The sequence below is a fragment of the Microbacterium sp. bgisy207 genome (assembly GCF_057706855.1).
This window is the reverse complement of the sequence record NZ_JBYIPB010000003.1, coordinates 171638-281277: the sequence shown is the minus strand read 5'-3', so window position 1 is coordinate 281277 and position 109640 is coordinate 171638. Positions and strand designations below refer to the sequence as shown.

Annotated in this window: 102 protein-coding genes, 4 tRNA genes, 1 other RNA gene and 1 pseudogene (1 of these 108 cut by a window edge); 66 read left to right on the top strand and 42 right to left on the bottom strand. The window is 67.7% G+C overall.

The features are described 5' to 3' along the window. Positions 1-375 precede the first annotated feature (375 nt). Positions 376-1230 (top strand): endonuclease domain-containing protein, encoded by an 855-nt coding sequence (locus AC3ENO_RS04480; RefSeq protein ID WP_434969407.1) that lies wholly within the window; start codon positions 376-378, stop codon positions 1228-1230. A 109-nt stretch (positions 1231-1339) separates the two neighbouring features. On the opposite strand, the gene AC3ENO_RS04475 is transcribed toward AC3ENO_RS04480, so the two are convergent. Both AC3ENO_RS04475 and AC3ENO_RS04470 read right to left on the bottom strand, forming a co-directional pair. Beyond that, positions 1340-1876, bottom strand: a complete 537-nt coding sequence (locus AC3ENO_RS04475) for a GNAT family N-acetyltransferase (protein WP_434969406.1) — start codon at positions 1874-1876, stop codon at positions 1340-1342. 2 nt (positions 1877-1878) lie between these two features. Then, a complete protein-coding gene (locus AC3ENO_RS04470) occupies positions 1879-3546 on the bottom strand; it encodes an ABC-F family ATP-binding cassette domain-containing protein (RefSeq protein WP_434969405.1) in 1668 nt (555 codons plus the stop codon). Between the two features lie 588 nt (positions 3547-4134). Here AC3ENO_RS04470 and ileS point away from each other — a divergent pair. Genes ileS through ndk form a run of 4 tightly spaced genes read left to right on the top strand, consistent with a single transcriptional unit; the run spans position 4135 to position 9717 of the window. Continuing rightward, the gene (gene ileS / locus AC3ENO_RS04465; protein WP_434969404.1) at positions 4135-7536 is read left to right on the top strand and encodes an isoleucine--tRNA ligase; all 3402 of its coding nucleotides are present in this window, start codon (positions 4135-4137) and stop codon (positions 7534-7536) included. Then, positions 7533-8885: a bifunctional folylpolyglutamate synthase/dihydrofolate synthase gene (locus AC3ENO_RS04460; RefSeq protein WP_434969403.1), complete on the top strand. Its 1353-nt coding sequence runs from the start codon at positions 7533-7535 to the stop codon at positions 8883-8885. The genes ileS and AC3ENO_RS04460 overlap by 4 nt, the downstream gene beginning before the upstream one ends. Further along, positions 8882-9298: a DUF4233 domain-containing protein gene (locus tag AC3ENO_RS04455; protein WP_434969402.1), complete on the top strand. Its 417-nt coding sequence runs from the start codon at positions 8882-8884 to the stop codon at positions 9296-9298. Before AC3ENO_RS04460 ends, AC3ENO_RS04455 begins: the two co-directional genes overlap by 4 nt. A 2-nt stretch (positions 9299-9300) precedes the next feature. Continuing rightward, a complete protein-coding gene (gene ndk / locus AC3ENO_RS04450; RefSeq protein ID WP_434969401.1) occupies positions 9301-9717 on the top strand; it encodes a nucleoside-diphosphate kinase in 417 nt (138 codons plus the stop codon). Between the two features lie 71 nt (positions 9718-9788). Here ndk and AC3ENO_RS04445 read toward each other — a convergent pair whose 3' ends face one another. Next, positions 9789-10397 carry a vitamin K epoxide reductase family protein gene (locus AC3ENO_RS04445; RefSeq protein WP_434969400.1) on the bottom strand — a complete coding sequence of 203 codons (609 nt, stop codon included), beginning with the start codon at positions 10395-10397 and terminating at the stop codon, positions 9789-9791. A 324-nt stretch (positions 10398-10721) separates the two neighbouring features. Here AC3ENO_RS04445 and AC3ENO_RS04440 point away from each other — a divergent pair, with 324 nt between their 5' ends. Beyond that, positions 10722-13160, top strand: coding sequence for an Rne/Rng family ribonuclease (locus AC3ENO_RS04440; protein WP_434969399.1), 2439 nt, complete (start codon positions 10722-10724; stop codon positions 13158-13160). Between the two features lie 4 nt (positions 13161-13164). Here AC3ENO_RS04440 and AC3ENO_RS04435 read toward each other — a convergent pair whose 3' ends face one another. Next, positions 13165-13446 (bottom strand): DUF4031 domain-containing protein, encoded by a 282-nt coding sequence (locus AC3ENO_RS04435; RefSeq protein ID WP_434969398.1) that lies wholly within the window; start codon positions 13444-13446, stop codon positions 13165-13167. Positions 13447-13664: 218 nt separating this feature from the next. On the opposite strand from AC3ENO_RS04435, the gene rplU reads away from it, so the two are divergent. From rplU to AC3ENO_RS04385, 10 genes are all read left to right on the top strand, one after another. After that, a complete protein-coding gene (rplU, locus tag AC3ENO_RS04430) occupies positions 13665-13973 on the top strand; it encodes a 50S ribosomal protein L21 (RefSeq protein WP_434969397.1) in 309 nt (102 codons plus the stop codon). A gap of 21 nt (positions 13974-13994) precedes the next feature. Next, complete coding sequence (rpmA, locus tag AC3ENO_RS04425; protein ID WP_228178968.1) at positions 13995-14252, top strand: 50S ribosomal protein L27; 258 nt, start codon at positions 13995-13997, stop codon at positions 14250-14252. A gap of 95 nt (positions 14253-14347) precedes the next feature. After that, positions 14348-15856 (top strand): GTPase ObgE, encoded by a 1509-nt coding sequence (gene obgE / locus AC3ENO_RS04420; protein ID WP_434969396.1) that lies wholly within the window; start codon positions 14348-14350, stop codon positions 15854-15856. Then, positions 15853-16680, top strand: a complete 828-nt coding sequence (gene proB, locus AC3ENO_RS04415; protein ID WP_434969395.1) for a glutamate 5-kinase — start codon at positions 15853-15855, stop codon at positions 16678-16680. The genes obgE and proB overlap by 4 nt, the downstream gene beginning before the upstream one ends. A 10-nt stretch (positions 16681-16690) precedes the next feature. Further along, a complete protein-coding gene (locus tag AC3ENO_RS04410) occupies positions 16691-17971 on the top strand; it encodes a glutamate-5-semialdehyde dehydrogenase (protein WP_434969394.1) in 1281 nt (426 codons plus the stop codon). Between the two features lie 51 nt (positions 17972-18022). Continuing rightward, positions 18023-18247: a hypothetical protein gene (locus AC3ENO_RS04405; protein WP_434969417.1), complete on the top strand. Its 225-nt coding sequence runs from the start codon at positions 18023-18025 to the stop codon at positions 18245-18247. 7 nt (positions 18248-18254) lie between these two features. Continuing rightward, complete coding sequence (gene nadD / locus AC3ENO_RS04400) at positions 18255-18851, top strand: nicotinate-nucleotide adenylyltransferase (protein WP_434969393.1); 597 nt, start codon at positions 18255-18257, stop codon at positions 18849-18851. Between the two features lie 101 nt (positions 18852-18952). Further along, positions 18953-19837 (top strand): hypothetical protein, encoded by an 885-nt coding sequence (locus tag AC3ENO_RS04395; RefSeq protein ID WP_488185761.1) that lies wholly within the window; start codon positions 18953-18955, stop codon positions 19835-19837. Between the two features lie 46 nt (positions 19838-19883). Beyond that, positions 19884-20261: a ribosome silencing factor gene (gene rsfS / locus AC3ENO_RS04390; protein ID WP_434969391.1), complete on the top strand. Its 378-nt coding sequence runs from the start codon at positions 19884-19886 to the stop codon at positions 20259-20261. 74 nt (positions 20262-20335) lie between these two features. Continuing rightward, positions 20336-20411 (top strand) — tRNA-Ala (locus tag AC3ENO_RS04385). Between the two features lie 37 nt (positions 20412-20448). On the opposite strand, the gene AC3ENO_RS04380 is transcribed toward AC3ENO_RS04385, so the two are convergent. The 5 genes from AC3ENO_RS04380 to AC3ENO_RS04360 form a co-directional block, all read right to left on the bottom strand. After that, a complete protein-coding gene (locus tag AC3ENO_RS04380; RefSeq protein WP_434969390.1) occupies positions 20449-20826 on the bottom strand; it encodes a VOC family protein in 378 nt (125 codons plus the stop codon). 13 nt (positions 20827-20839) lie between these two features. Continuing rightward, positions 20840-21673 (bottom strand): MerR family transcriptional regulator, encoded by an 834-nt coding sequence (locus tag AC3ENO_RS04375; protein ID WP_434969389.1) that lies wholly within the window; start codon positions 21671-21673, stop codon positions 20840-20842. A 66-nt stretch (positions 21674-21739) separates the two neighbouring features. After that, positions 21740-21886 carry a hypothetical protein gene (locus AC3ENO_RS04370; RefSeq protein WP_434969388.1) on the bottom strand — a complete coding sequence of 49 codons (147 nt, stop codon included), beginning with the start codon at positions 21884-21886 and terminating at the stop codon, positions 21740-21742. Positions 21887-21923: 37 nt separating this feature from the next. Beyond that, positions 21924-22142, bottom strand: a complete 219-nt coding sequence (locus AC3ENO_RS04365; RefSeq protein ID WP_434969387.1) for a hypothetical protein — start codon at positions 22140-22142, stop codon at positions 21924-21926. A 64-nt stretch (positions 22143-22206) separates the two neighbouring features. Then, complete coding sequence (locus AC3ENO_RS04360; protein WP_434969386.1) at positions 22207-23496, bottom strand: M15 family metallopeptidase; 1290 nt, start codon at positions 23494-23496, stop codon at positions 22207-22209. A 42-nt stretch (positions 23497-23538) separates the two neighbouring features. Here AC3ENO_RS04360 and AC3ENO_RS04355 point away from each other — a divergent pair, with 42 nt between their 5' ends. Beyond that, positions 23539-24822, top strand: a complete 1284-nt coding sequence (locus tag AC3ENO_RS04355) for a glycoside hydrolase family 3 N-terminal domain-containing protein (RefSeq protein ID WP_434969385.1) — start codon at positions 23539-23541, stop codon at positions 24820-24822. A gap of 24 nt (positions 24823-24846) precedes the next feature. On the opposite strand, the gene AC3ENO_RS04350 is transcribed toward AC3ENO_RS04355, so the two are convergent. The 3 genes from AC3ENO_RS04350 to AC3ENO_RS04340 are packed head-to-tail and all read right to left on the bottom strand — an operon-like array spanning position 24847 to position 27325. After that, positions 24847-25572, bottom strand: a complete 726-nt coding sequence (locus AC3ENO_RS04350) for an SOS response-associated peptidase (protein ID WP_434969384.1) — start codon at positions 25570-25572, stop codon at positions 24847-24849. Between the two features lie 9 nt (positions 25573-25581). After that, positions 25582-26619: an App1 family protein phosphatidate phosphatase gene (locus tag AC3ENO_RS04345; protein ID WP_434969383.1), complete on the bottom strand. Its 1038-nt coding sequence runs from the start codon at positions 26617-26619 to the stop codon at positions 25582-25584. 4 nt (positions 26620-26623) lie between these two features. Continuing rightward, positions 26624-27325, bottom strand: a complete 702-nt coding sequence (locus AC3ENO_RS04340; protein ID WP_434969382.1) for a DedA family protein — start codon at positions 27323-27325, stop codon at positions 26624-26626. A 41-nt stretch (positions 27326-27366) separates the two neighbouring features. On the opposite strand from AC3ENO_RS04340, the gene AC3ENO_RS04335 reads away from it, so the two are divergent. The 5 genes from AC3ENO_RS04335 (at position 27367) to holA (ending at position 35490) form a co-directional block, all read left to right on the top strand. Further along, positions 27367-28710 (top strand): anthranilate synthase component I family protein, encoded by a 1344-nt coding sequence (locus tag AC3ENO_RS04335; protein WP_434969381.1) that lies wholly within the window; start codon positions 27367-27369, stop codon positions 28708-28710. Between the two features lie 80 nt (positions 28711-28790). Further along, complete coding sequence (gene leuS / locus AC3ENO_RS04330; protein ID WP_434969380.1) at positions 28791-31361, top strand: leucine--tRNA ligase; 2571 nt, start codon at positions 28791-28793, stop codon at positions 31359-31361. A gap of 91 nt (positions 31362-31452) precedes the next feature. Continuing rightward, on the top strand, positions 31453-32037 hold the full coding sequence (locus tag AC3ENO_RS04325; protein ID WP_434969379.1) for a ComEA family DNA-binding protein: 585 nt from the start codon (positions 31453-31455) through the stop codon (positions 32035-32037). Between the two features lie 12 nt (positions 32038-32049). Beyond that, positions 32050-34452: a ComEC/Rec2 family competence protein gene (locus AC3ENO_RS04320; protein ID WP_434969378.1), complete on the top strand. Its 2403-nt coding sequence runs from the start codon at positions 32050-32052 to the stop codon at positions 34450-34452. A gap of 9 nt (positions 34453-34461) precedes the next feature. Next, positions 34462-35490 (top strand): DNA polymerase III subunit delta, encoded by a 1029-nt coding sequence (holA, locus tag AC3ENO_RS04315; RefSeq protein ID WP_434969377.1) that lies wholly within the window; start codon positions 34462-34464, stop codon positions 35488-35490. 56 nt (positions 35491-35546) lie between these two features. On the opposite strand, the gene rpsT is transcribed toward holA, so the two are convergent. Together rpsT and AC3ENO_RS04305 are read right to left on the bottom strand one after the other, a co-directional pair. Continuing rightward, the gene (gene rpsT, locus AC3ENO_RS04310) at positions 35547-35807 is read right to left on the bottom strand and encodes a 30S ribosomal protein S20 (protein WP_434969376.1); all 261 of its coding nucleotides are present in this window, start codon (positions 35805-35807) and stop codon (positions 35547-35549) included. 111 nt (positions 35808-35918) lie between these two features. After that, positions 35919-36641, bottom strand: coding sequence for an alpha/beta fold hydrolase (locus AC3ENO_RS04305; RefSeq protein WP_434969375.1), 723 nt, complete (start codon positions 36639-36641; stop codon positions 35919-35921). A gap of 87 nt (positions 36642-36728) precedes the next feature. On the opposite strand from AC3ENO_RS04305, the gene lepA reads away from it, so the two are divergent. The 11 genes from lepA to era all read left to right on the top strand — a co-directional run bounded on the left by lepA (position 36729) and on the right by era (position 47639). Continuing rightward, positions 36729-38576, top strand: a complete 1848-nt coding sequence (gene lepA / locus AC3ENO_RS04300; protein ID WP_434969374.1) for a translation elongation factor 4 — start codon at positions 36729-36731, stop codon at positions 38574-38576. Between the two features lie 10 nt (positions 38577-38586). After that, positions 38587-39231, top strand: a complete 645-nt coding sequence (locus AC3ENO_RS04295; protein ID WP_434969373.1) for a DUF1990 domain-containing protein — start codon at positions 38587-38589, stop codon at positions 39229-39231. Beyond that, positions 39231-40439, top strand: a complete 1209-nt coding sequence (gene hemW, locus AC3ENO_RS04290; RefSeq protein WP_434969372.1) for a radical SAM family heme chaperone HemW — start codon at positions 39231-39233, stop codon at positions 40437-40439. The genes AC3ENO_RS04295 and hemW overlap by 1 nt, the downstream gene beginning before the upstream one ends. Positions 40440-40542: 103 nt before the next feature. After that, on the top strand, positions 40543-41577 hold the full coding sequence (gene hrcA, locus AC3ENO_RS04285) for a heat-inducible transcriptional repressor HrcA (protein ID WP_434969371.1): 1035 nt from the start codon (positions 40543-40545) through the stop codon (positions 41575-41577). 49 nt (positions 41578-41626) lie between these two features. Then, positions 41627-42742: a molecular chaperone DnaJ gene (gene dnaJ / locus AC3ENO_RS04280; protein WP_434969370.1), complete on the top strand. Its 1116-nt coding sequence runs from the start codon at positions 41627-41629 to the stop codon at positions 42740-42742. Positions 42743-42744: 2 nt separating this feature from the next. Then, entirely contained in the window at positions 42745-43482 is a 738-nt protein-coding gene (locus AC3ENO_RS04275) for a 16S rRNA (uracil(1498)-N(3))-methyltransferase (RefSeq protein WP_434969369.1), read from the top strand. A 22-nt stretch (positions 43483-43504) separates the two neighbouring features. Then, entirely contained in the window at positions 43505-43852 is a 348-nt protein-coding gene (locus AC3ENO_RS04270) for an HIT domain-containing protein (protein WP_434969368.1), read from the top strand. Positions 43853-43916: 64 nt separating this feature from the next. Continuing rightward, positions 43917-44945 carry a PhoH family protein gene (locus AC3ENO_RS04265; protein ID WP_434969416.1) on the top strand — a complete coding sequence of 343 codons (1029 nt, stop codon included), beginning with the start codon at positions 43917-43919 and terminating at the stop codon, positions 44943-44945. Further along, positions 44942-45412: an rRNA maturation RNase YbeY gene (ybeY, locus tag AC3ENO_RS04260; protein ID WP_434969367.1), complete on the top strand. Its 471-nt coding sequence runs from the start codon at positions 44942-44944 to the stop codon at positions 45410-45412. Before AC3ENO_RS04265 ends, ybeY begins: the two co-directional genes overlap by 4 nt. Continuing rightward, positions 45409-46743, top strand: coding sequence for a hemolysin family protein (locus tag AC3ENO_RS04255; RefSeq protein WP_434969366.1), 1335 nt, complete (start codon positions 45409-45411; stop codon positions 46741-46743). Before ybeY ends, AC3ENO_RS04255 begins: the two co-directional genes overlap by 4 nt. Then, positions 46740-47639: a GTPase Era gene (era, locus tag AC3ENO_RS04250; protein WP_434969364.1), complete on the top strand. Its 900-nt coding sequence runs from the start codon at positions 46740-46742 to the stop codon at positions 47637-47639. Before AC3ENO_RS04255 ends, era begins: the two co-directional genes overlap by 4 nt. Before the next feature lie 15 nt (positions 47640-47654). Here era and AC3ENO_RS04245 read toward each other — a convergent pair whose 3' ends face one another. Then, a complete protein-coding gene (locus tag AC3ENO_RS04245) occupies positions 47655-48266 on the bottom strand; it encodes a hypothetical protein (RefSeq protein WP_434969362.1) in 612 nt (203 codons plus the stop codon). 193 nt (positions 48267-48459) lie between these two features. Between AC3ENO_RS04245 and leuA the strand changes: the two genes are divergently transcribed. Continuing rightward, positions 48460-50220, top strand: a complete 1761-nt coding sequence (gene leuA, locus AC3ENO_RS04240; protein WP_434969361.1) for a 2-isopropylmalate synthase — start codon at positions 48460-48462, stop codon at positions 50218-50220. 28 nt (positions 50221-50248) lie between these two features. Here leuA and AC3ENO_RS04235 read toward each other — a convergent pair whose 3' ends face one another. After that, positions 50249-50974 carry a trimeric intracellular cation channel family protein gene (locus AC3ENO_RS04235; protein WP_434969360.1) on the bottom strand — a complete coding sequence of 242 codons (726 nt, stop codon included), beginning with the start codon at positions 50972-50974 and terminating at the stop codon, positions 50249-50251. A 36-nt stretch (positions 50975-51010) separates the two neighbouring features. On the opposite strand from AC3ENO_RS04235, the gene recO reads away from it, so the two are divergent. From recO to AC3ENO_RS04210, 5 genes are all read left to right on the top strand, one after another. Further along, a complete protein-coding gene (gene recO / locus AC3ENO_RS04230) occupies positions 51011-51769 on the top strand; it encodes a DNA repair protein RecO (protein ID WP_434969359.1) in 759 nt (252 codons plus the stop codon). Then, positions 51766-52578: an isoprenyl transferase gene (locus AC3ENO_RS04225; protein ID WP_434969357.1), complete on the top strand. Its 813-nt coding sequence runs from the start codon at positions 51766-51768 to the stop codon at positions 52576-52578. The genes recO and AC3ENO_RS04225 overlap by 4 nt, the downstream gene beginning before the upstream one ends. 137 nt (positions 52579-52715) lie before the next feature. After that, the gene (gadC, locus tag AC3ENO_RS04220) at positions 52716-54158 is read left to right on the top strand and encodes a glutamate/gamma-aminobutyrate antiporter GadC (RefSeq protein WP_434969356.1); all 1443 of its coding nucleotides are present in this window, start codon (positions 52716-52718) and stop codon (positions 54156-54158) included. An 87-nt stretch (positions 54159-54245) separates the two neighbouring features. Next, positions 54246-55637, top strand: coding sequence for a glutamate decarboxylase (gad, locus tag AC3ENO_RS04215; protein ID WP_434969355.1), 1392 nt, complete (start codon positions 54246-54248; stop codon positions 55635-55637). A 229-nt stretch (positions 55638-55866) separates the two neighbouring features. Beyond that, entirely contained in the window at positions 55867-56337 is a 471-nt protein-coding gene (locus AC3ENO_RS04210; protein WP_434969354.1) for a hypothetical protein, read from the top strand. 18 nt (positions 56338-56355) lie between these two features. Here the strand turns inward: AC3ENO_RS04210 and AC3ENO_RS04205 are convergent, their stop codons facing one another. Continuing rightward, a complete protein-coding gene (locus AC3ENO_RS04205) occupies positions 56356-56865 on the bottom strand; it encodes a glutathione peroxidase (RefSeq protein WP_434969353.1) in 510 nt (169 codons plus the stop codon). A 71-nt stretch (positions 56866-56936) separates the two neighbouring features. Here AC3ENO_RS04205 and dusB point away from each other — a divergent pair, with 71 nt between their 5' ends. From dusB to AC3ENO_RS04180, 5 genes are all read left to right on the top strand, one after another. Beyond that, complete coding sequence (gene dusB / locus AC3ENO_RS04200; protein WP_434969352.1) at positions 56937-58100, top strand: tRNA dihydrouridine synthase DusB; 1164 nt, start codon at positions 56937-56939, stop codon at positions 58098-58100. After that, positions 58093-59409: a deoxyguanosinetriphosphate triphosphohydrolase gene (locus AC3ENO_RS04195; RefSeq protein WP_434969351.1), complete on the top strand. Its 1317-nt coding sequence runs from the start codon at positions 58093-58095 to the stop codon at positions 59407-59409. Before dusB ends, AC3ENO_RS04195 begins: the two co-directional genes overlap by 8 nt. A 7-nt stretch (positions 59410-59416) precedes the next feature. Then, positions 59417-61315: a DNA primase gene (dnaG, locus tag AC3ENO_RS04190; RefSeq protein WP_434969350.1), complete on the top strand. Its 1899-nt coding sequence runs from the start codon at positions 59417-59419 to the stop codon at positions 61313-61315. A 51-nt stretch (positions 61316-61366) separates the two neighbouring features. After that, positions 61367-62155, top strand: a complete 789-nt coding sequence (locus AC3ENO_RS04185; RefSeq protein ID WP_434969348.1) for an ATP-binding cassette domain-containing protein — start codon at positions 61367-61369, stop codon at positions 62153-62155. A 96-nt stretch (positions 62156-62251) separates the two neighbouring features. Further along, a tRNA-Asn gene (locus AC3ENO_RS04180) sits at positions 62252-62327 on the top strand. Positions 62328-62349: 22 nt separating this feature from the next. On the opposite strand, the gene def is transcribed toward AC3ENO_RS04180, so the two are convergent. Further along, positions 62350-62916: a peptide deformylase gene (gene def, locus AC3ENO_RS04175; protein WP_434969346.1), complete on the bottom strand. Its 567-nt coding sequence runs from the start codon at positions 62914-62916 to the stop codon at positions 62350-62352. 56 nt (positions 62917-62972) lie between these two features. Here def and AC3ENO_RS04170 point away from each other — a divergent pair, with 56 nt between their 5' ends. Next, positions 62973-63980: a DMT family transporter gene (locus AC3ENO_RS04170; RefSeq protein ID WP_434969345.1), complete on the top strand. Its 1008-nt coding sequence runs from the start codon at positions 62973-62975 to the stop codon at positions 63978-63980. A 28-nt stretch (positions 63981-64008) separates the two neighbouring features. Then, a tRNA-Ile gene (locus tag AC3ENO_RS04165) sits at positions 64009-64082 on the top strand. Between the two features lie 146 nt (positions 64083-64228). On the opposite strand, the gene AC3ENO_RS04160 is transcribed toward AC3ENO_RS04165, so the two are convergent. Further along, on the bottom strand, positions 64229-65821 hold the full coding sequence (locus AC3ENO_RS04160; protein ID WP_434969344.1) for a flotillin domain-containing protein: 1593 nt from the start codon (positions 65819-65821) through the stop codon (positions 64229-64231). 257 nt (positions 65822-66078) lie between these two features. On the opposite strand from AC3ENO_RS04160, the gene AC3ENO_RS04155 reads away from it, so the two are divergent. Beyond that, complete coding sequence (locus tag AC3ENO_RS04155; protein ID WP_434969343.1) at positions 66079-66582, top strand: DUF3145 domain-containing protein; 504 nt, start codon at positions 66079-66081, stop codon at positions 66580-66582. Between the two features lie 152 nt (positions 66583-66734). Here AC3ENO_RS04155 and AC3ENO_RS04150 read toward each other — a convergent pair whose 3' ends face one another. The 6 genes from AC3ENO_RS04150 to aceE all read right to left on the bottom strand — a co-directional run bounded on the left by AC3ENO_RS04150 (position 66735) and on the right by aceE (position 74341). Next, positions 66735-67970 carry a beta-ketoacyl-[acyl-carrier-protein] synthase family protein gene (locus tag AC3ENO_RS04150; protein ID WP_434969342.1) on the bottom strand — a complete coding sequence of 412 codons (1236 nt, stop codon included), beginning with the start codon at positions 67968-67970 and terminating at the stop codon, positions 66735-66737. Between the two features lie 52 nt (positions 67971-68022). After that, positions 68023-68271 carry an acyl carrier protein gene (locus tag AC3ENO_RS04145; protein ID WP_195691493.1) on the bottom strand — a complete coding sequence of 83 codons (249 nt, stop codon included), beginning with the start codon at positions 68269-68271 and terminating at the stop codon, positions 68023-68025. Positions 68272-68364: 93 nt separating this feature from the next. Then, entirely contained in the window at positions 68365-69366 is a 1002-nt protein-coding gene (locus AC3ENO_RS04140; RefSeq protein WP_434969341.1) for a beta-ketoacyl-ACP synthase III, read from the bottom strand. Next, positions 69363-70298, bottom strand: coding sequence for an ACP S-malonyltransferase (locus tag AC3ENO_RS04135; protein ID WP_434969415.1), 936 nt, complete (start codon positions 70296-70298; stop codon positions 69363-69365). Before AC3ENO_RS04135 ends, AC3ENO_RS04140 begins: the two co-directional genes overlap by 4 nt. A gap of 85 nt (positions 70299-70383) precedes the next feature. Beyond that, on the bottom strand, positions 70384-71601 hold the full coding sequence (locus tag AC3ENO_RS04130) for a PucR family transcriptional regulator (RefSeq protein WP_434969340.1): 1218 nt from the start codon (positions 71599-71601) through the stop codon (positions 70384-70386). 10 nt (positions 71602-71611) lie between these two features. Next, the gene (aceE, locus tag AC3ENO_RS04125) at positions 71612-74341 is read right to left on the bottom strand and encodes a pyruvate dehydrogenase (acetyl-transferring), homodimeric type (RefSeq protein ID WP_434969339.1); all 2730 of its coding nucleotides are present in this window, start codon (positions 74339-74341) and stop codon (positions 71612-71614) included. 208 nt (positions 74342-74549) lie between these two features. Between aceE and AC3ENO_RS04120 the strand changes: the two genes are divergently transcribed. The 3 genes from AC3ENO_RS04120 to rnpB all read left to right on the top strand — a co-directional run bounded on the left by AC3ENO_RS04120 (position 74550) and on the right by rnpB (position 75769). Then, positions 74550-74622, top strand: a tRNA-Val gene (locus tag AC3ENO_RS04120). 1 nt (position 74623) lies between these two features. Then, positions 74624-75355, top strand: coding sequence for a zinc ribbon domain-containing protein (locus tag AC3ENO_RS04115; RefSeq protein WP_434969338.1), 732 nt, complete (start codon positions 74624-74626; stop codon positions 75353-75355). Between the two features lie 55 nt (positions 75356-75410). Then, positions 75411-75769, top strand: an RNA gene (gene rnpB, locus AC3ENO_RS04110) — RNase P RNA component class A. A 35-nt stretch (positions 75770-75804) separates the two neighbouring features. On the opposite strand, the gene ppgK is transcribed toward rnpB, so the two are convergent. Then, positions 75805-76602, bottom strand: a complete 798-nt coding sequence (gene ppgK, locus AC3ENO_RS04105) for a polyphosphate--glucose phosphotransferase (protein WP_434969337.1) — start codon at positions 76600-76602, stop codon at positions 75805-75807. A gap of 72 nt (positions 76603-76674) precedes the next feature. Here ppgK and AC3ENO_RS04100 point away from each other — a divergent pair, with 72 nt between their 5' ends. From AC3ENO_RS04100 to AC3ENO_RS04070, 7 genes are all read left to right on the top strand, one after another. After that, positions 76675-76887 (top strand): SPOR domain-containing protein, encoded by a 213-nt coding sequence (locus tag AC3ENO_RS04100; protein ID WP_434969335.1) that lies wholly within the window; start codon positions 76675-76677, stop codon positions 76885-76887. A gap of 21 nt (positions 76888-76908) precedes the next feature. Then, positions 76909-78246 (top strand): glutamine synthetase family protein, encoded by a 1338-nt coding sequence (locus tag AC3ENO_RS04095; protein ID WP_434969334.1) that lies wholly within the window; start codon positions 76909-76911, stop codon positions 78244-78246. Positions 78247-78263: 17 nt separating this feature from the next. Continuing rightward, positions 78264-81257 (top strand): bifunctional [glutamine synthetase] adenylyltransferase/[glutamine synthetase]-adenylyl-L-tyrosine phosphorylase, encoded by a 2994-nt coding sequence (locus tag AC3ENO_RS04090; RefSeq protein WP_434969333.1) that lies wholly within the window; start codon positions 78264-78266, stop codon positions 81255-81257. Between the two features lie 283 nt (positions 81258-81540). Beyond that, positions 81541-81765 carry a helix-turn-helix transcriptional regulator gene (locus AC3ENO_RS04085; protein WP_434969332.1) on the top strand — a complete coding sequence of 75 codons (225 nt, stop codon included), beginning with the start codon at positions 81541-81543 and terminating at the stop codon, positions 81763-81765. Continuing rightward, entirely contained in the window at positions 81765-83087 is a 1323-nt protein-coding gene (locus tag AC3ENO_RS04080) for a tyrosine-type recombinase/integrase (RefSeq protein ID WP_434969331.1), read from the top strand. The genes AC3ENO_RS04085 and AC3ENO_RS04080 overlap by 1 nt, the downstream gene beginning before the upstream one ends. A gap of 76 nt (positions 83088-83163) precedes the next feature. Next, the gene (locus AC3ENO_RS04075; RefSeq protein WP_434969330.1) at positions 83164-83520 is read left to right on the top strand and encodes a helix-turn-helix domain-containing protein; all 357 of its coding nucleotides are present in this window, start codon (positions 83164-83166) and stop codon (positions 83518-83520) included. Positions 83521-83646: 126 nt separating this feature from the next. After that, a complete protein-coding gene (locus AC3ENO_RS04070; protein ID WP_434969329.1) occupies positions 83647-84165 on the top strand; it encodes a hypothetical protein in 519 nt (172 codons plus the stop codon). 1 nt (position 84166) lies between these two features. Here AC3ENO_RS04070 and AC3ENO_RS04065 read toward each other — a convergent pair whose 3' ends face one another. The 4 genes from AC3ENO_RS04065 to AC3ENO_RS04050 all read right to left on the bottom strand — a co-directional run bounded on the left by AC3ENO_RS04065 (position 84167) and on the right by AC3ENO_RS04050 (position 90894). Next, positions 84167-89101 (bottom strand): helicase, encoded by a 4935-nt coding sequence (locus AC3ENO_RS04065; protein ID WP_434969328.1) that lies wholly within the window; start codon positions 89099-89101, stop codon positions 84167-84169. 71 nt (positions 89102-89172) lie between these two features. After that, complete coding sequence (locus AC3ENO_RS04060; protein ID WP_434969414.1) at positions 89173-89697, bottom strand: hypothetical protein; 525 nt, start codon at positions 89695-89697, stop codon at positions 89173-89175. Between the two features lie 138 nt (positions 89698-89835). Further along, positions 89836-90444 (bottom strand): hypothetical protein, encoded by a 609-nt coding sequence (locus AC3ENO_RS04055; protein WP_434969327.1) that lies wholly within the window; start codon positions 90442-90444, stop codon positions 89836-89838. A 9-nt stretch (positions 90445-90453) separates the two neighbouring features. Then, positions 90454-90894, bottom strand: coding sequence for a single-stranded DNA-binding protein (locus tag AC3ENO_RS04050; protein ID WP_434969326.1), 441 nt, complete (start codon positions 90892-90894; stop codon positions 90454-90456). 207 nt (positions 90895-91101) lie between these two features. On the opposite strand from AC3ENO_RS04050, the gene AC3ENO_RS04045 reads away from it, so the two are divergent. Next, the gene (locus tag AC3ENO_RS04045) at positions 91102-91398 is read left to right on the top strand and encodes a hypothetical protein (protein ID WP_434969325.1); all 297 of its coding nucleotides are present in this window, start codon (positions 91102-91104) and stop codon (positions 91396-91398) included. A gap of 41 nt (positions 91399-91439) precedes the next feature. Here the strand turns inward: AC3ENO_RS04045 and AC3ENO_RS04040 are convergent, their stop codons facing one another. Both AC3ENO_RS04040 and AC3ENO_RS04035 read right to left on the bottom strand, forming a co-directional pair. Continuing rightward, positions 91440-93251, bottom strand: a complete 1812-nt coding sequence (locus AC3ENO_RS04040) for a type IV secretory system conjugative DNA transfer family protein (RefSeq protein WP_434969324.1) — start codon at positions 93249-93251, stop codon at positions 91440-91442. Beyond that, the gene (locus tag AC3ENO_RS04035) at positions 93248-93838 is read right to left on the bottom strand and encodes a hypothetical protein (protein ID WP_434969323.1); all 591 of its coding nucleotides are present in this window, start codon (positions 93836-93838) and stop codon (positions 93248-93250) included. Before AC3ENO_RS04035 ends, AC3ENO_RS04040 begins: the two co-directional genes overlap by 4 nt. Before the next feature lie 338 nt (positions 93839-94176). Between AC3ENO_RS04035 and AC3ENO_RS04030 the strand changes: the two genes are divergently transcribed. From AC3ENO_RS04030 to AC3ENO_RS04010, 5 genes are read left to right on the top strand one after another with little or no spacing between them, the layout of a single operon-like run. Continuing rightward, complete coding sequence (locus AC3ENO_RS04030; RefSeq protein WP_434969322.1) at positions 94177-95166, top strand: bile acid:sodium symporter; 990 nt, start codon at positions 94177-94179, stop codon at positions 95164-95166. Between the two features lie 53 nt (positions 95167-95219). Further along, a complete protein-coding gene (cmtR, locus tag AC3ENO_RS04025; RefSeq protein WP_031289545.1) occupies positions 95220-95579 on the top strand; it encodes a Cd(II)/Pb(II)-sensing metalloregulatory transcriptional regulator CmtR in 360 nt (119 codons plus the stop codon). Then, a complete protein-coding gene (locus tag AC3ENO_RS04020; RefSeq protein WP_434969321.1) occupies positions 95576-97486 on the top strand; it encodes a heavy metal translocating P-type ATPase in 1911 nt (636 codons plus the stop codon). The genes cmtR and AC3ENO_RS04020 overlap by 4 nt, the downstream gene beginning before the upstream one ends. Continuing rightward, positions 97486-98088: a cadmium resistance transporter gene (locus AC3ENO_RS04015; RefSeq protein ID WP_434969320.1), complete on the top strand. Its 603-nt coding sequence runs from the start codon at positions 97486-97488 to the stop codon at positions 98086-98088. The genes AC3ENO_RS04020 and AC3ENO_RS04015 overlap by 1 nt, the downstream gene beginning before the upstream one ends. Further along, entirely contained in the window at positions 98085-98609 is a 525-nt protein-coding gene (locus AC3ENO_RS04010; protein WP_434969319.1) for a signal peptidase II, read from the top strand. Before AC3ENO_RS04015 ends, AC3ENO_RS04010 begins: the two co-directional genes overlap by 4 nt. A gap of 93 nt (positions 98610-98702) precedes the next feature. Here the strand turns inward: AC3ENO_RS04010 and AC3ENO_RS04005 are convergent, their stop codons facing one another. Further along, positions 98703-99380, bottom strand: a complete 678-nt coding sequence (locus tag AC3ENO_RS04005; protein WP_434969318.1) for an arsenate reductase/protein-tyrosine-phosphatase family protein — start codon at positions 99378-99380, stop codon at positions 98703-98705. 37 nt (positions 99381-99417) lie between these two features. Between AC3ENO_RS04005 and AC3ENO_RS04000 the strand changes: the two genes are divergently transcribed. Together AC3ENO_RS04000 and AC3ENO_RS03995 are read left to right on the top strand one after the other, a co-directional pair. Further along, complete coding sequence (locus AC3ENO_RS04000) at positions 99418-100122, top strand: aquaporin (RefSeq protein WP_434969317.1); 705 nt, start codon at positions 99418-99420, stop codon at positions 100120-100122. Next, positions 100119-101507 carry an FAD-dependent oxidoreductase gene (locus tag AC3ENO_RS03995; protein ID WP_434969316.1) on the top strand — a complete coding sequence of 463 codons (1389 nt, stop codon included), beginning with the start codon at positions 100119-100121 and terminating at the stop codon, positions 101505-101507. The genes AC3ENO_RS04000 and AC3ENO_RS03995 overlap by 4 nt, the downstream gene beginning before the upstream one ends. Before the next feature lie 62 nt (positions 101508-101569). Here AC3ENO_RS03995 and AC3ENO_RS03990 read toward each other — a convergent pair whose 3' ends face one another. The 5 genes and pseudogenes from AC3ENO_RS03990 to AC3ENO_RS03970 form a co-directional block, all read right to left on the bottom strand. Continuing rightward, the gene (locus AC3ENO_RS03990) at positions 101570-103084 is read right to left on the bottom strand and encodes an ATP-binding protein (protein WP_434969315.1); all 1515 of its coding nucleotides are present in this window, start codon (positions 103082-103084) and stop codon (positions 101570-101572) included. Further along, complete coding sequence (locus AC3ENO_RS03985; RefSeq protein ID WP_434969314.1) at positions 103081-103518, bottom strand: hypothetical protein; 438 nt, start codon at positions 103516-103518, stop codon at positions 103081-103083. Before AC3ENO_RS03985 ends, AC3ENO_RS03990 begins: the two co-directional genes overlap by 4 nt. 33 nt (positions 103519-103551) lie before the next feature. Beyond that, positions 103552-105018 carry an SCO6880 family protein gene (locus AC3ENO_RS03980; RefSeq protein WP_434969313.1) on the bottom strand — a complete coding sequence of 489 codons (1467 nt, stop codon included), beginning with the start codon at positions 105016-105018 and terminating at the stop codon, positions 103552-103554. Positions 105019-105021: 3 nt separating this feature from the next. Further along, positions 105022-106176, bottom strand: coding sequence for a conjugal transfer protein TrbL (locus AC3ENO_RS03975; RefSeq protein WP_434969312.1), 1155 nt, complete (start codon positions 106174-106176; stop codon positions 105022-105024). Then, a pseudogene (locus AC3ENO_RS03970) lies at positions 106172-106357 on the bottom strand (DUF6112 family protein); the annotation flags it as partial. The gene AC3ENO_RS03975 and the pseudogene AC3ENO_RS03970, both read right to left, overlap by 5 nt. Positions 106358-106919: 562 nt before the next feature. Between AC3ENO_RS03970 and AC3ENO_RS03965 the strand changes: the two are divergent. Then, positions 106920-107852 carry a hypothetical protein gene (locus AC3ENO_RS03965; protein WP_434969311.1) on the top strand — a complete coding sequence of 311 codons (933 nt, stop codon included), beginning with the start codon at positions 106920-106922 and terminating at the stop codon, positions 107850-107852. On the opposite strand, the gene AC3ENO_RS03960 is transcribed toward AC3ENO_RS03965, so the two are convergent. The 4 genes in view from AC3ENO_RS03960 to AC3ENO_RS03945 are tightly spaced (at most 55 nt apart) and all read right to left on the bottom strand, a layout consistent with a single transcriptional unit that may run on beyond the window. Continuing rightward, positions 107845-108075, bottom strand: a complete 231-nt coding sequence (locus tag AC3ENO_RS03960; protein WP_434969309.1) for a hypothetical protein — start codon at positions 108073-108075, stop codon at positions 107845-107847. The two genes, AC3ENO_RS03965 and AC3ENO_RS03960, sit on opposite strands and share 8 nt — an antisense overlap. 55 nt (positions 108076-108130) lie before the next feature. Next, positions 108131-108397: a DUF6112 family protein gene (locus tag AC3ENO_RS03955; protein WP_434969308.1), complete on the bottom strand. Its 267-nt coding sequence runs from the start codon at positions 108395-108397 to the stop codon at positions 108131-108133. A 1-nt stretch (position 108398) separates the two neighbouring features. Then, complete coding sequence (locus AC3ENO_RS03950) at positions 108399-109568, bottom strand: M23 family metallopeptidase (RefSeq protein ID WP_434969307.1); 1170 nt, start codon at positions 109566-109568, stop codon at positions 108399-108401. Between the two features lie 11 nt (positions 109569-109579). Further along, positions 109580-109640 carry the 3' end of a hypothetical protein gene (locus tag AC3ENO_RS03945; protein ID WP_434969306.1) on the bottom strand. The gene runs 611 nt beyond the window's last position, so only the last 61 of its 672 coding nucleotides appear in the window; the start codon falls outside the window, past its right edge; its stop codon occupies positions 109580-109582.

Below are 109640 nucleotides of genomic sequence, written 5' to 3'. Positions count from 1 at the left end.
CCAGGGACGTCACCGCTCGCGCAACGACGGGCATCCGCACGACGACGGATGGCTTGCGCGCATCGGGCTGTTGTTGTGCAGATCTCCGCGCGGTTGGGCGGACGGTGGGCATCCGCACCCAGCGCGACAGTGCCGTTGTTTCCTCGGCGCGTCTCCGCTTGCCGCCGCGCAGTGACGAGCATCCGCACAATGACGGATGGTTTGACCGTATCGGGCTGTTGTTGTGCAGATCTCCGTGCGAGGGCGGGGCCCGGGTTCGCGATAGCCGGGGGACGGCGGGGCGGATGTCTCCTCCCCAGGCTCTGATGGAGGCGAGTTGTGCGGCGTGGGGCGGTCGGGATGCCGTGCGGACCGTCGCGACCGGAGCCTGGAGGGGTGGCCACTACTGATCCGCTTCTTGCGCTCGCGCGTACGGTGACGGATGCCGGGGGAGTGGCGCGGTGCACCACGCTCGTCGAGCGCGGACACAGCCGCTACCGCATCGACCGGGCGATCGCGGCTGGGTGGCTGGTGCGTGTGCGCCGCAATTGGGTCGCGTTGGCGGATGCGGATGCGGAACTGGTCGATGCCTCACGTCGCGGCGTGGTGCTCACGTGCGTCACGCTCGCGCGTCGGCGCGGGCTCTGGGTGCCATCCGACGAGGAGGTTGCGCACGTGGCGGCACGGGCGGACTCCTCTGCGTATGACACGAGGGGCGTCGTCGTCCATTGGCGTCGCCCCGTCGTGCCGCGGCATCCGGATGCCCTCGAGGACTCGATCGAAAACGCGCTCGTGCTCGCTGCGACGTGCATGGCTCGTGAATCGGCGCTGGCGATCTGGGAGTCCGCGCTTCGGCAAGGCCTCGTTTCCCGAGAGGGGCTCAGCCGCCTCCACCTTCCGCCCGCCGCCCGCGCCCTGTTGACGAGCGCGGTGGGCTGGTCGGACTCGGGTCTGGAGACCCTGTTTCGTGACCGACTGCGGTGGCTCGGCATCCGTATTCTGCCGCAGGCATGGATCTGTGGGCACCGGGTCGATTTCCTGATCGGCGAGCGGCTGGTGATTCAGATCGACGGTGGGACGCACGTCGGTGCGCAGCGAACGAGCGACATCGCGCACGACGCCGAGCTCGTACTGCGCGGCTACCACGTGTTGCGGTTCTCTTATGCGCACATCATGCACGACTGGCCGCACGTGCAGGACACGATCATGCGCGCCGTTGCGCAGGGCCTGCACCTCGCACAACGCCCGTGATCTGCACGACGACCCCCCGCCGCGCCGCATCCGTCGGTTGTTGCGCGGATCACGGTTGTTGTGCGGCGCCGCCGGTGGCGACTTCGGGGGCGGATGCCTAGGGCTCGGGTTATGCCACGGATGCCGCGGGCCAGCCCGCCCTGTCGACAGCGAATGCCAGATGCGGCATATCAATGCCCCGGTAGCGGACGACGAAACGCTCGCGCACGGTCATCCCCAGTCGGATGGCGACGTTCATAGACCGGAGGTTCGTGTCGCGCACCCGCGCATAGACGCTGTCGGTGTCCAGGTGTGCGAACGCCCAGTCCACGCAGGCGCGGGCCGCCTCCGTCGCATACCCGTGTCCCCAGTGGCCTCGCGCGAGGTGGTACCCGACTTCGATGACGGTCCTATCTCCCACGGGCTGGGTCGTGATCCCGCAGTCACCGATCAGTTCTTCGGTATCCGCGCGCAGGAGTGCCCACAGGCCGTACCCCTCCGTCGCGTAGCGGTGCCGCTGCTTCGCGATCCACTCGTTCGTCTCCTCGAGCGAGAAGCCGTGCTCGTAGGCGGCCATCGCGATCGGGTCGCCGAGCGCCACGTGCAGGGCGGGGGCGTCGGATGCCTCCAGTTCGCGCATCCGCAGCCGCGGCGTGACCAGGTCCACGGTCAGGCCTCGGTCACTATGCCGGCCTCGACATGCCAGTGACGGGTGAGGCGCACCGTGTCGAGCATCCGGCGATCGTGGGTGACCAGCAGCAGGGTGCCGTCGTAGCTGTCGAGCGCCTGTTCGAGCTGCTCGATCGCGACGAGGTCGAGGTGGTTGGTCGGTTCGTCGAGCACGAGGACGTTCACGCCCCGGGCCTGTAACAGCGCCAGCCCGGCGCGGGTGCGCTCCCCGGGAGAAAGCTCATCGACGGCGCGACCGACGTGGTCGGCCTTGAGGCCGAACTTCGCGAGCAGGGTGCGCACGTCAGCGGCGGTCCATTCCGGCACCTGCGCTTCGAACGCCGTAGCCAGGTCCCGGCTGCCGGCGAGAGTCCTCCGCGCCTGATCGATCTCACCGATCGCGACGCTCGCGCCGAGACTCGCGCTCCCGGCATCCGGCTGCACGCGCCCCAGCAGCAGGCGCAGCAGCGTCGACTTGCCCGCGCCGTTGGGTCCCGTGATCCCGATCCGGTCGCCCGCGTCGATCTGCACCGATACCGGACCGAGCGTGAAGTCGCCCTGCCGCACCACGGCGGCGGATGCCGTCGAGACGACCGAGCTCGACCGCGGCGCCTGCCCGATCGTGAACTGCAGCTGCCACTCCTTGCGCGGCTCCTCGACCTCGACGAGGCGCGCGATCCGGCTCTCCATCTGCCGTACCTTCTGCGCCTGCTTCTCGCTGGACTCCGTCGAGGCCTTCCGCCGAATCTTGTCGTTGTCGGGCGCCTTGCGCATCGCATTGCGCACGCCCTGACTCGACCACTCCCGCTGGGTGCGCGCGCGGCTGACGAGGTCCGCCTTCTTCTCGGCGAACTCCTCGTACTCTTCCCGCGCGTGGCGCCGCACGGTCGCGCGCTCCTCGAGGAACGCGTCGTACCCGCCGCCGTAGACGCGGTTGGTGCCCTGCGCGAGGTCCAGCTCGACGACGCGCGTCACGATCGCCGAGAGGAACTCCCGGTCGTGGCTGACGAGGACGACCGCGCCGCGATATCCGCGCAGAAACCCCTCGAGCCGGGCCAGCCCGTCGAGGTCGAGATCGTTGGTGGGCTCGTCGAGCAGCACGACATCGAAGCGCGAGAGCAGCAGGGCAGCGAGCGCGACGCGCGCGGCCTGCCCTCCCGAAAGCGCGGTCATCGGCACGTCGATCGACAGCTCGAGTCCGAGTTCGGCGAGCGTGGCGGGGAGGCGCTCGTCGAGATCGGCCGCTCCGCTCGCAAGCCACCGTTCGAGCGCCGCCGCATACACGTCGCCGGGGTCCGCGGCGGGACCGGCATCCGAGGATTGGGCATCCGTGGAGCCGGCGAGCGCGGCGGCTGCCGCATCCATCTCCCGCGTCGCCTGGGCCGCGCCCGTGCGCCGCCCGACGTAGTCCGCGACCGTCTCGCCGGGGATCCGCTCGTGCTCCTGTGGCAGCCATCCGATGAACGCGTCGGCCGGCGTGCGGATGACGTTGCCCTCGAGCGGCTCGTCGATCCCGGCCAGGATGCGCAGCAGCGTCGACTTTCCCGCGCCGTTGGCGCCGACGACCCCGACGACATCGCCCGGCGCGACGACAAGGTCGAGCGCGCTGAAGAGCACGCGATGGTCGTGTCCGCCCGCGAGCTGCTTGGCGACGAGGGTGGCACTCATCCGTCCATTCTCGTCCACGCGGCATCCGTCGCCATCCGGGCGAGCAGCCTACGCACGGCGTCTGCTCTGTGCCGCCGATCTGCACAGGGACCGATGAATGCGCGGCATTCGTGCGTCGGTGTGCGGATGTCCGTGGTTGTACGGGCGGGTGCGCGGATGCCAGGACGTGCAGGTGCGCGGATGCCGGGACGTGCGGGTGCGACACGTTTGCTCGGCGACGGCGATCCGCACAAGGACGGATGAATGGGCGGCATCCGTGCGTCGTTGTGCGGATCTGCGTGGCTGTGCGGGTGGGCGCGGCGGGTGGGGATGGCGGACGCGGGTCGAGGGCGGGGACTGGGGCATGGGCGGGCGCACGGCGGGGCCTGGGCGCGGGTAGAATCGTGCCAGCAGCATCGATCCGGCCATCACCGGGGAGCTCTCGGAAGAACGGTCCCGCGAGGGGCTCAGTAGAACCGAGCGGGGCAGGCCCGTCACAGCCGCAGTGAGAGGGGCCGAACCGGACGCAGACCGGTACGGCACGCAGGGTGGTACCGCGGTCCGCGAGGATCGTCCCGGCAGACGTATCCGTGACCCCTGCGAGAGACCATGACCTACCCCCGCCCCTCGGCCTTCGGGCCCGCCGCCGACGTCTCCCCGAGCCCGCGGTTCCCCGCCATCGAGCGCGAGATCCTCGACTTCTGGCAGCGCGACGACACCTTCCGCGCGTCCATCGAGCAGCGTGAGGGCGCGCCCGAGTGGGTCTTCTACGACGGCCCCCCGTTCGCTAACGGCCTGCCGCACTACGGCCACCTGCTGACCGGCTACGCCAAGGACCTGTTCCCGCGGTTCCAGACGATGCGCGGCAAGAAGGTCGACCGGGTGTTCGGCTGGGACACGCACGGCCTGCCCGCCGAGCTCGAGGCGATGAAGCAGCTCGGCATCACGGAGAAGGCCGAGATCGAGCAGATGGGGATCGCCGCCTTCAACGCGAAGGCCCGGGAGTCGGTCCTCACCTACACGCGCGAGTGGGAGGACTACGTCACCCGCCAGGCGCGCTGGGTCGACTTCGAGCGCGGGTACAAGACCCTCGACACCGGATACATGGAGTCGGTCCTCTGGGCCTTCAAGACCCTCTACGACAAGGGCCTCGCATACGAGGGCTACCGCGTCCTCCCGTACTGCTGGCGTGACGAGACCCCGCTGTCGAGCCACGAGCTGCGCATGGACGACGACGTCTACAAGATGCGCCAGGACCCCTCGGTCACCGTCACCTTCCCCCTCGTGGGCGCGAAGGCCGAGGCGCTCGGGCTCACCGCCGTCCGAGCGCTCGCGTGGACGACGACCCCCTGGACCCTGCCGACGAACCTCGCGCTCGCGGTCGGTCCCGGCATCCGTTACGTCGTCGTGCCCGGCGGCCCGAACGGCGCCGCCGACGTGCACCGAACCCCCGCGGGCGAGGCGGACGACGCGCTCGAGGCGACCGCGCACGAGTACCTACTGGCCGAAGACCTGCTCGCCGGGTACGCGAAGGACCTCGGGTACGAGAGCGCCGAGGATGCCCGGGCGGCGGTCTCGCGCAGCATCCTGGGCGCAGAGCTTGCCGGGGTCGCGTACGACCGCCTGTTCGACTACTACGCGGATGCCGAGACCTGGGGCACCGGACACGCGTGGCAGATCCTCGTCGACGACTACGTCACCACCACCGACGGCACCGGCATCGTCCACCAGGCGCCGGCCTACGGTGAGGACGACCAGCGGGTCGCCGAGGCCGCCGGCATCCCGACGATCCTGTCCCTCGACGAGGGCGGCAGGTTCCTGCCGCAGGTCACGGATGTCGCCGGCGAGCTGTGGATGGATGCCAACCGTCCCCTCATCCGGCTGCTGCGCGAGCGGGGACGGATGCTGCGCGAAGCCAGCTACGAGCACTCCTACCCGCACTGCTGGCGGTGCCGGAACCCCCTGATCTACAAGGCGGTCTCGAGCTGGTTCGTGCGGGTGACCGAGATCAAGGACCGGCTGCTCGAGCTCAACGAGCAGATCACGTGGGCTCCCGAGAACGTCAAGCACGGTCAGTTCGGCAAGTGGCTCGAAGGGGCGCGAGACTGGTCGATCAGCCGCAACAGGTACTGGGGCTCGCCGATCCCGATCTGGAAGAGCGATGACCCCGAATACCCGCGCGTTGACGCGTACGGGTCGCTGGAAGAACTCGAGCGGGACTTCGGCACGCTACCGCGCAACGAGGCGGGCGAGGTCGACCTGCACCGCCCGTACATCGACGATCTCACGAGGCCCAACCCCGACGACCCGACGGGGCGTTCGACGATGCGGCGCATCGAGGACGTCTTCGACGTGTGGTTCGACTCCGGGTCGATGCCCTACGCGCAGGTGCACTACCCCTTCGAGAACCAGGAGTGGTTCGACGAGCACGCCCCAGCCGACTTCATCGTCGAGTACATCGGCCAGACCCGCGGCTGGTTCTACGTCATGCACGTGCTCTCAGGGGCGCTGTTCGACCGGCCGGCCTTCACGGGCGTCTCGTGCCACGGCATTGTGCTGGGCTCCGACGGCCAGAAGATGTCGAAGTCGCTGCGCAACTACCCCGACGTGTCGGAGGTGTTCGATCGCGACGGTTCCGACGCGATGCGGTGGTTCCTCATGTCCAGCTCGGTGCTGCGCGGCGGCAACCTCGTCGTCACCGAAGAGGGCATCCGCGCCGGGGTCCGCGAGTTCCTGCTGCCGTTATGGAACGCGTGGTACTTCTTCGCGACCTACGCCAACGCGGCATCCGGGCCCGACGGCGCCGGATACGAGGCATCCTGGCGCACCGACTCGACCGACGTGCTCGACCGTTACATCCTCGCGCTGCTCGGCGATCTGGTGACCGGGGTGGCGGCCGACCTCGACGTGCTCGACTCCACGAGCGCGGCCGAGAAGCTGCGCGACTTCGCCGAGGCGCTCACCAACTGGTACATCCGGCGCTCCCGCGACCGGTTCTGGCTGGGCGTCACGGACGATCCGGCCAGCCGCGAGGCGTTCGACACCCTCTACACGGTGCTCGAGACGCTCACCCGCGTGGCCGCACCGCTGATCCCGCTGGTTGCCGAGCGCGTCTGGCAGGGGCTCACCGGGGGCCGCAGTGTGCATCTGCAGGACTGGCCGGAAGCGGCATCCTTCGCCCCCGCCGCCGACATCCGCACCGCGATGGATGCCGTCCGCGAGGTCTCGAGCGTTGCCAACGCCCTGCGCAAGAAGGAGGGCAAGCGCGTGCGCCTCCCGCTGCCGCGGCTGACGGTCGCGGTGACGGGTGCCGCGGCCCTGAGCCAGTTCGAGGCGATCCTGCGCGATGAACTCAACGTCAAGAGCGTCGAGCTCGTCGAACTCACCGACGGCCTCGCGGAGTCCTACGGCATCAGCCAGCGGCTCGCGGTCAACGCGCGGGCGGCCGGTCCGCGCCTGGGCAAGCAGGTGCAGCACGTGATCGCCGGCGCGAAGGCAGGCCTGTGGAGCGAGCAGGACGGCGTGGTCGTCGTCGACGGCGTCGCACTGGAGCCCGGCGAGTACGAGCTGACGCTCGAGGCTGGGGGAGTGGCAGAGGGCACCGCGATCGCGCTGCTGGGCGCGGGAGGATTCGTGCTGCTCGACACGACCACGACACCCGAGCTGGAGGCCGAGGGGCTCGCGCGTGATGTCATTCGCGCCGTGCAGGACACCCGCAAGTCGGCAGGTTTCGAGGTCAGCGACCGCATCCGTCTGCGCCTGCTGTTCCAGGACCCGGATGACGGCCGCGCGGTCCAGTCCGCGTTCGAGGCTGCCGACGTGGCGGGGGAGACCCTCGCCGTCGACGCGCGGGTGCTGATCGCGGGCGAGCTCGACCCCGGCGAGGCAGGCGGCGTGAACACGTTCTCGGCCGTTGCCGCGCGCGGGCACGGAGCGAACGTCGCGGCGGGAACCTACGCGAACCGTGGATCGTTCATGGTCGTCGTCGAGCGCGTGGGAGGGGCCGAATGAACGACCGCGAGCGCGCGGACGCCGTGTACGACATCCTGCTGGCCCGCCAGGGCGAGCAGTGGGTGCAGCCGCGCATCGAGCGCACCCAGAAGCTCCTGGACTACCTCGATAACCCCCAGCGCACCTACCGCGTCATCCACGTCACCGGCACCAACGGCAAGACCTCGACCAGCCGCATCATCGAGAGTCTCGTCCGGGCCCACGGGCTGCGGACCGGCCTGTTCACGAGCCCGCACCTGGAGCGGTTCACCGAGCGCATCCTCATCGATGGTGAGCCCGTCGCCGACGAGGATCTCGCGGCCGCGTGGGACGAGATCGCCCCGTTCGTCGACCTCGTGGATGCCGAACTCACCGGAGCCGGCGATGCCGAGCTCACCTTCTTCGAGCTGCTCACCGTCCTGGCCTTCGTCGTATGCGCCGACGCGCCCGTCGATGTCCTGGTCCTCGAGGTCGGCATGGGCGGACTGTGGGACTCGACCAACACCGCCGACGGGGACGTCGCCGTGTTCGCCCCGATCGATCTGGACCATGCCTCGCGCCTGGGCGACACGATTGAGCAGATCGCCACTGTGAAAGCCGGGATCATCAAGCAGGATGCCGCGGTCGTGTCGGCCCGTCAGGCGTCGCCCGCTGAAGCGATCCTGCGCGGGCAGGCCGGGCGGCGCGACGCGTCCTTCGCGATCGAGGGGGAGCAGTTCGCGTTGCAGCGGTCGGCTCTGGCCGTCGGCGGGCAGCTCATCTCGGTGCGCGGACTCGCTGCCGAGTACGCCGATCTCTACCTCCCGCTGTATGGCGCTCACCAGGCATTCAACGCGGCGCTTGCCATCGCCGCGGTCGAGGCGCTCATCGGGGGCGGGCGTCAGCCGATCGCTCCGGACGTGCTGGTAGAGGGGCTTGCGAGCGTCACCTCTCCCGGACGACTCCAGCTCGTGGGCACGAGTCCCACGGTGCTGGTGGATGCCGCGCACAACCCCCACGGAGCCCGTGCGCTCGCGCAGGCGCTGGGCGAAGCGTTCGACTTCGACGAGTGGGGACTCGTGGTGGGTGTGCTGTCCGATAAGGACGCCGACGGGATCATCGCGGAACTCAGCGAGGTGGCGACGGAGATCTTCGTGACGGCGCCGGACTCGGACAGGGCGACGGATGCCGACGCTCTTGCCGATCTGATTGAGGCACGCGGTATGCCGGTGGCGGTTTTCCCGGAGCTCGAGGCGGCTGCGGAGGCGGCGCGGGCCTGGGCTGTGCAGGCACAGCGGCGCGCGGTGATCATCACCGGCTCCGTCGTCCTGGCCGGCGAGGCCATCACCCTCTCGGCCGAGAACGCGTGGAAGGGTGGAGCACAGGCATGACCACTGCAGAGCCGGCATCCGCCCCGCGACCACGCCGACGCCGCGGCGCCCGCGAGTCCCTGGGCTCGGTGGTTCTCGGCTTCGAATCGATCATCGTATTCCTCGGTGGACTCGTCGTGTACGGCCTTCGCGTCCTCCCCGAGGGCATCGAGCCATGGTGGGGAATCGTCGGCGGGTCTGTCCTGGCGCTCCTCATGATCGTCACCTCTGGCCTGTTGCGGCACTCGTGGGCCGTCGTCGTGGGGTGGCTGTTGCAGTTCGTCGTGCTGCTCGGAGGGTTCCTCGTGCCGACGCTGTTCGTTGTCGCACTCATTTTCGGCGGCATGTGGGCGTATGCGACGATCAAGGGGGCGGCTTTGGACGCCCGCAACGCCCGACTCGCGGCACCCCCGGAACCTCAGAACGGAGAATGACGATGTCGACCGAAGAGACCCTCGTCCTGGTCAAGCCCGACGGTGTCGCGAGGGGGCTCACCGGCTCGATCCTCGCCCGCATCGAGGCGAAAGGGTACGCGCTTGTCGACATCCGCCTCGTGGAGCCCGATCGCGATCGGCTTGAGCAGCACTACGCCGAGCACGCCGGAAAGCCCTTCTACGAGCCGCTTCTCGAGTTCATGATGTCGGGCCCCTCTGTGGCCATTCGCCTCGCGGGCAACCGCGTCATCGAGGGCTTCCGCTCCCTCGCAGGCACGACCGACCCCACAACCGCTGCACCAGGAACCATCCGCGGTGACTTCGGTCGCGACTGGGGTCTGGCAGTGCAGCAGAACCTCGTGCACGGCTCCGACAGCCCCGAGTCGGCCGCGCGTGAACTGGAGATCTGGTTCGGCTGAGAACCGCCAAGCGCGGTATGACGCTCACCCACACAGCCGGCACTCTCTGCGCACGACCTCGAGTGCTGAGGTCAAAGACCGAAGATGTTGGTGAGGGCGCGCGTCGGGGCCAGCTGGGCCACGATGATGATGATGCCGTAGCTGACGATCGTGGCCAGCGGTACCCACGTCATGAGCTGGCCTGAGACTCGGAGCAGGCCGGGAGAGCGTCCGAACACGCCCAGCCGCATCACGTGCACCGTCACCGCGTAGAAGGTGGGGATCGTCACGCTCCACGTGACCATGCACCAGGGGCACAGGGTGCCGAGTTCGAACAGGCTCTGGCTGATGAGCCAGATCACGAACCCGAAGGCGAACAGCAGTCCCGCCCAGAAGAGCGTCCAGAACCATCGGGCGAAGCGGGCCCCGGCCAGCAGCGCAGCGCCCACGACGATGGGCGCCATCCACCCGGCCAGACCCAGGATCGGGTTCGGGAACCCGAAAACGCTGCCCTGCCACGACTGAAGGTTGGCCGTGCACTGAACGAGGATGCTGAAGTCGCACGATGCGGTCGCATCCGGGTCTGCAAGCAGATGGAACCGCTCGACCGTCAGCGCGAAGGCGGCGTACCAGCCGATCGCGCCTGCAGCGATGAGCCAGATGGCAAGGCCGACAGGGCGGCGAGTGGGTGCGTCGAGCATGTCTCGATTCTGGCATCCGTCTGCCCGGGAGTTCCCCGTGTGGGGCGGCTCGCACGCCGGCGGAGGAGGCAGCCGCCCTCGACCCCGCCGTCGGTCGTTGCGGAGTGTGCGAGCCGATGGGGTGTTTGCGGTCGGATAGTGCGATAATTGCCGGGACGAGTCCGCGGCCGCGCCGCGGGACATGTCGTCACAGACTTCCGGGCAATGGCTGCCCGTCGCAGCGCGAGCGTCGAGCCCGCTGCACACCGAGTTGATGAGCGACCTGCTGGTCGCGGAGATTTCGTCGGGCCACGCGCGGGGTCGCCCGACAAGGAGTACGCCGACATGGGCGATGAGAACGATGCACAGAACACGATCGACCTGGACGAGACAGGAGCACGAGAGGAGCTGAGTACGCTCCCGCACCTGCCGGAAGGCGAGTCGGCTCCCGTGTCGGACGCCGACGGAGCGAGCGAGACGGATGCGTCCCCCGCCGATCGGGCGGAACCGGCGCCGGTCGCGGCAGAGGCTGGAGCACCGGAGACCGCAGGTGATGCCGAGAGCGCACCTCTGGCCGAAGACAGCGCACCTGTTGCCGAGGACCCGGCGGAATCGGCGCTGGACGCCGACGAGCAGGCCGTGGCCGACACGGAGGAGCAGCCCCCCGCGGACACCGACGAGCAGCCCTCCGCTGACGCCCAAGAAGAGCCCGCCGCCGGCGAGCCCGAGAAGCCGGAGGGGCCGCCGACTGCGGTGAGCCTCGGGTTGCTACCCGAGAACTTCGTCTCCGCGGTCTCGACGGCGCTTGTCTTCTACGCACCAGAGATCGCGCCGCTCCCGGCGCTTCCCGAGGACGAGCAGGACGAACCCGAACAGGGCGGCTCCTCGAGGCGGCGAAACCGTCGTCGCGGCGGGGGAGAGCCTCGCGACGAGAACAGATCGACCGGGTCGCGGCAGCGGCAGGCCGAAGTGATCACCGAGCCTCAGCGCATCAAAGGATCGACTCGGCTCGAAGCCAAGAAGCAGCGCCGCCGGGACGGCCGCGAGGCGGGTCGGCGTCGCACCGTCGTCACCGAGGCGGAGTTCCTCGCTCGCCGTGAGGCCGTGGATCGGGTCATGGTCGTACGTTCCAAGAACGGGCGAGTCCAAATCGGCGTGCTCGAAGACAACGTCCTCGTGGAGCACTACGTCGCTCGTAGTCAAGACGCCTCCCTCATCGGCAACGTCTACCTCGGGCGCGTGCAGAACGTGCTGCCGAGCATGGAGGCAGCCTTCGTGGACATCGGCCGGGGCCGCAACGCGGTGCTCTACTCCGGCGAGGTCGACTGGGATTCGGTCGAGACCGGAAACCAGCCTCGCCGTATCGAACTCGCGCTGAAATCCGGCGACAAGGTGCTCGTCCAGGTCACGAAGGACCCGGTGGGACACAAGGGTGCTCGTCTGACGAGCCAGATCTCGCTCCCGGGTCGCTATCTGGTCTACGTGCCCGGTGGCGCGATGAATGGGATCTCGCGCAAGCTCCCCGATACTGAGCGTGCGCGTCTCAAGAAGATCCTCAAGGAAGTGCTCCCCGAATCGTCGGGAGTGATCGTCCGCACGGCAGCCGAGGGCGCGACAGAAGACCAGCTGACACGCGATGTCCAGCGGCTGACAGCGCAGTGGGAGCACATCAACCGCCAGGTGGAGACCACGGGGGCGCCGGCGCTCCTGCACTCAGAACCCGACCTTCTCGTCAAGATCGTCCGCGACGTGTTCAACGAGGACTTCTCCCGGATGCTGATCCAGGGCGAGGACGCTCTCCACACGATCTCGCGGTACCTCGAGGGCGTTGCTCCTGACCTGCTGGAGCGTGTGTCGGCCTACGAGGGTGAGAACGATCCGTTCGACGAGTTCCGGATCACGGAGCAGATCGAGAAGGCGCTCGACCGCAAGGTCTGGCTGCCGTCGGGGGGCTCGCTCGTCATCGACCGGACCGAGGCGATGACCGTCATCGACGTCAACACCGGAAAATTCGTGGGATCCGGCGGAAACCTCGAAGAGACCGTCACCAAGAACAACCTCGAAGCGGCCGAGGAGATCGTCCGTCAGCTCCGCCTGCGCGACATCGGCGGCATCATCGTCGTCGACTTCATCGACATGGTCCTCGAGTCCAACCGTGATCTCGTGCTGCGACGACTGGTTGAGTGTCTCAGCCGAGACCGCACGAAGCACCAGGTCGCCGAGGTCACCTCTCTCGGCTTGGTGCAGATGACCCGCAAGAAGCTCGGCCTCGGTCTCCTGGAGACCTTCAGTGAGCCCTGCGAGGTGTGCGCCGGTCGGGGGATCATCGTGCATCACGACCCCGTCGTGAAGCACCGGGCTTCGTCGGGAGGAAACGGCTCTCAGCGCCGGTCCCGGGGATCTGCGGGCACCGGCTCGACGTCGTCGTCGGCGGGCGGGAACGGAACACACGTCATCACTGAGGGTGTGAAATCGGCGCTGGCGCAGATCGCGGCATCCACGATTCACGCGCCGGTCGATGCTGCCGCCGTGGAGGAGGCTGTTGTCGCCGTCGTCGAGGAGGCGAGCGAACCGGCGCCGGAGAAGCCCAAGCGTCGCAAGAAGAAGGCGGAGGCCGCCGAGAAGCCGAAGTCCGAGAAGGAACTGCTTCTGGATTCGGTGCTCAACGCCCTTCCTGAGCCCAAGGCTCCGGGTCAGGGGCGCGGCCGGCGGCGCGTGACGACGGCCGCGCTGACCGGAACCCCGGTCTCGGCGACGCCGACGACGTCTGACGACGAGTCCTGACCGGTTAGGGCTGTCGGTCGCCGCGTCGCTCTCGAGCCGTCACACGCAAGCCGGAGGAGATGAGCGCACGCACGAGCGTGTGGCCGTCCACGGGTCGCGCTCCGGCGGCAACCAGCCGGGCGTGGGCCTCCGCGGGAACGTCGTAGTGGTCGCGATCGAAGCCGCGTCGCGGGATATCATTCACGGCGGCGAACTCGTGCAGTTCGGCGATGTCGCTATCGCTGATCAGGTGCGACCAGAGACGCCCGTGCGCCGGCCAGCGCGGATCGTCGATGAGAATCGCCACGCGCCGATTTTAGGTGGTCCCGACGGCGGGGATCGCGGCGCGCCAGACCGCTTTGCGAGGACGGTGTCGAATCGGGTAAAGTATTCCTTTGGTGCGTCGTGTGCCGCGTTCCGGACGGCGGCACGTCAGGGCCTCGGTTCCGCACCGCAGTGGACATCCCCACGGATGGCCCCTCAGACAGACCGGAGCGCTGTGCTCCCAGAAGAAACAGGTGTGAAGTGGTTTACGCAGTAGTGCGCGCCGGTGGCCGTCAGGAAAAGGTCTCGGTCGGCTCGATCGTCGTCCTCGACCGTCTCGCTGCCCAGATCGGCGACAAGGTCGAGCTTCCGGCCGTGCTGCTCGTGGACGGCGACACCGTCACGACCGACGCTGCGAAGCTCTCCAAGGTCAGCGTGACGGCCGAGGTCCTCGGCGAGGAGCGCGGGCCGAAGATCGTCATCCAGAAGTTCAAGAACAAGACCGGCTACAAGAAGCGTGAGGGGCACCGCCAGGACCTCACGCGCGTCAAGGTCACCGGCATCAAGTAAGACCCAGGAAGAGGCGCAGCAATGGCACACAAGAAGGGCGCAAGCTCTACCCGTAACGGTCGTGACTCCAACGCACAGCGACTGGGCGTCAAGCGATTCGGCGGCCAGGTCGTGAACGCGGGCGAGATCCTCGTCCGTCAGCGCGGCACCCACTTCCACCCCGGCGCCAACGTCGGCCGCGGTGGCGACGACACGCTGTTCGCGCTCTCCGCCGGTGCGGTCGAGTTCGGCACCAAGGGCGGCCGCAAGGTCGTGAACGTGGTGGCCGCCGCGGAGTGATCTGCAGCTGATATCAGTTTTCGGAAGGGGCGGGCTTCGGCTCGCCCCTTCCCGTCATCCGGCTCATCCCCGTACCCGAAGTCAGGAGATCACGCATGGTCACCTTTGTGGACCGCGTCACCCTGCATCTGCGCGCGGGTAAGGGCGGCAACGGATGCGTCTCGGTGCGCCGCGAGAAGTTCAAGCCCCTCGCCGGTCCCGACGGCGGCAATGGTGGGCACGGGGGCGACATCGTCCTCGTCGCCGATCCCCAAGTCACGACGCTGCTGTCGTACCATCACTCGCCCCACCGTTCCGGCGGGAACGGGGGGTTCGGCATGGGCGACAATCGGTCAGGCGCCGCCGGGGAGTCGGTGGAGCTGCCGGTTCCCCTCGGCACCGTCGTGAAGGACACCTCGGGGGAGGTGCTGGTCGATCTGATCGAGCCGGGCATGCGCTACGTCGTCGCCCCGGGGGGTCTGGGTGGTCTGGGAAACGCCGCGCTCGCCTCGCCCAAGCGCAAGGCTCCTGGCTTCGCGCTGCTGGGCACACCCGGCTGGGAGGGCGACGTCGTCCTCGAACTGAAGACTGTCGCCGATGTCGCGCTCGTCGGTTACCCGTCCGCGGGCAAGTCCAGCCTGATCGCCGCGATCTCGGCGGCTCGACCCAAGATCGCGGACTACCCTTTCACGACGCTCCACCCGAACCTGGGTGTGGTCGAGGCCGGTGATGTGCGGTTCACCGTCGCGGACGTTCCTGGACTGATCGAGGGCGCCAGCAGCGGCCGCGGGCTCGGTCTCGAGTTCCTCCGACACGTGGAACGCTGCACCGCTCTCGTTCACGTGCTGGACTGTGCGACGCTTGATCCCGGGAGGGATCCGATCAGCGATCTCGACGTCATCCTCGCCGAACTGGCGGCGTACCCCGTTCCTGACGGGCAGCGTCCGCTGCTCGAGCGTCCGCAGGTGATCGCACTGAACAAAGTCGACGTGCCGGAGGCGAAGGACCTTGCGGATCTGGTGCGTCCCGAACTCGAGTCCCGCGGGTTCCGCGTCTTCGAGATTTCCACAGTGAGTCGTTCCGGCTTGCGCGAGCTGAGTTTCGCTCTCGCGTCGATCGTCGCCGAGCATCGCGCAGCCGAAGCGGATGCGCCGCGCCCCGAACGCGTCATCATCCGTCCGCGCGGTGCCGAGCAGGACTTCTCCGTGCGTGTCGAAGGGGGAACCTACGGTCCCGTGTACCGGATCCTCGGCGCGAAGCCAGTCCGGTGGGTGCAGCAGACCGACTTCCAGAATGATGAAGCAGTCGGGTATCTGGCGGATCGGCTCGAGAAGCTCGGCGTCGAGGATGAGCTGTACCGTCTCGGAGCTACTCCGGGCGCCACGGTTGTCATCGGCGAGGAGGACGGCGTCGTGTTCGACTGGCAGCCCTCGCTCAGTTCGGTATCGGAGTTGATGACGGCGCCGCGTGGCACAGATCCGCGCCTGGACCAGAACGCCCGCCGCACGACGGCGCAGCGCCGCGAGCAGTACCACGAGCGGATGGATGCGAAGGCCGAGGCCCGGGAGGAGCTCGAGGCAGAGCGCATCGCTGCGAGGAATGATCGGGAGGACGACGAGCAGTGACTGTGACCGAGCGTGAGGGCCTCCGCGCCTGCCGGCGCCTTGTCGTGAAGGTCGGTTCGTCGTCCATCAGCGGGGAACACGCGTGGCGCATCGACGCGATCGTCGCCGCCATCGCCGCGGCGCACGGTCGAGGCACCGAGGTCGTTCTCGTCTCCTCGGGGGCGATAGCCACCGCGCTCCCGCTACTGAATCTGGAGGGGCGACCCGACGACCTCGCGACGCAGCAGGCATCGGCAGCGGTCGGGCAGAACGTCCTCATGTGGCGATATCAGACCAGCCTGGATCGGTTCGGCATCCTGGCGGGGCAGGTTCTGCTGACAGCCGGTGATCTCGAGAATGCGACGCACAGGTCGAACGCGCGGCGAGCGATGGAGCGACTTCTGGGGTTACGGATCCTGCCGATCGTGAACGAGAACGACACCGTCGCGACGCACGAGATCCGCTTTGGCGACAACGACAGGCTCGCCGCCTTGGTGGCGCAGCTCGTGGGAGCCGATGCTCTCGTCCTGCTCAGCGACATCGAAGCCCTCTACACGCGGCCGCCGGGGGAGCCGGGTGCAATGCCGATCGATCGCGTCGAACCGGGCGATGACCTCCACGGCTTTCAGTTCGGCTCGGTGGTCGTCAACAGCGTGGGCACCGGCGGCGCTGCGACGAAGGTCTCGGCGGCACGGCTTGCGGCGGCGGCGGGTGTGGGCGTCCTGGTGACCAGCGCCGATCGGGTCGACGACGCGTTGCTGGGCGAACGGATCGGCACGTGGTTCGCTCCACACCCCGATCCGGTGCCCTCCGCTTTGACAGGTCCCATCAGCGTCGATCGGTAGGCTGGCGTCCATGGCAACGACCCTTGTTTCGCCCACGGATGCCGTCACGGGCGCGCGCGAGCGCATGGCGCTGGCCAAGCGTGCCGCGCGGACGCTCGGCCTTCTCTCGTCGGAGCGCAAGAGCGAGATGCTGCGCGCCGTCGCCGCTCGGCTCGAGGCCGATTCCGAGGCAATCGTCGCCGCCAATGCGGGAGATCTCGAGCGCGGAAGGGAGTCCGGGCTCTCGGCCGCACTCCAGGATCGACTCCGGCTGGACCCGTCGCGTGTGGCGGCGCTTGCCGACGCAGTGCGAGATGTGGCCGAGCTTCCTGACCCCGTCGGGCGTGTCATCGAACAGCGGCGGCTCGAGAACGGCCTGTCTCTGACGAAGGTGGCTGTGCCGTTCGGGGTCGTCGGTTCGATTTATGAAGCGCGCCCGAACGTGACCGTCGATATCGCTGCCCTCGCGCTTCGGTCAGGCAATGCGGTCGTCCTGCGCGGGGGCTCAGCCGCTGAGCAGAGCAACCGAGCGCTGATCTCGAGCATGCGGGCGGCGCTGGAGAGCGTCGGGGTGGATCCCGACGCCATTCAGACCGTCGACGATTTCGGGCGTGAGGGTGCGCGAGCGATGATGCAGGCGCGCGGGTTGATCGACGTGCTCGTGCCCCGCGGGAGCGCGCAACTCATCGAGACAGTCGTGACCGAGTCGACCGTCCCCGTCATTGAAACCGGTGCCGGCATCGTGCATATCGTGCTCGATGAGAGCGCGCGAGCGGACTGGGCCATCGACATTGTTGTCAACGCGAAGGTGCAACGCCCGAGCGTGTGCAACGCCGTCGAGACGATACTGGTGCATCGTGGCGCAGCCGATCGCCTCATCCCCGCCCTCGTCTCCTCCCTGCGCGCGGCGGGCGTGACTGTTCACGGCGATGCAGAGGTCTCGGCTCGGGCGGAGGGGGTCGTGCCCGCGACACCCCAGGACTGGGCGACCGAGTACTTGAGCCTGGACATCGCGATCCGTGTCGTCGACGATCTCGATGACGCGATCGAGCACATCCGCACCTACTCGTCGCAGCACACGGAATCGATCATCACGGAGGACGCGGCAGCTGCGGAGAGGTTCCTCGCGGAAGTGGATTCCGCGGTCGTGATGGTCAACTCGTCGACGCGGTTCACGGACGGCGGTGAATTCGGATTCGGGGCCGAAGTCGGTATCTCGACGCAGAAGCTGCACGCGCGGGGGCCCATGGGTCTGCCTGAACTCACGAGCACGAAGTGGCTGGTGCGCGGTGCGGGTCAGGTCCGCGGCTGACAGCTAAGCTGGATGAGCGCACTTGTCGCCGCAGCCACGAACGGAGTTCCTATGACCCTCGTCTCGCTTCTCACCTTCGCCGCAGAAGAGTCGGAGCACCACGGCAACGTGGCATTGGAGACCGTCATCTTCGGGATCATCGCGCTTGCCGTCTTCGGGCTCCTGGCACTGGTGACAGCGTCGTACCGTAACGTTGCCAACCGTCACGCGCACAAGGCGGAGGCGTACGCCAAGACGCACGCGGCTGAGCTGCAGCGATCGGGGCACGGCCACTAGGCATCCGATGTCGGCAGCACGCGCACGCCGCATCGGGGTGATGGGTGGAACCTTCGATCCCATCCACCACGGACACCTGGTCGCGGCAAGCGAGGTTGCCGATTCATTCGGACTCGACGAGGTCGTGTTCGTCCCGACTGGTCAACCCTGGCAGAAGCAAGAGGTCACCGAATCCGAGCACCGCTATCTCATGACGGTGATCGCGACGGCATCGAACCCGAGTTTCTCGGTGAGCCGCGTCGACATCGATCGAGACGGTCCGACGTACACGATCGACACGCTGCGGGATCTGCAACGTCTCAATCCTGGCGCCGACTTGTACTTCATCACGGGCGCTGACGCGATCGCACAGATCCTGAGTTGGAGAAACCATGATGAACTGTGGGAGTTGGCGCATTTTGTCGCGGTCTCCCGCCCGGGCCATGTTCTGAACACCGACGGATTGCCCGTCGAGGATGTGAGCCAGTTGGAGATCCCCGCACTGGCGATCTCGTCGACGGACTGTCGCGACCGGGTTCGTGGGGGACACCCCGTGTGGTACCTGGTCCCTGACGGAGTCGTCCAATACATTGCGAAGCACCATCTGTATCGGAGCAACGAATGACCAATGAGCAGCAACCGAACCAGCCGTTGACACGTCGGCAGCTTCGGGAGCTCCGTAGCACGGGCGCGACGCCGATTCTGACGCCAGAAGGCACGCCCGTCATGCCCGCCGCACCCGCGCCGGAGTCGGACGCGGCAGCACCGGGCGCCGGTGGACCGACGGATGCCGCAGATTCACCGCATATCCCGGAACCTGCCGACGGCGCGACCGAACAGGAGCCCTCCGCAGCGACCGCTCCGGAGCCTGAGGTCGCTCCCGAGGGTCCCGCCGCTGCGGCACCGCATGCGACATCGCCCGAGTCGACCGTGTCAGTCGGCGACTCTGCTCCGCTGACCCGTCGGCGCGCGCGAGAGCGCACGGGAAACACGGATGCGGTTGCTGTCAGCGAGCGCGACGGGGACCACCGAGCGCCGTTCGTCTCGGCACCGCCGGAGGAGCATCCGATCTCGCAAGCGGCGGCAGGCCTGGCTGTGGAGGATTCCACCGAGCGCGGAACGGTCAGTCCGCAGCTCGGTGCAGCGCTGCTGGCCGGCATCGCGACCGAGCCCGACCCGCGGCCCAGCTTCGATCAGCTGATCGCCCGCCCGAGCGCCGGATCCACCGGCACGGGCAGTTCTCTCATCGTGACCGACTCGCCGCCCCAAGGCATCACGGCGCCGGTCAACGCGACAGGAGAGGTGCTCGTGACCGGCAGTTTGGCGTTGCCGGACCTCTTCGCGACGACCGGGCAGATGCCGGGCGCCTCCGAAGGACTCGACATCGACGCGACCTTCGCCGACGGTGAGCTGCCGCAACACTCGTCACCGACGCCCATCGCCGCGAGCGCCGCGATCAGCACCGTCAAGACCACGGCGGAGATCATCAAGCCGCCCGCGCCCGAGAAGGGCTCGAGGCTCATGCTCGCGTTGGCCATCACCGCGGGAGTGTTGGCTCTCGCGCTCGTCGGGGTGCTTATCCTCGCCTTCGCGACGGGGGTCTTCTCATGACGCGTCGTCCGGTGAGCTGCTGCGTCGTCAATGAAGGCCTGAGCGCGTGACGGCTTCAGGCGAATCGAGGCACATGCTCGCGGTGGCGGCGGCTGCCGCGGAGGCCATCGGCGGCGAGGACCTCGTTGCGCTGGACGTGTCCGACCCGCTGCCGCTCGTCGACATCTTCTTGCTGGTGACCGGACGCAGCGAGCGAAACGTCGCCGCAATCGCCGACGAGGTGGAGGAGAAGCTTCTCGAAGCCGGCTACAAGCGCCTCCGGCGTGAGGGGCGTCAGGAGTCCCGCTGGATCCTGCTTGACTTCGGTGACCTGGTCGTCCACGTGTTTCACGAGCAGGAGCGTGCTTTCTACGGGCTGGAACGCCTGTGGAAGGACTGCCCCGTCGTTCCCATCGACCGGACGACCCAGACCATTGCCGAGTGAGCGGATGCTGCCTCGGTTCGGCAGCCGTCCGCCGATGTAGTAATCTGTTCTAGTTGCCTCTCGGGGCAGCATCCGGGCCTGTGGCGCAGCTGGTAGCGCACCTGCATGGCATGCAGGGGGTCAGGGGTTCGAGTCCCCTCAGGTCCACCATGTGATGAGTCGCGACAGACATGTCATCTGAGTCGCGTCATTGTTCGCTTCGTTCTCGCTGGAGAAACACGAGTCCATTTCCATCGGGGTCTTCGAAGTGGAACATCGGCGGCGAGCCGTCCAGGTGAAGGACATCGTCGTTGTGGAGCCTCACCCCTGCATCAACGATCTGCGCGTGCGCCGACTGAACATCGTCCGTTTCCATTCGAATCGCCATCGGAATCTCGCTCCCGTGCGGCAGGAGCACGATCGTGATACCGGTACCGGGGAGCCCGATCTCCACGGCTCGGGCGCCGGGCCACGCCTCTGCGTCGCCCCGGAGCTCGAAGCCCAGGACGTCGGTGTAGAACCGCAGCGCCTCGTCCTGATCGCTGACCGGAACCGAGATGCTCACGATACGAAGGGTTGTGATCATGGGGGAGTACCCTTCAGGCTCGCCTATCCGGCTCGATGGGGAACTGCATCTCGGTCCGTGCCAGTGAGATGTCGTCGGGCCATTCGAGGTAGACCTCGCGCGAATAGCCCGTGGTGCGGAACGCGTTGGCGCGTAGCCACTCGAACACGGCTGGAGTGGTGTCGACATCGACCGTCTCCATGTCTCCGTGATGGATGGCGACAGCAGCCAGCTCGATACCAGGAAGGTCGACGATGTCGACCCCCGGGACGTGTGTGACGGCACGAGGGACCGGGACGCCGACGTGGACGCTGATCGCGCCATCGTCCGTATCGTCGTAGTACGCGATCGACGGCCCGCCCGCGGCGACACCGGCTGCCTGCAGCGCCTCGAACAGTCGAGGGTATAGCGGCTGGATGACCGGACTGATGTCGGCAGGGTCGAACGTGGGGCTGACTCCGGATGCCACCGCCAGGTGCGCGCCGGGGATTGATCTCGTGGTGATGTCCAGCTGCGAGGTCTCGTGCGTCATGGAATTCTCCAACCGTTGGATGTGGGTTTCGATGCGCCGCAGCCTGGCGTCGGCCTCGTCGCGTTCTGACTCGAGTTCGGCGCGCCGCAGCAGCAGCATCCCGCGGAGTTCGGCAGGACTCACGTCGCCCTCCGTGATCCGCTTGATGTCGCCGAGCGGAAACCCGAGGCCTTTGAGCGCGACGACCCGGAGGAGGTCGGCGAGCTGGGTCTCGTCGTAGCGGCGGTATCCGCTGTCGTCGACCTCGGCGGGAATGAGGATGCCAAGCGCGTGGTAGTGCCTGAGCATGCGCGGCGTGACGCCACCGAGCTGTGAGAGGTCGCCGATCGAGTACATGAGCCGACCGTACGGGCTGACACCGTGTGAGGGTCAAGCTCGTTCTCGGCGGGCACCTCTAGCGCGCTAGAACCACGTGAACGGGATGATGGCCGTCAGGACGACGCCGAGAATGAAGATCCCGCTACTGACGCCGATGAGAATCCACTGCGCGCGGCGGTTGCGGATGACGGCGGCGATACCAAGAAGGAACAGCGAGATGGCCATCAGCACGGTGTTCAGCGTCAGTCGATCGCTGTACTGATTGGCTTCATCGCCCTCGGCCAGTAGCGCCTCGGCCTCGGCATCCGTGTCCGACCATGCCGCCCCTCGAGTAGGCCGACGCCTGCTGACCGCCGTACAGGGCCGCTGGGAAAGAGACGTACGCCGTCGCCACCGAGACGACGCCGAGGAGGATGACGATCAACAGCTGCAGGTCGTCGAAGAACGATCGGCGGGGTGCCGTGATCGCGTTGGATGAGATGGACACGAGCGAGATCGTACTGCCCCCGAGAGGGTGTCGATGACCGAGCCGCAGGTCGGGCTGTCGCAGATCAGTCGTACGACGACGTGATGCCGAGGTACTCCTCCAGCGAGAGCCCGCTGTTGTACACGGCCGTGGCCACGTCGACCCCGAGATAGCGCAGGTGCCAGGGTTCCCAGATATAGCCGGTGACCCCCTCTTTGCCCTGGGGGTACCGCACGATGAAGCCGAACCGATGCGCGTTGGCCGCGACCCACTGTCCCTCGGGCGTGTACCCGAAGGACTCGGTGATCGTGTTCAGATCGAACGCGAGCCCCGACTGGTGCTCGCTGTGTCCGGGTCGCGCGGAGTAGCGGTCTGCGGCGGCCGAACCGTCGCGGGACGCGTAGCTGTTGTACACCGAGACCTGGGTCGAATAGGAGCGGAACCCGCTCGCGATCCAGAGGTTGTGGCCGAGTGAGGCGGCTTCGGCCCGCATGCGTTCGAACGCTGCCAGCGTGTCACCCGTGAGTCCGTTCCCGTACCAACTCGGAAGCCGGTAGGTCTTGTTGACGATCAGGATGCCGTTCACATAGGTCGGCTGGATGTCATCGTCCGTGGACCCGCCGCCGCGGGACTGGGCGGCCTCGGCCGCCGCGTGGGAATCTTCGACGGCCGTCCACGCCGACTGGTAGGCGCTGATGCGGTCGGATGCGGACCCGGCTGCCGGGTCCGCGAGCGCTCCGAGCGCCGTCGCGTACGCATCCTTCGTCTCTTGAGTAGCAAGCTCCGGCACCTCGGCCGCTGCGCCGTGTGCAGCCGCGGCGGCAACGACGGCCTCGATCCGGCCGCGAGTGGTATCCGCGGCGGATTCCAGCTCGGTGACGGACCGCTCCGTCCCCGCGGCTGCGTCGGCGAGGCGGGTGGCTTGCGCGGACAGGGCCTGCGCCTGTGCCAACTGCGCTTCCCGGCCCTCAGGAGCGGCGGGCGTCGAGCGCGGTTCCGGTTCGGAGGGCGAGGCGGTCACCTCACCCGGAGACACGATCGTGAGCAGGCCCGCAGCGACCAGGGCATCCAGTGACGCGCGCAGCGTGTCGAGGGTTGCCGAGTCGTCGATCATCTCCGGGTCGGTGACCTCGAGGACCCGCGACGCTTCCGCTGCCACGGTGACGGCATCCGACTGAGCGGCGCTGAAGGACGCGGCGGAGGCATCCATAGCCTCGCCGGCCGACGTCCAGGCGGAGAGAGCGTCGTCGAAGGCCGCTCGGGCCTTCGCATTGTCGGTGGTGATCGTGCCGACGACGCCGGCTGTGGTGAACGCCGCAGCAAAGCCGAGGAAGGTCCGGCGCGCGATCGCGCGATCTTTTCGGCTCGAACCCATGTGGACCAGGGTAGTGCGCGCGGGACCGGGTACCGTGAACTCGTGAGTTCGGAAAGTCGCAGCCTCGTCGCGCGGCGAGGGAGCGTCCGCCGGCGAGGTCCTGCTGCGTCGGCCATCCGCACCACGGTGACGGCCGGAGCGGTCTGCGCGCTCGCGATCGGTGCGCTCACGGCAGCGCCGTCCGCGGATGCGGCCACGGACGCACCCGACCTCGCCGGGGTCTCCGCGCCGGCAGGCGAAGTAATCGTCACGGGGGGCGAGCCCACGAGTCTTGCCTCGCGAGCGGCCGCCGCTGTCGCCGGCATGAGCCTCAGTGAACGCGCGGCGAGCGTCATCATGGGGCACATCCCGACGACCGACCCCGCCGCGTTGCGCGAGTACATGACCAGCACGGGTGCTGGGGGATTCATCCTGATGGGTGCGAACATCCCGCCGACGGAGGACCGCTTGCGGGAGGTCACGGCGGCGCTGACGGTGAATGCGGCCGCACCGCCGCTGCTGGGCATCGATCAGGAGGGTGGCGATGTCTCACGGCTGCCCTGGGATGACTTCCCCTCGTCGGTGACGCTGAAGAACGAGCCACCAGAGGCCACCGAACTCGCGTTCGCGGGCCGCGGTGCGCTCGTGCAGAGAGCGGGTATCTCCGTGAACTTCGGCATAGTGGCCGACATCACCGACGACACCGGCATGTTCATCTATCGACGCGCCCTCGGCACGACGCCCGAGAGCGGGGCGTCCCACGTCGCCGCCGCCGTGGTGGGCGAGGAACCCGAGGCGCTCTCGACGCTCAAGCACTTTCCGGGTCACGGCGCGGCGCCCGGCGACTCGCACCGCGGCATCCCGTCGACGGACGAGACCTATGACCAGTGGCTCCAGACGGATGCCGTGCCCTTCGCGGCGGGGTTCGACGCCGGCGCTCCGCTTCTGATGTTCGGGCACCTTGCCTATACCGCGGTCGACGCCGCCCCCGCGACCTTGTCGAGTGAGTGGCACCGCATCGCGCGGGAGGAGCTCGGGTTCGCCGGCGTCGCGATTACGGACGATCTCGGGATGCTGGAGGCGTCGGGGCTGCGCGAGTATCAGGATCCCGTGTCCAATGCCGTGGCCGCCCTTTCGGCCGGGAACGACATGGTGCTGTCGGTGCTGGGAACCACGGCGCAGACTGTGCCGAGGCTGACCGCGGGGATTGTCGCGGCCGTCGAGTCCGGCGAGCTTCCCGCGGAGCGCCTGGACGAGGCGGCTGTGCGCGTGATGACACTCCGTCTGGAGACGGCAGCGGCGGGCCGAGGTCTCGTACCGTGTGGCTCATGTGCGCCGGCGGGCTGAGCCCCGCCGCGGCGTCGGGCCGTGTCAGGGCAGCGGCGGGCCCGGGACGCGCTCGATGAGCTCGGGCGAGTTGTTTCGGACGTTGCCCACTGCCGCCCCGACCGGATAGGCCTCGAGGGTGTCGGCGACGACAGCGGCCGCGTCGACAGCGGCGTCCAGGATGTCTCCCGGGTGATCGACGCTGGGGTCCAGCCACGCGTCGGCGTGGTCGGGATCCATGAACACCGGCATTCGGTCGTGGATCGAGCCCAGCCCATCGGAGGCGGCACGGGTGAGGATCGCGAAGGACAGCACCCATCGGTCGGGGGAGTCGCCGGGCTTCGACGGATCCTTCCACCATTCGTACAGGCCCGCGAACAGGAGCGGCTCGCCCGACTCCGGGTGAATGAAGTAGGGCGTCTTACCCGTCTCCGTGCGGTGCCACTCGTAGTAGCCGGTCACGGGGACGATCGCGCGGCGCTTCTCGAGAGCGCCGCGGAACATGGGCTTGTCCTCGAGCTCTTCGGACCGGGCATTGAACGCTCGCGCTCCGATCGAGAGGTCCTTCGCCCACCCCGGCACGAGCCCCCAGCGAGCGGACTCGAGGCGGCGGATCGGTGGTTCCGACTTCGCAGAGTCCAGCACGATCGCGGCTCGATCCGTCGGTGCGACATTGAACGAGGGGCCCGGCAGATCGTCGCCGACAAGGTCGACGCGCAGCATCCCGACCAGCTCGGTTCCGACGCTTGCCACCACGAATCGTCCGCACACGCGGCCAGCCTACGCGGGGGTCACCCCAGCGGACTGAAGACGGTCGAGAAGGCCCGCTCCGTCGGATGCGGTCACCCACGGCACTTGTGCGGCGGAGTGGTCGTTCACGGCGGTACGACCTCCCGCGAGCACCGCCTCGGCGGGGGAGAGGCGGCGGATCGCGACCGCTGCCACGTGCCCCGGATTGTCGCTTGCAAACGCCGTGTAGATCGCGTCATCGTGTTGGCCGTCGTCGCCGACGAGCAACCAGCGGATGTCCGGGAACTCCTCTGCAAGACGCTGCAGACTGCGCTCTTTGTGGGCGCGACCACTGCGAAACCACCGGTCGTGGGTCGGGCCCCAGTCCGTAAGCAGGAGCGCGCCAGGCGGAAAGAGATGGCGGCGCATGAACCGCACGAGCGTGGGCGCGACATTCCACGCGCCGGTCGAGAGGTACACCACTGGGCTCCCGGGATGTTCACGCGCGAGCCTTTCGAGAAGAACCGCCATGCCCGGGACCGGCTGCCGGGCATGTTCGTCGACGACGAAGGAGTTCCAGGCCGCGAGCAAGGGTCGTGGCAGCGCCGTCACCATGACGGTGTCGTCGACATCTGAGACGATCCCGAAACGCGCATCCGGGGCCACGACGAAGACCCGCGACTCCACCGGTTCGCTGCCCTCGACGGTCATTGTGAAGGTCTGCCACCCCGTGGGCAGGGAGGCGTCCAGGACGACATCCACGACACCTCCCCGATCCGCGGTCACGGTGTGGGTCGTTCCCGCCACCGTGACCTCGACGCGGGCGAATCCCACGGGAACGGCGAGGAAGCTGCGCCAACCGCGCACGGATGCGTACTCGCCGCCGCCGCGCGGCTTTCGCGGGGGAACGATGAGCACTCGTCCGAGCACGCGGATCCACCCGTCACCGCCGTACCCGGGAAACGGGGTCACGGTCGGGGTGAGCCCGCGGGCGCGGGCGCGACGCTCTCGCCAGGTGTGGAAGCGTCGCTCAAGTCGTGCGAGCCACAGGATCTTGGGGGGCGCGGTAGTTTCCTCCGGTCCGGGCACCCGTTCAGTCTGTCATGCCCTCGGCAGTCGAGTTCCGGTCGCGCTCCCCGCTGCGCGTGCCATCGTCATCCGACTCCATGTGCCGCTGCTCGAGCCGGTGCAGGATCTTCTTGCCGAGGAAGATCGCCAGGATGAACGCGGCGATCGCGGCAACGAAGATGTAGCCGGCGTAGTGAGCGCTGTCGGCGAGGTCGCGGTATGTTCCCGCCGCGGCCGACGCGACCGACACGTAGATCGCCGCCCACAGGATGCAGGCGGGTGCCGTCCAGGCCAGGAATCGGCGGTACGAGTACCCCGTCATCCCCACGGTGAGGGGAACCAGCGAGTGCAGCACGGGCAGGAACCGGCTCAGGAAGATCGCGACGCCGCCACGTCGATTGACGTACAACTCCGCGCGGATCCAGTTCCGTTCCCCGATCCGCGCGCCTACGCGTGAGTAGCGAATGCGCGGGCCGAGGAAGCGGCCGAGCCAGAAGCCGATACTCTCGCCGATCAGCGCTCCGATCACGACAGTAACGCCCAGAGCCACGGCCTCCCACGGGGTGGCCACGGCCGTCCCCGCAATGATCACGATCGTGTCGCCGGGGACGACCAGTCCGACCAAGACGCTCGTCTCGAGCATGATCGCGAGGCCGGCCAGGAGCGTGCGCAGCACCGGATCGACAGCCTGCACCGTATCCAGCAGCCACGTCAGCCACTCGTTCATCCTTGAAGCGTAGAGCCGTCGCCACCGTTTAGCCTGAGTGCGTGACCACGCCGCCGTCGACCATTGCGCTGATGGACTGGCTCGACCCGGAGCGCGTGTTCTGCGGGTGGGCGCAGCGGTATCCGAACGTGTTCTGGCTGGATGCCGGCCCCGACGCAGCAGGCGGCCGCAGCTGGATCGGTATCGGCGAACCCGTGGCATCCGAGGCGATCGGCGAGATCGATGTCGGATCCGCCGGTGCGCACCCCGACGGCCGGGCGGCTCCGCGAGGACCGCACCCCGGCGGGTGGGTGGGCTGGTTCGGCTACGAACCTGGGGCGCAGCGCGCCGGCGCGCCCGTCTGGGCGGGCGTCGAGGGCGAAGACCGGTGGATGCGTGTGCTCGCGGTCGTCGAGTTCGACCATGAGCGCTCGATGGTCACGGTCCGCTCGGGTGGCGAGTGCGGCGCGGTGACTGGGGATGCGAGCGAGATCGCGGACCAGCTGCGCCGACTGCCGATGCCCGCCGCGGTACCCGACCCGACGCCGGTCAGCGCAGCCGCTCGTCACGAGGCGTCGGAGTATGCCGCTCTCATCGGGGCGTGCCGTGAGCAGATCCGCCAGGGCAACGCGTATCAGCTGTGCCTGACGACTCGATTCGAGGTTCCGGGTCAGATCGACGCGTCCGTGGCCTACCGGCGCCTTCGGCGCGGCGTCAGCGCCCATCACGGCGGCTTCGTCCGCATCGGAGGGCGGGCGCTGTTGAGCGCGAGTCCCGAGCAGTTCCTCGAGGTCAACGGGGGGCGGGTGCGTACGCATCCGATCAAGGGCACCCGGCCGCGGTCCGCGGATGCCCGTAAGGATGCCGACCTTGTCGAGGATCTGCGCTCCGATGTGAAGGAACGCGCCGAGAACGTCATGATCGTGGACCTGATGCGCAACGACCTGTCGCGCGTCTGCCAGACGGGAACCGTGACGGTCGAGCGCCTGTTCGCGGTGGAGTCCTATCCGGCTGTCCATCAGCTCGTCAGCACCATCGCCGGAGACCTGAACCCGGGGCTCCGTCTGGATCAACTGCTCGCGGCAACGTTTCCCGCGGGCAGTATGACGGGCGCGCCGAAGCTCTCGGCGATGACGATTCTGCACCGGCTCGAGAGCGCACCTCGCGGTGTCTTCGCCGGATGCTTCGGCTGGATCTCGCCGCAGGGAGACCTCGATCTGGCGATGGTGATCCGGTCCGTGGTGGTCGAGCGTGATCGGGCATACGTCGGCGCGGGCGGCGGGATCACGTGGCTCTCGCACCCGCGTGCGGAGGTCGCCGAAGTCGTCGTGAAGGCGAGGGGTCCCCTCGCCGCGATCGGCGCAGTCGTCCCGCGGGGCTGGGCGCAGCCCGACCAGGACTCGTGAAACCAGGCATCCGGTAGCCTGGACAGTGCGCTTTTGCGCCCTCCCCCTGCGTCCCGATTGGTATCCGTTACGTGAGTCAAATGGTCCCTACTGACACCGTTGCCGCCCACGGCCCCGAAGGCGGGTACGACCCGCAGGCGATTCAGGCCAAGTGGCAGGAGCGTTGGGCGGCGGCCGATCCGTTCCGTGCCGGCGGCGCCGAGGACGCTCGTCCCCGCAAGTACGTTCTCGCGATGTTCCCGTACCCTTCGGGCGACCTGCACATGGGTCATGCCGAGAACTACCTCTACTCCGACATCGTTGCGCGCGCGTGGCGGCACCGCGGCTACAACGTGCTCAACCCGATCGGATGGGACTCGTTCGGCCTTCCCGCCGAGAACGCCGCGATCAAGCGCGGCGCCGACCCGCGCGAGTGGACCTACGACAACATCGCGCAGCAGAAGGCCGGATTCCGCGCGTACGGTGTCTCCTTCGACTGGAACCGGGTGCTGCACACCAGCGACCCCGAGTACTACCAGTGGAATCAGTGGCTCTTCCAGCGCCTGTTCGAGCGGGGGCTGGCCTACCGCAAAGAGAGTCCGGTCAACTGGTGTCCAGTCGATCAGACCGTGCTCGCGAACGAGCAGGTCGTCGACGGGCATTGCGAACGGTGCGGCGCGGAGGTCGTCAAGAAGAAGCTCACGCAGTGGTACTTCCGCATCACTGACTATGCCGACCGGCTGCTGGATGACCTGAACCAGCTCGAGGGGTTCTGGCCACACAAGGTGATCCAGATGCAGCGCAACTGGATCGGCCGCTCGGTGGGAGCGGATATCGACTTCGAGATCGAAGGTCGCACCGAGAAGGTCACGGTCTTCTCGACACGTCCCGATACCCTCCACGGCGCGACATTCATGGTCGTGGCCCCTGACAGCGACCTCGCGGCAGAGCTGGTATCCGGCTCGACGTCGGATGTCCAGGCACAGTTCCAGGAGTACCTCGAAGCCGTTCAGAAGCAGACCGAGATCGAACGGCAGAACACCGATCGTCCCAAGACCGGGGTCTTCCTTGATCGCTACGCCATCAACCCCGTCAACGGCGAGCGGCTGCCGATCTGGGCTGCCGACTACGTCCTCGCCGACTACGGTCACGGTGCGGTCATGGCGGTGCCCGCGCACGACCAGCGCGACCTCGATTTCGCGCGGGCCTTCGACCTGCCGATCCGGGTCGTCGTGGACACGACGGCGCCCGCAACCGGCGCGATCCCCGTGATCGGACCCGACGGCCAGCTCCCCGAGGGTGCCGACGACCTCGAGTCGATCGACCCTGCCACGACGGGGATCGCACTGACCGGCGAGGGGCGGATGATCAACTCCGGATCCCTCGACGGCCTGAGCAAGCGCAACGCCATCGCGCGGATCGTCGAAGAACTCGAGGCGGCAGGAACGGGACGCGCATCCAAGTCGTACCGCCTCCGCGACTGGCTCATTTCGCGCCAGCGGTTCTGGGGCACGCCGATTCCGATGATCCACACGCAGGATGGTCGCATCGTTCCCGTTCCCGAAGAGGAGCTGCCGGTGCGCCTTCCCGACGCGCACGGACTCGACCTGGCGCCGAAGGGCACCTCGCCGCTGGGCGCGGCCTCCGAGTGGATGGCCACCACGGACCCCGAGACCGGCGACGCCGCGCTTCGTGACCCTGACACGATGGACACGTTCGTCGACAGCTCGTGGTATTTCCTGCGCTTCCTCTCGCCGGGCAACGACACCGTGGCATTCGATCCGGCCGAAGCGCAGCGCTGGGCTCCCGTCGACTTCTACATCGGCGGCGTCGAGCACGCGATCTTGCACCTCCTGTATGCGCGGTTCATCACCAAGGTCCTGTTCGATATGGGGCTCGTCGACTTCACGGAGCCGTTCTCGAGCCTGATCAATCAAGGCATGGTGATCCTGGGCGGATCGAAGATGTCCAAGAGCAAGGGCAACCTCGTGCTCTTCCACGAGGAGCTCGCGACGCACGGTGCGGACGCGCTGCGTGTCGCGCTCGCCTTCGCAGGACCCGTGGAAGACGACAAGGACTGGAATGACGTTTCGACGACGGGGGCCCAGAAGTTCCTGTCGCGAGCGTGGCGGGTCGCACAGGACGTCACGAGCGAACCGGACGTCGTGTGGGCGGAGGGTGACGTCGCGCTCCGGCGCATCACGCATCGCCTGTGGGCGGAAGCTCCGGGGCTGATCGAACAGACGAAGTTCAATGTCGTCGTCGCTCGCCTCATGGAGCTCGTGAACGCGATCCGCAAGACGATCGACACCGGCGCGGGCCCCGCGGACCCGGCGGTTCGTGAAGCGACCGAAGCGGTGGCGATGGTCCTCGACCTCTTCGCGCCCCACACCGCGGAGGAGATGTGGGAAGCGCTCGGTTACGAGCCGTTCGTCGGTCTTGTCGGCTGGCGGCAAGCCGATCCGACGCTGCTGGTCGAAGACACCGTCACGGCTGTCGTTCAGATCGACGGGAAGGTGCGGGCGACCCTCGAGGTCTCGGCGAAGATCGATGGTGCCGAACTTGAGGCGCTGGCCCGCGCGGACGAGCGGGTGGTGCGTTCTCTCGCCGGCCGCGAGATCACGCGCGCCATCGTTCGCACCCCGAAGGTCGTGAGCTTCAGCACTCACTGAGCGTTCCTCCCCAGGGAACCGTTCAACTCGTGTCTTCCGGCACCTGGGATGCGCGGGCGGTCGGATCGTGAGGCGACCCTAGCGTTGCGGCATGGCTGATGCGCAGGGTCATGATCGTCGGCGGTGGGGCACTGGTGCGGTGATCGTGCTGGCGCTCGGCGCGCTCGCCGTCGCCGTGATCGTGGGCATGGTGCGCAGCACGGGCGCGTCAGCATCGCTGACGCCGGCTCCGGTGACCATCGCCTCGAGTTCGGCATCAGCGTCGCTCTACGTACACGTGTCCGGCGCGGTACGTGCGCCCGGACTCTACGTGCTGCATCCGGATGCGCGGGTCGTGGATGCGGTAGCCGCCGCGGGCGGGTTCGCCGATGACGCCGAGGCGTCGGGCGTGAACCTTGCCCGCCAGGTTTCCGATGGGGAGCAGCTCGTCGTCCCGCGTGTCGGGGATGCCATCGAGAGCGGCACGGCCGGCATCGCGGCTGACGGCCGTGTGAATCTCAACACCGCGGACGAGGGAGCCCTGGACACGCTTCCTCGAGTCGGTCCCGCGATCGCCGCGCGGATCATCGAGTGGCGCGAGACGAACGGTCGGTTCTCGAGTGTCGAAGACCTGTTGTCGGTGCCGGGGATCGGCCCGAAGATGCTCGAGTCTCTGCGCGAGCTCGTGACGGTGTGAGCGGGGCGGGCGATGCCGGGTCCTGAGCGCCGCTGGCGTTCCGCTCGTCTCGTGCCGGCGGCCGCGGTGAGCTGGGCTGTCGCGCTCGCCCTGGTGAATGCACCCGCGGCGGCGCCGGCGGCGGTCGGGGTGCTGGCGGTGGCGGCTGGTGCGGGGGCAGGGATGCTCGTCATCCGCTCGCGGCGGGGCGGGGCGATGCCGGAAGCGCGCGGGGGGATTCGGGAGGCAGGCGATGGGACGCGGACGCCCGCCCGTTCGGTCACCGGCATCGTGGCGGTCATGACCGTCGCATTGGCGGCGGGGGCCGCTGTCGGGGTCCATATCAGCCTGGCGCAGCCGGCGCGGGAGAGAGCGCTGGAGGCCTTCGGAAGTGGTTCCCGGGTGGTCGAGGTGGAGGCGAGGGTCACCGGCAAGGTGGAGCCACGCGGCGGCGGTCAGCGCGCCTTCGACGCGGTGATTCGCCTCATCGGCCCCGACGCAGGATCGACCACCGGATGGACCGATGCCACCGTGAGGGTGTCGAGCGAGCAGGTAAGCAGGGAACTCGATGCGGGCGCGTTGGTTTTCGTCACCGGAACCAGTCGGCCTGCGTATCCGGGCGATCGCGCCGTCGTCCAGCTCGTCGCCCACGAGGCTGAGGTCATCGCGCCGCCCGCCGGTGTGTGGCGTGTCACTGCCGATCTGCGGCAGTCCCTCGTGCATGCGGCGGCGGGCCTTCCCGGCGCCGGGGGCGAACTGGTACCAGGACTTGCCGTGGGGGATACCTCCGCCGTGAGTGCCCAGACGGATGCCGACATGAAGGCATCCTCGCTTTCCCACCTCACGGCGGTCTCTGGCGCCAATTGCGCGCTCGTCGTGGGCATAGCCTTCGTTGTCGCGGCCGGGTTGCGAGCGGGGCGAGGCATCCGCGTGGTCGCCGGGGTCGGGGCGCTCGTGGGGTTCGTCATCCTCGTCACGCCCGAGCCGAGCGTCGTACGCGCGGCGATGATGGCCGGCATCGCGATGCTTGCGGTCTTGCTGGGACGTGCAGGCGCCGGCGTCGCGGTGCTGAGCGCAGCCGTCGTGCTGCTCCTGCTCGTGGATCCCTGGTTGTCGGGCTCGCTCGGGTTCGCGCTGTCGGTGGCGGCCACCGCAGCGCTGCTCACGCTCGCGCGCCCCCTCGCATCTGGCTTGACGCGTGTCATGCCGGCGACGCTGGCACTGGCCTTGTCGGTGCCGCTTTCCGCGCAATTGGCCTGCGGTCCGCTGCTCGTGCTGATCGATCCGTCCCTCCCGGTGTGGGGAGTACCGGCTAACCTGCTCGCGGCGCCGGCAGCTCCCGCGGCGACGGTGCTGGGACTTGCCGCCTGCATGGCCGCGCCCATCCCCGTGGTGCAGAGCGGTCTGGCGGCGATCGCATGGCTTCCGGCAGCCTGGATCGCCGGAATCGCTGACACCACGAGTGCGCTGCCGTTCGCTCGCATTCCTTGGGTGGACGGCCTTCTCGGCGCCGCCTTGCTCGCGCTCACGGGCGGACTCGTCGTTCTCGCAGTCGCGCTGCCGGGAGGCGGCCGGCAGCGCGACCGCATCCGGCGAGTGTCGTCGATCCTGCTGGTAGGGGTCGTGACGGTCTGGGGCTGCGGGGCGCTGGCCACCACGATCAGTCAGCGGTGGGGGATCCCCGCGGACTGGTCGATTCTGATGTGCGATGTGGGTCAGGGGGATGCGGTGCTTGTGCGCAGTGACAGCGCGATCGCGCTCATCGACACGGGGCCGGATCCAGCGCTCGTGAGCGCGTGCCTCGATAGGGTCGGCATCTCCCGGGTCGACCTGCTCGTCCTTACGCACTTCGACAAGGATCACGTCGGGGGAAGTGAGGCGGTGATCGGGCGGGTCGGAAGCGTGCTCCATGGTCCGACCGACGGGCGCGCGGATGAACGGCTGCTCGCGGAGTTCGGCGAGGCGGGCGCCCAGGTGGTTCCGGCGGAGGAGGGGATGTCGGGACTGCTCGGTGCCGCGCGATGGAGCGTGCTGTGGCCGCGCGCGGGCGCGCTCTTCCCCGCGGGGAACGACTCGTCGGTGACCGTGAGCATCGAGGGCGGCGGGGTCCCCCGCTCCCTGTTCCTCGGCGATCTTTCTGCCGATCCCCAGCGGATACTGCGCACGAGCGTCCGGGACATCGTCGAGGTCGTCAAGGTGTCCCACCATGGCAGCGCAGACCAGGATCCCGGGCTGTACGACCAGATCGCTCCCCGCGTTGCGTTGATCGGGGTGGGGGCGGAGAACACTTACGGGCACCCGACAGCGACGACGCTGGGGATGCTGCAGGGCAGCGCAGTGGGGCGCACCGACCAAGACGGGATCGTCGCCGTCGTCGGCGAGGGCGACGCCCTCGCCCTGTGGCGGGAGCGGGCACCTGTCGCGGGCGGCGGTTAGGCTTCTGGCATGGCCGCACCCCGTCGATCGAGTTCCTCGAAGTCGGCGATTCGGCAGGTACCATGGCGCGATCCGCGACCCGCCTCGATCGTGTTGGTGTCGGGACCGGAGGACGTGTGCGCCGAGCGCGCGATTGCCGGACTGCGGGACTATGTCCGCGCCGAGGATCCGGCCGTAGAGATCACCGACCTGCGCGCCGATGACTACGTCGCGGGAACGCTGCTGACTGTCACCTCGCCGTCGCTGTTCGGCGAACCGCGGCTTGTGCGTGTCTTCGGTGTCGAAAAGGCGTCCGACCCTTTCCTCACCGAGGCCCTCGCCTACCTCGAGGCGCCCCAGGAAGGGGCGACCGTTGTGCTGCGCCATACCGGTGCGAGCGTTCGAGGCAAGAAGCTGCTCGATGCGGTCCGCAGCGGCACGACGGATGCCGTTGAGATCGCGTGCCCCGCCATCAAGCGCGACAGCGACCGATACGACTTCGCCGCTACCGAGTTCTCGGCCGCGAACACGCGCATCGCGCCAGCGGCTCTTCGTGCGCTCGTCTCGGCGTTCTCCGACGACCTCACGGAGCTGGCCGCAGCCTGCCAGCAGCTCATCGCCGACGTCGACGGGGATGTGACCGACGATGTCGTCCGGCGCTACTACGGCGGTCGAGTCGAAACGACGGCGTTCGCAGTCGCCGACACCGCGATCGCCGGACGGTACGGTGAGGCGCTGATCACGCTTCGACACGCGTTGGCCAGCGGAGCCGATCCCGTGCCGCTGGTCGCAGCAATCGCATCCAAGCTGCGGACGATGGCCCGGGTCGCGGGGCTTCGCGAGTCCTCCGCGGCGATCGCCGCCCGGATCGGTGTCAAGGACTGGCAGGTCGACCGTGCTCGCCGGGATCTCGCAGGTTGGAACGAGGAATCCCTGGGGCGCGCGATACAGGCCGCGGCGCGAGCGGATGCCGAGGTCAAGGGCGCCTCACGGGACCCCATCTTCGCGCTCGAGCGCCTCGTGACGGTCGTCGCGACGCGCAGCGAGTTCGGCAGCTGACGATCCGGAAACGACAAAGCCCGCCTCGGAGGGCGGGCTTTGCGTGATACCTGAGCTCAGAGAGCGGCGACCTGCTTGGCGATGGCCGACTTGCGGTTGGCTGCCTGGTTCGCGTGGATGACGCCCTTGCTGACAGCCTTGTCGAGCTTCTTGGTCGCCGTGGCCAGAGCCTTCTCGGCGGCGGCCTTGTCGCCGGCGGCGATGGCCTCGCGGGTGCGGCGCACCTCGGTCTTCAGCTGGCTCTTGACGGCCTTGTTGCGCTCGTGCGCCTTCTCGTTGGTCTTGTTGCGCTTGATCTGCGACTTGATGTTCGCCACGTGGAGACGTTCTTTCGTTCGAGTGAATGGATGGACTGCCGGCGACGAGAGAGGGGCGTCCACCAGCGATCGTGAGGGTAGAACCCACACACAAGCCAGTAGACGAGTCTATCAGGTCTGCTCGATCGTCGTGAGCGCGAGGTTGAGGACTGCGTTGAAGACACGCGGGCGCATCGCGGTCACGAGGTGGCTGGTGCGGGGAACGACGATGAGCTCGGCATCCGGAACCAGCCGCCGGAACAGCCGCTCATTGACACGCAGCTGATCGAATTGGCCGTTGACGAACCACAGCGGCACCCGAATGCGCTCGAGCGCCACGAGCAGGTCGAGCACCGAGAGGCTCCGCAGCGCCACGTCCTGTGCGTCGAGGGCATAGCCACCCGCGCCGAAGTCGGCCCGGGTCTCGGGCGGGAGGGTGGCATCGAGCACACGATTGCTCAGCCACGCGCCGCGGTCGGGGAAGGAGTCGAGGCCGCGCGCGAGCAAACGGTAGGTGCGCAGCGCGGGGCCCCGCGGAATCGCGGTGCAGGATGCCGCGACCAGTCCCTGGATCGGCGGCGGTATCTCCCGACCCGCGTACTCGACCGACAGCAGGCCGCCCATCGAGTGGCCCACCAGCAGGACGGTGCCGTGTTCGGCGGCGGCATCCTGGACAGCCCGATCGATCGTCGCGAAGGCCTCGTCGATCGTGAAGGTCTCGCCCATCCGACCGCCGTGGCCGGGCAGGTCGACAGCGACGGCGGGGTTGCCGCGCTGCTGGAGGTAGTCCAGCTGCGCCCGCCACATCGTCCGGGACGTGCGGATGCCGTGCACGAGGACGACCGCGACCACCATGCCGCCAGGCTAACCGCGGCGGGCACCCGGATGTGCGTGAGACGCGCGCAGGGCCCAGGGCCTGGCCGCCGGTAGAATCGTGCGGATATGTCCCCACGCGCCCTCACGCCGCTGCAGCCGGCCGCCACGCCGCCCGAGCAGATCCGCAACTTCTGCATCATCGCGCACATCGACCACGGCAAGTCGACCCTGGCCGACCGCATGCTGCAGATCACCGGCGTCGTCTCGGATCGCGACATGCGCGCGCAGTACCTGGACCGGATGGACATCGAGCGCGAGCGCGGCATCACGATCAAGAGCCAGGCTGTGCGGATGCCGTGGCAGACCGAGTCCGGAACGTTCGCGCTCAACATGATCGACACGCCCGGGCACGTCGACTTCACGTATGAGGTCTCCCGGTCCCTCGCCGCGTGTGAGGGGGCGATCCTCCTCGTGGATGCCGCACAGGGCATCGAGGCCCAGACCCTCGCGAACCTGTACCTCGCGCTCGAGAACGATCTGCACATCATCCCCGTGCTCAACAAGATCGACCTGCCAGCCGCCGATCCCGAGAAGTACGCCGCCGAGCTTGCGAACCTCATCGGCGGCGACCCCGCGGATGTGCTGCGCGTGAGCGGCAAGACGGGCCAGGGCGTCGAGGAGCTGCTCGACCGGATCGTCGCTCAGATCCCGGCGCCGACGGGGAATGCCGACGCTCCCGCCCGTGCGATGATCTTCGACTCCGTCTACGACGCCTACCGCGGCGTCGTCACCTACGTCCGGATGGTCGACGGAAAGCTCGAGCCGCGTGAGCGGATCCAGATGATGTCGACGAAGGCCACGCACGACCTGCTCGAGATCGGCGTGTCGAGCCCCGAGCCGGTGCCGACGAAGGGGCTGGGCGTCGGCGAGGTCGGCTATCTCATCACCGGCGTGAAGGATGTGCGCCAGTCGAAGGTGGGCGACACCATCACGAATCAGCGAAAGCCCGCCGCCGAGGCCCTCGCCGGGTACACGGATCCCAAGCCCATGGTGTTCTCGGGGATCTATCCCATCGATGGCAGCGACTACGGCGACCTGCGCGAAGCGCTCGACAAGCTCAAGCTCTCGGACGCCTCGCTGCAGTACGAGCCCGAGACCTCCGTCGCCCTCGGGTTCGGCTTCCGGTGCGGGTTCCTGGGCCTGCTGCACCTCGAGATCATCACCGAGCGCCTCTCGCGGGAGTTCGACCTCGACCTCATCACGACCGCACCGTCGGTGACCTACGAGGTCACGACCGACACGGGAGAGACCGTCACTGTCACCAACCCCAGCGAGTACCCGGATGGACGGGTGGCCGAGGTCTCGGAACCGGTCGTGAAGGTCGGCATCCTGCTGCCCAAGGACTACGTCGGCACCGTCATGGAGTTGTGCCAGTCCCGCCGTGGGTCGCTGCTGGGCATGGACTACCTGAGCGAGGACCGCGTCGAGTTGCGCTACAACATGCCGCTCGGCGAGATCGTCTTCGACTTCTTCGACCAGCTCAAGTCCAAGACGCAGGGCTACGCGAGCCTCGACTACGAACCCGCGGGCTCACAGACGGCGGACCTCGTGAAGGTCGACATCCTGTTGCAGGGCGAGAAGGTGGATGCCTTCAGCTCGATCGTGCACCGTGACAAGGCCTACGGCTACGGCACCATGATGACCGAGCGCCTCCGCAAGCTCATCCCGCGTCAGCAGTTCGAAGTGCCCATCCAGGCCGCGATCGGCGCGCGGATCATCGCCCGCGAGAACATCCGTGCGATTCGCAAGGACGTGCTCGCCAAGTGCTACGGCGGTGACATCACCCGCAAGCGGAAGCTCCTCGAGAAGCAGAAGGAGGGCAAGAAGCGCATGAAGATGGTCGGCCGCGTCGAGGTCCCCCAGGAGGCGTTCATCGCGGCGCTCTCGGGCGACGTCGAGGGCAAAGACAAGTAGTCTGAACGCCATGCGCCGCGGAACCTTCCGGGACGAGACCGTCGACTACGCCGCCGTCGGTGCCACGCAGGCACCCGACCTCATGCAGTACCCGCCGGAGAAGAGCATCCCCGCTGAAGAGTCCTGGCGGATCGGCAGTGGTGAGACGCGGTTCGCCTCAGCAAGCGAAGCCCTGCTCTCGTGGGCGCCGCTGCGTGGCGCGGGACTCACGCTCACCGACATCCATCCCGCATCGGGCGCCGGCTATGCCGGGGTCTCCTACGATTCCGAGGGCGCACCGATCGCTCCCTCCCGGCGGGACGCGGAGCAGCGGTTCGACGCGGAGGGTACGCCGTACGTCAGTGCCGGTGCGACCGTGAACGTGGCAGGTCGCCTCAGCGGCTACCGGGCGGATGCCGAGTTGCGCGTCATCCTCGCGGTCGAAGAGCCCCGCCGCACAGCTTTCGCGCTGGGGACCGTCGGCGGCTCAGTTGTCAGCGGGGAGGAGTTGTTCCTGCTCGAATGGCGCGACAACGACGAGGTGTGGTTCACGGTCCGTGCCTTCGACCGCCCGGTCTCGACGCTGTACCGGATAGTGCCCCGACTGGTTCGCGGTCGGCGGCGTCGCCTGTTCCGCGCCTACCTCACAGCGGTGTCGCCCCTGTTCGTGACCTGATGGGGGCGGCGCTTCCGTTGGGCGATCCCGTTCCCCGTGATGGATCGCTTCCGGGTGTTTCCATCGATGCCGCGACCCCGCTGTCGGCGTACGTCCACATCCCGTTCTGCCGCGTACGGTGCGGCTACTGCGACTTCAACACCTATACGGCCGACGAGCTGCGCGGGGAGCGCCGTGAGGACTATGCCGACAGTGTGCTGCGCGAGATCGACCTCGCGGCCCGTGTCCTCGAGCCTCATCGGCGTTCGCTGAGCACCGTCTTCTTCGGCGGCGGAACACCGACCCTCCTCCCGGCACGCGACCTCACCCGCATCCTGGGGGCGTTGCGGGATCGGTTCGGTCTGGACCCGGATGCCGAGGTGACCGTGGAGGCCAACCCCGACACCGTGCACCCCGCGGTCGCGACAGAGCTGGCGCGCGGAGGCGTGACGCGCCTGTCAGTGGGCATGCAATCCGATGTGAGCGAGGTGCTCGCAACGCTCGATCGCACTCACCGGCGCGAGAACGTCGCGGCCGCGGTCCGCGCGGCGCGGGAGAGCGGGCTCGCTGTGAGCGTCGACCTTATCTATGGCACGCCGGGAGAGTCGCTCGACCAGTGGCGGCAGAGCGTGGATGCGGCGCTCGCGCTGGAGACCGACCACATCTCCGCGTACGCCCTGATCGTCGAAGAGGGCACGGCGCTTGAACGTCGCATCCGCCGCGGTGAACTCCCAGCTCCCGACGACGACCTCCAGGCCGCGATGTACGAATACGCAGACGACGCGTTCGCGTCCGCGGGGTATGACTGGTACGAGGTATCGAACTGGTCTCGCGGACACGAGGCTCGATCCCGGCACAACCTCGCCTACTGGCGAGGTCACGACTGGTGGGGTTTCGGACCGGGCGCGCACAGCCATATCGGCGGTGTCCGGTTCTGGAACGTCCGCCACCCGGCCGCGTATGCTCAGCGCCTCTGGTCAGGGGAGTCGCCAGGAGCGGGACGTGAGGTGCCGGATGAAGCTGCCCGCCTTCTGGAACGGGTGATGCTGCGTGTGCGCACCGTCGAGGGTCTGCCGGTCTCCGAGCTGCCGCGCGAGAATCGTCCCGCCGTCGCCGGCCTGGTCGCCGATGGCCTGGCGGACGGCAAAGAAGCCGTGCGCGGACGGATCATCCTGACCCGGCGCGGGCGGCTGCTCGCCGACGCCGTTGTGCGCGCGCTCACGGTGTGACCCGGGCCGCGAGGGGAAGGCATCCGCTAGAATTGGCACTCCGAGGATGTGAGTGCCAACACCACGGTCGATTCGGTCGACGCCGGATGCGGAAGGAGGCGACATGGTCAGCGAACGAGGACTGCAGGTGCTCCGGGCGATCGTGCAGGACTACGTCGACACCCGCGAGCCCGTCGGGAGCAAAGCCATCGTCGAACGTCACGCGTTCGGCGTATCGGCGGCAACGATCCGCAACGACATGGCCCTCCTCGAAGACGAGGAGTTGATCGCCGCCCCGCACACCTCATCCGGTCGCGTGCCCACCGACAAGGGCTACCGGGTGTTCGTCGACCATCTGGCCGAGATCCGCCCCCTCTCGCCGGCGCAGCGGGCGGCGATCGCGACTTTCCTCGACGGGCCTGGTGATCTGGATGACGCACTGGCGCGCACCGTCCGCGCCCTGACTCAGCTGACGGGTCAAGTCGCGATCGTGCAGTATCCGTCGTTCTCGAAGGCCACGATCACCCACGTGGAACTGGTCGCGCTCGACCCCTCTCGCATCCTTGTGATCGTGGTGACCGATACCGGGCGGGTGTCCCAGCGACTCGCTCTGCTCAGTGGAGCTCTCGACGAGACAGATCTCGCCCGGGTACGCGCGGAGGTTTCGACGCTCCTGGTCGGTCGAAGTGTGCGGCAAGGCGCCAAGCGCGTCGAGGAGCAGACTGACGCGGACGCGCGCACCCCGCACCAATCGGCCGTCACCGAGATTCTGCGAGTGGTGCAGGAGGAACTGGACGAGTTCCGACAGGACCGGCTCGTGATGGCCGGAGCCGCGAACCTCGCCCTGCGCGAGAGCGATTTCCGCGGGAGCATCTACCCGTTGCTCGAGGCCATTGAAGAACAGGTGACGATTCTGCGTCTCATGGGGGAGATGGTCGCCGACGACAACGGCCTGGCCGCCAGTATCGGGCGGGAAAACGAAGCATTCGGACTCTCCGAGGCATCCGTCATCGCGAGCGATTACGATGCGACGGGCGCCCGCGCGCGCGTGGGACTGATGGGGCCGACTCGCATGGACTACCCGAGCAACCTTGCGGCGGTGCGCGCCGTCGCGCGCTACTTGACGCGGCTGCTGGCGGAAGACGAGAAGGGGCGATGAGCCCCGCACGAGATACCCGCTGCCACCAGCGGGATGCAGAAAGGTGACCGTGGCTGACCACTACGAGGTCCTTGGCGTATCGCGCGATGCGTCGCCCGAAGAGATCAAGAAGGCGTACCGGCGCCTTGCTCGGGAGCTTCACCCGGACGTGAACCCGGGTGAGGAAGCCGCGGAGCGGTTCAAGCTCGTCACGCACGCCTACGATGTCCTGAGCGACCCGCAGCAACGGCAGCGCTACGACATGGGTGGCGGGACGAACGGTGGGTTCGGCGCCGCCGGCGACTTCGGTGGGTTCAACGACATCTTCGAGAGCTTCTTCGGCGGGGGAGGTGCGGCCAGGGGCGGCAGGCCGCGCTCGCGCAAGGAGCGGGGGCAGGACGCGTTGGTCCGCGTCGACCTCGACCTCAAGGACGTCGTCTTCGGTGTCCACCGCGATATCGATGTCGATACGGCGGTCCTGTGCGAGACGTGCCAGGGGGCGTGCACTCAGCCGGGGACGTCGCCCGTGCGCTGCGACATCTGCCACGGCACGGGGCACATTCAACGGACCGTCCGAAGCCTGCTCGGCAACGTCGTCACGTCGCAGCCGTGCGGCACCTGTCAGGGCTACGGCACCACGATCCCGTATCCGTGTGCCACGTGCCAGGGGCAGGGGCGGGTACGGGCGCGCCGCACCGTGTCGATCGACATCCCCGCCGGTGTGGATACGGGGCTGCGTCTGCAACTGCCGGGCTCGGGTGAAGTGGGGCCGGGCGGTGGCGCTCACGGTGACCTCTACATCGAGGTGTCCGTTGCGACACATCCGGTGTTCAGCCGCGAGGGCGACGACCTGCTCGCAACGCTGGAAGTCTCGATGCCCGATGCCATCCTCGGCGCGACGACCACCATCGACGGGCTCGACGGGCCCGTCGATCTGGAGGTGCGGCCCGGAGTGCAATCCGGCGACGTGTTGACGATCAAGGGCCGCGGAATCACCCCGCTGCGCGGGAGCCAGCGCGGCGATCTGCGCGTGGGAGTTCACGTCGTCACGCCAACGAAGCTCGATGCGAAGGAACGGGGCCTGATCGAGGAGTTCGCGAAGCGGACGAAAGCACCCGCTCCGCGACTTGCCGAGTTCCACCAGGGACTGTTCTCGAAGCTGCGCGATCGGTTCCGGAACGGCTGACCGTGCCCCTTCACTTCGTCGTCGACGAACCGCTGGATGCCGATGCCGGCGAGACCGTGACGTTGACAGGTGCGGAAGCCCACCACGCAGCGACCGTGCGACGCGTGCGGGTCGGCGAGGCCGTCACGCTGGGCGACGGCGCAGGAGTGTGGCTCGAGGCGCTGTGCGAAACCGTTGCGCCGCGTGAAGTCGTCGTGCGTGTGTCTCGTCGCGTCGTGGTGAGCCCCCCTGCCGTGCGCGTCGAGCTGGTCCAAGCGCTGGCAAAGGGCGATCGCGACGAGCTCGCCGTGCAGGCGGCGACGGAGCTCGGCATCGATGCGATCACCCCGTGGCAGGCGGCCAGAAGCGTGTCACGCTGGGATGGCGCCAAGCGTGACAAGGGCGTTCTTCGGTGGCGTCAGATCACCAGAGAGGCGGGAAAGCAAGCTCATCGCGCGTGGTTGCCCGTGGTCAACGAACCGGCCACGACCTCTCGCCTGTGTGAGCGCGCTGCCGCGAGCCGGATGCTGGTGCTCGAACCGACCGCGACCATCCGCCTCGCCGAGTGGGATGCAGACGCGGACGACCCTCGCGACATCCTGCTTGTGGTGGGACCGGAAGGAGGGATCGACCCGGCAGAACTGCGAGACCTCGAAGCCGCGGGCGCAACACCGGTGCGGCTCGGCGAGCATGTGCTGCGCACCTCGACGGCCGGTCCCGCTGCACTCGCGGTGCTGAGCGCTCACCTCCGCCGGTGGTAGAGGGCGTCGGTAGACTGAGGCCATGACCGAACCCTCAGTCTTCACTCGCATTCTGCGCGGCGAGATCCCCGCGGAGATCCTCGCCGAGACCGAGAACGTGTTCGTCATCCGGGATATCGCCCCGCAGGCGCCGCTGCACCTGCTCGTGATCCCCAAGTCCGGCGACTACCGCGATGTGACGGAACTGGCGGCAGGCGACCCCGCGCTCCTGGCTGAGATGGTCGCTATCGCCAAGCGCGTTGCCATCGACTACGGCGACGGCGACTTCCGGCTGGTGTTCAACACCGGAGCGGGCGCTGGTCAGACGGTCTTCCATGTGCACGCCCATGTGCTCGGTGGCGGCCTCGCAGAAGGCAGTCTCGGTGGCTGAACCCGGCAGCAATGCGCACCCGGATGGCCTCGTCACGGAGCGGCTGTTCGCCGACGGCGTGGCGATGGTGCAACTCCTCGGTCCGCAGGACCGCCTGTTGCGTGTCGTCGAGCGTGAGCATCCGGATGTCGATGTCCACGTGCGCGGCAACGAGATCACTCTTGTGGGCGAGGCGGCCGCCGTCGCAGCAGCACGCGACCTCGTGGAAGAACTCCTCACAATGACCCGCACCGGGCAGGACCTGGCGCCGGCGGACGTGTCCAGCTCGAACCGGATTCTGCGCAGCGAAGGCAATCCTCGTCCGTCCGAAGTGCTCGGGGAAGCGATCCTCTCCAGCCGGGGCCGGGTCATCAGGCCCAAGACCCTCGGACAGAAGTCGTATGTCGACGCGATCGAGCACACGACGATCACGTTCGGTATCGGTCCCGCCGGAACGGGCAAGACCTACCTCGCGATGGCTAAGGCTGTGCAGGCTCTGCAGCGCAAGGAGGTCAGCCGCATCATCCTGACCCGACCCGCGGTCGAAGCGGGGGAGAGACTCGGGTTCTTGCCGGGCACCCTGACTGACAAGATCGATCCGTACCTTCGCCCGCTCTACGACGCGCTCAACGAGATGATAGACCCCGAGATCGTCCCGAAACTCATGGCGACCGGGACGATCGAGGTCGCCCCGTTGGCGTACATGCGCGGTCGGACACTGAACGATTCGTTCGTCGTGCTCGACGAGGCGCAGAACACGACTCCCGAGCAGATGAAGATGTTCCTGACCCGGCTCGGGTTCAACACCAAGATGGTCGTCACCGGCGACATCACGCAGATCGACCTGCCGCAGGGCGCCTCGGGCCTGCGCCTGGTTACGAAGGTGCTCAGCGCGATCGATGACATCCACTTCGCGTACCTCACGAGCGACGACGTCGTGCGGCACTCCCTTGTCGGCAAGATCGTCGATGCCTACTCCGAGTATGACGAGCGGCGACTGTCGGCCAAACGCGAGCGTGACGAGGCCAGCGAGCTCAGCAGCCGGGCCGAGCGCCGGGGCGCCTCCCGCCCGGCCGGCCCCCGCGACCATCTCCCGAAGCGAGGGCGTCGATGACGATCGAGATCACGAACGAATCAGGTATCGACGTTGATGAGACCGTGCTGCTGCGGCTGACGGAGAACAATCTCGCCGAGCTGTTCGTCAGTCCGGATGCCGACCTGGCGATCCTCCTCGTCGACGAGGGAGCGATGGAGTCGCTGCACGTCCAATGGATGGATGAACCCGGGCCCACGGACGTGCTGAGCTTTCCGATGGACGAGTTGCGGCCCGGGACGGAGGACGCCCCGACACCGGAGGGCCTGTTGGGCGATATCGTGCTCTGCCCCCAGGTCGCTGAGAGTCAGGCTCAGGCCGCTGGCCACTCGACGATGGACGAACTGATCCTGCTCACGACGCACGGCCTGCTCCATCTGCTGGGTTTCGATCATGCCGAGCCGGCGGAGGAACGGGAGATGTTCGCGCTGCAGCGTGACCTCATCGCACGATTCCACGCGGCCGAGCGCCGCCGCCTTCGACCGTGACCGCCGCGCTTCTCTTGGCGGCCGCCGCACTCCTCGTTGCGTTCGGCGGTCTGATGGCGGCAGTGGATGCCGCGCTCGGCGTGACATCCAGGTCCGACCTCGACGAGATGAGCCACACCGGCCGCAACGCCGCCTTCCTGCGGGGGATCGCCGACGATCCCCCCGCGCACGCCAACGCCGCGGGATTCATGCGCGTCCTGTCTGAGACGACGGCGGCGGTACTGGTCACGGTTGCCCTGACCATCCTGTTCGACAGCATCTGGTGGGCGATGCTGGCCGCGGCCATCATCATGACGGGCATCTCGTTCGTCGTCGTCGGGGCAAGCCCTCGCACCGTGGGGCGACTGCATGCGAGGAGCCTGTTGCGTGGCGCGGCTCCCGTTATCCGCGCCATGCGCATCGTGCTCGGTCCGCTCGCGCATGGACTCGTGGCCCTCGGCGACCGCGTCACGCCCGGCGTCGCGCGCGGCTCTTCGTTCGCATCCGAAGAGCAACTGCTCAGCATGGTCGACGAGGCAGCGTCTCAGGACCTCATCGAAGAGGACGATCGCGAACTGATCCACTCTGTCTTCGACTTCACGGACACGTATGTTCGCGCGGTCATGGTGCCGCGGACCGAGATGGTCACCGTCGAAGCCGACACCACGACAAAGGACGCGATGGAGTTGTTCCTCGACAAGGGTGTTTCGCGCGTACCGATCGTCGATGACGAAGCCGACGACGTGATCGGCATCCTGTACCTGAAGGATCTGGTCCAGTTCGCGTACCGCGACGAAGCCGGATGGCGCGCGGCAGCGATCTCGCAGCTCGCTCGCCCGGCGGTCTTCGTGCCCGAGTCGATGCGCGCTGAGACGCTGCTGCAGCAGATGAAGCGCGAGGCCGTACACGTGTGCATGGTGGTGGATGAGTACGGCGGCGTGTCGGGACTTGTCACGCTGGAAGACCTCATCGAAGAACTGGTCGGTGAGATCGCAGACGAGTTCGACCCGCGGGCCAATGAGATCGCGGAGGTGGCGGAGGGCCGGTACCGCGTGAGCGCGCGACTGGGCCTCGCGGAGGTCGGAGAGCTGTTCGAGATCGACCTCGAAGATGACGAGGTCGACTCGATCGGCGGACTGCTCGGAAAGCAGCTCGGCAAGGTTCCGCAGCCGGGGGCAGTCACCGAGGTGGAGGGTTTGCGCATCACCGGCGGCGCCTCGCGCGGCAAGGGGCGCGGCATCAGCACCGTGTTCGTCGAACGGATCCCGTCGCCCGCGGATGCAGGAGGCCACGAGACCGATGACGATGATGGCGCGACCCCCGACATGCCGGAACGGAAGGCGCGGTCGTGAGCGATAACGAGTTCCGCTCCGGTTTCGTGACCTTCGTCGGGCGTCCCAACGTCGGGAAGTCGACCCTCATGAACGCGCTCGTCGGCCAGAAGATCGCCATCACGAGCGACAAGCCACAGACAACGAGGCGCGCCATCCGCGGCATCCTCAATCGCCCCGGCGGCCAGATCGTGATCGTCGATACCCCCGGACTGCACCGACCGCGCACCCTGCTGGGCCAGCGTCTGAACGACCTGGTCGAGGAGGTGCTCGGCGACGTCGATGTCATTGCGTTCTGCGCTCCCGCCACGGAGAAGGTCGGACCGGGGGATCGTCGCATCGCCGACTCGCTGGACGGGTACGCGTCGGCGAGCAAGATCGCCGTGGTGACCAAGACGGATGCCGCCTCCCGCGACCAGATCACGGAGCGCCTTCTCGAGGTGGATGCTCTCCGTGAGGACTGGGCGGCCGTCATCCCGCTGTCCGCAGTGATGGATGATCAGTTGGGAACACTCGCCGACGAGATCCTGCGGCTGCTCCCCGAGGGCCCCGCGCTCTACCCGGATGGCATCGTGACCGACGAGTCGGATGACGACCGCATCGCCGAGATCATCCGCGAGGCTGCGCTCGATGGCGTGCGCGACGAGTTGCCGCACTCCATCGCCGTCGTGGTTCAGGAGGTCGAACCTCGTGAGGACTCGGATCTGATCGACGTGTACGCCGACATCGTGGTCGAACGCGACAGTCAGAAGGCGATCATCATCGGGAAGAAGGGTTCGCGACTCGCGCGCGTCGGTGCCACGGCGCGCGAGCAGATCGAACCGCTCCTGGGATCCCGCGTGTTCCTGTCACTGCACGTCAAGGTCGCCAAGGACTGGCAACGAGACCCCAAGCAGCTCGGCCGCCTCGGCTTCTGACTATCGGGCTCGCGCTCAGCCCAGCGGTTTCAGGGCGGACTGGACGATGACGACGCCGTCGCCGAAGTCGGCATCCGCTGCTTCCTGAAGGGTTCCGTCGTCCCAGATCACCTCAGCCCAGAGATAGCCGTCGCTGGTCCAGGTGGCAAGCAGCAGATCGCCAAGCACTGCCGGAAGCTGCGTCGAGATCTCGTCCAGACGCGCCGGAGCCGTGTCGCCGGGAACCCCGCCTGTCGGGTCGTCCGGTCTGATCGGGTCGTACAGCGCGAGCATGATCGGCGGTTGGGTCACGGCGAACACTTCGCCATCGAAGGTGCCGAAGACGGCGTATGTGCCCCACCGGGTATCACCCGACTCTTCGACGCCGGCCACATCGCTCCAGCTCCAGCCCTCCAGCGGGAGACCACTGCACTGTGGTGGGTACGACTCGGCGACGGGGCCGAGGCACAACTGAACATCGCCGGCCACATCCAGCACAGTGCCCGTGCCCACCACCTCGCCTGAGGGGGGTGTGACCGGCGCCGCCGACAGCGAGTCTGCGCCCGGCGTTGCGGCGCACCCCACCATGACGGCGATGACGGAAGCGGCCCCGACAGCCGCCGTGGTGACGCGTGTGATGATCCCCATACCCTTGCAGTGTCCGGGTGCAAGAGATCGTCTCAGGGCGACTGCGCCAATTCCTGGTAGCATCGTGGTATGCGTGCACTCTCGCTTCTTCTTAGCTGCCGCGGCGGGGCCATCTAGGGCCTTCCTCGTCGCGGAGCTTCGTGTCGGCCCGTTCACCTCGAGCCAGAAGACAGAGCCAGGAAGAAGCGACACCATGAAGAACACCCAGCAGCCGTCGGGGATGCCGACGCACAAGTACGTGCCGTATCACGAGCAGATCCGCGTCTCGGTCCCCGACCGCACGTGGCCCGACGCGACGATCACGCAGGCGCCGCGGTGGTGCGCTGTCGATCTGCGTGATGGGAACCAGGCCCTCATCGACCCGATGAGCCCCGAGCGCAAGCGGATCATGTTCGATCTGCTCGTCAAGATGGGCTACAAGGAGATCGAGGTCGGCTTCCCCTCCGCGAGCCAGACCGACTTCGACTTCGTGCGCCATCTGATCGAAGACGATGTCATCCCCGACGATGTCACCATCCAGGTGCTGACCCAGGCGCGTGAACACCTCATCGAGCGCACGTACGAGTCGATCCGCGGCGCGAAGCGGGCGATCGTGCACCTGTACAACTCCACGAGCATCCTGCAGCGCGACGTCGTGTTCCGCACCGACAAGCAGGGCATCATCGACATCGCCCTCGAGGGCGCGCGCCTGTGCAAGAAGTTCGAGGCGACGGTCCCCGGCACCGAGGTGTTCTACGAGTACTCGCCCGAGAGTTACACCGGTACCGAACTCGAGTTCGCCGTCGATGTGTGCAACCAGGTCCTCGAGGTCTTCGAGCCCACGCCCGAGCGCAAGGTGATCATCAACCTGCCCGCGACGGTCGAGATGGCAACCCCCAACGTCTACGCGGACTCGATCGAATGGATGAGCCGCCACCTCAACCACCGCGAGAACGTCATCATTTCGCTGCACCCGCACAACGACCGCGGCACCGCGATCGCCGCCGCCGAGCTCGGGTACATGGCGGGCGCCGATCGCATCGAAGGGTGCCTGTTCGGCAACGGCGAGCGCACCGGCAACGTCGACCTGGTCGCACTGGGCATCAACCTGCTGACGCAGGGAGTCGACCCCCAGATCGACTTCAGCGACATCGACCACGTCAAGCGCACTGTCGAGTACTGCAACCAGCTGCCGGTTCACGAGCGCAGCCCGTGGGCGGGCGATCTCGTGTTCACCGCCTTCAGCGGTTCCCACCAGGATGCGATCAAGAAGGGCTTCGAGTCGATGGCTGCCGCCGCCGACGCGCGCGGCGTACCTGTGGACGAGCTGGTGTGGGCTGTCCCGTACCTGCCGATCGATCCCAAGGATCTCGGTCGCTCCTACGAGGCTGTCATCCGCGTCAACTCGCAGTCCGGGAAGGGTGGCGTCGCCTACCTGCTGAAGACCGACCACGCGCTGGATCTGCCGCGTCGGCTGCAGATCGAGTTCTCGGGCGTCGTGCAGGCCAAGACGGATGCCGAGGGCGGCGAGGTCACGAGCGACCAGATCTGGTCGATCTTCACCGACGAGTACCTGCCGAGCGCCGTCGCCGACGAGCGCTGGGGCCGTTTCGAGTTGCTCTCCACCCGCACCGAGAGCGATATGACCGGCGATGTCACCCTGGACGTGCGGCTGCGCGACGGCGACAGCGAGATCTCCGCGCGCGGGAACGGCAACGGCCCGGTCGCCGCGTTCCTCGAGGTGCTGCGCGAGCAGGGGTTTGAGGTCACGGTGTACGACTACGTCGAGCACGCCCTCAGCGCCGGCGGTGACGCCCAAGCAGCCGCCTACGTCGAACTGCAGGTCGAGGGCGAGCGCCTGTGGGGCGTGGGCATCGACGGTGACATCTCGACGGCGTCGCTGAAAGCCATCGTCTCGGGCGTCAACCGCGCCATTCGCGTTCGCGAAGAATCCGGAGCGCTTGCGGTCGTCTGACGACAGCAGCGCAGGCGGGGGTCGCCGGTCATCCGGCGGCTCCCGCGCCGTCGTCCTCAGTTACTCGGGCGCCGCCGATGACGGTGATTGCCGAGGTCTCGACGGCGACCTTTCGCCGGTAGAGCGCGCGTTGCTCGGGAAGCGAGATATCGAAGACGACGGCCAGAAGCCGGATGACTGTCGTCACGGCGACCGCAATGATCGCGGCGGCAGCCAGCGGCGCCCCGAGCGAGAACGAGACGGTGAGGACGACGCATCCAGCGCCTGCTGCGACCGCGTACAGGGACCCGACGTGCATGATCGCGACGGGCAGGCCCATCAGCACATCGCGCAGGATGCCGCCACCGACCGCGGCCGCGACACCCACGAAGATCGCCGGCACCTCGGGCAGCCCGAGATAGAGCGCCTTGCTGGTGCCGAAAGCACCGAATAGCCCGATGACGAGCGCGTCGAGCCCCACGATGAGCCAGCTCACCCGCTCCAGCACCGTTGCGAGCAGCATCCCCAGCAGCGCGGCCGCGACCGCTGTGAGCAGGTACCAGTTCGACTGCAGGGTCGTGGGAGTCACGACCAGGAGCAGGTCGCGGATGAGCCCGCCCCCCATGCCCATGACGATTCCGATGATCGCGACGCCGAGCAGATCGAGTCGCCTCTGGCCGCGGAATCCGGATGCGAACAGCGCGCCCTGCAGGCCGCCCAGCGCCACGGCGGACAGATCAGCCCACAGCGGGATGACGAAGAGCGGCTCGTTCACCCGTCCATTGTCGCTCGATGCCGGGATAATCGATGAGTGCCCACCTATCGCGACGAGGTCGTGGTCTTGCGCACCCACAAGCTGGGTGAAGCGGATCGCATCGTCACCCTCCTGAGCCGCCGCCACGGCAAGGTCCGCGCGGTGGCCAAAGGAGTCCGTCGCACGTCCTCCCGCTTCGGTGCCCGGCTCGAACCGTTCATGGTCGCTGACGTCCTCCTGTATCAGGGGCGTTCCTTGGACATCGTGCAACAGGCAGACAGCCTCGGCTCCTACGGGGCGGACATCGCCTTGCACTACGACCGATACACGGCTGCGCACGCCATGGTCGAGGCCGCGGATCGTTTGGGCGAGTCGGAGGCCACCACGTCGCAGTATCTGCTGCTGCTGGGAGGATTGCGTGCGCTTGCGCGCGGGGATCACGCGTCGCGCAGCATCCTGGACTCCTATCTCCTGCGAGTCATGGCGCTGTCGGGGTGGGCTCCCGGCCTCGACGCCTGTGCGCGCTGCGGCCGGGTTGGCGAGCATCCCTCGTTCGTCGCTCAGCTCGGCGGCATGGTCTGTCGAGATTGCGCCCCCGCAGGATCGGCACGCGTGGACGCCGAGACGCTCGCCGTGTTGCGCGCGCTCATGGCGGGGGAGTGGGGAGTCGTCGACGCGGCGTCGGCGGCGGCGGGAGGCGCGGCATCCGGCCTGATCGCGGCCTACACCCAGTGGCATCTTGAGCGCGGCATCCGTTCCTTGGACCACCTCGGAACGGTGGTGCTGCCCGCACCCAACCTGGAGCCTGCGCCATGAGCCCGAAGCCCTACACGCACCGGGACGCCGTTCCCTATCGGCCGATCGACTGGACGGGCATCTATCCCCCCGACTTCCCCAAAGGCTCGGTCCCGAATCACGTCGCGATCGTGATGGACGGCAACGGCCGGTGGGCAAACCGCCAGGGGCTCACCCGCGTCGAGGGCCACAAGGCAGGCGAGGCGGCACTCCTGGATGTTGTCGCCGGCGCGATCCAGGCCGGCGTCAAACACCTGTCCGTATATGCCTTCTCAACGGAGAACTGGTCACGTTCACCCGACGAGGTGCGATTCCTCATGGGGTTCAACCGCGACGTCTTGCATCGCCGCCGTGACCAGCTGAACGAGTGGGGCGTCCGGGTTCGCTGGGCGGGCCGCAAACCCCGCCTCTGGTCGAGCGTCATCAAGGAACTGCAGTTCGCAGAAGAACTCACCGCAGCCAATGGCGTGCTCACTCTGACGATGTGCGTCAACTACGGGGGACGAATCGAGCTCGTCGATGCCGTCCGATCGATCGCGGACGACGTCGCGGCCGGTCGGCTGCGCCCGTCGGCGGTAAGCGAAAAGCTCATCGCCCGGCGGCTCTATCAGCCCGACATGCCGGATGTCGATCTCTTCGTTCGCTCCAGCGGCGAGCAGCGTACCTCCAACTTCCTGCTCTGGGAGTCGGCGTACGCCGAGTACGTCTTCCTCGACACCCTCTGGCCCGACTTCTCCCGGACAGACCTCTGGCGTGCCATCGATCTCTACCTCCGCCGTGACCGCCGCTTCGGTGGGGCGGTGGACACTCCGGGCGCGCCGACCGCCTGATCTCGTGCGACTGCGCCGTGAGCCGCCATCAGTTCCGGCGAGGCGCAGGACGAAGGTCCCTGGGGGCGTGGTGGCTGGCAGGAGTAGACCGGCATGTGCCCGGCATGGCGCCGGATGCACCGAGCGGGGGAGCCAGCGTGGGCGAGACGACGCGACAGGAACCGACGAAGATGGTCGTGGCCACCGGGATGACCTGGACGACCATGGCCATCCTGATCGCCACCGCGGTGGCGAGCGTGCGCGGTCTGCCGGCCATGGCTGTCTACGGATGGGCGTCGATCTTTCTCTACGTGCTGCCGGCGATCGTGTTCATGATCCCCGTTGCGTTGGTGGCCGCCGAACTTGCGAGCGGATGGAAGGGCGGCGTCTTCGTCTGGGTCAAGGAGGCCTTCGGAGACAGGATGGGCTTCAGCGCCGTCTGGCAGCAGTGGATCCAGAACGTCGTGTGGTACCCCGCGCAACTGGCTTTCTTCGCGACCGCGCTGGCCTACGTCTTCAACCCCGCTCTGGCCAACAACGGACTGTTCACCGGACTGGTGATTCTCGTCGTGTATTGGGCGTCGACGTTCATCGCGTTCCGGGGGGTCAAGGCCTTCGCGTCCGTCAGCACGGTCGGATTCCTCGCCGGAACCGTCGTGCCCTCGCTTGCCCTGGTCGTGTTCGCCGTGCTGTTCCTGTCGGGAGGTGGCGCCTCCAGCCTGGCGCCGGTAGCCGAGGCGCAGTGGTTTCCGACGTGGACCGGATTCGCGAGCATCGTGCTGATCGTCAGCAACTTCCTGGCTTACGCCGGAATGGAGATGAACGCGGTGCACGTCAACGAGATGGACAAGCCGCGCCGCAATTTCCCGCGTGCGATCGTGCTGGCCTCGATCATCATCCTCGTGGTGTTCATCCTCCCCACCTTGGCGATCTCGGTGGGAGTGCCGGCGGACAAGATCAATCTCACGCAGGGCGTGCTACAGGCCTTCGACGTCTTCTTCCAGCAACTCGGGGTTCCGTGGCTGACCCTCGTGATGTCCCTGCTGATCGTCTTCGGCATCCTCGCCTCTGTCGTCACCTGGATCCCCGGACCGAGCAAGGGGCTGCTTCTGGTGGGACGGCAGGGCTACCTGCCGCCCGCGCTGCAGGGAACCAACCGCTACGGGATGCAGGCGCCGATCATGCTGGTCCAGGGCGTGATCGTCACGATCCTGGCGATCGTGTTCGCCGTCGTCCCGTCTGTGCAGAGCGTCTTCTGGATCTTCTCCGCGATGGCCGTGCAGCTCTACCTGATCATGTACATGGTGATGTTCCTCGCGGCGATGAGGCTGCGCCGCACTCACGCCGACGTGCCGCGCGGATTCCGGGTTCCCTGGCTTCCCGTCGTCGGGTGGGTCGGATTCGCGGCCAGCGCCGCCGCGTTCCTCATCGGGTTCGTCGAGCCCTCGAGCAGTTCGGTCGGGCCCATCGGATACGTCGCCTTCCTGGTCGGCGGCATCGTGGTCCTGGGGATCTGGCCGTTCGTGCTCTACGCGATGCGCAAGCCCTCGTGGAAGGTGCATCCCGAGGTCTCGCACGTCCACGATCCCGAGGACGAGTGAGCGTGCGGACCCATCGCGCGTTCTGACCGATGCGAACCGCCACCGGTCACTGACAGACTCGACATAACGACCCGAGGGGACTGAGACATGCTGCACAGCCGCGACACCATTCGAGAAGAGCTGTTCGACGAGGTGTTCGCCTCGGGCGAGCTGGCGACGTCGTTGCCGAAGTACCGGATGCCCGACTCCGAGCAGCTGGCACGGCACGCGTATCAGGTCGTCTCGGACGAGCTCATGCTCGACGGGAACTCGCGCCAGAACCTCGCGACCTTCTGCCAGACCTGGCTCGAGCCCGAGGTCCGTCAACTCATGGTCGAGACCCTCGACAAGAACATGATCGACAAGGACGAGTACCCGCAGACGGCGGCGATCGAGGCCCGGTGCGTGCATATCCTGGCCGACCTGTGGAACTCACCGGAGGCAGCCGACACCCTGGGCACCTCGACGACAGGTTCCAGCGAGGCGGCGATGCTCGGCGGGATGGCGCTCCTGTGGAAGTGGCGCGAGCGTCGCCGCGCGGCAGGGCTGCCCACCGACCGGCCCAACCTGATCTGCGGTCCGGTTCAGGTGTGCTGGCATAAGTTCGCGCGGTACTGGGACGTCGAACTGCGTGAGATCCCCATGGCGGGGGAGCGGCTCATCATGACCGCCGACGAGGTGATCGCCCGCGTCGACGAGAACACGATCGGGGTCGTGCCCACCCTCGGGGTCACCTTCACGGGACAGTTCGAGCCGGTCCAAGCGGTGAGCGCCGCGCTCGACGACCTGCAGGAGCGCACCGGCCTCGACATCCCGATTCACGTCGACGGAGCCAGTGGTGGATTCCTCGCTCCGTTCACTGCTCCCGACATCGTGTGGGACTTCCGGCTACCCCGGGTGAAGTCGATCAACGCGTCGGGTCACAAGTTCGGCCTCGCACCGCTCGGCGTGGGCTGGATCGTCTGGCGCGATGCCGGCGATCTTCCGAAGGACCTCATCTTCGAGGTCAACTATCTCGGCGGCAACATGCCGACGTTCGCCCTGAACTTCTCACGCCCCGGTGGCCAGATCATCGCGCAGTACTACAACTTCGTCCGTCTGGGCCGAGAAGGCTACCGCCGCGTGCAGCAGTCCTGCTACGACACGGCGATGTACCTCGCCGACGAAATCGCGAAGCTCGGGCACTTCGAGATCATCAATGACGGCAGCCCCGAGAAGGGTATCCCGGCCGTCTCGTGGAAACTCGCAGAGGGCGACCACGCGTTCACGCTCTTCGATCTGGCCGACCGCCTGCGCACCCGCGGATGGCAGGTTCCCGCCTACACGATGCCCGCGCACCGTGAGGACATGGCCGTCCAGCGCATTCTCGTCCGCGCGGGTTTCAGCCGCGACGAGGCGTCGCTGCTGATGGATGACTACCGCGACGCGATCGCGCACTTCGACAAACACCCGGTTTCCGTGCCCATGACCGAGGAAGAGGCAGGCAGCTTCCATCACTGAGGAACAGGGTAGGGCGGCTCCGACCGGTCCTCGCACGCGGGTCGAGCGCGGTCTGGCCTCGATCTGGGGCACGCGTCGGCAACGCCGCCTTCGACGAGAATCGACCGGGTTCCTCATCGGCTCCGCGCTGTTTGCCGTCGGAGCGCTGCCGGCATACGCGGGCGCGGTCGGCCCAGTGTGGGGTGCTGCGACATTCGTCGCGGGTTCGGCCTTTTTCATGGTGGGAAGCGTGACCGAGCTCGCGTTGAGCGGACGACGACCACCGACGACCCGTGGCCACGCTGCGGACGCTGCGGACTGGTGGGCGGCGGTCATCCGGTTGGTCGGCACGATCCTGTTCACCCTCAGCACCGTCGCCGCACTGATCACCGCGACAACCGCGTCGGGTTCGGATCTGGCGGGCTGGAGTCCCGACGTGTGGGGGTCGCTCGCTTTTCTCCTGTCGTCGGTACTCGCGCTGTTCGCCGCGGCGCGTCGGCACCAGCTGTGGGACCCGCTGGCGCGCACCTGGCACGGAACCACGTTCACGTTCATCGGCTCCGTCGCGTTCGTGTTCTCGGCCGTGCGTACCTCCGTCATACCTCCGTCGAATGACGCGCTTCAGCCCGCGTGGAACGGCGCGGGGACATTCGCCGGCGCGGTGTTCCTCTTCATCGCAGCGCTGCTCGCGCGCCGCTTCGTCGGCGCAGCCCCGGACTGACCCCGCACCTCCCGCGGGTCAGGACCTGGGAGTGAGCGCGTCTTCGATGACCCGGATGATGGCCGGATCGTCGGGCTTGGTCGTGGGTCGGAAGCGGTGGACGACCCCGTCCGGCGTCAGCACGAACTTCTCGAAGTTCCACAGCACCGGACCGCGCTTGCCCTCGGCATCCGGCGCCCGCTTCAGCGCTTTGTAGAGCGGCGCTGCGTGCGAGCCGTTGACCTTGACCTTTTCGGCGATCGGGAACGACACGCCCCAGGTCGTTGCGCAGTAGTCGAGGATCTCTTCCATCGTCCCCGGCTCCTGGCCCATGAACTGGTTGCAGGGGAACCCGATGACGGTGAACCCGCGATCACCGTACGTCTTCTGCAACTGCTCGAGCTGTTCATACTGTGGAGTGAGTCCGCACTTGGAGGCGACGTTGACGACCATGACGACCCCGTCGCCGTAATCGGACAGCGTTGCGGTACCGCCGTCTGCGGTGGTGAAAGGAATATCGCGGAGAGACTCCTGTTGCACGTCGGTCATACTCCTCAGGCTAGCGGCGCGCCTGACCACCGGAGCGGTTCAGTGCCGTTGAGGTCTGGGACAATGGGAGGATGCCATCCGCCCTCCACACCACGTCCGCTGCGCCGCTGCGCATCGGACCGATCACGGTAGATGCCCCCGTGGTGTTGGCGCCCATGGCGGGAATCACCAACACGGCGTTTCGCCGCCTGTGTCGCGAGTACGGTGCCGGGCTGTACGTGAGCGAGATGATCACCTCTCGCGCTCTCGTGGAGCGAAACGAGACGACCATGCGGCTCATCACGCATCACGAGTCAGAGACACCGAGGTCCATTCAGTTGTACGGAGTGGATCCGGGCACCGTCGAGGCCGCGGTGCGGGTTCTCGTCGAGGAAGACCGCGCCGACCACATCGACATGAACTTCGGATGCCCCGTGCCCAAGGTCACCCGGAAAGGCGGCGGGGCGGCGCTCCCCTGGAAGCTCGGGCTCTTCCGCGAGATCGTGACCAGAGCGGTCGCCGCCGCGGGCCCCATTCCGGTCACCGTCAAGATGCGCAAAGGCATCGATGACGACCATCTGACCTACCTCGATGCGGGACGAATCGCCGAGGATGCGGGGGTCGCCGCTGTCGCGCTCCACGCCCGCACGGCCGCTCAGTTCTATTCCGGCGAGGCTGATTGGGAGGCGATCGCGCGGCTCAAGCAGCACGTGACATCGGTCCCTGTGCTCGGGAACGGGGATATCTGGGCTGCCGACGATGCCGTCCGGATGATGGCCGAAACCGGCTGCGACGGCGTCGTGGTCGGCCGCGGGTGTCTCGGGCGACCCTGGCTGTTCGGAGAGTTGGCGCGCGCCTTCGACGTCGAGGCATCTCCACCCGTCGACGCGACGCTCGGTTTCGTCGCCCGCGCCTTCCGCCGCCATGCTGAACTCCTGGTCGAATTCTTCGAGGACGAGGGACGCGGATGCCGTGACATCCGCAAGCACGTCGCCTGGTATTTCAAGGGCTACCCGGTAGGGGGCGACCTTCGGGCGCGGCTGGCGACGGTGTCAACGATTCACGAGATCGATGGCCTTCTCGAGGAGCTGGATCTCGATGCGCCGTACCCGGGCCGTGCCGCGGAAGGACAGCGTGGGCGCGCGGGCAGCCCGAAACGGCCGGCGCTTCCCGACAGATGGCTTGAGTCCACGGAGCTCGACGGCGTCGAGTCCGACGCCCTCGCGGACGCCGAGTTGGACCACAGCGGTGGCTGACCGCGAGCGGCCGGTGCACCCGGGCTATACGGATGCGGATGCCGAGCGCTTCTACGCAGAACGGCATCGGTCGCAGCGGGACGGTTTCGCGCGCGACCGTGCGCGGGTGCTGCATTCGGCGGCGCTGCGCCGGCTCGCGGCGAAGACTCAGGTCCTGAGCCCGGCGAGCCCCGCCGACTTCGCGCGAAACCGCTTGACCCATTCGCTGGAGGTAGCCCAGGTAGGCCGCGAACTCGCCTCGGCACTGCAGCTCGCCCCCGATGTCGTCGATACCGCGTGTCTGAGCCACGACCTCGGCCACCCTCCGTTCGGTCACAACGGAGAGCGTGCGCTCAACGACTGGGCTGAGGACATCGGCGGGTTCGAGGGCAACGCGCAGACCCTGCGCATCCTGTCTCGCCTGGAACCCAAGGTCATCGATGCGACCGGTCGGAGCCACGGCCTGAACCTCACACGGGCGAGCCTCGATGCGACGTGCAAGTATCCGTGGACCTCGGAGCATCCGCTTCCGGATCCGGGGGGGCGACTCAAGTACGGCGTGTACGAGGAGGACGAGGCGGTTTTCGCGTGGATGCGCGAGGGTGCTCCCGGGCGCGTCCGCTGCATCGAGGCGGAGGTCATGGACCTCTCCGACGACATCGCGTACTCGGTGCACGACTTCGAGGACGCGATCGTCAACGGCTATCTGGATCCCGCTCGACTGGCTGATTCCGCGGAGCACTCCGCTCTCATTCACGCCATCCAGACATGGGTGGGGTACGACTTCGCTCGGGACGAACTCGAGGATGCCCTGTTCCGGTTGATGCGGATGCCCGAGTGGGTGACGACATTCTCGGGCACCCGTTCCGACCTTGCGAGACTCAAGAACCTCACGAGCGACCTCATCGGGCGCTTCGCGCGTGCCGCGGTGACAGCCACTCGCGACGCCGCCGGCGGCCCCGAACTCACGCGCTTCCACGCTCACGTGGTCGTTCCGCGGGTCATCGAAGCCGAGATGGGGGTGCTCAAGGGCATCATTGGTGCTGTGGTGGTGAGCATCGACGGGCGAAAGGCGCTCTACAAGGAGCAGCGACGCCTGCTGAAGCGTTTGGCGACCGCACTGTGGGAGAACCCTCACGAGCTCGATGCCGTCCACCGCGAGGACTTCGACCGGGCCCTCAGTGATCGCGAGCGGCGGCGAACCGTTGTCGATCAGGTCGCCAGCCTCACCGATCAGCACGCCATATCGTGGCACGGACGGCTGGTGGGCGAGGTGGATGCCGCCTCTCTCGGCATCTGGACACCGGGCGCGTCGACCCGGACTCGGTAGGGACCGTATGGCAGGACGGATTGCTCAGGCCGACATCGACGAGGTGAAGGCGAGAACCAACATCGCCGACGTGATCGGTGAACGCGTCGCCTTGAAGTCCGCGGGCGTCGGATCTCTCAAGGGACTGTGCCCCTTCCACGATGAGCGCAGCCCGAGCTTCCATGTCCGGCCGCAGGTCGGCTTCTATCACTGTTTCGGTTGTGGTGAGTCGGGAGACGTGTACTCGTTCCTGCGCAAGATGGATCACCTGAGCTTCACCGAGGCGGTGGAACGTCTTGCGGGAAGAATCGGGTACACCCTCCACTATGAAGAGGGCGGAACTGCTCCCGAGAACTCCGGACGGAGCCGCTTGTACGCGGCAAATGCTGCGGCAGCCGAGTACTTCCGTGCGCAGTTGTCCACCCCGGAAGCGGACATCGGGCGTCGATTCCTCGGTGAACGCGGATTCGATGCCGCCGCCGCCGCGCACTTCGGAGTGGGCTTCGCGCCGAAGGGGTGGTCGAACCTCTCGGATGCCCTGACGGCCCAGGGCTTCACTATCGCGGAGTTGTCGGCGGCCGGTCTGCTCTCCCAGGGGCAGCGCGGCACCTATGACCGGTTCCGAGGCCGCCTCATCTGGCCGATCCGTGATATCACGAGCCAAGTCGTCGGGTTCGGTGCCCGGCGCCTCCTGGAGGACGATCAGGGGCCCAAGTACCTGAACACTCCCGAGACCCCGATCTATCGCAAGTCGCAGGTGCTGTACGGTCTGGATCTCGCCAAGCGCGACATCTCGCGGGAGCACCGCGTCGTCGTCGTCGAGGGCTACACGGACGTGATGGCGTGTCACCTGGCCGGGATCACGACGGCGATCGCCACCTGCGGGACGGCGTTCGGTAGTGAGCACATCACTGTGCTCAGGCGTGTGATGGGTGACGACTCGAGCGGTGGCGAGGTTGTGTTCACGTTCGATCCGGATGCCGCCGGGCAGAAGGCGGCCCTTCGCGCGTTCGCCGACGAGAAGCGCTTCTCGGCGCAGACGTACGTTGCGGTCGCTCCTGACGGGCTGGATCCGTGCGACCTGCGGCTTGCTCGTGGGGATGATGCGGTCCGTGCCCTCATGTCGGCGAAATCGCCGATGTTCGAGTTCGTCATCGACCAGCGTCTCGGGCAGTACGATCTCGCGACCGTCGAAGGGCGTGCTGCCGCGCTTCGTGCGGCGGCACCGGTCGTGGCAGACATCCGGGACCCGTCCCTGCGCCCCGGATACACGCGGGTGCTCGCCCGGCGGATCGGCCTGGACATCGAGGAAGTGAGCGCCGCCGTCTCACGGGCCTCGAGATCCCGCGATGCGGGAGGTTCGAGCCCGCGTCGCGGTCGAGACGAGGCGCCAGGTTCGCCTCAGCGGCCCCCGGGGGAGAGTGCGCCCGCGGTCGCGACGCCGGTGCTTGTTCCGACGATTGCGTCTCTGCCGCGCACCCGAGACGTCGTCATCGAACGCGATGCGCTGATGGCTGCGCTCCAGTTCGGGCACCGCCTAGACGACGCAACCGTGCGTCGAGCCCTGGGCGCGCCCTTTCGGCATCCGGCGCTCGACGCCGTCCGTGCCGCCGTGGTCGATGCGCCGGACTACACCCGCGCCGGGTGGGCGGTGGCAGCCGTGGACACGATTCGGGAGCCCTACCGCGCACTGGGATCGGAACTGCTCATGGCGGCATTCCCTGCGCTGGGGGAGACGGATGCTGCAGCCTCGGCATCCGATCTCATGCGCAGGCTCATCGTGAGAGGCATCGATTCCGAGAAGGCGGACCTCGTTCGGGCAGTGCAGCGGGTGCCACCGGAATCCGACGAGGGACGCCGGATACGGCTCCACCTGCGTGAACTCGATATCGAACGTCAACGCTGGACGGGCGAGATCGAACGCTGATTCGTGCGGTCCAGACTGGATCCCAGCGGCGGCGCAAGGCAGGATGAGGGTATGTCTCCTCGCCGCCGAGCCACAGAAGCGGCGATCGTGTGCTCAGACCTGTCCATCAGTCACACCGGTCGCGGCGAAACCGACAAGCTCATCGATGGCATCACCTTCACCGTCGCGCGCGGGTCCGTCTTGGCGCTCATGGGGCCGACCGGCGCCGGAAAGTCCAGCTTGCTGTCCGTGCTCGCCGGTCGTGCCCACGATGGTGTCTCGGTGACCGGGGGAGACGCTCTCGTGGATGGGATCTCCGTCCGACGCCCGGGGCGGGCTATCCGCGAGTTGACCTACTACGCCGGCTACCTGCCACAAGCGGCGGGCGCGCACCTGCCCTCCCGGCTTACGGTGTCGGAGGTGATCGCCGAGCCGATCACCTCGAGGGAGCGACGGGTCAACCAGAAGGCGCTTGCCATCCGAGTCGCAGGTCTGCTCGACGAGTTGATGCTGCCGCTGGGCCTTGCCGGTAAATTCCCCTACGAACTGTCCGCGGGAATGCGACAGCGCGTCGCGCTCGCTCGTGCCCTCGTCGTCGATCCGCGGATCCTCGTCGCCGACGAGCCGTTCGCGAATCTCGACGTCGAGGTTCGCAAAGCGGCGCGCGAAGCGATCACCCGTCGCCGTGATGACACCGGTATGGCTGCCGTGATCTCCACGCACGATCCCGAGGCGGTCAAGGAACTCGACGCGAACGTCCTCGTGTTGCGAGGTGGGCACGTCGTCGCGTTCGGGCATGGCACGAACGATCTCATCTGGACGCCGAGCGCTGAGGCAGACCGGCGTTTCGTCGTGTCCTGAGCGTGTCGCGCCCGCGACCTCCCTATGCCACCCTGCGTCGTTGAGAGCCCGTCGGCTTTGCTAAGATAGTGGGGTTGCCCGCTGCGGCAGCCATATTCCTCGGTAGCTCAATTGGCAGAGCAATCGGCTGTTAACCGATAGGTTCTTGGTTCGAGTCCAAGCCGGGGAGCCACTCAACTTCACCCGCCCTTCGGTCAGGCGTCGAGGTCGTCGACTCCCGGCATCCACGAGTTACCCGGCGTGCCCCAGCCCTGCTTGCGGGCGATCTTCTGCGCGGTCCGCCAATCGCGATCATCGAGGCGATCGAGGTACAGCACGCCGTTCAGGTGGTCGAACTCGTGCTGCAGGATACGGGCGCGCCACCCGTCGACCTCAATGCCGACGGGCTGGCCGTCGAGATCGATCCCGGTCACCCGGGCGCGCTCAGAGCGACGCAGCGGGAACCGTTCACCCGGGAACGACAGGCAGCCCTCCGACTCCTCATCGGGATCGGGCTCACCCGGCTCCAGGGGAGCGATCCAGAGTTCAGGGTTGATGACCACGCCTCGCCACGGAGCGCCGTCGTCATCGCTGTAGCTGTAGGTGAAGATCCGCAATCCGACGCCGACCTGGGGTGCGGCCAGCCCCACGCCAGGTGCGGCATCCATCGTCTCGAACATGTCGTCGATCAGCCGGCGGATGTCGTCGGTGATCTCGTCCACCGTAGCGGCGGGGGCGTGGAGGACGGGATCGCCCATGATGCGGATCGGGAGAACAGCCATGCGACAAGCCTATTGAGACACACGGCGTCTGGCCGCCGCCGGGATAGGGTCAAGAGGTGCTCCTCCTGACCGTGTCGGCAAACGTGACCGACCAGATCACCGAGGCGTTCCGTGACCCCGCGATCCTCGCAGGGATCCCGCTCGCGCTGCTCGGCGCGGTCTTCATGTCCTTCGGTGCGCAGTACCAGTACCGGGGTGTCCAGAAGGTTGAGAAAGTCACGGGGCGCTCCGGAGGCAACGGCCTGGATCGCAACCATCTGGTGAATCTGCTGCGTCGTCCTTCCTGGCTTGCGGGCACGGTGATGCTCGGGTTGGCGATCGTATGTCAGCTCGCTGCGCTCTCGGTCGCTCCGCTGATCCTCGTGCAGCCGCTGGGCGCGATCTCCCTCGTGATCACGACGCTCCTGAATGCGCGCATCAGCGGGCACCGTCCGACTCGACAATCGATTCGCTCGATCGTTGCGGCGGTGGGAGGCATCTTCATATTCGTGACGATCGCGGCGTTCTTTGCCACCGAGCGTCCGGTGACGCAGGCGCAGCTGCTGGTCATTCTCGGCCTGCTCGCCGTCACGATCGTCGTCTTCGCCGTCCTGTGGGTCGTGCTGCGCAAGCATGGCCTGGCGCTCTTCTACATCGTCGCGTCCGGAGTGCTCTACGGATTCGTCGCGACCCTGGCCAAAGTCGTGCTCAGTCGCATCCGCGATCAGAACTTCGACTGGCTCACGCTGCTGTGTGTCGTCGCGCTGATCGCCGCCGTCGCCGTCGGCGCGTACTTCGTGCAGACCGCTTACAGTCTGGGACCGCCGGACTTGGTCATCGCGGGACTGACCGTCATCGACCCGATCGTGGCCGTCGTGATCGGACTCGTCGTGTTGCAAGAGGCCGAGACGGCGCCGCTGTGGGCGTTCATCGGATTCGGTGTGGCCGGTGCCCTCGCGATCTATGGGGTCATCAGCCTCGCGCGCAACCATCCGCAGGTCATCAGCGACAGTCTCGAGTTGCCCTTCACGCGCGGAAGCTCAAGCGACGACACACCTTCGGACGGGCCGGCGACCACGCGCTGAGCCCACTCCCGGTACGCTGATTCTCCAGGGGGCGGTGGCCAAGCTGGTCAAGGCAGCGGGCTCATAACCCGACGATCGTGGGTTCAAGTCCCACCCGCCCTACGAGGAAGACCCCGCCCTCGGGTGGGGTTTTCCTCGTTGTGGGGGTGTCGTCGCGAACGCGCCTGGTGGGTGGGCCCCGTTCGCCGGAGGCTCCGGGTCCCGCGGAGCGGGGCGCGGAGGGGCGAAAGGGACAAGTCCCACCCGCCCTACGAGGAAGACCCCGCCGGCTTCGCGGCACGCCGCGGTGCGGCGGCAGGAGCAGGCTCGGAGGCAGCAGCATCCGTCATGCCCGCCCCGAACGCGCGCCCAACTGCCTGTCCCTGGATGATGGAGGCCAGGTCGATCCCCGTCGCCGCCTGCACGCTGTCGAAAACCGACTTCATGGCGGTTGCGCTGTCGGCGCCGAGGACGTGAGACGCGCCGGCGTCGCCGGACCCGCCGCCGACGATCGAGACGTTGCCGATCGCCGAGTACCCCTTCGCGAACTCGGCCATGATCGAGGGCAGCACATCCAGGACGCGCTGCGACAGAATCGCCTCCTGGTTCGAGGCGATGGCCTCGGCCTCGGCCTCGATCGACTCGGCACGGGCCTGACCCTCAGCGCGGATGGCATCGGCCTCGGCTTCTGCCCGGAGGCGACGTGCCGTCGCCTCCGCATCCGCGAGCGCGCGTAGCGCGCTGGCCTCACCTGCTGCGCGCGCTTCGGCAGCAGCCGCCTCACCGGCAGCGCGGGCGCGATCCGCCTCGGCCTGCTGTTCGGCGATGCGGGTGCGAGCCTCCGCTTCTTTGACCTTCTCGATCGCGGCAGCTTCAGCTGCGCGCTCACGCGTGTAGAGGTCGGCCTGCGCTCGCGTCTCGGCTTCGTAGCGTTGGGCGTCGGCGACACGCTTGACGTCGGCATCCAGCTGGGCCTGCCGGTTCTCGGCCTGCTGCTGCAGCACGGCCTGTTCGGCCTGTGCGCGAGCGAGCTGCTCGGCTTGCTCCGCCTCAGCCCGAGCTCGGCCGACCCCCGCGTCCGCGTTGGCGGTGTTGGTGTCGAGGGCCGTCTGCTCGATCAGGTTCGCTTCCTGGTTGGCGATGATCTTCTGGTTGATCGCGCGGTCGGCGTTCGTCTGCGCGATCTCCGCGGCCTGACGCTTCGCCTGGATCTCTGGCGCGCCGAGGGACTGGATGTAGCCCATCGCGTCGGTGATCCCCTTGATCTGGAAGGAATCGAGGATGAGTCCCTGCTCAGCGAGCTCGTGCGAGACATCGACAGCGATCTGGTCGGAGAACTTCTTGCGCTCCCGCATGAGTTCCACGACCGACAAGGTCGCGACGATGCCACGAAGGGCGCCCTCGAGCTGCTCCGTGGTGAACTGCTCGATGGCCTTGTCCTGAGAGGCGAAGCGCTCGGCAGCTCGGCGTACGAACAACGGATCCGAGCCGATCTTGACGATCGCGACGCCGTCCACGTTGAGCGTGACGTTATCCAGCGACTGCGCCTCCGCGTTCAGCGAGACCTGGCGAGAACGCAGCGAGATGATCTCGTGACGCTGGGTAATCGGATTGACCAGTGACTTTCCGTTGACAATGACCGTCACCGGCGATTCCGACATCTCCGACCGGCTCGTGCCGTCGGCATCCATCACGGTGTACTGCACTCGCTGTTTCCGTCCCGAGATCACGAGCGCCTCGTCAGCGCGCGCGACCTTGATCCAGGCCTTAGCCAGCAGCAAGCCGATCAGCGCGATGATGATGGCTGCGACGACGGCGATGCCGACAATGATCAGAATGCCGACGAGTCCGGCTGCCTCCATGGACTTCTCCTTCGTTGTGACGGATGCGCGCAGCGACAAGACCGCGCATCGAGAGTCGCGTGTGTGGCCCCCCGGGATCAGCCTGTCAGACAGAGACGCCCCCGGGAAAGCCCCCGGCGGCGGGCGTTGATCCCGCGTGCAGCGCGAATGACAGGCTTGTCATTCGCGGCCGTGCGGGCGATAATGGGCGCGACAACAGAACAGCCACAGATCTCCTGAGGTCGTTGGGGAAGACGCACCTCAGAACGGAGATCGATATGGCTACATCAATGACGCGCGGTGTGGTGATGATTCACTCCGCGCCACGGGCGTTGTGCCCGCACCTCGAGTGGGCGGTGGGACGCGCGCTCGGGCGGGCGGTGAGTTTCGACTGGGTTGACCAGCCCGTGCTGCCTGGGGCGCGTCGAGCCGAGTACTTCTGGTCAGGCCCCGCCGGAACCGGCGCGGCGATCACCTCCGCCATGCACGGCTGGGAGCACCTGCGCTTCGAAGTGACCGAAGATCCCTCTGCGGCATCCGACGGTGCGCGCTGGATGCACACGCCTGATCTCGGCATCCATCATGCGCAGACGGATGCCGCGGGCAACGTCGTCGTGGGGGAGGACCGCATCCGGTACGCGATGGATCTCGGCGTGCGCGACATCCGAGAGATGCAGCGTGAGCTTCAGGTCGCTCTGGGCTCGGCGTGGGACGACGAGCTCGAGCCGTTCCGTCACGCCAGCGATGACGCGACCGTGGTCTGGTTGCACAAGGTGGGCTGACACACTCCGCGTGCTGGTTGCGCGCGTACCGGACGCCGGTCGACGAAGTCCCGGCCCTGGGAGAGCGTGCTGGCACCCGGTGAGGCGGAGAGGACCCCGCGGATGACGCTGCGCGGGGTCCTCTCCGAAAGGGCCTCGACCTGCGCGTGTGCTCAGACGCTGCGGAACGCCGCGACGGCGTTGTGTCCGCCGAATCCGAAGGAGTTGCTGATGGCGATGTGATCGCCCTCACCGAGCGGGACTGCCGCGCCGACACGCAGGGGAATCTCCGGGTCCTGCTCCGAGATGTTGATCGTCGGGGGAGCGAGCCGGTGGTGCAGCGCCAGTACCGTGAAGACCGCCTCGAGCGCCCCGGTGCCTCCGAGCAGGTGGCCCGTCGAGGCCTTGGTCGCAGAGACCGGGATCTCGTGCACGCGGTCTCCGAACACCGAGAGCAGCGCCTTGTACTCGGCGATGTCGCCCGTCGGTGTCGAGGTGGCGTGGGCATTGATGTGTGTGACGTCCTCCGTGGAGGCGTCGGCCTGTTCCAGCGCCTGCCGTACGGCACGAGACGCTCCGAGACCCTCGGGCTCGGGAGCGGTGATGTGGTACGAGTCGGCGGTGACGGCTCCGCCGGCGACGATGGCGTAGATCCGGGCGCCCCGCGCCCGCGCGTGCTCCTCGGTCTCCAAGACGAGGGCGGCCGCACCCTCTCCCATCACGAAGCCGTCTCGGTCGATGCTGTAGGGACGGGATGCGTGCGCGGGGTCGTCGTTGCGGCGCGAGAGAGCCTGCATCGACGAGAAGGCGGCGAGGGTGATCGGGTGGATCACCGACTCCGTGCCGCCCGCGATCACGACATCGGCAAGGCCCAGCCGAATGTGCTCGACCGCGTTGACGATGGACTCGGTGCTGGATGCGCAGGCCGAAGCGACGGTGCGTGCATACGCTCGCGCCTCCAGATGCATCGAGATCGCGGCCGCCGGCGCGTTCGGCATGAGCATCGGGACAGACATCGGCATGACCCGACGCGGACCCTTCTCACGAAGTGTGTCCCACCCGTCCAGGAGCGTCCAGAGTCCACCGATGCCGGTGGCGAAGTCGACACCCAGCCGCTCGGGATCCACCTGAGGCGCACCCGCATCCGCCCACGCTTCGCGTGCCGCGACGAGCGCATATTGCGAGGACGGATCGAGCCGCTTGGCTTCGGGTCGGGCGAGAACGGTGTCGGCAGGGACGCGTGCGGAGGCCGCGAACGTGACGGGCAGGTCGTACTGCGCGACCCATTCGTGCTCAAGGGTGCGCGCGCCGGATTCGCCGGCGAGCAATGCGGACCAGGATTCGGGCGCGGTTCCGCCGATGGGCGTGGTGGCGCCGATACCGGTGACGACGATGCGTGAACTGCTCATGGAGACCTCAGGGACGGTCCGGTGGGGGCGGTGCCCCCACCGGGGACGGACGTTACGCCTGGTTCGACGTGATGTAGGTGACCGCGTCGCCGACGGTCTTGAGGTTCTTCACCTCGTCGTCGGGGATCGTCACGCCGAACTTCTCCTCGGCGTTGACGACGATGGTCATCATCGAGATCGAGTCGATGTCGAGGTCGTCGGTGAACGACTTCTCCATGGCGACCTCGTCGGCCGAGATGCCCGTCTCGTCGGTGATGAGTTCGGCGAGTCCTGCGAGGACGTCGTCGTTCGTGAGTGCCATGGGTGTCTCCCTCTGGGTTGTTGTGGGTGGGTTGCGGTCAGTGCCGACCTCGGGCGAGGTCGTCCTGTCAGTCTAGAGTTCGGGAACGGCGCGTCACGGGAGCACGACGACCTGCGCGCCGTACACGAGACCCGCGCCAAAACCGATCTGCAGGGCGAGTCCACCGCTGAGTTCGGGGTGCTCCGACAAGAGGCGATGCGTCGCGAGCGGGATGGACGCGGCGGAAGTGTTGCCGGTCGTCTCGATGTCGCGCCCGATGATCACCGAGTCGGGAAGACCAAGCTGTTTGGCGAACTCGTCGATGATACGCATGTTCGCCTGGTGGGGCACGAACGCCGCGAGATCGGATGCCTCCACTCCCGCCGCGTTGAGTGCCTCCCGGGCGACCTTGACCATCTCCCAGACCGCCCAGCGGAACACGGTGGGTCCCTCCTGGCGGAGCGTGGGCCACGGTGCGAGACCATCGCGGAATTCGGTGAGGGTGTGATTCATGGTGACGGCGTCCGCCTTCGAGCCGTCCGAACCCCACACTGTCGGCCCGATTCCGGGGGTGTCGGAGGGGCCGACGACGGCGGCGCCGGCACCGTCACCGAGAAGGAAGGAGATGGAGCGGTCGGTCGGGTCGACGATGTCACTGAGCTTCTCCGCGCCGATCACGACCGCGTAGTGCGCTCCGCCGCCGCGGATCAGCGCGTCCGCCTGCGCCACGCCGTAGGCAAAACCGGCGCACGCCGCGTTGAGGTCGTAGGCGGCGGCATCCTTTGCGCCGATCCGTTCTGCGACGATCGCCGACACCGACGGGGTTTGTCTCGGGTTGGAGATCGTCGCGACGACCACGGCGTCGATCTGCTCGGGCCGGAGGCCTGAGGAGGCGACCGCTTCGGCGGCGGCATCCGTTGCGAGATCGATCGCGGTCGTGGTCTCGACCGCGCGCACCCGGGTCACGATGCCCGTACGTTGACGGATCCACTCGTCGCTCGAATCGATCGGCCCGACCAGCTCGTCGTTCGGGACGACCCGCTCGCCTCGGGCCGCGCCATAGGCATAGATGCGGGTATGGGCCGCGCCCTGCGGCTGGCGGAGCGTCGCGCTCATTCGGATTCTCCTTGAGTGGCTGCGGGGGCGAGCAGATCGACAGCTGCCTCGAGGTCGCCGGGAGTCTTGACCGCGACCGAGGGTACTCCCCGCAGAGCCCGCTTTGCGAGCCCGACAAGCGTGCCGCCGGGAGCGAACTCGATGATCCCGGTCACACCCACCGCGGCAAAGGCGCTCATGCACGCATCCCATCGCACGGGGGAGGCAATCTGGTCCACGACGAACGAGAGTGCCTCGGTTCCGTCGGCGACGACCGAGCCGTCGCGGTTGGTCCACAGAGTGACCGTGGGGGATGACGCGCTCACAGCGGAGACAGCTGATCGCAGAACCTCAACAGCGGGCGCCATGTAGTGGGTGTGGAAGGCGCCGGCGACCGACAGGGGGATGACGCGTGTGCCCGCCGGAGGCTCGGCGGCCAGCGCCGCGAGAGCGGATGCGGCGCCCGCGGCGACGATCTGACCTCCGCCGTTGAAATTCGCGGGAGTCAAGCCCAGCTCTGCCAGCCGCGCCTCGACGGCGGACTGGTCCCCGCCGATCACGGCGCTCATCCCGGTCTCGGTGAGCGACGCTGCGTCGGCCATCGCGCGCCCGCGGATGCCGACCAGCCGAAGCGCGTCCTCGGGCTCGATCACTCCCGCAGCCGCGAGCGCGGCGAACTCGCCGACCGAGTGCCCGGCGACGCCGTCGAACCCGCGCGGATGACGAGCCGTCAACAGTTCCCAGGACAGAAGTGACGCGGCCACGATGAGCGGCTGCGCGACCCGTGTGTCTCTGATCGCCTCGGCGTCCGCCTCGGTGCCGGCCTCGATGAGGTCGACCTCCGCCCATTGCGAGAACTGCTCGAGGCGGGGGCGTACCCCCTCGATCTCGAGCCACGGCTCGAGGAAGCCGGGTGTTTGGGAGCCCTGACCCGGGAAGACAGCGATGATCACCATCCCATCCTGCCAGTGTGTCTGGAGGGCATTCTGGAGACGATCACCGAGAAACCCGGTCATCGTTTGTCGCGGGTCTACACCCTCACGCGGAGACCCGACGGTGCAGTGCTGCCGGTCGACGCCTCACGGATTCTGCGCCCATGGACCCGAGGATGAGGGCTGTCTGCAGGATGAGCGCCTCGCGGGGCCCGGTCGCGTCCCAACCGATGACCTCGGAGACCCGCTTGAGGCGGTAGCGCACCGTGTTGGGGTGCACGAACAGCTCGCGGGCAGTCGCTTCCAGGGAACGGCCGTTGTCGAGGTAACTCCACAGCGTCGTGACCAGATCCGTGGAGTGCGCCTGAAGCGGACGATAGATGCGCTCGATCAGGGTCTGCTTGGCCAGAGGATCACCGGCGAGCGCGCGTTCAGGAAGCAAGTCGTCCGCTTCGACGGGGCGGGGCGCGTGGCGCCAGGCGCGCGCCACCGCGAATCCTGCGAGCGCCGCGCGCGCACTCAGGCTTGCGTCCACGAGCGCCGGCACGGCGGGCCCGAGCACGAGGTAGCCCGGACCGAACCCGGGCTCGAGCCGGCGGGCGATCTCGGGGAAGGGCAGGTCCGGTTCCGGCTCCTCCGAGCGGGGTGAAGGTTCGGACCTCCCGATCACCAGCACGAGCCGAGATCCCTGCACGCCGATGAGAACGTCGACGCCGAGCTTGCGCGCGGTGCGCCGCAGCTGATCGACATCGAACTGCGGCGGTGTCGTTCCCACCAGCACAGCGACCTCGCCGTGACCATGCCAGCCGAGAGCCGCGATGCGGCTGGGCAGCTCCTCGTCGGTCTCGCCGGTGAGGATCGAGTCGACCACGAGCGCCTCCAGGCGCGCATCCCACAGCCCGCGGGCTTCGGCCGCGCGGGCGTAGACGTCTGCGGCCGCGAAGGCGACTTCACGGGAATAGAGCAGGATCGCTTCGCGCAGGCTCTCGCTCTTGCTCGCGATCCGCTCCTCCGTGACCGTGACAGAGACGCGGATGAGCTGCAGCGTCTGTTGCAGGCTCACGCTTCGCAACAACTCCCGCGGTGCCGCAGCGAAGATGTCCGCCGCGATCCACGGGGTCGATTCGGGGTCGTCGTACCACTGGATGAATGAGGTGATCCCCGCCTGTGCCACCAGTCCCACCGCCGATCTGCGCGCCGGCGGCATCTCGGAGTACCAGGGCAGACTCTGCTCAAGTCGCTGGATGGTTGCCGTGGCGAGATCACCCGAGATGCGTCGTAGCCACGCGAGGGTCTCGGCTTTGTCGGTGGGGTGAGCTGTCATGGCCGGGGCGTCAGCTCTCCCCGCCTGCGTTCCCGCTCGTTCCCGCGGACACATCGTGCAGGCGATACTTCTCGATCGCCTGGGCAGCGAGCGATCGATCGACCGCGCCGTCCTCTGCCAACGACTGGAGCGCGCGCACCACAATCGACGGGCCGTCGATCTTGAAGAAGCGACGCGCCGCCGGACGCGTGTCCGAGAAGCCGAAGCCGTCCGCGCCCAACGTCGCGAACCGGCCCGGTACCCACGGGCGGATCTGATCTTGCACGGCGTGCATGAAGTCGCTCACCGCGACGACCGGTCCCTGCGCGTCCCGCAGCTTCTGCGTGATGTAGGCGGTGCGCGGCTCCTGGTCGGGGTGCAGGAAGTTGTGCTCATCGGCGGCCAGGCCGTCGCGACGCAACTCCGACCAAGACGTGACCGACCATACGTCAGCCTGAACACCCCAGTCGTCGCGCAGCAGCTGCTGCGCCTCCAGTGCCCACGGCACCCCCACTCCCGATGCCAGAAGCTGGGTGCGCGGACCGTCGCCTTCCGCAGTCGCGATCCGGTGAATACCGCGCACGATCCCCTCGACATCGACGCCCTCGGGCTCCGCGGGCTGGACCAGCGGCTCGTTGTAGACCGTGAGGTAGTACATGACGTCGGGGTCCGGGTGGTGGCCTCCGTACATCCGCTCCAGGCCGGACTGCACGATGTGGGCGATCTCGTACCCGAACGCGGGATCGTAGGACACGGTCGCGGGGTTCGTCGACGCCAGAAGCTGCGAGTGCCCGTCCGCGTGCTGCAGTCCCTCGCCCGTCAGTGTCGTGCGACCCGCCGTCGCACCGATCACGAAGCCGCGCGCCATCTGGTCGCCGGCGGCCCACTGTGCATCACCGGTGCGCTGGAAGCCGAACATCGAATAGAAGACGTAGACGGGGATGAGGGGCTCGCCGTGCGTCGCATACGAGGTTCCGGTCGCCGTGAACGCGGCAACCGCGCCGGCTTCGTTGATCCCGACGTGCATGATCTGCCCCTGCGGGCTTTCTTTGTACGCCAACAGCAGATCACGGTCGACCGACGTGTAGTTCTGGCCGTGGGGGTTGTAGATCTTCTGCGTCGGGAAGAAGGCGTCGATCCCGAAGGTTCTCGCCTCGTCCGGGATGATCGGCACGATGCGGTTGCCGAAGCCCTTGGCGCGCAGCAGATCCTTCAGCAGGCGGACGAACGCCATCGTCGTGGCGACCTCCTGCGTACCCGATCCCTTCTTCGGCAGCGCGTACACGTCGTCGCCGGGCAGGGTGATCGCCGTGTGCGAGGTGCGGCGCTGCGGGAGGAAACCTCCCAGTGCCCGACGGCGCTCCATCATGTACTGGATCGTCTCGTCCTGGGGGCCGGGGTTGTAGTACGGCGGCAGGTAGGGGTTCTCTTCGAGCTGGGCATCCGAAATCGGAATGCGCATCGAGTCGCGGAAGTGCTTCAGGTCCTCGAGCGTCATCTTCTTCATCTGGTGCGTCGCATTGCGCCCCTCGAAGTGGTGACCGAGACCGTAGCCCTTGATCGTCTTGGCGATGATGACCGTCGGCTGACCCTTGTGTTCGATCGCGGCCTTGTACGCGGCGTACACCTTGCGGTAATCCAGACCGCCTCGGCGCAGTCGGCCCCAGATCTCTTCATCGGACCAGTCCTTCACGAGCGCGGCCGTGCGCTCGTCGCGCCCGAAGAAGTGCTCGCGGATGAAGGCGCCGTCTTCGGCGCGGTAGGTCTGGAAGTCACCATCCGGCGTCGTGTTCATGAGGTGCACGAGGGCGCCGTCGGTGTCCTTCGCGAGCAGCTCGTCCCATCCGCTACCCCAGACCACCTTGATGACATTCCAGCCGGCGCCGCGGAAGAAGCTCTCGAGCTCCTGGATGATCTTGCCGTTGCCGCGCACCGGGCCGTCGAGGCGCTGGAGGTTCGCGTTGATCACGAACGTCAGGTTGTCGAGGCCTTCGTTTGCCGCCACCTGCAGCTGGCCCCGGCTTTCGACCTCGTCCATTTCGCCGTCACCGAGGAATGCCCAGACATGGCTGTCGCTGACATCCTTGATCCCGCGGTTGGTGAGGTACTTGTTCGCCATTGCCTGGTAGATCGCGTTGATGGGGCCGAGTCCCATCGACACGGTCGGGAACTGCCAGTAGTCAGGCATGAGACGGGGGTGCGGATACGACGGCAGGCCGTTGGGTGCCGCGGACTTCTCCTGCCGGAACCCATCGAGCTGCGCCTCCGTGAGGCGCCCCTCGAGGAAAGATCGTGCATAGATTCCCGGCGACGCGTGCCCCTGGATGAAGACCTGGTCGCCGCCGGAGGGGTGATCGGGTCCGCGGAAGAAGTGGTTGAACCCGACCTCATACAGTGAGGCCGACGACGCGTAGGTGGAGATGTGACCGCCCACGCTGATGCCGGGGCGCTGCGCGCGGTGCACCGTGATGGCGGCGTTCCACCGGATCCAGCGACGGTAGCGCCGCTCGAGCTCCTCATCGCCGGGGAACTCGGGCTCGGCATCCGGCGAAATGGTGTTGATGTAGTCCGTGGTCGGAACCTGCGGGACATTCAACTGAAGCTCGTGCGAGGTCTGCAACAGGCTGAGCATGATCTCCCGGCCGCGCCCGTGGCCCTTGGCCGAGACGAGCTGCTGCAGGGACTCCTGCCATTCCGCGGTCTCTTCGGGGTCGCTGTCGAGCGGGCCCTGCGAGTACGGATCCTGATCGTTGACGGTCACGTGAAACCTTTCTTCGACGGGCAGGGTGTGCCACGAACTGGCGGCCGTGCGTTGCAGGGTGAGCACCGCAGGGTCTGGTTCGACACGTGTCGGTACGGCGAACCACGACCCAGCCTAGCGATTCCCGCATCCGGTTGGAGCGGTGGGGCAACGGTGCCGCAGACGCCGAAACGGTGGATGGCGTGTCTGCACCGTAGACTCCCATCGAGGGCCTTTAGCTCAGCTGGTAGAGCGCCACGTTTACACCGTGGATGTCGTCGGTTCGATCCCGGCAGGGCCCACATGAACGCGAGCCCCGACGATCAGCGTCGTCTTCTTGAGATCGCCGCTCTCGACACACGCATCCGCGTCGCTGCCGCTGCGGCGCGTTCACCGGAGCAGGCCGCGAGAGTCTCGGAGCTGATGCAGGCACGCACCGAGCTCAATCAGGAGCTCGTCCGTGCTCGCGGCGACGTCGACGACGTCCGCGCGGAGCAGCGGCGATTGGATGACGACCTCAAGGTCGTCGAAGCCCGCATCGCGCGCGACGCGGCGCGTCTTGCGGACTCGGCCAACGCGAAAGAAGCGCAGAGTCTGGAGCACGAGCTTGCGGCCCTCGCGCGGCGCAAGAGCGACTTGGAAGACGCTGATCTTGACGCGATGGAGCGCGCCGAAGCAGCGGAAGAAGTCGTCGCGCAGCTCGAAGCGCGGCTTCGGGATATCAATGAGGAAGGCGCTGACCTCAGCGCCGCCGCGAAGTCGGCCGTTGCCGCGGCCCAGGCCGACCAAGCGGCAGCGGCGCGAGACCGGGACGCTGTTGCCGCGACCGTTCCTGCCGACCTTCTCGGGCTCTACGACAAGCTCGCGCAGCGAAGCGCCGGCGCTGCGCTCCTGCGCCGACAGACCTGCGAAGGCTGCCACATGGTGCTCGCGGGGAGCGACCTCAGCGCGCTGCGCACCGCTGCACCGGACGCTGTCGTGACGTGCCCCGAGTGCGGCTGCATCCTTGTCCGCACGGAGGAATCCGGTCTCTAGCCGGAGCACGGCGTGTCATGCGGCGATGCTCGCCGCGTAGACTCGGCGGTGCGAATGGGTCGGCCGGACGGTCGCGTCGCGGTGAGGCCGCGCCGAGGAACGTCCGGGCTCCACAGAGCAGGGCGGTGGGTAACACCCACCCGGAGCAATCCGCGAGACAGTGCCACAGAAAGCAGACCGCCGGGCCCGTCCCGGTAAGGGTGAAAGGGTGGTGTAAGAGACCACCGGAGTCGTGGTGACACGACCCGCACGGTAAACCTCGTCCGGAGCAAGGCCAGACAGGGGATGACGACGCTGCTCGCCGAGTCCCCGGGTAGGCCGCTAGAGCGGCGCGGCAACGCGTCGCCGAGAGAGATGACCGTCGACGGAGCGTCAGCTCCCGAACAGAACCCGGCGTACAGGCCGGCCCATTCGCCCTCCGGCTCGCGTGATCGCGCGAGCCGGGTTCCTCAGCTGGCCGAGGTCGTCTCGGCCAGCTGAGGCATCGCGCCCAGCGAGAGCGCGGCGGCGCCGATGATGCCGGAGTTGTTGCGGTGCACCGCGGGAACGATGGGCGTGTTCAGCGTCAGCAGCGGCAGGAACTCGTCCGGATGCTTGGACACTCCGCCGCCGACGACGAACAGGTCGGGGGAGAAGAGGAACTCCAGGTGGCTGTAGTACCACTGGAGCCGTTTGGCCCACTTTTCCCACGTGAGGTCCTCACGCTCTTTCGCGGAGTAGGCGGCGTAGTACTCCGCATCCTTGTCTTTGCCCGGCCGCGCGAGGTGCCCGAGCTCGGAGTTGGGAATGAGCACGCCGTTGTAGATCATCGCCGAGCCGATTCCCGTGCCGAGCGTTGTGAGCAGGACGAGTCCGCTGACGCCCTTGGCTGCCCCGTAGCGGACCTCCGCCACCCCGGCGACATCCGCGTCGTTGGCGAAATGGATGTCGCGACCCAGCCCGTCCTCGAAGAACTTCTCCGCTTCGAAACCGATCCACTTGTCCGACACGTTCGCCGCTGACAGGGTCTTGCCGTTCTTGACGATCGCGGGGAAGGCGACCCCGAGCGGGATGTCGGAATCGGCGACCTCGAGTGTGTCGAGAACCTGCCTGACGGCCTCCAGGACCGCGGGCGGCTCAGCGCCGACGGGCGTCGGAACCTTGATGCGATCGGTGACCAGTTCACCCGCTTCGAGGTCGACGACACCTCCCTTGATTCCCGTGCCGCCGATGTCGATGCCCACTGCTCGGGTCAGCTCAGATGCCATGCGATCAGCCTACCCATCCGCGCGCTCTCGATCAGTAGGATCGAGTCAACGGAACGCACCGAGGGAGCAGACGTGGCCGCTGATGCCGAGAAGTACTGGTACAACCTGACCACCGGTCAGGTGGAGAAGGGCTTCGAGTCGCCCGCGGTTGACCGCGCGGGCCCGTTCGACACGGCCGAAGAGGCAGCTCGAGCACCCGAGATCATGAAGGAGCGGTCGCGCGCCTGGGCCGACGACGAGGCTCGCGAGGATTCCTGGGGCACCGGCGGCAACGCCGCCCACTGACGTTCCTACGAGAGGACAGCCATGGACAAGCAGCGGGACTTCGTCCTTCGCACGATCGAGGAGCGCGGCGTCAAGTTCGTGCGTCTCTGGTTCACCGACGTCATCGGCACTCTGAAGTCAGTGGCTGTCGCTCCCGCCGAGGTCGAGGGTGCCTTCACTGAGGGGCTGGGCTTCGACGGTTCGGCGATCGAAGGACTCACTCGTTCCTACGAGTCCGATCTGCTCGCGCACCCCGACCCCACGACGTTCCAAACGTTGCCGTGGCGCGGCGAGATCGACCCGACCGCGCGCATGTTCTGTGACATCACGACGCCTGATGGACAGCCTGCCGTCGCCGACCCGCGCCACGTCCTCAAGCGGACATTGGCCAAAGCCGCGGACGCCGGTTTCACGTTCTACACCCACCCCGAGATCGAGTTCTACCTCCTGAAGTCCTCGTCCTATGGGCCCGAGGGGCCAGAGCCGGTCGACTCCGCGGGGTACTTCGACAATGTTCCCGGCGGCACCGCCCATGACTTCCGACGCCGCTCCGTGCGGATGCTGGAGGATCTGGGGATCTCCGTTGAGTACAGCCACCACGAGGGCGGCCCCGGCCAGAACGAGATCGACCTTCGCTACGCCGACGCGCTCGCGACCGCGGACAACATCATGACGTTCCGCACCGTCATCAAGGAGGTGGCGATCGAACAGGGCGTGTACGCGACCTTCATGCCCAAGCCTCTGAGCGGCAAGCCCGGAAGCGGCATGCACACGCACATGTCCTTGTTCGAGGGCGACGTCAACGCGTTCTACGAGGAGGGCGCGCAGTACCAACTCTCGAAAGTCGGGAGACAGTTCATCGCGGGGCTCCTGCGGCATGCGAACGAGATCAGCGCGGTGACCAACCAGTTCGTGAACTCCTACAAGAGGCTGTGGGGAGGCGACGAGGCACCGAGCTTCATCTGCTGGGGCCACAACAACCGTTCCGCGCTCGTGCGCGTTCCGCTGTACAAACCCAATAAGGGCCAGTCGTCCCGGGTCGAGTATCGCGCGCTCGATTCGGCGGCCAATCCGTACCTGGCGTATGCGCTCCTTCTCGCGGCAGGCCTGAAGGGGATCGAAGAGGGATACGAGCTCCCGGCCGAGGCCGAGGACAACGTGTGGTCCCTCACCGACTCCGAGCGACGCGCACTCGGCTATGCGCCGCTGCCGGCGAGCCTGGACCACGCGCTCGAGTACATGGAAGACTCCGAACTGGTCGCGGAAACGCTCGGTGAGCAGGTGTTCAACTACGTCCTGCTCAACAAGCGTCGCGAATGGCAGGAGTACCGCTCGCAGGTGACTCCGTATGAGCTGAAGAGCAATCTCGAGATGCTCTGACCGCTCGGGGACCGTTGATGGCATCCACCGAACGGACCACGGGACTGACCGATCTGGCCCGTGCGGGCTTCAGCGAGCTCGCCCAGGCCGATGCCGGGCTCACGGAGCTCGCCGAGACTCTGGGCCGGGCCCGCGCCGATATCGGTGCGCCGGCGTCGCGCGCCGCTGATCCGGATGCCGCGCTGCACGCGCTCCTCCGTGTGGCGCGCCGCGACAGCGAGGCGCTGCGCGGCGCCGCGGCCGACGAGCGACGCTGGTCGGACCTCTGGTTGTTGCTCGGGGCATCGCGCGGTTTCGGGGAGTTCTACGCGCGGCATCCGGGAGAGATCGCGGCGCTCGATGGCGGGGCCGTCCGTCTTCCGACAGACGCGGAGCTCACTGACACGCTGCTGAACGCTGTCGGCGCCGAGGCGGGCTTTGCCGATGACGGCTCCGAGCAGGCGTGGGTCAGACTCCGTGTGGCGTACCGCACCCAGGTGGCGCGCATCGCACTGTTCGATCTGTCGCACACGGCGCCCGAATCGGTGTTGGAAGCGGTTGCGGCCGCGCTGGCCGATGCGGCAGGGGCCGCGCTGGAGGCCTCCCTGTGCATCGCTCGCACGCGGATCTCGACGGGCGGACCGGCGGGCCAGTTCTCTCGCGAGCAGGTCGACGCTACCCAGCTGGCGATCATCGGAATGGGCAAGTGCGGTGCTCGCGAGCTCAACTACGTCTCCGACGTCGATGTGATCTTCGTCGCCGGAACGGATGACGAGTCCCTCGTCTCCGAGAGTCGCGCCGTCGATATCGGCACTCGCCTGGCTGTGCAGACGATGCGGGGTATCTCGGGTGTCGAGGTCGAACCTCCGCTGTGGGAGGTGGATCCGAACCTCCGGCCGGAGGGCAAGCAGGGGGCGCTCGTGCGGACGCTCGATTCGCACGTGGCGTACTACGAGCGGTGGGCCAAGAGCTGGGAGTTCCAGGCGCTGCTGAAGGCCCGTCCGATCGCGGGCAACCCCTCCCTGGGTGAGGCGTATGTGGCAGAGGTTCAGCCGCGGGTGTGGGCCAGCGCCGCGCGCGAGAACTTCGTCGACAGCGTCCAACGGATGCGCGAGCGGGTGACATACCACATCCCGCCGGACGAGGTCTCTCAGCAGATCAAGCTCGGGCCCGGCGGCATCCGCGATGTCGAGTTCACGGTTCAACTCCTGCAGCTCGTGCATGGCCTGAGCGACGAGGCGATTCGGCAACGGGGGACACTGCCGGCAATCGATGCGCTGGTCGCCGAGGGCTACATCGGGCGCGCCGACGCCGCCGCGTTTGCACGCGACTACCGGCTGCTTCGGCTGATGGAGCATCGACTCCAGTTGCGCCGGCTGTCGCGCACACACCTCATGCCCACCGATCCCGACGAGCTGCGGGTGCTCGCTCGCGCAACGGGTCTGGCCGACACCGGCGCGGCCCTCCTCGATCAGTGGGAGACCATCAAGCGCGAAGTGCGCGATATCCACGTGCGGCTCTTCTACCGGCCGCTGCTGTCGGCGGTCGCGGCACTTCCCGCCGAGGAACGCAGCCTGTCGGAGGATCAGGCTCACGATCGGCTCGCCGCGATCGGGTTCTCGGACCCCCCGGGTGCTCTGCGCCACATCCGCGCACTCACGACCGGCCTCAGTCGTAAGGCCACGATCCAGCGTCACCTCATGCCCGTCATGATCCGATGGTTCGCCGACGGTGTCGACCCCGACTACGGACTGATCTCCTTCCGTCGCCTGAGCGAGCGCCTCGGTGACACGCCCTGGTTCCTGCGCATGCTCCGCGACTCGACGGGGGCGGCCGAACGTCTCACGCGTGTCCTTTCCGGTTCGCGGTACGTGGGTGAACTCGTCGAGTGGATACCGGAGTCGGCTGCATGGCTGGATGACGAGGACCACCTTCGCCCGCGCTCGGGTCTGGCGCTGCAGGAGGAGGCTCGCGCCATTCAGACGCGCCACTCCTCGATCGAGGACGCGGCACGAGCGGTTCGCGCTCTGCGTCGCCGGGAGGTGCTGCGCACAGCGATGGGCGGCATCCTGGGCATTTTGTCGATTGCGGAGATCGCGGACGCGCTGACGACGATCACGGAGGTCACCATCCAGGCCACTCTGCGCGCCGTGCGGCGCGAGGTGGTTCCCCCCGAGGACGACGCACTCGATTTCTCCGTGATCGCGATGGGGCGCTTCGGGGGTGCGGAGCTCGGGTTCGGGTCGGATGCCGATGTGCTCTACGTCTACCGTGCCAACGGTGTGGAAGAGAGCCGCGCGGCCCAGCTTGCGAACGCTCTGGTGGCGGGATTGCGGCAGCACTCCGAGGATCAGCGTCTCCCACTGGATCTGGATGCCGATCTGCGACCGGAGGGACGCAACGGGCCGATCGTCCGGTCGCTGGATGCCTACGCGGCCTACTACCGGCGATGGTCGCTGTCGTGGGAGGCGCAAGCTCTCCTGCGCTCCCGAGGAGTGGCCGGCAGTGTGAAGCTGATCGGCGCGTTCACCGACCTCGCCGACTCCGTGCGATACCCCGTGTCAGCGGACGCCGCCGGTCTGCGTGAGATCAAGCGCATCAAGGCGCGTGTCGAGAACGAACGACTGCCACAGGGGGTCGATCCCGCCCGGCATCTCAAGCTGGGCCCGGGCTCACTCAGCGACGTCGAGTGGCTTGTCCAGCTTCTCCAACTCCAGCACGCCCATGCCATACCCGAACTGCGGACCACGTCCACGCTTCGCGCGTTGGACGCCCTGGCGACACACTCGCTGCTTCCCAGCAGCGCCGTCGAGCGTCTGCGGCAGGCGTGGGTTCTGGCGAGCCGACTGCGCTCTGCCAACACGTTGCTTTCGGGTCAGACCAGCGATGTGCTGCCCGCGGATCGCCGCAAGCTGGACGGACTCGCGCGCTTGCTCGAATACCCGCCGCATTCTGCGTCCCAGGTCGAAGAGGACTACTTGGGTGCCACTCGTCGGGCGCGGCGCGTCTTCGAGAAGTACTTCTACGGCTGAGCGGCTTCCGCGACACCGTAGACGCGGAATGGCCCGCATCCGAGGGGATGCGGGCCATTCGCGTGGTCTGATCTCAGACGCCGAAGTACAGCTCGGCTTGAGGATCTGAGAACCGGAGGGGGTTCCGCAGGCTCACACTTCCCTGCAAACACAGGGAAGTGCAATGGTGAGCATGAGTGGGGTCGCTGCTGCGGCTGTCCGAGAACCCGTCCGTTTACTCGATACTTGGCCGTCCTACGGGGGTCGCTGGAGGTCTGCGGGTGGTGCCGCCTACCTCATTGATATGAGCGACGACCGCCCCCGCCTCTGGACTCCGCAGGAGCTTGCGGAGTACACGGGCATCCCGATCAGGACGCTCGCTGACTGGCGGACAGAGCGTGCGCGCAGCCGAGGTCTCGGGTTGCCGTTCGTCGCACTCTCGTCGCACAACGTTCGCTACCGCGATGAGGATGTAGAGGCGTTCATCGCGGGGCGGATCGTGGCCCCGACGGAAAGTGCGGGCGACTGATGGCTCGGCCGAAGCGCGCGCTCGGCGAACTTGGCAAGGTGACCTACACCGTTGAGCCGAACGGCCTGGTCATCGCGCGGGCGCGGGTCTATGACGGCAACGGGCAAGAGCGTCGTCCCAGCGGCAGCGGAGCGACTGAGGCTGAGGCTCTGACCGCGTTGCAGGAAGCGGCTGATGTCGTTGTCGGTCGAGTCCTGGCGCGACGAACACAGCTCATGACCGTCGCTGAGCTGGCGACGACGTGGCTGAAGACGGCGTACCACGACGATGATCCTCGGGTGCTGCGTCAGCGCCGCGAGCAGACCGTCGATGGCTACGCCTCGGTGGTGCGCGCGCATGTCATCCCGCGCGCTGGGGTCATCCCCATCGCCGACATCACTGCCGACCGTGCTGATGGGCTGCTTATGGACATCGCACGGGAGAAGTCGGTGACGACCGCGAACAAGGTTCGGAACGTGATGTCGCTGATGTTCGACTGGGCGATCCAGCAGGGGCATTTCTCGGCTGCCGGGTCGATCCAGAACACACGGTACGGGGCGGTCGTCGTGGCGAACCCGATCCGTGCGACCAGACGAGCGGACGAGCCGGACACGGTGTACTTCGAACTCGACGCGGTGCAGGTCAAGTACATCCTCCACCTCATCCGCGAGGTGTGGCCCGAGCGGCACCGGAAGCGGTATCCAGTGGGCCGACGGCCCAACTACAAGCTGCTCGCCGACTACATCCTCATCACGCTCGGCACCTCAGAGCGGACAGCGGAACCGATTGCAATCCGGTTCCAGGACGTGCGGTTCGAGGCGGTGGAACAACCGGATGGAAGCCTCACGATGGAGGCGCTCGTCTGGGTCGGCGGGACGATGGTTCGCACCAAGTCCCGCGGCCTGTTCCGCCAGGACTCACCCAAGGCGGAGCGGCAGAAGCGTTGGGTTCGCGTGCCGAAGTTCGCGGCGAAGGTACTGAGCGAACTCGTGGCGAGCCACGTTCCCGACCCCGAACGCAATCCAGACGACGTGCTGTTCACGTCCGAGCGCGGCCGTCCGCGCGACCCCAGCGCCGTTGGCGAGTTGCTCAGGATGTTCCGCCGCGAGTTCGAGCCGGAACTGCTGGCTATCGGGGTCGACGCCGAGCATCTCACCTTCCGCAGTCTGCGCAAGGCGGTCGCTGCGGCGGTGTCGGACATGGCAGGCGTCGAGGTCGCACGCGACCTGCTCGGGCACAGCAGCACCGACATCACGGAAGGGCACTACGCGAAGCGTCCCGACCTCATCGTCGAGGTCGCGGCTGACGCGCTCGACGAGGCGTTCGCGGGCATCGACGCATGAACTGTAAGGCTCAAGAAGGGGATGCCGTATGAACACTTGTATTGTCCAGAGTGTGCAGGCGGGGTAGGATGGGGTCATGACCATGACGAGCTTGACGATCAACCCGGAGGATGTGCGCTCCAGCGCCGGGGCGCGCCCGGCTTGGCTGAAGCAGGTCGCCGCGTATGTACAGCAGGCGGCAGCCGATGGGGAGACGGTGACGCTGACGGCGAAGCGCCGCATGATGACCCCCGAGCAGGTCGCCGACGCGATGGGCGTGTCTCGTCCCACCATCTCGCGGAAGATCAAGGCGGGGGAGATTCGCGCGGTCAAGGTCGGCAATCGCAATCGCATCCCCTACGAGGAGTTCGAGCGGTACTGGCGCAAGACGATGGGCGACCTCGTGGAGCTGACGCGCGATGAACTCCGTGACGACCTCTTCGGCGATCAGTGAGCTGACGCGCGTTCTCCTGGACGCGAACATCATCGCTAAGCCCATCACTCGGACTCTGCTGGTCGTCGGCGGGGTGCCGAGCGGCCTCCGCGCCTCTGGAGCCGGGCTGCCGAGCGGGAGGCCCAGGTGCACATGCGCCCGAGGGCGTTGCCGCCGTCGAGTGTCCGGGAGCGATTCGACGTCTTGCTCGGGCCGACCGGCACGGGTGCGGAACGCTTCGGAGGCACGAAGGGCGCGGATCGGCAGATCCTTGCCGATGCTGCGGCCGGGGGCGCGCGGTTCCTGGTCACCGAGGATGTGGACGACTACGGGCTGGACGATCTTGCTAGCGTCGGCATTTCGGCGGCGAACCCCGATCTGTTCCTCGCCGCGCGGCTCACCCGCGATGCGTACTCGACGGTGATCGACCTGTTCGTCGAGCGTCAGCTCAACCCGCCGACCACGCCCGCGCAGTTCCATGCCGCCATCGCCAGGGATCATCCTCGCCTGTTCGCCGCACACGCGGACCTCTACGAGGTCGAGCCCGAGCAAGGCATCCACGGCGAACCGGAGGTGATCTTTCGCGGTGCGCGCTGCCTGCGTTGCGAGCAGATCATCGCCGACCCCGCCACGATCATCGACGGGCGCGGCCCGGAGTGTCGCTGAGCTACAGCCGCGGGGCGTTGCCCGGCGGCGCGGCAGGGGGCGTCGCGGGGACGAACGGGGCCGCGGGCTCACGACCCGCACCCTCCCGCGACCCGAGGTTCGGTTCGTAGGAGCGCACTGCTTCGACGGTCAGCTCGACCCGCTCGGACTCTGGCGCGGCGGGCTCGCGTGCCGGTTCGTCCTGCATCGCGGCGAGCTGGGACTCGACGCGGGCGAGGTCTTCCTCGGCATCGGCGAGAGCCTGAGTGTGGCGGAACGGCTGGCCGAGGCGCTGCTGGGTGTCGGCGACGGTCTGCTCGGCTTCTTCCAGGTCTTCGCGGGCCTGGTCGAGGAGTGCGGGGATGCCGCTGACACGGTTCTCGATGCGCTGCACGAGCCCGAGCCCGGCTTCCAGGAACGACTCCTTCGGCATCGTGAATCCCGAGCGGGGCACCTCGGGCAGGGAGACGGTCACATCGAGGGCGGCGAGCCCGGAGCGGGCCTCGACGTGGATGTCGAAGCCTGAGATGCGGCCGATGATCCCGAAGTCCTTGTGCCCGTACCCGGGCAGCCACTTCAGCCCGGAGTCGCCCATCCACGCGGCGAGGGCGTGCGCGGCTTCGGAGCGGGAGTCGTAGTCGCGTGCGCCGAGCGTGATGCGGAACCTGTCGCCGCTCGTGTCGATCATCCGTGGGGCAGCGGCTTCCAGTCCGCGGATGTCCGCGGCGGCGCGCTCGGCGGCTGACCGGGCGCGGTTGCCGGTGTGGACGAGCATGTCCTCGTTGCGTTCGTGAGCGCGCTGCAAGCGGCGGAGCCGGTTCACCTCGTTGAGGATGACGGAGTGCTCCAGCAGGAGCGGGTTGCCGGAGGCGATGGCTTTGGCTTCGGCTGCGGACAGCGCGGAGGTGTCGATCTCCTCGATCTCTCGGGCGTTGATCTTGCCGCGCAGGAGTTGCGCGAACGACGCGGCCTTCCGCTCGACGGTCTGCCACATGTAGGAGTCGAAGGAACGCTCGGTGACGTAGCGGACGATCGCCACTTCCTCGTTCTGGTTGCCCTGCCGCATGATGCGCCCGTCGCGCTGCGCGATGTCGGAGGGCCGCCACGGGCAGTCCAGGTGGTGCAGTGCGATGGCGCGGGCCTGGACGTTCGTGCCGACGCCCATCTTCTCCGTCGATCCGAAGAGCACGGCGACGTGGCCGGCGCGGGCCGCGGCGAACAGGCGGGCCTTCTCCAAATCGGTCTTCGCCTCGTGCATGTACCTGACCTGCTCGGCGGGGATACCGCGCTGCACGAGCTGCTGCCGCAACTCGTCGTAGGCGTTCCACCTGTCCTGGTTCGGGGTGCCGATATCGGAGAACACGAGTTGGAGCGACCCGCGCACCGTGGAGGGCTGCCCGGTCAGCGTGTCGAGGTACTCGTTGTCTCGGGTGCGCTCCCAGATGCGGTGGATCGCGTCGGCGGCGACGTCGACCTTGCTCGGCCCGGACGGGTCGCGGGGGACGACCATGCGGATGTCGAGCGCGGCCTTGCGCCCGTCGGTGGCGATCAGGAGCATGTTGTCCTCGTCGGGCCGCACCTGGCGGGTGGCGACCTTCTCGGCGCGCTCGGCGAGGGAGGCGACGTACTGCTCCAGCTCGACGGTCGGCTGCACCGGCACGGTGGAGGGCGCGCGGCTGCCGTCGTCGCGCTGCACGAGCGCGGGCACGGGCAGGTCGAGGTCGTCGGCGGTCTTCACGTCGGCGAACACCGACCACATACGCAGCAGCTCCTGCCCGTTCTGGAACCGGGCGAAGCGGGTCTTCATTCGGAAGGTGCTGCCGGTCGGCGAGATCTCCATTTGCGTGACCAGCTCGCCGAACGTCGCCGCCCACGCATCGAACGCGCCGACACCCGCCGACTCCAGCACGTCGGGCCGCAGGTATCGCTGCATGACATAGGTTTCGGTGATCGAGTTCGAGATGGGTGTCGCCGTCGCCGCGGTCACAACCCGCTCGCGTCCTGCCGAGCGAAGATATTCGAGCTTCATGTGCAGGTCGCTCGCGCGATCCGAGCCCTCGATGGCGGCGTCGCGGATGTTCGACTCCGTGGCGAGGTTCTTGTACATGTGCATCTCGTCGACGATGACGTAGTCGATGCCGGTGTCCTCGAAGCAGACGCCGCGGTCGCGGTCGGTATCGGTGCGCTCCTTCAGCTTGTTCTCCATCGCCAGGAGCTTGCGCTGGATGCGCTTGACGCTCATCCGCTGCTCGCCGGTAGCCTCGCCCAGCACTCGCCGCACGTCCTCGACCTGCCCGCGGATGTACTGTGCCTGCGTCTCGGCGCGCAGCGGAATCTTGGCGAACGCGCCCTGGGTGACGATGATCGCGTCCCACTCGTTCGCGGCAGCGCGGGCGACGAACAGCCGCCGCTTGTCTGCCGTGAGATCGAGGCTCGACGCCGCGAGCACACGGGCGCGCGGGTAGATCTGCAGCCACTCGCGCCCGAACTGCTCCAGCATGTGATTGGGCACGACCACGACGGGCTTGCTGATGAGTCCCATCCGGCGCATCTCCATTGCGCCCATGATCATTTCCGCGGTCTTGCCCGCGCCGACCTCGTGGAACAGACCCGCGGCGGGCTCGGACACCATGCGCGCGACCGCGGCCCGCTGGTGCGTGCGCGGCTCGAAGTTCGACGCCAGGCCGGGCAACGACAAATACGCCCCGGCATCCGTGTAGTCGCGGAGCACGATGGAGTTGAAGCGCCGGTTGTACTCGTCCACGAGTGCCTGCGCGCGGGCCGGGTCTTCCCACACCCAATCGCTGAACCGCTCCTGGAGTGCGTCGGCCTTCTCCTGAGCGGCGGCGGTTTCGACGGGGTTGAGCACGCGGCGCACCTTGCCGTCGATGTCCTTCTCCTCGTCGTAGACGAGCATCGTCCGCTGCTCCATGACGGCCTGGGCGATGTCCGGCGCGGGGCGGCGCGGTGTGCCCCACTCCGAGGTGGAGGGCAGCCCCTGCCGTCCGCCGCGGATCTCCCACATGCCTGGCAGCGGGTTCTCCACGCGAACGTCGGGCGCGCGCAGGGTGCTCCGCAGGAACTGCTCGTGCACGTCGGCGCTGATCCAGACCGCGCCGAGCTTCGCGTGGATGTCCTGGATGCCCAGCGGCGCGGGCAACACCTCAGCGAGCGCATCGACGTTGACCTGGAACTCCGGGTTGTCCTCGGCGCGGAGCCGTGCCGCTTCGAGCTTGACCCGCACGTCGCCCGACAGATACTCCGGCGCGTGGATGAGCTGGTTCGTGACTGGATCGGCGAACACGAGCGTTCCCAGCGCCTCGCGCGCCTCGCGGTCGTTCATGCCGAGCAGGTCGGCGACGAGAGTGATGTCGATGCGGCCAGTGCGGTCGAGGCTGACCGCGATGGCATCGGCCGGGTTGTCGACACCCTGCACCTCGGCGCGCGGCACCACCACGCGGTGACTCATGATCGCGGCAGGCGACGCGGACTGATCCTCGTCGTCGAACTGTTCGAGTGCGAGCACCAGGGGACCGAACGGATCGGAGCGCAGCAGGCGGATCGCGGTCGGCACGATGCGGGCGAAGGTCTCCTCGCCATCCTCGTTCGTGCGCCCGGTGGGGCGCAGCGTGTAGCGGTTCAGCGCCCCGTAGGTGCCGACGTACTTCAGGTAGTCGCGACGTAGCGTCGTGCGGGTGAGCACGATGTCAGGCGTGTCGTCCACGCTCGCAGCCTCCGCGGTCAGCAGGCGGGATGCCCCGTCGCGCAGACGCAGCAGGACGCGCAGCTCGCGCTCGGCGGACTTCGGCACCGCGAGCGGCTCCAGCCCGCCTGAGACCACGGTGCGGAAGCCGCCGCTCTCGCTCGCCACGATGCTGCCGTCCCACAACTCCGGCGCCGACGGCGTGAACGCGGCCCGGCGCGCCTGCTGCTCGGCGGTCCGCTCCGTGATCGTCAGCCCGGCACGGCGAGCGGAGAACACGAGCTGGTCGACGGCGACGGCGAGCTCCGCCTCCAGGTCCGCCAGGTCGGTCGTGATGGTGAGCGTGGCCGCGTCGTACATCCCGTGGCCGACGCCGACCTCCCCGAGCATCTGCTCCGGGTGCTCATCGAAGTAGCGGTTGATCCGCATCGGCACGTCGTCGATGGGCACCTGCGCGACCGTCTCCCAGGCGTCGTCGCGCATCTGCTCGCCGTCCGGTCGCCGCCGGAACACGAGCAGGTCGGTGACGACCTCCGTCCCTGCGGCTCGGCGGTGCGCCCCGGTGGGCAGGCGGATCGCGCCCACGAGGTCGGCCAGCTCGTTCATCTCCCGCCGCGCCCCGGGGTTCTGTGCGTCCATCGTGTAGTGGGAGGTCAGCACCGCGACGAGGCCGCCCGGCCGGGTCAGGCGTAGCGACTTGATGATGAAGTGGTTGTGCATCGATTGCCGGGTCGCGTTGTGAAGCGGATCGTGCAGGGTGAGGTTGCTGAACGGCACGTTGCCGATGGCGGCGTCGAAGTGTCCTTCGGGCAGTCGCGTGTCGGCGAAGGACTCGGCACGGACGGTCGCGTGCGGGTACAGCTCGGCGCAGATCGCCGCCGTCAGGGGGTCGAGTTCCACTCCGGTCATCTGTGCCGACTCCGGCGCGAGGCCGATGAACGTGCCCGCCCCGGAGCCGGGCTCGAGGACCGCACCTCCGCGGAACCCCAGCCCGTCCAGCAGTCGCCACACCTGCCGGGCGATCATCGGGTCGGTGTAATGCGCGTTGATGGTCGTCCGCCCCGCAGCCTCCCACTCGTCGTCGCTCAGCAGCTCGCGCAGCTCGGCGCGCTCGGCGTCCCACTCGGGCTTCAGGTCATCGAACACCTCGGGGATCGCGCCCCAGCTCGACCAGCGGGCGAGCACGCGCTGCCCCTCCGGGGATGCAGCGCGACCCGTGGAGTTCAGATCGTGGATGAGCTGGATGGCTTCCACGTTCGCCCGATAGCGTGCCTTCGCGCCCGACGGCCCGAGGTCGTCCTGCGAGGCGGGGATGAAGCGGGGCGCTACCGCAGCTCGCGGAAGAAGCGGATCGTCGCCGCCTCGGCGAGCGCCGCCTGATTCGCCCGCATGTACTCCCGCGGGGGCTCCGTCGCCACGAGCTCCAGCAGGAACTCGACGCTGAGCGCCCACTTCTTCGCCAGTTCCTCCAGCTCCACGGAGGAGGGCATCGAATCCGGGCAGTCCTGCATCCGCTCCGCCCAGAGGATCAGGTTCTCGTCGGAGGGTCGGGTCTGCTCCCATTCCTCCCGCGCCTGATCCAGCGGCAGGCTCGGATCGGTGAGCCACGCCAGTTGCGACATCACGACCTCCTCCGCCTGCCTCCGGGCCGCTGTCAGCCGGGCGACCTTCTGCAAGAAAGTCTCTCCCTGCCGGTCGCTTCCCGCCAGCATTGACGCGAGGTTCGTCACCTGCGCCTGCATCTCCAGGCCCATCGCCTCGAAGAACGCCGCGGGATCGTTCAGTTCCGCCACCCGGCTCGGGGCCGTCGCCTGCCAATGCGACAGCGCGATCTGCCCGTACTTGTTCATCACCTGCCCCAGCCTCCCGAGCGGCGGTGAGCGCGGCGTCGGCCGCAGGGTCGTCGAGCCCCCACAGATCGAACTCCAGTTGCCCCGGCCAGGGCTTCCGGGATCGCTGCCACGCCATTCGCCGTCACCGCCCGCGCCCTACTGCTCCGCCGCGAGGTGGGCGTAGAACTCGTCCTCGATGGCCTGCCTGCGCGCCACGTCCTCCTTGACGAACTGCGTGAAGTCGGCGTCCCGGTTGGGGATCACCGTCTCCACGGGAGCGGGGCGCTCGTCCTCGCCCGGCCACACCGCCTGCCGCGTCGGGCGATCCGTGTTGAGCTTCGTGCCGCACGCGGTCACCGCGTCCCGAAGCTGCGGCATGAAGGCCCAGAAATCTCGCCACCAGCCGAACGGTGCCGAGCCGTGCTGCTTCTTGTCGTAGGCATTCAGGTAGTGCTGGCGCAGCGCCGACAGCGGCCACACCAGCTCCGGGTGCCGGTGCCAGTACGGCGGCACGACATTCACGCTCAGCCCGAACTCGTGGCGCACCCAGTTCACGAAGGCGTTCAGCTCCAACCACTCCACCTGCGCCTCGGCCGCGGTCAGGATGTTCCAGTTCACCGGGCGCGGCGGCTCGGGCGTATCCTCCGTCTCGGGGTCCGCCTCCTTGGCCGGCCTCGGCGAAGGGGTCACCGGCTCCGGCTCTTCGGGCGGGGGCACGTCGAAGTCGGGATCGTCTGGCGGGAACAGCGTCGTCTCGGTGGTCATGACGCGGCCTCACAGCGTCATCGGACGGGGCGACGGCTGCTGCGGAAGGGTCGGGTCGGGCGCTTCGATGGTCGTGCTCTCGACCTGCTGCGACCGCGAGCGGCCACGGTCGACGGCGTAGCTCGTGCGGGCGGCGTCGGGGCCGATGTGCGTGGCGATGAACTCCTCGCCGCTGACCGTCTCGCCGTTCTTCTCGTAGCTGAACTTCTGGACGTGGCCGCTGGCGACGAAGTTGTCGCCGCGCGCGAACTTCTCGTAGGCGTGCTCCGCGCTGCGCCGAAACATCTTGAACGGGTAGAACTTCGTCTCGCCCTGGGCGAACGAGCCGTCCGGGTTGCGCTCGAACTGCTCCTGACCGATCCAGGCGAACAGCCGCGCCTCACCGTCCTCGTTGAAGGACAACTGCGGGTCGCTGGCGAAGAAGCCCCACAGGGATTCTTTGGTTCGCATCGGGATGCTCCTAACTTCTCCTGCCGAGAGAGGATTGCTACCCGATAGGTGCGCAGGCTCGACCGTCCGCGCGCCCGGCTACTGTGATGACAGTGCTGAGAGGCGAGCGTCGCCTGGGCAGAGAATGCGAGAGGTAGGTCGTCCAGTGTCGTTCGTGACCACTCGACCCGCGAAGAGTTCGAGGATGAAGACGAGTACCTGCGTTCGATGAAGCAGGAGGACTCGTACCAGTTCTCATACGACTATGAGTACGTCGCCGACAGATTCGGCGACGGTGATGACGACGTGAAGCTGGAGAACGCGAGGCTCAACGTCTCGCTGTCTTGGGACGACTCCTCGGCTCCGGGATACGTCGTCTCGTGCACCGTCGATTCGCCGACCCCGATTCCAAACGACTGGACGGGCGACGCCGACCAGATCTTCAGTGACTTGTGGCATGCCGTCACCGCGGACCTGAGTTCCCTTGGTATCGGCTCGGAGCTGCACAAAGACTGGCCGATCTAGCGTCCGCGGTGGGCGCCGATCTGGCGGTCACGCGAAGTTGGTCAGTCGCCGATGACTGTTGCCTCACCTATCCCAGCGGTGCCCGGCTGCATGAGCGCCTCGACCTCGGCGCGCTGGGCGAGCAGCATCTCGGCATCCGGTCGGTTGAGCCAGTAGCGCATGGTCGTGATGATCGGCGGCGCGGAGCGCAGCAGCACGAGTGAAGTGCCCTGGGGCAGGGTGCGGATGTCTTCGACCTTCATGACCGGCACGCGACGGATCGAGCGTTGACTCGAGCGCAAGCCGCGTTCGCCGATGGTCACGGAGTCAGTCGTCTCGTCGCGTTCACCGATCAGTGTGGAGATGTCCTGGAGGTGCCGTGTGTCCGTCCCGCCGCCGAGCACGATCTTGGTGATGCTCGCGTCCCACATCGCGGTCGCGGCGTCGTCGCCCCAACGACCTCGCGCCTGGGCGAGCGACTGGAACACGGGCATCACCGTGAGACCCGTACCGCCGCCCTCTGCCATGAGGACCGGGAGCGAAGGCAGAGGCGCGAGGTTCCCGATCTCGTCGAGCGCGAGCAGCACGGGCGGGTCGAGTCGCGCGCCCGGCGAGCGCGCGGCGATGCGCCGGGCCGTCTCTACGAGGTCTTCGATGAACGCCGCGACGAGCGACGAGGACGCCCCGGCCCCGGCACCTGTCGCCAGGAGGTAGAGCGTGCCGGAGTCGCGCAGGAACGCCTCGGGGTCGAACTGCTCGTCCTCGCTGGGGCTGACCGCTTCCAGCACCCGCGGATCGGCGAGGGAGGCGAGTGAGAGCGAGACGCCCTGCCAGATTGAGTCGCGCGTGCGCGGGTCGGATTGCAGCATCCCGTCGAGTGACTCGGCCCATCCCGTCGCGGCCTCGGGGTGCGAGGCGAGAATGGAGACGGCATCCGCCGCAGCCGCGGGGTCGAGCGTCCAGCGGAACAGCTCGGCGGGTTGCCGGTGATCGAGCGCCGCAGCGTGCAGAAGCGCCTGAAGCGCCGTGCGGGTCTTGCCTTCCCAGAATCCGCCGTTCTCGACGGAGGGGCCGGAGAGCCCGGTTCCCGCGGCGAGACCTGTGCCGCGGATCATTGCCGTCAGGGGCACCTCGCACCCGCGGATCGGCGACCATCGCAGACCCGCAGGCACACCCTCGCCGAGATGCTGGGGATCGAACACGGAGACCGGGCCGCCGCGCGCCTGGCGAGCGCGGAGCGTCGCCGTGAGGTTGTCCGGCCGGGTCGAGGTCGTGATGACCGCACCGTGCGCGTCGAGGATGGTGTTGATGACGATGTTCGCGCCCTTCCCGGATCTCGGCGGGCCGATGAGCAGGATCGAGTCCTCGACGGATGTCCACACGCGCTTACCGCGCGAGGTGCCAAGGAGGTAGCCGACCTCCTCGGGCTTCGGGTCGGTGAGCGAGGGGCGCAGCGTCTTCGCGCGACGCAGAAGGTCACGTTCGGATGCGGCGCGCTGCACGTCGCGCGCATCAGCGATTCCCTCGATCCGGTTCGGGTCGGCCTTGGTCCGCTTGCCCAGCTCGCGCACCCATCGCCAGATGAACCACACAGTGGTGCCGACGGCGGCGAGCAGGAGTGCGGCGGTGATCCAGTAGGCGACGGGGCTGAGCGACGCGGAGCCGAGTGCCGAGCCGGGGTCGCCGGCATGGAAGACCACTCCGACTCCCGCTTCGAGACCCGCCGCGGGCTGGGGTGCGCCCGTGACGAACGCAGCGATGTTCCCGGCGAAGCGGAGCGCACCGGCCAGCAGCATCGCACCGATGAGCGCGCCGAGGGCGAGGTTCGTCAGTTCGTCGCCGAACACCCCGGCTCGAGGTGACGAGCTGGTCATGCCGGGTGTCCGACGATGCAGGTGCCCGAGACGCGACCGAGCAGGATGACCTCGCGCGTGGGGCTCAGATCGAGCAGACCCGGCTCGATCTGAGCCCTTGCCGCTCCCTCGCTGCTTGCGCCGGTGTGCCGGACGATGACCGCCACGGCAACCTCCTCGCCGGGGACGAATCCCTCGCCGTTCTGGAGTGCGAGCGGGTGCGAAGGCTCCGTTGCATCCTGCGCAGAGTCGCCATCCTCAACCGAGGCCGGCGGTTCCGCGGGCGGGGACTGGTCGAGGGACGCGGGGTGGAGCGCAGCGGTCACGATGTCCGTGTAAACGGTGCCATCGAGTTCGTGCACGACGACGCGCGCGGGCGAGTGACGCTGCTCGACGACCTCGCTGATGATCTGCGCGAAGGAGTGCCGCTGCCACGACGGGGCGAAGGGCGGCGGGTCGAACGGCTCCCCGTCGACCACGACGCGCAGCGTCGCGTCCGGCTGCACCGTCATCGTCACGACCGGCAGCACGGGCGGGACGGCAGTAGCGACCTCCTGCCCGCCACTCTCCCGGCGAGCGCGGCGACGCCGCGAAAGGGTAGTGGTCATCTCACGCAGCCCCAACTGCCGTGAGTTCGTGCGGATGGTCTAGTCCGTGATGGCTCATGCACACTAGGTGCGCCTCACGTGTCGGCTGGTCGATGAATCTCAGCGAAACGTCGGGAATCGTGCCCGTTCGTCACGAATCGTGGCGTGCGTTCGCGAATCCTGAACTCGCACCGCGAGGAACGCCCGGCTCCTCGGTCAGCGTCGCCGCATTCATACGGCGGAGGTCTCAGTGTCGCAGCAGCCGGGCACCGGCTAATCACGTCCGCTCGTGAAGCAAGAGTCAGCATGCGCTGACCATACAGCCAGCAGTGACCTATTGGAACTGGAAGGATGAAGTCATGCGAGCGGGCGTGGTGTGGATGGAGCGGTATCAGGTGCCGCTCTATCTGACTGCCCTCGTGCTCGGCGCGGCTGCCGGCCTGCTTGCCCCCGCGGTCAGTCATCCGGCGGAGGTCGCGATCAACCCGGTGCTCGGGTTGCTGCTCTACGCCACTTTCCTCGGGGTGCCGTTTGCGAGGATCGGGCAGGCGTTCCGCGACTGGCGTTTCCTCGCCACCATCCTCGTCGTCAACTTTGTCCTCGTGCCCGTGGTGGTGTTCCTGCTGTCGCGGATCGTCGCCTACGACCAGGTGCTGCTGGTCGGCGTGCTGTTCGTGCTGCTAACCCCGTGCGTGGATTACGTGATCGTGTTCACCGGCATCGCGGGCGGTGCGAAGGACAGGTTACTCGCGGCCGCCCCGATCCTGATGCTGGGTCAGATGCTCCTGCTGCCGCTCTACCTGCTGCTGTTCGTCGGTCCCGAGTTCGTCCAGGTCATCGACCTCGCCCCATTCGTCGAAGCGTTCCTGCTGCTCATCGTCCTGCCGCTGGTTGCGGCCGGGCTCACCCAGCTCGCCGCCGCCCGCACGCGCTGGGGAGTGGTGGTGCAGGAGGTCGTGCTGGGGGCGATGGTGCCGCTGATGATGCTCACCCTCGCCGTCGTCGTCGCCTCCCAGATCACCGGCGTCGGACAGCAACTCGGCGCGCTGCTGCTCGCCATTCCCGTCTATGTCCTGTTCGCGGCGGTCATGGTTCCCCTCGGCGCGGTGGCCGGGAGGGTGGCCCGGCTGGATGTGCCGGCGCGCAGGGCGATCGTGTTCAGCGGTGTGACCCGCAACTCCCTCGTTGTCCTCCCGCTCGTCCTCGCTCTGCCTGCCGCGTTCGACCTTGCCCCACTCGTCGTAGTCACGCAGACCCTCGTTGAGCTCATCGTGATGGTCGTCTTCGTCCGGCTCATCCCGCGGCTCCTCCGGGCCCGCATCGTGCGCGAGCGGCACCAGAGCGGATGAACACAAGAGTCGACAACTTGCCCATAGGTCACCGGTGACTGTATAGTCACCGCATGCTGACTATTGCTTCGCGACTTGATGTGATGAACCGGCTGGGCCGGGCCATGGCGGATCCGACGCGTTCCCGGATACTCATGACGCTGCTTGAGCACCCGAGCTACCCTGCTGTGCTCTCGCGAGAGCTGGAGTTGACGCGTTCGAATGTGTCCAACCACCTCACGTGTCTCCGTGATTGCGGGATCGTCGTTGCTGAACCTGAGGGTAGGCAGACCCGCTATGAGATCGCGGACCCGCACCTCGCGGCTGCGTTGACGTCTCTGATCGACGTCACGCTCGCGGTGGATGAGGATGCGCCGTGCGTGGATTCTGCGTGCACGGTGCCCGGATGCTGCGATACGGGGGTAGACGCGTGAGCGCGGTGACGGGGTCGCAAGTCGACGAGGTGGAGATCGACGACGATGATGACCATGATGGGCCGTGGTGGAAGGATCGCGAGATCCTGCTGCCGGTCTTCTCCGGTGTCGCGTTCCTGACGGGTCTGATTCTCGAGTGGTCCGGCCTCGAGATCCCGGCGTTGGTGCTGTTCTGGGCCGGACTGCTGGCCGGGGCGTCGACGTTCACTCCTGGCGCGATCCGGAAGCTGTTCAAGGGCAAGCTCGGCATCGGCCTGCTGATGACGATCAGCGCGATCGGCGCGGTCATCCTCGGCTACGTGGAGGAGGCCGCGGCGCTGGCGTTCTTGTACTCGATCGCTGAGGCGCTCGAGGACAAGGCGATGGATCGCGCCCGGGGCGGGCTGCGGGCGCTGCTGAAGCTCGTGCCGGAGACCGCGACTGTGCTGCAGGGCGGCGTGTCTGTGCAGGTGCAGGCGAAGGAGTTGACGGTCGGGCAGGTCATGGTGGTCCGTCCGGGTGAGCGGATCGCGACCGACGGGATCGTCCGTTCGGGGCGGTCCAGCCTGGATACCTCGGCGATCACCGGGGAGTCGATCCCCGTCGAGGTTGAGCCCGGTGATGCGGTGTCGGCCGGTGCGATCAACAGCGCCGGCGTTCTGGAGGTGGAGACGACGGCGGCGGGTACAGACAACTCGCTCACCACCATTGTCGAGTTGGTGGAGCAGGCGCAGACCGAGAAGGGCGAGCGTGCGCGTCTCGCCGACCGGATCGCACGCCCACTCGTCCCAGGTGTGCTGATCCTCGCCGCGCTTGTCGCGATCATCGGGTCGCTGCTGGGTGACCCGGAGGTGTGGATCACCCGTGCGCTCGTCGTGCTGGTCGCTGCCTCTCCGTGTGCGCTGGCGATCTCGGTTCCGTTGACGGTCGTCGCCGCGATCGGCGCGGCGAGCAAGTTCGGCGTGATCATCAAGTCCGGTGCTGTCTTCGAGCGCTTCGGCACGGTCCGGCACGTCGCCGTCGACAAGACCGGCACCCTCACCCGCAACGAGCCCGCGGTCACTGCCGTCCTTACCGCGGACGGCGTGACCGAGACCCAGGCGCTGGCGTGGGCGGCGGCGCTGGAGCAGCACAGCACGCATCCCCTCGCCGCTGCGATCAGCGCCGCGGCCCCGGGGACTCCGGCAGCTGCGGACGTGACCGAGCAGGCCGGGCATGGCATCGACGGCACCGTCGACGGATTGAGGATCACCGTCGGCAGTCCCCGCTGGCTGGACGCCGGCGACCTCGGTGACCAGGTCGCGGGTCTGGAAGAGCAGGGCATGACCGTCGTGATCGTGCACCGCGACGGGGTGCCGGTCGCGGCGATCGGCGTCCGTGACGAACTGCGCCCGGAAGTCCCTGAAGTCGTCCGGACCCTCGATGGTCAGGGCCTCGGCCTGACGATGCTCACCGGCGACAACGCCCGCACTGCTCGCGCTTTGGCGGCGCAGGCCGGGATCAGTGACGTGCGTGCGGAGTTGCGCCCGGAGGACAAAGCGACCGCGATCGGCGACCTGTCGCAGGCGGGATCCGTCGCGATGATCGGCGACGGCATCAACGACGCCCCTGCCCTCGCGTCCGCGGACATCGGCATCGCGATGGGTGCGACGGGTTCCGACGCGGCGATCGAGTCCGCCGATGTCGCCTTCACCGGCCACGACCTGCGTCTCATCCCGCGCGCGTTCGAACACGCGCGGCGGGGACGGCGGATCATCAACCAGAACATCATCCTGTCGCTGCTGATCATCACCGCGCTCCTCCCGCTCGCCCTCTTCGGGGTCCTGGGGCTCGCGGCCGTCGTCCTGGTCCACGAGGTCGCGGAGGTCATCGTGATCCTCAACGGCCTGCGCGCCGCGCGCACCCGCACGCCACGGGTGGAGAGCTGATGCTCGCAACCATCGGCTCCGCGATCGGCCTGTTCGCGGCGACCAACATCGACGATATCGTCGTGCTCACCGTGCTGTTCCTCGCATCCCGACGCGGGAAGCCCCGGCCATGGCAGATCGTCGCCGGTCAGTACCTCGGGTTCATCACCCTCGTCGTGATCAGCGTGATCGCCGCACTCGGTCTCACCATCGTTCCGGACGAATGGGTCGGCTTCCTCGGCCTCATCCCGCTCGGCATCGGCATCTGGACGCTCATTCGTGGCCTGCGCCGCAACGGTGACGACGATGACGACAAGATCACCGCGGTCGGACTATGGGGCGTCGCCGGGATCACCATCGCCAACGGCGCGGACAACATCTCCCTCTACACGCCGATCTTCCGCACCAGCACACCCGGTGACGTTGCGATCATGATCGTCGTTTTCCTGATCCTCGTCGCCGTCTGGTGTGCAGCCGGACGCCTGATCGGCACCCACAAGGCCGTTACCGAAACGCTGGAACGTGTCGAGCACTGGCTCGTACCCGTCGTGTTCATCGGCCTGGGCCTGTTCATCCTGATCGAGTCCGGCGTCCTCGTCCGCCTCTTCGAGGTTCTCGCATGACCCAGGACGCGAACACCGACGTCGAGCCCGCGTCGAGAGTTCAGCCGCAGAGAGGGCGCTGGCGGATTACGGTCTGGGCGCTCTTGATCGGCCTGGTCGCGATCCTGGTCGATCAGGGAACAAAAGCATGGGCCGAGGCCACTCTGTCGGAGTACGAGCGCATCCCGCTGATCGGCGACCTGCTGGGCCTGCAACTCGCCTACAACCCTGGCGCAGCGTTCTCCTTCGGCGAGGGCTCCACCTGGGTATTCGCATTGGCGGCTGTCGCCGCCACGGTCACCGCGATCGTGTTCGCGTTCCGAGTCCGACGCCCTGGATGGGCGATCGTGATCGGGGCGCTCGGCGGGGCCGCCGCTTCACATGCCGGCGACCGACTCTTCCGCCAACCAGGATTCGCCCGGGGGCACGTCGTGGACTTCCTCGCCTACGGCAACTGGTTCATCGGGAACGTCGCCGACATCGTCATCGTCACCGCCGCGATCGCCGCGGCAGTCCTCCTGCTCCGCAAAGACGAGAGCTGACGCGGTCTCCTGAGCACCCACACTGCGCGCTGCAGATTAAAAGCTGATGCTTGCGGCCATCGGCCCAGCGATCGCCCTGGCACGGTAGCGTCGTCATCCCTTCGTCGTGGTCAGCCTCGGGGCGAGTCTCTGGATTCGCGCGGCGAGGTCCTCGAAGGCTGTATCGAACGCGGCATCAGACCCGTCGCGCACCGGGTCGGGCACCGACCAATGCACCCTTCCCGCGCCGGCGAGTTCCTCGTGGGCGGTGTCGCAGACCGTGACCACGAAATCGTCCGCATTGAGCACGCCTTCCAGTGCGCGCGGTCGCGCGGCGCGGAGGGTGAGGCCGTGCCGGTTCGCGGCGGTGATCGCGCCGGGCTCGATCACGTCCGCCGGGTGCGTGCCGGCCGAGGCGACCGGGACGTCGCTGGCGTCGTGCCATAGGGCGGCGGCGAGCTGGGAGCGGGCGGAGTTGCCGGTGCAGACGAACAACACCCGCCGCACCCCGAGCGCCGCCGACGGGGTCAGCCCAGAGAACGCGTCGGGGGCAAGGTGCAGGTAGGTGCGGCGCCGGTCGGCCTCCGACCGAGTGCGCACCAGCAGCCCAGCGTGCTCAAGCTGGTTCAGGTGATGCGCGAGCAGGCTGGACGAGATCCCCAGCTCGGCTTGCAACTCGACCGGGGCGACATCGCCCAGGGTCAGTAGGTCCATGATCCGCAGCCGCACCGGATCGGCCAGCGCCGCATACCGCGCCACCCGCCCCGCAAGGTCAGTTCGCTCAATGTTCATTACCTCAATAGTGACTGAGCAATGTATCGTCGTTAAGGTGAACCACGAAAAGAGCACGACACCGACGCCCGCCCCGCTGTGGCGGCGCGCGGTCGCGGAGTTCCTCGGTGCCGGTCTGCTGGTGACCGTCGTGGTCGGTTCCGGCATCGCCGCCCAGCGCCTGTCGCCGGGCGATGTCGGGCTGCAGTTGCTGGAGAACTCGCTGGCGACCGCGCTCGGCCTGGCCGTGCTCATCCTGATCTTCCAGCCCGTCAGCGGGGCTCACCTCAACCCGGTCGTCACCCTCGCCGACCGGCTCCTCGGCACCCGCCACCGTCCGACCGAGATCACCGCATACCTCGTCGCCCAGATCACCGGAGGGATCGGCGGCGCGGTCCTGGCAGACCTGATGTTCGACACCCCGACGACGATCGCCACGACGGATCGGCTCTCGGCAGGGCATCTGCTCGGCGAGATCGTCGCCACCGCCGGCCTCGTCCTGCTGATCTTCGCCCTGGCCCGCACCGGCCGCAGCGCCCTGGCTGCCCCCGCGGTCGGCGCCTACATCGGGGCCGCTTACTGGTTCACCTCCTCGACCTCATTCGCCAACCCCGCGGTGACGATCGGCCGGATCTTCACCGACACCTTCGCCGGCATCGCCCCGACCGCCGCCGTGTGGTTCCTCGCCGCACAGCTCGTCGGCGCCGCCATGGGCGCCGTCCTTGTTCTCCTGCTCTTCCCGAATCGAAGGGCCCACCAATGACCCACCTGATCGCCATCGGCGGCTCCGACGCCGGCATCTCCGCCGCCCTCCGCGCCCGCGAACTCGACCCGACCACCGACGTGACTGTCGTGGTCGCGGACGAGTACCCGAATTTCTCCATCTGCGGCATCCCCTACTACTTCACCGGCGAGGTCCAGCCGTGGCAGTCCCTCGCGCACCGCACTGCCGCAGACCTGGAAGCGACCGGGATGAGTCTGCGGTTGAACACCTATGCGACGGGCATCGACGTCAACGGGCAGAGGCTCACCGTCCGCAACCCGGACGGGTCGTCGGAGGGGATCGCCTACGACGAGCTGATCGTCGGCACCGGTGCGCTCCCGTCCCACGCAGACATCGCCGGCCTCGACACGCTCGGCCCGGCGGACGGGGTGCATGTCATCCACTCGATGGGCGACACCTTCGCCCTCGACCACGACCTCACCACCCGGCAACCGGCCTCGGCGATCATCGTCGGCGCCGGCTACGTCGGCCTCGAGATGGCCGAAGCGTTCATCACCCGCGGGATGACCGTCACCCAGCTCCAGCGCGGCTCCGAAGTGCTCTCCACCCTCGACCCTGAACTCGGTGCCCTCGTCCACGAGGAGCTCACGACTCATGGCGTCGAGGTCGTCACCGGATCGACCGTCACCGGGATCGAGAAGACCCCGGCCGGCCTCGCCGTCACCGGCACCCGCGACGGCCAGCCGTTCACGCAGACCACGGACCTCGTCCTCGTCGTGGTCGGTGTCCGGCCGAACACAGAGCTGCTCGAACGGGCCGGGGCAAGCCTCGGCGCGGGCCGCGCGGTCGTCGTCGACGAGCACATGCGCACCGGGCTTCCGCATGTCTGGGCTGCAGGCGACGGCATCATCACGCACCACCGCCTCCTCGGGCAGACCTACCTGCCATTGGGCACCACGAGCCACAAACAGGGCCGCATCGCTGGAGAAAACGCCCTCGGCGGCAACCGCGCCTTCGCCGGATCGGTCGGCACCCAGGTCGTCAAGGTCTTCGACCTGATCGCGGCCCGCACCGGCCTGCGCGACCACGAGGCGATCACCGCCGGATACACGCCCTCGACCATCGACGCGGCTGCGGACGACCACAAGCGGTACTACCCCGGTGCGCACCCCATCCACTTCCGTATCACCGGCGACACCGGCGACGGACGCCTACTCGGCGCGCAACTCGTCGGCAGGCGCGGCACCGAGGTCGCCAAGCGCATCGACACCTTCGCCACCGCCCTTTACGCCGGACTCACCATCGAGCAGTTCGACGACCTCGACCTCTCCTACACCCCGCCCCTCGGCTCCCCGTGGGACGCCGTCCAAGTCGCGACCCAGGCATGGGAGGCCTCGCAGCGCCGCAGCCTCACCCCCGCATAGACACGAGCGCGACAACCGCGGGAACTCCCCAAGTGCGCTGAAACCGGACGTGAGTTCCAGCCTCAACCGGCTTCAGGATTCCTGAACTTACGGGAGTCACCTCTCGCCTTCTGACCTGTCTCGTACATCGCAAGTTCGGCAGGGTGGAGCTGGTGCTGGACGACGAACGAGCGGTTCTTGATCCGCCAGAGCCCCTGCCCGGTGCCGAGACCGGGGAGCAGCCCTTGCTCGGTGCCGGTGAGCCCGAGGGCCTGGGCGGTCGCGCCGAGCTGATCGCTCTCCTGCCGGTAGATCACCCTCGTCTCCGCGTTGGCGAGGAGCGACGAGGCGAGTGCGCGCATCGCCGAGCCCTGGTCGCCTACGTTGTCGAGGTCGCTGAGCTTGTGGAAGATGAGCAGGTTGGCGATGCCGTAGTGCCGCGCGAGCCGCCACTGTGCGTCCATCCGGCGCAGCAGCGCCGGATGCGACATGAGCCGCCACGCCTCGTCGTACACGACCCACCTCGGGCCGCCCGCCGGGTCGAGCAGCGCCGATTCCATCCACGCCGACGAACACGTCATGAGCACGGAGATGAGCGTCGAGTTCTCCGCAACCCGCGACAGGTCTAGCGACACCATCGGCAGCGACGGGTCGAAGCGCACGGTGCTCGGGCCGTCGAACAGTCCCGCCAAGTCACCGGCTACGAGTCTCCGCAGCGCGTGTCCGACGAGTCGGCCGTCCTCGGCGAGCCTGCCATCGTCGTTCTCAGCGTTCGGAGCGAGGATGCGGTCGACCACCATCGGAAGGATCGGCACCTCGGCCGAGCGCACCGCATCGGCGAGCGCGATGTCGACGGCTGTGTGCTCCAGTGGGGTGAGGCCGCGGTCGAGGACGGTCTCGGCGAGTGCGCCGATCAGGTCGCGTCGTCGGGAGGTGACCTGGCTCTGCCACTCGGCATCGCTGAGGCCCGAAGGCCGGTGCCCTTCATCGAGGGGATTCAGCCGCGTAGACATCCCGTGCCCCAGCATGATCGCCCGACCGCCGACCGCCTCAGCGACGGCCGTGTGCTCGCCTTTCGGATCGCCGGGGACGTACACCCTCCGACCGAATGGGATTGACCGTGTATAGAGACTCTTGGCGAGCGAGGACTTGCCGGAGCCGACGATCCCCGCGAGCACGATGTTCGGTGCGGTGATGACGCCCTGCGCGTAGAGCACCCACGGGTCGTAGACGAATGAAGCCCCGCTGTAGAGATCCTGGCCGACGAACACGCCAGCGGAGCCGAGCCCGCCCTCGGCGAGGAACGGATACGCCCCTGCCAGCGTCGCGCTTGTGTCCTGGTGGCGCGGCAGCCGAAAACGGCCGGGCGTGCGGAGTGCCGCGGGCCGCGTCTCGCCGGACGGTGGCAGGTAAGTTGTCGCCCGCCTTGCCTCGCGTTCGGCCTCCCATGTCGCCCGCGCCCGCTCCTGCTGGGCCTTGCGGTCGGCAGTCTCGATCTTGCTCGCCGCCCGCCGTCGCGCCTTCCGCGCGGCGCGGCGCTCGCCCGCCGGGTCGAGCAGGACCGCGGTGTGCAGGCGCTCGCGGTCGCCGGGGCTCATAGTGATAGTCCTCGCCGGGAGCTGATCGGGGGTGCCTCGAACGGGTCGCGGGAGAACGGGTCCAACTCAGGTCGACTGGCGACAGGTGCCGGGTGCCACGCGATGTAGCTCGAATGCTGCGACGCCTGATCGACGGCGGTCTCGGCTGACTGGACGAGTTCTGCGGCCCTACGCAGTGCGTTGGCGGCGGCCCAAGCCTCGTCAACCCCGGCCTCGTGGTCGCCGTTGTCGAGGAACGCCTTGTCCTGGTGCAGGACATGCGCCGCCGCAACCTGCTCCAGCACTTGCTCCAGGGAGCGCAGCGTCCCTAGCAGCTCGCCGACCACCTCATAGGTGTCCTCGGGGTCGGCGAAGGCCCGGCTCGCATGAGCGAGTGCCCGCACCGCCTGGCGGGTCTCCGTGGCGTCCTGCACGGGGTTGCTGAAGGTTGGCATGGCTACTCCTTCCGGGGTCGAGGGCTGGGTGCGTCACACGTCCCGACAGAGCGGGATCGCGGCGACGGCGAATGCGGTGGCCTGCTGGCCGACGAGTCTGCGCGTTTCACAGGACGCCTGGACCGCGGCTTGCTCGATGGCGGCGACGGCGGCATCCAGCTCATCGACCGTGGGCGCGGAGACGGAGATGAGGCCCGTGTAGCGGAGCACGCCGTGCCCCGCGGTGAGGTCGGACTCCTGCTGGAGCACGTCCTGGTACTCAGCCGTGCGCGAGGCGTCCTCGACCTGCCCGATCTTCGCACGTTGGGTCGCGTCGGAGAGCAGACCGACCTTCTTCTTCCGCAGGTCTCGGGCCGCAACATCGGCGCGAACCGGCGTGCAGATGAGCGAGAACGTGCGCTGCACGCCGGAGGTCAGCAGCAGCGGCGCGAGGAATCCGGGGTAGACCTGCGAACGTGGCCACTCGGAGAGCCAGAGCACGGTGTGGTGGGCCGAATCGGTACGCACCCGATCCCAACTCTCGGCGACCGCGACTGGCCCGGCAGTTGCGAGGGAGCGGCCGATGTCGGCGTGCCGCTCCAGCGCGGGCGCGGCAGCCGGGTCGTAAGCGGAGCGCAGGATAACAGCGACTTCGCCGGGCGCGAGCCAGCCGGTCGTGGCGAGGTCCGCAGCTCGCAGCGCCGTAACGAGCGTGGTCATCTCCTGACGCAACACGGCGGCAGCTCCACGGATGCCGCCGCCCGCTGAGCGGATCTGGCGTCCCGAGGCGTTCATATCGAGCGCAATCGAGATGGTCGTCGCATGGCGCTCGCCGGTCGGCCCAGCACGCTCGATCAGCTCCCGGTAGGTGGTCGCAGGCCAGGATTCATCGTCGGTGCCGTGCCTGGCCCACCATTCGGCGAGCCCCGTGCCTGAGTCCGGCAGCGTCCGCTCGCAGACCTGGAGCCGGGCGATCCGGCCTGAGCGGCACGCGGTAGCGAGCACCCGACCCCAGCCGTTGATCCGCCGCTGCTGCTCGCCCGGATCGAGCAGCACGAACGCCGGGTGCGTCACCCCCAGCACCGCGGTCAGGGTCTGAGCGTGGGGGTCGTGCACCATCGCCGCGCCCGTCTCGGGATCGACCCATTCGCGCAGCGCGGTCGCATCGCCGGGGAGCGCGAGCGTGCCGACGGGACGCGGCTTGATGACGCGGCGGCGGAAGATCAACTGCCCAGCGGTGCTCCGCCACATCCAGCGCGACACGATGGGCAGCCAGTCCACGAGCTTGCGCCCGCCCACGGGGACGACCGCGAGCAGCAGACAGCTGAGCCAGATCGGGGATGTCCAGACCAGCCCCATGCCACCGCCCGTGTAGATCGTGGCGACGACCGTGACCACGCCGATGCCCAGCACGATCAACTGCGAGATCGACAGTCCGAGCAGGATGCCACGGTGCGCGAGTCGGGAGAACTGCACGGGGGAGAGCTGCTGCTCGGGAGCCGGAGGGTGCCGGGTGGCCATGTTCTACCCCTTCCTCGGTGCCACGGGTATCGGCGGCGTTGATGTCTCTGCGTGCCCGGCTGCTGCGCCGCCGACCGCGGCACCGACTTTCGGCCCAGTTGTCGCTGCGGCTTTGACAACTTGCGCCCCGACGACGGCGGCGGCCGCAGGCCCGGCCGCTGCTGCCCCGGCACCTGCCGCGCCTCCCGACGCCGCCGCCCCGCCACCGGAAGCGGCCGCCCCGCCACCTGCGCCCGCAGCGCCGCCTGCTGCGCCACTTGCAGCGGGAGCTGTGCTCGGCGCGGGAGGAGTCCCGCCTCTCGCGCCGCTTTGCCCTCCGAGGACGGACTTTGCCGCGTTCGGCTGAGCCTTGACCGGCAGCGGGACGGGTCGGTTGAGCGCCGACTTCGCTTCCTGCTCGCTCGACATCGCGTGGTACATGTCGAAGCCCACGAACGAGATGAACTTGTACGTCAGGTACGGCGCGAACGCGGCGATGAACATCAGCACGACGCCCGAGATCGGGTCACTGATCGAGGCGAGGTCGAGGTCGATGGGCGCGCTGATCTGCGCAATGGCGACGAGGAACACGACGACGATGACGAGCTTCGAGAAGATGAGCGCCACGACGAACGCCGCCCAGCGTCCGAACCAACCCTTCGCGGCATCCCAGGTGAACCCGGCGAGTGCGATGGGCGCGAAGACGATGGCGACCAGCAGCAGCGCCTTACGGATGAGCAGCGTGAACCATACGATGCCCGCACCCGCGATGCCGAGCCCGGCAAGGAAGATCGTGATGATCGCACCGACGCCGGGCGAGGCGATGTTGATCGTCGTCAGCCCAGCGGCGAGCAGGGCCATGCGGTCGCCGATGCCTTCCATCGTGTTGCCAGTCGCCTGCACGATGCCGATGGTGAGCTGATCGGTGACCTCCAACAGGGTCGCGGTGAGGGTGATGGCGACGAACGATCCGAGCACCGACTTGGCGAGTCCCACGCCCGCGCGCGACAGTGCCATCGGATCTCGATGCACGAGCCCGGTGATGAGTTGGAGGCAGAAGAAGACGAGCATGACGAAGATCGCCACCCCGAACAGCACGTTGTAGACCGAGACGTACTGGCTTCCAGTGACGTCGACGAGCGTTGTCGAGTCGAACACCGCCCACACGCTCTCGTACACCGACCTTCCCCCGACCGGCGAGGTGCGGGTTCGAGCTGTTGGCCCCGTAGCCCCAGACCACGGTCGAGATGATGAGGGCGAGGACAGCGAGAATGAGCCCCACCGTCATGGCCGCGCCGACGATGACGCGGAGTTGTTCGATGCCGGGCAACCCGTCGGTATTGGGGTCGATGTCGATCACTTGTGCGCTCCTTGGGACTGGCTAGAGAAGGTCTCTCGCAGTTAGGAGTTAGGTGGGCACGTTGCACCGGACGCTCGATGTCGGCGGGTCGTGGCACGATGACGGCATGAGGACACGACCGCGCGAGGGGCTCAACCTATAGCCCTGGTTCGTCCTTCGCCGAGGGGCAGCGGGCCGGGGCACTGAGCACCCTCGGAGGCCCCGCAGTGTCTCGTACCGACGCCCATGTTCCGCTTCGTATCCGTGTCGCCCGTGGTGACATCGGTCATGCGGAAATCCACGACCACGCCGACGGCGTATGCGATCTGCCGTCGCCCTTTGCGCCCGACGCGCTTTGGCGCGGCCCCGGTCACTGCCACTGGGAGCATCGCTGGGACGGCCATGCCGTCTGCTCCTGCCAGATGTGCCACGGCGGGGAGGGAAACCGGCGCGAACGTCGCCGGGAGCGTCAGCGGGCGCGCTGTGAATTGCGCGCGGCGGCACGTCTGTGGGCGATGGGGCAGTCACTGAGCGACGGATAGGTCGCGCTGCAACGTCGGTAGTCGTCCGTACACTCGGCAACATGACCACCATTGCGGCGCTGCCAACCGGAACTCGTGCACGGCGTCTGCGCCTGCTCGCGGGCGTCATCGAGTTGGCAGGCGGAAAAGTCCGTGAGTTTGTCGCCACTGACCGCATCGCTGAAGCCGTCGGAGCCGAGCTTGCCTTGAGCCGTGAAGATGTCGTCAACGAACTCGAGTTGCTTGACGGCGAACGTCTGCTCACGGCGCACCGTTCGCTGGCCGGGCTGAACGGCGTGTTCGTGACGCCCGAAGGGAAGTCCGCGGCGGAGAGCTTCGATCAGGCGCGGCGTGATGTGATTCTTCGACGCCGCCAACTCCAGGACGACTACTTGCGCTGGCTGTATGACGAGATCGAGGTCAACGGGCGCGGGCCGACGCCTGATGACTTCCTGCGCGGCGGCGCGCACTTTCATGGCGTCGTGTACACAGCAGACGAGTTGATGAAGGCGGGCGCGCGGCTCAAGCAGGAGGCGTACATCGACGGGCCGGAAGCATGGCAGTATGCAGCCCCGCTGCGTCCGCGGCTGACCGCGAAGGGTCGTCACACCGTCGAGCAGGGACGCTCGGTTCACGACCCGGTGCATCCGACGCCGACGCAGCATTTCGAGACGCATGTCCAAGGCCCGGCGAACGTCTCGATTGCTAGCTCCCAGGTGAACCAGGCGCTCACGGTCAGCGACCCCGCATGGGGTGACAAGGTGTCGGCCGTGCTCGATGCTGTGACGCAAGCGATCGGGGCGTTGACGGCAGACGAGTCGGAACAGGTCGCGCAGATGGTTGACGAGGCCCGGCAGGGAGTGTCGGCACAGGAGCCGACGCGCACGAAACAGGCGCTAGTCGCGCTCGGCGGGTTCTTGAAGGACGTGTCATCCGGCGCCCTTGGCGGCATCCTGTCGACGCAGGTGCTCGCGCTCGTCGCGCTCTTTAGCTGATGACCCATCTGAAGGGTGCGCCCGTTGAGACGGCTTCCGCGTACTCCTGAAGCTTGGCCTCGGGAAGGTCCACCTTCGGTCCATGCGTTGCGAAGTCGGCGACGATCACATCTACCGGGAGCCCGGCATGGGTCTCTCGAAACTGTTTGTCCGCGGCCTCAATGGACTCAGCTACCTCAGCAAGCAGCTTCTTGTAGGCGCGCGAGTCGAACTCGATCTTCATGTGCTGAACGCTACGGCGGACCAGCGACATTGAGCCGGAGTCACCGCCCGGCGCGTCAGATGCTCGCGCCGACACCAAGCAGGAAGTTGACCCAGGTGGCGCCGAGGCCGGCGAGGGCGGCAGCGCCGATGGAGACGAGGAGTCCGGTGCGCGCACGGACGGCCGACGAGATGTTGCCGTTCGCCGACGAGATCGCCCACACTGCGGCGCAGATCACGAGCATGAGTACGGCGAAGATGAGCGCGATGGTCAGCAGCGCGCCGACGATGGCGCGCAACTCGGCCTGACCGCCGACCGCTCCGAAGTCCGGGAACACGTCCATGTCACGCAGCACCTTCGGCTGAGCAGAGCGCCGCGGTGCTCGCGGCGTCGAGGTTCTGCACACCGTGCGCGGCAAGCCACGGTTCCGCGTCGACGGCCGAGCTGTTCGCGCCGCCGGGGCGGATCTCGAAGTGCAGGTGGGCTCCGGTGGACTTCCCATTCGAGCCGACGTTGCCGATGTGCTGGCCTGCGACGACACGGTCCCCGACGCTGACGAGCACGCCGTCATCCCACATGTGCGCGTAGGCGGAGGCGATGCGCTCGCCGCCGATGGTGTGCTCGATGATGATGAGGCTGCCGTAACCGCCCGACGGCCCGGCGAAGCTGACCACGCCATCGGCGAGCGCGAGGATCGGCGTGCCGTCGTCGGCAGCCCAGTCGGTGCCTGAAGTGAACGCTCGCTCCCCCGTGAATGGGTCTTCGCGCCACCCGAAGTCGCTCGTGTTCACCCACGTCCCGTTCGGTAGCGGGAACACCAGGGAAGTCGTCTCGTGAACTTCGCCGAGTGGCGTGCCGCCGGGCGTCGCCTCGGCGCGCCGAGTGAGCGCCGCCAGGATCGCCTCGGCGACCGGCTGATAGTTCTGATAGCGGTCGGGATTCGCAGAGACCTCCACCGCTTGCGCCGATTCGCCGGGGTCTAGGCTCTGCCAGTCGGGGATATCGAGCAGCCCGCGCGGCGATGGGTAGTTCGGTCCCTTCGCCCCGCCGTAGAACGCCCGCGCCTGGTACTCGGCGTCCATCAGTTCCTCCACGGTGCCCCAGCCCGCGCTCGGGCGCATCTGGAACAGCCCGAGCGAGTCATGGTCGCTGCCCGCCCCGTCGTTCAGGTAGTCGCCCGACCCCGGAACGGCGCTCGGGTTGGCGAGCATCCGCAGCAGGGATTCTGTGAGCGCGGCCATTAGCGCGACGAGGACGCCCATGCGCCCCACGCCCTCGGTCTGCGCGCCGACCGTGATGATCGTCGCGGCGTGCGTGAGCTGTTGACGCTCGAGCGTCACGGTCGCGCCCGAGCGGGTGGTCGACGTGAGCGATTCGGGAATCGGCCCGACGACAAGCGAGGTTGAAGGTAAGCACGCGGCGAAGGCCGCAGGCGACACGAGCAGACCCACGCCGACGAGGCCCATGGGGAGCACTGCGACGAGGATGGCGATGACCGCAACGAGCTTCTTCATGCGGATGCCGATCAGCGCAGGGGGTTGTCAAGCTCGGAGATGCGAAGCGCGCGGCAGGTATCGAAGGTCGGC

What these genes read in the sequence shown, in the direction of transcription:
- AC3ENO_RS04470 (WP_434969405.1), bottom strand. Translation starts at nt 3,546, where the DNA reads ATGAGTGCCACCCTCGTCGCCAAGCAGCTCGCGGGCGGACACGACCAT.
- ileS (WP_434969404.1), top strand. Translation starts at nt 4,135, where the DNA reads ATGACCTACCCCCGCCCCTCGGCCTTCGGGCCCGCCGCCGACGTCTCC.
- AC3ENO_RS04460 (WP_434969403.1), top strand. Translation starts at nt 7,533, where the DNA reads ATGAACGACCGCGAGCGCGCGGACGCCGTGTACGACATCCTGCTGGCC.
- AC3ENO_RS04455 (WP_434969402.1), top strand. Translation starts at nt 8,882, where the DNA reads ATGACCACTGCAGAGCCGGCATCCGCCCCGCGACCACGCCGACGCCGC.
- ndk (WP_434969401.1), top strand. Translation starts at nt 9,301, where the DNA reads ATGTCGACCGAAGAGACCCTCGTCCTGGTCAAGCCCGACGGTGTCGCG.
- AC3ENO_RS04445 (WP_434969400.1), bottom strand. Translation starts at nt 10,397, where the DNA reads ATGCTCGACGCACCCACTCGCCGCCCTGTCGGCCTTGCCATCTGGCTC.
- AC3ENO_RS04440 (WP_434969399.1), top strand. Translation starts at nt 10,722, where the DNA reads ATGGGCGATGAGAACGATGCACAGAACACGATCGACCTGGACGAGACA.
- rpmA (WP_228178968.1), top strand. Translation starts at nt 13,995, where the DNA reads ATGGCACACAAGAAGGGCGCAAGCTCTACCCGTAACGGTCGTGACTCC.
- obgE (WP_434969396.1), top strand. Translation starts at nt 14,348, where the DNA reads ATGGTCACCTTTGTGGACCGCGTCACCCTGCATCTGCGCGCGGGTAAG.
- AC3ENO_RS04410 (WP_434969394.1), top strand. Translation starts at nt 16,691, where the DNA reads ATGGCAACGACCCTTGTTTCGCCCACGGATGCCGTCACGGGCGCGCGC.
- AC3ENO_RS04405 (WP_434969417.1), top strand. Translation starts at nt 18,023, where the DNA reads ATGACCCTCGTCTCGCTTCTCACCTTCGCCGCAGAAGAGTCGGAGCAC.
- nadD (WP_434969393.1), top strand. Translation starts at nt 18,255, where the DNA reads ATGTCGGCAGCACGCGCACGCCGCATCGGGGTGATGGGTGGAACCTTC.
- AC3ENO_RS04395 (WP_488185761.1), top strand. Translation starts at nt 18,953, where the DNA reads ATGCCCGCCGCACCCGCGCCGGAGTCGGACGCGGCAGCACCGGGCGCC.
- AC3ENO_RS04380 (WP_434969390.1), bottom strand. Translation starts at nt 20,826, where the DNA reads ATGATCACAACCCTTCGTATCGTGAGCATCTCGGTTCCGGTCAGCGAT.
- AC3ENO_RS04375 (WP_434969389.1), bottom strand. Translation starts at nt 21,673, where the DNA reads ATGTACTCGATCGGCGACCTCTCACAGCTCGGTGGCGTCACGCCGCGC.
- AC3ENO_RS04360 (WP_434969386.1), bottom strand. Translation starts at nt 23,496, where the DNA reads ATGGGTTCGAGCCGAAAAGATCGCGCGATCGCGCGCCGGACCTTCCTC.
- AC3ENO_RS04340 (WP_434969382.1), bottom strand. Translation starts at nt 27,325, where the DNA reads ATGAACGAGTGGCTGACGTGGCTGCTGGATACGGTGCAGGCTGTCGAT.
- leuS (WP_434969380.1), top strand. Translation starts at nt 28,791, where the DNA reads ATGGTCCCTACTGACACCGTTGCCGCCCACGGCCCCGAAGGCGGGTAC.
- AC3ENO_RS04325 (WP_434969379.1), top strand. Translation starts at nt 31,453, where the DNA reads ATGGCTGATGCGCAGGGTCATGATCGTCGGCGGTGGGGCACTGGTGCG.
- AC3ENO_RS04320 (WP_434969378.1), top strand. Translation starts at nt 32,050, where the DNA reads ATGCCGGGTCCTGAGCGCCGCTGGCGTTCCGCTCGTCTCGTGCCGGCG.
- holA (WP_434969377.1), top strand. Translation starts at nt 34,462, where the DNA reads ATGGCCGCACCCCGTCGATCGAGTTCCTCGAAGTCGGCGATTCGGCAG.
- AC3ENO_RS04305 (WP_434969375.1), bottom strand. Translation starts at nt 36,641, where the DNA reads ATGGTGGTCGCGGTCGTCCTCGTGCACGGCATCCGCACGTCCCGGACG.
- lepA (WP_434969374.1), top strand. Translation starts at nt 36,729, where the DNA reads ATGTCCCCACGCGCCCTCACGCCGCTGCAGCCGGCCGCCACGCCGCCC.
- AC3ENO_RS04295 (WP_434969373.1), top strand. Translation starts at nt 38,587, where the DNA reads ATGCGCCGCGGAACCTTCCGGGACGAGACCGTCGACTACGCCGCCGTC.
- hemW (WP_434969372.1), top strand. Translation starts at nt 39,231, where the DNA reads ATGGGGGCGGCGCTTCCGTTGGGCGATCCCGTTCCCCGTGATGGATCG.
- hrcA (WP_434969371.1), top strand. Translation starts at nt 40,543, where the DNA reads ATGGTCAGCGAACGAGGACTGCAGGTGCTCCGGGCGATCGTGCAGGAC.
- AC3ENO_RS04270 (WP_434969368.1), top strand. Translation starts at nt 43,505, where the DNA reads ATGACCGAACCCTCAGTCTTCACTCGCATTCTGCGCGGCGAGATCCCC.
- AC3ENO_RS04265 (WP_434969416.1), top strand. Translation starts at nt 43,917, where the DNA reads ATGGTGCAACTCCTCGGTCCGCAGGACCGCCTGTTGCGTGTCGTCGAG.
- ybeY (WP_434969367.1), top strand. Translation starts at nt 44,942, where the DNA reads ATGACGATCGAGATCACGAACGAATCAGGTATCGACGTTGATGAGACC.
- AC3ENO_RS04245 (WP_434969362.1), bottom strand. Translation starts at nt 48,266, where the DNA reads ATGGGGATCATCACACGCGTCACCACGGCGGCTGTCGGGGCCGCTTCC.
- leuA (WP_434969361.1), top strand. Translation starts at nt 48,460, where the DNA reads ATGAAGAACACCCAGCAGCCGTCGGGGATGCCGACGCACAAGTACGTG.
- AC3ENO_RS04225 (WP_434969357.1), top strand. Translation starts at nt 51,766, where the DNA reads ATGAGCCCGAAGCCCTACACGCACCGGGACGCCGTTCCCTATCGGCCG.
- gad (WP_434969355.1), top strand. Translation starts at nt 54,246, where the DNA reads ATGCTGCACAGCCGCGACACCATTCGAGAAGAGCTGTTCGACGAGGTG.
- AC3ENO_RS04205 (WP_434969353.1), bottom strand. Translation starts at nt 56,865, where the DNA reads ATGACCGACGTGCAACAGGAGTCTCTCCGCGATATTCCTTTCACCACC.
- dusB (WP_434969352.1), top strand. Translation starts at nt 56,937, where the DNA reads ATGCCATCCGCCCTCCACACCACGTCCGCTGCGCCGCTGCGCATCGGA.
- dnaG (WP_434969350.1), top strand. Translation starts at nt 59,417, where the DNA reads ATGGCAGGACGGATTGCTCAGGCCGACATCGACGAGGTGAAGGCGAGA.
- AC3ENO_RS04185 (WP_434969348.1), top strand. Translation starts at nt 61,367, where the DNA reads ATGTCTCCTCGCCGCCGAGCCACAGAAGCGGCGATCGTGTGCTCAGAC.
- def (WP_434969346.1), bottom strand. Translation starts at nt 62,916, where the DNA reads ATGGCTGTTCTCCCGATCCGCATCATGGGCGATCCCGTCCTCCACGCC.
- AC3ENO_RS04160 (WP_434969344.1), bottom strand. Translation starts at nt 65,821, where the DNA reads ATGGAGGCAGCCGGACTCGTCGGCATTCTGATCATTGTCGGCATCGCC.
- AC3ENO_RS04155 (WP_434969343.1), top strand. Translation starts at nt 66,079, where the DNA reads ATGGCTACATCAATGACGCGCGGTGTGGTGATGATTCACTCCGCGCCA.
- AC3ENO_RS04150 (WP_434969342.1), bottom strand. Translation starts at nt 67,970, where the DNA reads ATGAGCAGTTCACGCATCGTCGTCACCGGTATCGGCGCCACCACGCCC.
- AC3ENO_RS04145 (WP_195691493.1), bottom strand. Translation starts at nt 68,271, where the DNA reads ATGGCACTCACGAACGACGACGTCCTCGCAGGACTCGCCGAACTCATC.
- AC3ENO_RS04140 (WP_434969341.1), bottom strand. Translation starts at nt 69,366, where the DNA reads ATGAGCGCGACGCTCCGCCAGCCGCAGGGCGCGGCCCATACCCGCATC.
- AC3ENO_RS04130 (WP_434969340.1), bottom strand. Translation starts at nt 71,601, where the DNA reads ATGACAGCTCACCCCACCGACAAAGCCGAGACCCTCGCGTGGCTACGA.
- AC3ENO_RS04115 (WP_434969338.1), top strand. Translation starts at nt 74,624, where the DNA reads ATGAACGCGAGCCCCGACGATCAGCGTCGTCTTCTTGAGATCGCCGCT.
- ppgK (WP_434969337.1), bottom strand. Translation starts at nt 76,602, where the DNA reads ATGGCATCTGAGCTGACCCGAGCAGTGGGCATCGACATCGGCGGCACG.
- AC3ENO_RS04095 (WP_434969334.1), top strand. Translation starts at nt 76,909, where the DNA reads ATGGACAAGCAGCGGGACTTCGTCCTTCGCACGATCGAGGAGCGCGGC.
- AC3ENO_RS04090 (WP_434969333.1), top strand. Translation starts at nt 78,264, where the DNA reads ATGGCATCCACCGAACGGACCACGGGACTGACCGATCTGGCCCGTGCG.
- AC3ENO_RS04085 (WP_434969332.1), top strand. Translation starts at nt 81,541, where the DNA reads ATGAGCGACGACCGCCCCCGCCTCTGGACTCCGCAGGAGCTTGCGGAG.
- AC3ENO_RS04080 (WP_434969331.1), top strand. Translation starts at nt 81,765, where the DNA reads ATGGCTCGGCCGAAGCGCGCGCTCGGCGAACTTGGCAAGGTGACCTAC.
- AC3ENO_RS04075 (WP_434969330.1), top strand. Translation starts at nt 83,164, where the DNA reads ATGACCATGACGAGCTTGACGATCAACCCGGAGGATGTGCGCTCCAGC.
- AC3ENO_RS04060 (WP_434969414.1), bottom strand. Translation starts at nt 89,697, where the DNA reads ATGAACAAGTACGGGCAGATCGCGCTGTCGCATTGGCAGGCGACGGCC.
- AC3ENO_RS04055 (WP_434969327.1), bottom strand. Translation starts at nt 90,444, where the DNA reads ATGACCACCGAGACGACGCTGTTCCCGCCAGACGATCCCGACTTCGAC.
- AC3ENO_RS04050 (WP_434969326.1), bottom strand. Translation starts at nt 90,894, where the DNA reads ATGCGAACCAAAGAATCCCTGTGGGGCTTCTTCGCCAGCGACCCGCAG.
- AC3ENO_RS04045 (WP_434969325.1), top strand. Translation starts at nt 91,102, where the DNA reads ATGAAGCAGGAGGACTCGTACCAGTTCTCATACGACTATGAGTACGTC.
- AC3ENO_RS04040 (WP_434969324.1), bottom strand. Translation starts at nt 93,251, where the DNA reads ATGACCAGCTCGTCACCTCGAGCCGGGGTGTTCGGCGACGAACTGACG.
- AC3ENO_RS04035 (WP_434969323.1), bottom strand. Translation starts at nt 93,838, where the DNA reads ATGACCACTACCCTTTCGCGGCGTCGCCGCGCTCGCCGGGAGAGTGGC.
- AC3ENO_RS04030 (WP_434969322.1), top strand. Translation starts at nt 94,177, where the DNA reads ATGCGAGCGGGCGTGGTGTGGATGGAGCGGTATCAGGTGCCGCTCTAT.
- cmtR (WP_031289545.1), top strand. Translation starts at nt 95,220, where the DNA reads ATGCTGACTATTGCTTCGCGACTTGATGTGATGAACCGGCTGGGCCGG.
- AC3ENO_RS04015 (WP_434969320.1), top strand. Translation starts at nt 97,486, where the DNA reads ATGCTCGCAACCATCGGCTCCGCGATCGGCCTGTTCGCGGCGACCAAC.
- AC3ENO_RS04010 (WP_434969319.1), top strand. Translation starts at nt 98,085, where the DNA reads ATGACCCAGGACGCGAACACCGACGTCGAGCCCGCGTCGAGAGTTCAG.
- AC3ENO_RS04005 (WP_434969318.1), bottom strand. Translation starts at nt 99,380, where the DNA reads ATGAACATTGAGCGAACTGACCTTGCGGGGCGGGTGGCGCGGTATGCG.
- AC3ENO_RS03995 (WP_434969316.1), top strand. Translation starts at nt 100,119, where the DNA reads ATGACCCACCTGATCGCCATCGGCGGCTCCGACGCCGGCATCTCCGCC.
- AC3ENO_RS03990 (WP_434969315.1), bottom strand. Translation starts at nt 103,084, where the DNA reads ATGAGCCCCGGCGACCGCGAGCGCCTGCACACCGCGGTCCTGCTCGAC.
- AC3ENO_RS03985 (WP_434969314.1), bottom strand. Translation starts at nt 103,518, where the DNA reads ATGCCAACCTTCAGCAACCCCGTGCAGGACGCCACGGAGACCCGCCAG.
- AC3ENO_RS03980 (WP_434969313.1), bottom strand. Translation starts at nt 105,018, where the DNA reads ATGGCCACCCGGCACCCTCCGGCTCCCGAGCAGCAGCTCTCCCCCGTG.
- AC3ENO_RS03965 (WP_434969311.1), top strand. Translation starts at nt 106,920, where the DNA reads ATGACCACCATTGCGGCGCTGCCAACCGGAACTCGTGCACGGCGTCTG.
- AC3ENO_RS03960 (WP_434969309.1), bottom strand. Translation starts at nt 108,075, where the DNA reads ATGAAGATCGAGTTCGACTCGCGCGCCTACAAGAAGCTGCTTGCTGAG.
- AC3ENO_RS03955 (WP_434969308.1), bottom strand. Translation starts at nt 108,397, where the DNA reads ATGGACGTGTTCCCGGACTTCGGAGCGGTCGGCGGTCAGGCCGAGTTG.
- AC3ENO_RS03950 (WP_434969307.1), bottom strand. Translation starts at nt 109,568, where the DNA reads ATGAAGAAGCTCGTTGCGGTCATCGCCATCCTCGTCGCAGTGCTCCCC.